Below are 114854 nucleotides of genomic sequence, written 5' to 3'. Positions count from 1 at the left end.
ATCTGGGTAGACCCTGTGTGCGCCCGTCAAGGGGCTGTGACCGCTGTGAGAAATGTGGCAGGCAGGTACAGAATGCGGCAGGTGACTCTCCGTGGCCGAACGGCTGCGGGTGTCGGCGTGGCTTCTCCGCCCGCACGCCGAACCGCCGGTGCGCCCGACGCGGCGGCCGAGCAGCGCCACCGGTGCGGGCTGCCCGCGGTCGCCGGGGAGGACCGTCGGGACCCGGTAGGGAGCGGCGGGCCCCAGGGCGACGACGGGTGTGCCGACCGCGACGACGGGTGTGCCGACCGCGGCGGTGAGGTGGGCCGGGCCGGTGGAGCCGGTGACGAGTACGTCGGCGGAGCGCAGGACACCCGCGAGCGACCGTGGCGTCGTCCGCCTGGGCCGGCAGCATCCGTACGACCGCGGGTTCTCGATCGGCACCGCCAGGGTGAGGCCAAGCCCCCGGGCCGCGGGCGGCGCCGGGCGCCCGGGGCCGTCAGTGGGCGGAGGCGGAGCGGCCTCCCGGTCGCACGCCGCCGTCGGGCCGCCACCCCAGTGCCCGTGAGATCCCCCGCGCCGCCAGCCGGACCGCCGGGACGAGCGTCGGGACGCACGCGTCGGCGTGCGGCACGACGACCGAGACGGCGGCGGCCACCGTACCGTCCTGCCCGCGCACCGGAGCCGCCACCGACAGGGCGTCGTCGGTGACCTGACGGTCGCTCACGGCCGCGCCCACCCGCCGTACTTCGGCCAGTACCCGGCGCAGCCGCGACGGGTCGGTGATCGTGTACGGGGTGAAGGAGGCGAGCGGAGCGGCGCAGTACGCCTGCTGGAACTCCGGGTCGCCGTGCGCCAGCAGCGCGAGCCCGACCCCGGTGGCGTGCAGCGGCCAGCGTGCCCCCACGCGGATGTGCACGCCCACCGCCGACCGCCCCGACAGCCACTCGATGTAGACGACCTCGTCGCCGTCCCGTACCGCCAACTGCACGTTCTCGTGCGTCGCTTCGTACAGGTCCTCCAGGTACGGCAGGGCGACCTGCCGCAGCGCCAGACCGCGCGGGGCGAGCGCGGCGACCTCCCACAGTCGCAGGCCGACGTGGTAGACGCCGGACTCGTCCCGCTCCAGGGCGCCCCACTCGGTGAGCGCGGCCACCAGCCGGTGCGCGGTGGTCAGGCTCAGCCCGGCCCGCCGGCTGATGTCCGTCAGGCACAGGGCCGGGTGCTCGTGGTCGAACGCGGCGAGCACGGACAGCAGCCGGTCGGGCGCGGTGGGGGCGCCCCCGCGCGAGCGAGGCCGGGAGTGGGGCAGGGCGTTCATGGCCGGGCGTCTTCCGGGTGGGCGAGGTCGTAGGGGCGAGGGTACGACGCCGGGTGGTGGGTGAGATAGCGGGCTTCGGAGGCCGGATCCGCAGTGCGGGCGCGGGCGTTGAGGGCGGCGGGCGAGGCGTCCCAGTGGCCGGTGTCGAGCCGGTGCTCCAGTGTGTGCAGGGCGCCCACCGTCTCGCCGGGGGTGAAGGTGCAGTGGCCGGGGCCGCCGACGTACGCCTGGCGCAGCAGCGGCCGGGAACCGGCGGCGGTGGCGGCCCGCCGGTAGGCGCTCTCGGCCTGTACGGGGATCAGCGCGTCCCCGGTGGTGTGGATCATCAGCTGGGGATCGGTCAGCCGGCCGGTGAGGACGCTGGTGTCGCGCATCCACCGCACGGCGCGGGGGTCGGCGGCGATCCGGGGCGCGCGGTTCAGCGCGGCGAGGTCGGCGCCGAGGGACGCCCCCGCCTCCTTGTACAGCTCGGTGACCTCCTTGTACAGCGGTGACCCGCGCAGCATGGCCGTGTAGTCGACGCCCGTGTTCCAGGAGGGGTTGCCGCCGGCGCGGCTCTCGGCCTCCTGCCGCCAGCCGAAGGCGGGCTGCTGGAGGAGTCCGCGGACGGCCGTGTACTGGTTGGCCTGCCGGGCGGCCCAGTCCCTCGGGCCGGGCTCGGTCTGCGTGGTGTCGTTGTGGCCGGGGATGTTGTGCAGGGCGGCGGCCAGGGCGATGCGGGCGCGGCCCCCGGGGGTGCGCTGGGCGGCGTCGGTCGCCGCGGTGAGCGCCTCGGCGGCGGCGCGCGCGGAGTCCTGGCCGGTGAATCCCGTGAGCCGGATGCCGGAGTCGGGGGCGAGCAGCGTGCGCAGCGCGAACACCGGGTCCAGCGTGCTGTTCCAGTTGGCGACGCCGCCCTGCACCAGACCGCACATCGCCAGTGAGCCGTCGAACCGGTCGCCGTGCCGCTCGGCGAGTGCCGTGGTGACGAGGCCGCCGTAGGACGTGCCCCAGGCGAGCGTCCGCCGGGCCGGTCCGTACCGCTCGGTGAACAGGTCCAGCGTGGCGAGCTGGTCGGGAACGGCCTCCGTCAGGGCCCAGCCGGTCGTCGCGTAGGACGAGCCGATGAGCGCGTACCCGGCGGCCAGCAGCTTGCCGCGGGTGTCCGTGTCGGGCGCGTTGCGGGCCGGGTTGGGGGAGCCGGCAGGTGTGTAGCCGTGGCTGTAGAGCAGGACGGTGCCGTTCCAGCCGGCGGGTACGTCCATCACGTAGGCGGCGCCGGACGGGAGCCGTCCCTCGACGTGGGCGTCGGCGGGCACGGCGGCCTGCGCGGGCAGGGCGGTCGCCGCGAACAGGGCGACGGCCGGCAGGACGAGGCGGATCCTCAACGCGGGGTTCCTTCCGGGGCGGGGGAGGGCGCGGCGGCCTGGGACGCGCGGGAGTCGAGGGTGTCGGTGTGCGTCTCCCGCATCCGCCACACGGTGAGGGCGGTGATCGCGGCGCCGGCGCACAGCAACAGGGCGACGGGCGTGCTGCCACCGCCGTACGAGGCGACGAGGCTGCTCGCGATCAGCGGTGAGAACCCGGCGCCGATCAAGGTCGCGGCCTGGTAGCCGAGGGAGGCGCCGGTGTAGCGGACCTCGGTGCCGAACAGCTCGGTGAGCAGGGCGCCGAGCGGTCCGTACATCGTGGACTGGGCGACGCCGTGGCCGAGGACGAGGGCGAGGATCAGCAGGCCGGGCGAGCCGGAGTCCACCAGGGCGAGCACCGGGAAGGCGAGGGCCGCGCAGGCGACGGCACCGGCGAGGACGACGGGGCGGCGGCCGACCCGGTCGGACAGCGCGGAGGCGGCGGGCAGGACGGCCAGGGCCACGCAGGAGGCGACGGTCACCGCGGTGAGGACCTGCGGGCGGCTGTAGCCCTGGTCAACGGCGTACGAGATCATGAAGCCGGTCAGCAGTGACTGCGCGGTGAAAGCGCCGATGCCGACGCAGGCGGCCAGCAGCACGGGCTTCGGCCGGCGCAGCACCTCCACGACCGGCGGCCGGGCCACCGGCGCCCGGCGCCCCTGCGCGAACAGCGGGCTCTCCGCCACCTTCAGCCGCACGAACAGACCGACGGCCAGCAGGACGACGCTGAGCAGGAACGGAACCCGCCAGCCCCAGGAGCGGAAGTCGTCGTCCGGCAGGGCGGAGACGAGGGCGACGACGCCGGCGGAGAGCACGGAGCCGAGTGGGGCGCCGAGCTGGGTGAAGCTGGACCACAGGCCGCGCCGGTCGCCCTGGGTGCGTTCGGCGTGCTCGACGACCATCAGGGTGGCGCCGCCCCACTCGCCGCCGATCGCGAGGCCCTGCACCACGCGCAGGGCGACCAGCAGCACCGGCGCCCACACGCCGATCGCGTCGTACGTCGGCAGCAGGCCGATGAGGAAGCTGCCGCCGCCCATCAGGGCCATGGTCAACAGCATCATCGACTTGCGGCCGATCCGGTCGCCGAAGTGCCCGAAGACGATGCCGCCCAGCGGCCGGGCCACGTAGCCCGCGGCGAAGGTGCCGAAGGCCGCGACGGTGCCGACCGCGGGGTCGGCGCCGGGGAAGAACAGATCGCCGAAGACCAGCGCGGCGACGGTGCCGTAGACGAGGAAGTCGTAGAACTCGACGGTGGTGCCGAGCAGGCCGGACAGGGCGACGCGGCGCAACTGGCTGTTGTCCGGGGACGGTTGGCGGGCGGACGAGGGGGAGGGGGACGGCTGCACGGTGAGCTCCCTGGGGACGGTGCCGATGCCCGGGAAGTTAGGCAGTAAATCTTCAGCCGTCAATCATTTGCACAACATCACTTCAGTCCGTCCCCCGCGATGCGCAGCAGCAGGGCGTGCAGGGTCTGCCGTTCGGCCGCGTCGAGCGGGCCGAGGAGATCGTTCGTCACGTGCGTCCCCGCCTGGCCGGTGTCCTGCAGGAAGGCCCGTCCCCCGGCGGTGAGGACGACGATCCGGCTGCGCCGGTCGCCGGGGGACGGCCGGCGTTCGGCGAAGCCCAGCTCCTCCAGGTCGTCGACCAGGCCTCGCCCGTGAGGGGATCCCGCGCGTGCCCGGCATCGATTCCACCGGCGAGGCGGCCGTCGTCACCGGCAGCGGCCTGCGTCTCGACGCGCCGGTGGGGGCCGGCTCGCGGAGGTCACGGAGGCGGCCGGCGGGTGCGGATCGCCGTCGACGGCATGCACGGTCGAGACCGAGGGTGGCGCCGGGCCGATGGCGGTGGCGCGAAGCCCGTCGCGGTTCTACGCCTCGGCCTCGCGGACCGGCACGAGGTCGAGCAGGCGCCGCGCGGCGTCCAGGGCGGGCGGGGTCAGCCGGTCGTACACCGTCCGGAACGTCTCCTCGGCCTGCTCGGCCGGCCAGCCGTCCGGCAGGTGCTCGACCGGCAGCCGGGGGTCGCGGCGGATGAGCCCGAGCCACTCGGTCTGCATCCGCAGCCGCAGCACGAGTGCCTCGTCGCCGTCCGGCGTCCGCACCCCGCAGGGCTGCCAGTGCCGGACGAACGCCTCGTACGACGCCGACAGGTCGGACAGCTCCCAGGTCTCCTCGATCATCGCGCCGATGTCCATGCCGGCGTCGGCGTGTGCGCGGAACACCTTGACGTGGGCGGACAGGCCCAGTTCGGCCACCAGCTGCGACACGTCGACCTCGCCGGGCGCGATCCACAGCCCGTTGAACAGCGGCCCGAACCCGGACCAGGCCAGCTGGGAGCGCAGGTCGTGCCGCTGGCGCTGCCAGGACTCCGGCAGCGAGAAACCGAGCAGTGTCCAGGTGCCGTCCCACTGCCGGTTGACGGCGCCGGTGTGCCAGATGCGCCGCTCGCCGTCGCGCAGCACGGCCTCCGAACGCCCGGTCAGCCCGAAGTACATGCGGCGGCCCTCGCGCTGGCGGCGCAGCAACCCCCGGCCCACCATGCGGGTCAGCGTCGAACGGGTCGCCTGCTCGCCGATCCCGGCCCGCGCGAAGACGTCGATCACACTGCCGGAGTACACGCAGACGTCCCGGCCCAGCACCTGGTCGCCCAGGAACGTCAGCATCAGGGACTGCGGTCGCGGCGAGTCTTCACGCATCACGCGGCCACGGTACCTCCGGCCGGGGCGTGCCATGATCGGCGCCAGCAGGAAGGCGGGCGCGCGACGGAAGGGCACGGACGTGAGGCTGACGATTCTGGGCGGCGGCGGTTTCCGGGTGCCGCTCGTGTACGGGGCGCTCCTCGGGGACCGCGCCGAGGGACGCGTGACCCACGTCGTGCTGCACGACCTGGACGCGGCGCGGCTGTCGGCGGTGTCCCGGGTCCTGGCCGAGCAGGCCGCGGGAGTGCCCGACGCGCCCGAGGTCACCGCCACGACCGACCTGGACGAGGCGCTGCGCGGCGCCGACTTCGTGTTCTCCGCGATCCGCGTCGGCGGCCTCCAGGGGCGCGCCGACGACGAACGGGTGGCGCTCGCCGAAGGCGTCCTCGGCCAGGAGACCGTCGGTGCGGGCGGCATCGCGTACGGACTGCGGACCGTGCCCGTCGCCGTCGACATCGCGCGCCGCGTGGCCCGGCTGGCACCCGACGCCTGGGTCATCAACTTCACCAACCCGGCCGGACTGGTCACCGAGGCCATGTCCCGGCACCTCGGCGACCGCGTCATCGGCATCTGCGACTCGCCGGTCGGCCTCGGCCGCCGCATCGCCCGCGTGCTCGGCGCCGACCCGGACCAGGCGTGGATCGACTACGTCGGCCTCAACCACCTCGGCTGGGTGCGCGGCCTGCGCGTCGCCGGCCGTGACGAACTGCCGCGCCTGCTCGCCGACCCCGCCCTGCTCGGCTCCTTCGAGGAGGGCCGGCTCTTCGGCCCCGAATGGCTCGGCTCCCTCGGCGCGATCCCCAACGAGTACCTGCACTACTACTACTTCAACCGGGAAGCCGTACGCGCCTACCGGACCGCCGAACGGACCCGCGGCGCGTTCCTGCGCGACCAGCAGGAACGCTTCTACGCGGAGGCGGGTCGCGCCGACGTCTCCGCCCTGGAGCTGTGGGACCGCACCCGCGCCGAGCGCGAGGCCACCTACATGGCCGAGAACCGTCAGGCGGCGGGCGCGGGCGAGCGAGAGGCGGACGACCTGTCGGGCGGCTACGAGAAGGTGGCACTGGCGCTGATGCGGGCCGTCGCCCGGAACGAGCGCGCCACCCTGATCCTCAACGTCCGCAACCGCGGCACGCTCTGCGTCCTCGACCCCGAGGCCGTCGTCGAGGTCCCCTGTCTGGTCGACGCGAACGGCGCCCACCCGATGGCCGTCGATCCGCTGCCGGGCCACGCCACCGCGCTGGTCTGCGCCGTCAAGGCCGTCGAGCGGGACGTCCTGGCGGCGGCCGAGTCCGGCTCCCGCGCGACGGCCGTGCGGGCCTTCGCCCTGCATCCGCTGGTCGACTCGGTAGCCGTGGCCCGGCGACTCGTCGACGGCTACACCGCCGTCCACCCGGGCCTTGCGTACCTCAGGTAGTCCGTACGGGAATCCCGCCGCGCGTGGCGCAAGCGGGGCCGGTCCCGGGGCGGGGCCGACGGGCCGGCCGGCGCGTACGCAAACGCGCGGCGGATCAGCTACTTCCCCGGTCCGGTGGGACAACCCGGACCGGCCCGCTGCCCGGGCGCCCGCGTGCTACGCGGACGCCCCGGCTGCCGGGTCCGGCGCTGTCGCCGGGGCGACCAGAGGTGCGGCCGGACCGGCCGCGGCCAGGACGGGCGGGGCGGCCGGCCACGCGTGGTCCGCCCGCTGGTGCGGTACCGGTACCGGCCGCAGCGGACGCGGCCCCGACACCACCGAGTAGTCCTGGCCCAGGAACGGCGGCTCCATCTCGCCCGGGTCGTCGCCGAGCGCCAGCCGCACGGCCGCCCACGGGGCGTTGACACCGCACAGCGACAGCTGGTGCAGCCCGCCGGCCGGACGGGTGTTGACGTCCATCAGGACGGGCCGGTCGCCGTACATCCGGAACTGCACGTTGGACAGGTGGTGCAGGCCGAACGTCTCGGCGATCCGCCGCGCCGGCCCCAGCCACTGCTCGTGCAGCGTGAACCCGCGGCGACGGCCGTTCTTGGTGCGGCCCACCGCCAGCCGCACCCGGTTGTCGGGACCGGTCAGCAGGTCCACGGACACCTCCGGCTGCTCCAGCCGCGGCATCACCAGCCAGTCGACCGGCCCCTGCGCGGACCGCAGCGCCTGGACGACCAGGTCCAGCGGCACGTACGGACTCGGAAACCCGCTCAGCTGCACCATCGAGAAGGCGTCCCGAGTGACCACCCGGAAACCGACCCCGCCCGCGCCGGCCGCGGGCTTGAAGCACGCCCTGTGGCCCAGCTCCTCCAACTCCTCCACCGCGCGGACGAGTTCGGCGGCCGTACGGACCCGCCACCAGGGGGGCACCGGCACCCCGGCGGCCCGGACGGCCTCGTAGGCGATCACCTTGTCGTGGAAGACGGCCACCGCCTCCGGGGACGGCGCGAGCAGTGCCGTGCCGACCGCCTCGAACTCGGCGCGGTGCGCGACGATCGCCGCCTGGTGCAGCCGGGGCACGAACACGTCGATGCCGCGGCGCGCGCACTGGTCCAGCGCGAACTCCACGTAGGCGGCCGGGGACAGGCCCTCCGGCTCCAGGTCGGCGGTGTCGGCGGCGGCCAGCACGGGGGAGTCCGGGTCGCCGTGCGTGGCATGGATCTCGACCGCCCGGGCGTCGGGATTTCTCCGCAGCTGATCCATGAAGAAGACGTTCTCCGCGTACGTACGGTTGAGCCAGACGCGTACGCGAGAAGTCATGCAGGCCGCCTTTCGGGTTCGCGGGCAGGGCGAAGCAGGCCGTGCCCGGCCGGGGGGTTGGAGGGACACCGAGCCGCCCTGCGCGAAGGGGAGTCGTGGCGGGTGGTGTTGGGGCGATCATAGGGGTTCGAGGGGCGCCTCGTGCAACGCGCGTGATACAGGGGCGTCAACGCGGCACACGGGGTTCCGCCCGTCACGGCGCGGCCCGGATCCGACCGCCCTTGTCCGCGGGTTCCGGATGTGATCTCTTGGTGCCGAACACGGGTGTGTCGGGCCCTCACGGAGGCCCGGAGACGGGGGAGACGTGCTCGAAAGAGAAGAGCGGGGAACGACGTCCACGGCCGCTGGTTCCGGCCGGCTGTGGGCCGTGAGCGACCTGCACATCGGCTACGCGGAGAACCGCGCCCTGGTCGAGAAGATGCGTCCCGAATCGGACGACGACTGGCTCCTGGTCGCCGGTGACGTGGCGGAGACCGTGGAGGACATCCGCTGGGCGCTGAAGACGCTCGCCGGCCGCTTCCATCGGGTCGTCTGGGTTCCCGGCAACCACGAACTGTGGACCCACCCGAAGGACGCCGTCACCCTGCGCGGTGTCGCCCGCTACCAGCACCTCGTCGAGATGTGCCGCGACCTGGGCGTGACGACGCCCGAGGACCCCTACCCCGTCTGGCGGGGCGCCGGCGGACCGGCGGTCGTCGCACCCCTGTTCCTGCTCTACGACTACTCGTTCCTGCCGGCCGGCTGCGCCACCAAGGACGAGGGGCTGACGTACGCCCACGGCACCGGCGTCGTGTGCAACGACGAGTTCCTGCTGCACCCCGACCCGCACCCGAGCAGGGAGGACTGGTGCCGGGCGCGGGTCGCCGAGACCGAGCGCAGGCTCGCCGCACTGCCCGCCGAGCTGCCGACGATCCTGGTCAACCACTACCCGCTGGACCGGCACCCCACCGAGGTCCTGTGGTACCCCGAGTTCGCCATGTGGTGCGGCACCCGGCTGACCGCCGACTGGCACCGCCGCTTCCGGGTCGACACCATGGTCTACGGCCATCTCCACATCCCGCGGACCACCTGGCACGAGGGCGTCCGCTTCGAGGAGGTGTCGGTGGGCTACCCCCGCGAGTGGCGCAAACGGCCGCAGCCGCCGGGACGGCTGCGGCGCATCCTGCCCAGAGAGGACGACGCCCGGTGATCGAGGAACTGCTGCCCGACGCGGTCGTCGCCGTGGAGGCCCACGGCAAGGACGAGACCGGACACACGCCGCTGTACCCCGAGGAGGCGGCGCTCGTGGCCCAGGCGGTCGCCAAGCGGCGCCGCGAGTTCACCGTCGTCCGCTCCTGTGCCCGCCGGGCCATGGAGAAACTCGGCGTGTCCCCGCAGCCCGTCCTGCCCGGCGAACGCGGCGCGCCGCGCTGGCCGGACGGTGTGGTCGGCAGCATGACCCACTGCGACGGCTACGCCGCCGCGGCCCTGGCCCGCGCCACCGACCTGGCCTCCCTCGGCATCGACGCCGAACCCGCCGGGCCGCTCCCGGACGGCGTGCTGCCCAGCGTGTCCCTGCCCGGCGAGGCCGACCGGCTGCGGCGGCTGGCCGCGGAGCGTCCCGGGGTGCACTGGGACCGGCTGCTGTTCAGCGCCAAGGAGTCCGTCTACAAGGCGTGGTTCCCCCTCACCGGGCAGTGGCTGGACTTCGCGGAGGCCGACATCGAGATCCGCACGGATCCCGACGAGCGGCACGGCGGCACCCTGCGCGCCGCGCTGCTGGTCCCGGGACCGCTGGTGGGCGGCCGGCGCCTGACCCACTTCGACGGGCGCTGGACCGCCCGGAACGGGCTGGTGGCCACGGCGATCACGGTGCCGCACACCTGAGACGCGGGCAGGCTCCCGTCCGGCCCGGTCATGGCCGCGGACACCAGCTCCGCAGCAGCCGGAAGAACTCCTCCTCGTTCCCGGCCAGTCCCGCGTCCTTCAGCGCCTGCTCGGCCTCGGCGAGCACGGCGGGCGGGACGACCGGAGGGCGAGGGGCGTCGGGCGGTCCGGCCGCGGTGTCGAAGCCGGCCCGCACGGTGTGCAGCAGCCGCAGATAGGCCTGGACGGCGGTGCGTTCGCGGTCGGTCAGTACAGCGGTGGTCATCGGTCGGCTCTCCCCACAAGCGGCATCGGCGTCTCACGCGCCCCCGCACCGCGGCGGCACGCTTCCCAGCTTGCCGCCCACCACTGACAATCGGGCCGGGACGCGCCCCGCACGCAGCCGACACGACCGGGTCCCCGCCCGCACCCTGCCGCCCGCGGGGCCCCGGTGCCGACCGGTCAGCCCAGGTAACCCAGCGACGCCTCGATCCGCCCCGCCAGATGGTCCCGCTGCACCGGCCCGCGCTGCGACGAACCGGCCAGCCAGGTACGGCACTTGCTCGCCAGCAGCAGACCGAACGCCTCGGCCTCCTTCTCGTCGGACAGGTCGAAGCGGGAGCGGGCGGCGACCGCGCGGACCGTGGCTCGCAGGGCGTCCTCGTCGAGGTCGCTCAGCAGCCGTGCGGCGACCGCGCCGCCCTCGACGTGATGACCGCGGTGCCCGGCCTTCATGTGCCAGAGCTCGTGACCCAGGATGACCAACTGGTGTTCGGGAGCGGTGCGTTCCTCGACGACGACGAGGTCCTGGTCGGCCATGTCGAGCCACAGCCCGCTGGCCGTCCCGGGCGGGAAGGCAGCCGTACGGAACTGCACGGGACGGCCGCGGCGTCTGCTCATCGCGTCGCACAGCGCGACGTAGAGGTCGGCCGGCCGCGCCGGGGCGGGAAGCGTCAGCTCCTGGACCAACTCGCCGCACAGGCGGCGCATCTCCCTACCGATGCCCACATCTCTCCCCAGGCTCACGACTCGGGCCGCTTGACGCTCTCCAGGAGCATGTCCAGCCACTCGGCGACCTTGTCGCGGTGCTGGTCGGTGGGCAGTTGCGCGGCCCGCCAGGCGATGCCGCGCACCCCGTGGTCCTGCAGCAGCCGCTCCAGCGGGTCATCGGCGGCTGCGGCGGCCTCCCGCTCGCGGTCGGCGAGCTGCTGCAGGAGTTCCTGTTCGGTGTGGCGCAGGGCCCCCGCCAGCGCCTCGGGGTCCTCGGCGGTGAGGAACCCGGCGTGCACCCGGAAGAAACGCTGGATGGCGTCGCAGTGCTCCATGGTGGGCCGACGGTCGCCGTTGATGAGCGCGCCGGCCTGCTGCCGCGACATGCCGGCGCCGTCGGCGATCTCCTGCTGGGTGTACTTGCGGCCGTTGGGCTTCAGCCGGGTGCGGCGCAGCAGGTCCAGGCGCTGTACGAACCGGGCCTGCACATCGGGTTCGCCCGCCGGGCGGCCGCCGAGCAGCGCCTTGACCACGGGCTCGGGAACGCCGGAGGCGGCGGACAGGCGGCCGACGTCGAAGACCTCGGCGTGCGGGACGCCGAGCCGGTCGGCGAGCGCGGTGACGCGGGCGACGACGGCGGGCAGCGCGGCCGTCGGCATGGCGCCCGGACCCTCGAAGCCACCCGCCACCGACAGATCTCCTACGTCTCTCACAGGACTCACAGGCTTCTCACAAGCGATTGCCGTGAACTTCCCGGAGAGTAGCTTGTCGCTCGAACTCACATCCAGGTCTCGCCACAACTGTGGCCAATTTCAGCCGTCAACGGGCACGAAATGCCACGATAGTTGACATGCCTTGCGCCGGGCACCAGGATCGGGACGCCGCGAGAAGGCCGCATAGGCAAGAGGGGTGACCTCCCGATGGCATTTCAGGCAGGAGGGCGGCGGCCGGCACCGCGGCCCGTCCCCGCGACTCCCGAGGCGCAGGCGTATCTGCAGGACTACGCCGCGCTCCTGGAGGCCGTCCCGTTTCCCTCCCTCGTGGTCGACCACCGCTGGGACGTGGTCCTGGCCAACGGCGCCTTCCGGACACTCTTCCAGGGGATCGGTCCGCATCCGACGGCGATGCCCGCCGACAACTTCCTCAGGTTCGTCCTGTTCCACCCGGACGCGTCCGCGGTCCTCGGGGAACACGAGTCGAGCTGGTGCCTGCCGATGCTGGCGCACTTCGCCTCCGCGGTGGAACGGTACGGCCACGACCACGGCCTGCAGGCCATCCGCCGTGACATCGCCCAGGACCCGATCATGGAGGCCGCCTACCGGCAGGGCCTGCCGCACTGGATCCGCGCCGTGGGCGAGGAGGCCGTCGAGCACGACGGCGCCGTACGGCCGCTGCACCACCCCGATCCGCGGTGGGGCGCCACCGAGTGCCGGGTCGTCGTCGAGACCCCCAGGTCGCTTCAGGAACTGGGGTACACCCGGCTGACGCTGGTCCTGCGCGACAGGCGCCGCACCCCGCACCGTGAAGGCCGGACCCGACGCGCCGCCTCCCACCTCAGGGTGGTCGCCGCGGGCGAGTGAGCGTCCCGGCCGCGCCGCCGGGCGTCGTCGGCCCCGTTCCCGGGGGCCGGCGCTCGCGGGCAACGGCCACGTCCTCGAGGTGGTCCGGGACCTGCGCCGCCGCTCCCGGCCGTACGGGCTGACGGCACTGGTGGAGCAGGGGCGGCCGGAGGCGTCGGCCGATGAGCGCCTGGAGATCCTCGACGCGCTGCTCGACCGGGACGAGGGCGCCGCACGGGAGGTGATGAGCGGCATCAGGGCCACGTACGGGGCCTGTGGGCAGCGGGATGACACCATTACGCAAATCATTTGCGTTTCTTGCGCTAGGCTTGCGTGTATGACGCGACGACTTGCTGAGGTGGCGAAGAAGGTCGGGGTCAGCGAGGCCACGGTCAGCCGGGTGCTCAACGGCAAGCCCGGGGTCTCCCAGGCCACCCGGCAGGCGGTGCTCTCCGCCCTGGACGTCCTCGGCTACGAACGGCCGACCCAGTTGCGCGGCGAGCGTGCCCGGCTCGTCGGCCTGGTCCTGCCCGAGCTGCAGAACCCGATCTTCCCGGCGTTCGCCGAGGTCATCGGCGGAGCGCTGGCCCAGCTCGGCCTCACCCCGGTGCTGTGCACCCAGACCAAGGGCGGGGTGTCGGAGGCCGACTACGTCGATCTGCTGCTGCAGCAGCAGGTATCCGGCGTCGTCTTCGCCGGCGGGCTGTACGCGCAGGCCGACGCGCCCCACGACCACTACGAGCGCCTCGCCGAGCGCAACATCCCCGTCGTGCTGGTGAACGCCGGCATAGAGCACCTCGGCTTCCCCGGCGTCTCCTGCGACGACGCCGTGGCGGTGGAGCAGGCCTGGCGGCATCTGGCCTCGCTCGGCCACGAGCGGATCGGCCTGGTGCTCGGCCCCGGCGACCACATGCCCTCCGGGCGCAAGCTGGCCGCCGCGCGGGCCCTCGGCTCGCTGCCCGACGAGTACGTCGCGCGCGCCATGTTCTCCATCGAGGGCGGGCACGCGGCGGCCTCCCGGCTCATCGACCGGGGCGTCACCGGCTTCATCTGCGCCAGCGACCCCCTGGCCCTCGGTGTCGTACGGGCCGCCCGGCGCAAGGGACTCGACGTGCCGTCACGGATCTCCGTCGTCGGCTACGACGACTCCGCGCTGATGAACTGCACCGAGCCGCCCCTCACCACCGTCCGGCAGCCCATCGAGGCCATGGGCCGGGCCGTCGTGGAGCTGCTGAACGCGCAGATCAACGGCAGTTCCGTGGCCGCCGAGGAGCTGCTGTTCGAGCCGGAACTGGTGGTGCGGGGGTCGACCGCGCAAGCGCCTCGTCCCTGAAATCCACTAAGCTGTCGAATAATTGCATATTCTGCGTGACATCTTGCGCAGCGGTGGCGCCGGTGCTTGAGTGTGCCGCGCCCACCGCTCCTGTCCCTAAGGGGTCACCGATGTCACGCACCGGGTTCCGCCGTACCTTTGCCGCGTTGAGCGTCTGCTCACTCGCCCTCGCCGTCTCCGCCTGCGGGTCGGGCGACGACGACTCCGCGAGCGGCAAGACCCGCATCACGGTCAACTGCATGCCGCCCAAGAGCGCCAAGGTCGACCGGCAGTTCTTCGAGGAGGACGTCGCCGCGTTCGAGAAGGCCAACCCGGGCATCGACGTCGTCCCGCACGACGCGTTCCCCTGCCAGGACCCGAAGACGTTCGACGCCAAGCTGGCCGGCGGGCAGATGGAGGACGTGTTCTACACGTACTTCACCGACGCCCGGCACGTCGTGGACATCGGCCAGGCGGCCGACCTCACGCCGTACGTCAAGGAGCTGAAGAGCTACGGGACCGTCCAGAAGCAGCTGCGCGACATCTACACCGTCGACGGCAAGGTCTACGGCATCCCGCGCACCGGCTACTCGATGGGCCTGATCTACAACAAGGCGCTCTTCGAGAAGGCCGGCCTCGACCCCGACGAGCCCCCGGCCACCTGGGAAGAGGTCCGCACCGCCGCCAAGAAGATCGCCGCACTCGGCGACGGCACCGTCGGCTACGCCGACTACAGCGCCCAGAACCAGGGCGGCTGGCACTTCACCGCCGAGCTCTACTCACAGGGCGGCGACGTCGTCAGCGAGGACGGCAAGAGAGCCACCGTCGACACGCCCGAGGGCCGCGCCGTGCTGCAGACGCTGCACGACATGCGCTGGACGGACGACTCCATGGGCAGCAAGCAGCTCCTGGTCATCAACGACGTCCAGCAGATGATGGGCTCCGGCAAGCTCGGCATGTACCTCGCCGCCCCCGACAACATCCCGATCCTGGTCAAGGAGAAGGGCGGCAACTACAAGGACCTCGCCCTCGCGCCCATGCCCGGCGGCCGGGGCACCCTCATCGGCGGCGACGGCTACATGTTCAACAAGAAGGCGAGCCCCGAGCAGATCCGCGCCGGCCTGAAGTGGCTCGACCACATGTTCCTCACCCCCGGCGACGGCTTCCTCGGCGACTACGCCCGCGCCAAGAAGAACGACGCCCCGGTCGGGCTGCCCGAACCGCGGCTGTTCACCGGCGCCGCCGACGCGGAGGACCAGCAGGTCAAGAAGGCCAACGCCAACGTGCCGGTGGAGAACTACCAGCCCTTCCTCGACGGCAACCAGAACCTCGACATGAAGATCGAGCCGCCGAACGCCCAGCAGATCTACTCCGTCCTCGACGGAGTGGTCTCCGCCGTCCTCACCAAGAAGGACGCGGACATCGACAAGCTGCTGAAGGACGCCTCCGGCAAGATCGACGGCATCCTGGCCCGGGGCTGACCGGTGATGAAGACGGTTGCACACCGGCCGGCCGAGGCGGTCCAGGTCCGCCCGGTGCAGGCGCCGCCCCCGGCAGGACGCCGCGGGCGGCGCCGCCTCGCCGAGCAGGGCCGCGCCTACGCCTTCCTCGTCGGCGGCCTGATCTGCTTCGCGCTGTTCTCCTGGTACCCGGCGATCCGCGCGGTCGTGATCGCCTTCCAGAAGTACACCCCGGGCTCGTCCCCCGAATGGGTCGGCAGCGCCAACTTCACCCGCGTCTTCGAGGACCCCGAGTTCGCCGACGCCTGGCGCAACACGCTCACCTTCACCGTGCTGGCCCTGGTGATCGGTTTCGCGATCCCGTTCGTCCTGGCCCTGGTGCTCAACGAACTGCGGCACGCCAAGGCGTTCTTCCGGGTCGTCGTCTACCTGCCGGTGATGATCCCGCCGGTGGTCAGCGCACTGCTGTGGAAGTGGTTCTACGACCCCGGCACCGGCCTCGCCAACGAGGCGCTGCGCTTTCTGCACCTGCCCACCTCGAACTGGTCCAACGGCGCCGACACCGCGCTGGTCTCCCTCGTCGTCGTCGCCACCTGGGCCAACATGGGCGGCACCGTCCTGATCTACCTCGCCGCCCTGCAGTCGATCCCCGGCGAGCTGTACGAGGCCGCCGAACTGGACGGCGCGAACCTGCTCCAGCGCGTACGGCACGTGACGATCCCGCAGACCAGGTTCGTCATCCTCATGCTGATGCTGCTGCAGATCATCGCCACCATGCAGGTCTTCACCGAACCCTTCGTCATCACCGGCGGCGGCCCGGAGAACGCCACGGTCACCGTCCTCTACCTCATCTACAAGTACGCCTTCCTCTACAACGACTTCGGCGGCGCCTGCGCGCTGAGCGTCATGCTCCTGCTGCTGCTCGGCCTCTTCTCAGCCGTCTACCTCCGGCTCACCCGATCCGACGGGGAGGACGCATGAGCGGCACCCGTACCCTCGTCTCGCCGGCCACCCTGGCCCGCCCGCGCGGCAGGGCCGTCTACTGGACCGTGTTCACCGGCGTCGTCCTGCTCTTCGCCCTCGCCTTCCTCTTCCCCGTCTACTGGATGGTGACCGGGGCGATGAAGTCGCCGGACGAGGTGGCCCGGACCCCGCCCACGATCGTCCCGGAGGACTGGCGGCTCGGCGGCTACACCGACGCCTGGGACCTGATGCAGCTGCCGACCCACCTGTGGAACACCGTCGTCCAGGCAGCCGGCGCCTGGCTGTTCCAGCTGGTGCTGTGCACGGCCGCCGCCTACGCCCTGTCCAAGCTGAGGCCGGCCTTCGGCAAGGTGGTCCTCGGCGGCATCCTCGCCACCCTGATGGTGCCGGCCCAGGCCCTCGTCGTGCCGAAGTACCTGACCGTGGCAGACCTCGGCCTCCTCAACGACCCCCTGGCCATCTGGCTTCCGGCCGTCGCCAACGCCTTCAACCTGTACCTGCTCAAGCGGTTCTTCGACCAGATCCCGAGGGACGTGCTGGAGGCCGCGGAGATGGACGGCGCCGGGAAGCTGCGCACCCTGTGGTCGATCGTGCTGCCGATGTCACGGCCGGTGCTCGGCGTCGTGTCGATCTTCGCGCTGGTCGCCGTGTGGCAGGACTTCCTGTGGCCGCTGATGGTCTTCTCCGACACCGACAGGCAGCCGATCAGCGTGGCGCTCGTCCAGCTGTCGCAGAACCTGCCGCTCACCGTGCTCATCGCCGCGATGGTGATCGCCAGCATTCCCATGGTCGCGTTGTTCCTCGTCTTCCAGCGGCACATCATCGCCGGGATCAGCGCGGGCAGCACCAAGGGCTGACGCCCTCCCCCCGAAAGAAAGGCACGCACCGTGGGACAGCCCACCCCTGACCGCAGCCACGCCGACTGGTGGCGCTCCGCCGTCATCTACCAGGTGTACGTCCGCAGTTTCGCGGACGGCGACGGTGACGGCACCGGCGACCTCGCGGGAGTCCGGGCGAAACTGCCCTACCTCGCCGACCTCGGCGTGGACGCCCTGTGGTTCAACCCCTGGTACCTCTCCCCGATGAAGGACGGCGGCTACGACGTCGCCGACTACCGCGCCGTCGACCCGGCCTTCGGCACCCTCGCCGAGGCCGAGAAGCTCATCGCCGAGGCACGGGAGCTCGGCATCCGCACCATCGTCGACATCGTCCCCAACCACGTCTCCGACCAGCACCCCTGGTTCCGGGCGGCGCTCGGAGGCGGCCCCGAGCGGGAGCTGTTCCATTTCCGTCCCGGCCGCGGGACGCACGGTGAACTCCCGCCGAACGAATGGCAGTCGGAGTTCGGCGGACCCGCCTGGTCCCGGCTGCCCGACGGCGAGTGGTACCTCCACCTGTTCGCCCCCGAGCAGCCCGACCTCAACTGGGCGCACCCGGCCGTGCGCCAGGAGCACGAGGACATCCTGCGGTTCTGGTTCGAGCGCGGGGTCGCCGGCGTCCGCATCGACTCCGCGGCCCTGCTCGCCAAGGACCCCCGTCTGCCGGACTTCACCGAGGGCCGCGACCCCCACCCGTACGTCGACCGGGACGAACTCCACGACGTCTACCGGGGCTGGCGTGCCGTCGCCGACGAGTACGGGGGCGTGTTCGTCGGTGAGGTGTGGCTGCCCGACACCGAGCGTTTCGCCCGTTACCTGCGCCCCGACGAACTGCACACCGCCTTCAACTTCTCCTTCATGACCTGCCCCTGGGACGCGGCCCGGCTGCGCACCTCCATCGACGACACCCTCGCCGAACACGCCCCGGTCGGCGCCCCCGCCACCTGGGTGCTCTGCAACCACGACGTCACCCGCACGGTCACCCGCTACGGACGCACCGACACCGGCTTCGACTTCGCCACCAAGGTCTTCGGCACCCCCACGGACCTCGCCCTCGGCACCCGCCGGGCGCGGGCCGCCGCCCTGCTGTCGCTGGCCCTGCCCGGATCCGTCTACGTCTACCAGGGCGAGGAACTGGGGCTGCCCGAGGCCGACATCCCCCTGGACCGCATCGAGGACCCCATGCACGCCCGCTCCGGCGGCGTCGACCCGGGCCGCGACGGCTGCAGGGTGCCGCTGCCGTGGACGGCCGACGCGCCCCACGCCGGCTTCGGCGGCGAGCCGTGGCTCCCGCAGCCCGCAGGCTGGGCGTCGTACGCCGCGGACCGCCAGGCCGCCGACCCGGACTCGATGCTCAGCCTCTACCGGGAGGCGATCCGCCTGCGCCCGGCGTTCGGCGGCGGCCCGCTGACCTGGCTGCCCGCTCCCGACGGCGTCCTCGCCTTCACCCGGGGGGACGGCGGCGCGACCTGTGTGGTGAACCTGGCCGACACCCCCACCGAACTGCCCGGGCACGGCGGCCTGCTCCTGGCCAGCGGCCCCTTGGGCGACGACCACCGCCTCCTCCCGGACACGGCGGTCTGGCTGCGCACCTGAGACCGCCGGGTCAGCCGGACGGGGGCATGTCCGCCTTGGCCGGCGTCGCCGCCCCGCGCTTCGCCGCCTGGATCTGCTCGTAGACGCGGGTCCGCAGCTCGGCGAAGCGCGGGGCCACCCGCGTGTGCACCTGATCCCGCTCGGCGGGCAGATCGACCCTGAGCTGCTCGCGCACCACCGTGGGGGAGGCGGACAGCACGATCACCCGCTCACCCAGGTACACCGCCTCGTCGATGTCGTGGGTGACGAACAGGATGGTGATCCCGCGCTCCCGCCACAGCCGCCGCACCAGGTCCTCCAGGTCGGCGCGGGTCTGCGCGTCCACCGCCGCAAACGGCTCGTCCATCAGCAGCACCTCGGGCTCGTACGCCAGCGCCCGCGCGATCGCCACCCGCTGCTGCATGCCGCCGGACAGCTGCCACGGGTACGCCCCGGCGGCGTCCGCCAGCCCCACCGAGGCGAGCGCGTCCCCGACCAGCTCCCGGCGCCGGGCCCTGCTCAGGTCCTTCTGCCTCAGCGGGAGTTCCACGTTGTCGCCGACCCGCATCCAGGGGAACAGACTGCGCCCGTACTCCTGGAAGACGAACGCCATGCCGGGCGGCGGACCGTCCACCTTCCGCCCGGACAGCGACACCTCGCCGGCGGTCGGCGCGAGCAGGCCGCCCACGCACTTGAGCAGCGTGGTCTTGCCGCAGCCCGAGGGACCGACCAGGCAGACCAGTTCCCCGGCCCCGACGGTGAAGGTCAGGTCGCGCACCGCCTCGATCCGTCGCCCGGATCCCTCGTACACCTTCTTCAGGCCGCGTACGTCGAGCATGGACCGCCCTTTCAGGAGCTTCAGTCAGGACCGCCGGCTTGCGTCGCGCAGGCCGTGGTACCAGCCGAGCACCCGCCGCTCGACCAGCTGGAAGAGGACCGAGAGCACGAAGCCGAGCAGGCCGAGCAGCAGGATGCCGGTCCACATGCCGGGGATCGCGAAGGAGCGCTGGAACTGCACGATGGTGAAGCCGAGTCCGTTGCTGGCGGCGAACATCTCGCTGATCACCATGAGGATGATGCCGATCGACAGGGCCTGGCGCAGCCCCGCGAAGATCTGCGGGCTCGCCGAGGGCAGCACCACCCGCCTCAGCCGTGCCGCGCCCGTGATGCCGTAGGAGCGGGCGGTCTCCGCCATCACCGGGTCGACCGCACGAACCCCCTCGACCGTGTTGAGCAGCACCGGCCACACACAGCCGGTGGCGATGACGACGATCTTCATCGTGTCGCCGATGCCCGCGAACAGCATGATCACGGGCACCAGCACCGGTGGCGGCACGGCCCGCAGGAACTCCAGCACCGGTTCGCACACCGCCCGCACCCGCCGGCGGGAGCCGACGAGCGTGCCCAGCGCGACGCCGGCGACGGCCGCCAGGGCGTAGCCCGCCGCGAGCCGCAGCACGCTGGGCAGGACGTCCCCGCGCCACCGCTCACCGGTCCACACGTCCGGGAACGTCTCGACGATCGTGCGCAGCGGCGGCCAGTACACGTCCTTGCTGCCGGCCGACGCGGCCCACCAGACGGCCACCAGCACCACGGGCAGGCCCAGCACGAACACCAGCCGCAGCAGCGGACCCCTCACACCGTCACCTCCCCGCGCACCGACTGGTGCCAGGCCAGCGCCCGGCGCTCCACCGACCGGGCGCCGACGTTGATCAGCAGCCCGAGCAGACCGGCGACGACGATCAGTGCGTACATCTCCGGTACCGCCTGCGAGGTCTGCGCGACGGCGATCCGGGCGCCCAGCCCCGGCGCCCCGATGACCAGTTCGGCGGTGATGGCGAGGATCAGCGCGACGGCCGCCGCCAGCCGCACCCCGGTCATCACGTAGGGCAGCGCGGTCGGCCACAGCACGTGCCGGATCCGCGCCCAGGTGCCCAGACCGTACGACCGTGCCGTCTCCTCGGCGACCGGGTCGACGTCCCGCACGCCGTACAGCACCTGGATGAGCACCTGCCAGAAGGAGGCGTACACGACCAGGAGCAGCACCGAGCGCAGTTCGGTGCCGTACAGCAGCACCGCGAGCGGGATCAGCGCGACCGAGGGGATGGGGCGCAGGAACTCGATCGTGGACGCCGTCGCCTCACGCAGGTACGGCACCACCGAGAGGACCACCCCGATGACGATCCCGGCGCCGACCGCGATCGCCAGGCCCAGGGCCCAGCCGGTGAGGGTGTCGCCGAGCGCGGTCCAGAAGGCCGGGTCCGTGATCTCCGTGCCGAGCGCGTCGGCGATGCGGCTGGTCGGCGGGAAGTAGTCCTCCTCCACCAGACCGAGCCGCGGCACCGCCTCGCCCAGGGCGAGGAAGCCCGCGAGCCCGGCCGCTCCGAGGGCCGCGTTCACGCCCCTCACGGCAGCAGCTCGTCCAGGTCCGGGGCCTGCTTGAACAGGCCGTCCGCACGGCCCAGTTCGGCCAGCGCCTCGATGGCGGGCCGGTTGGGCTCGGCGGGCCACTTCGGCAGGGTCACCTTCTCCAGGACGGCCGGCGGGATCTTGGTGTACGTGGTGACGATCTCGCGGACCTCGTCCGGGTGGGCGTCGGCGTACGCCAGGGACTCGGCGGTGGCCTCCTGGAACTTCTTCACCACCTCCGGGTTCTCCTGCGCGTACCTCGTCGAGGTGAAGTACATGGCGACGGTGAGCTTCGGCGCGATGTCCACCATGGAGGAGGCGATCTCCCTGCCGCCCTGGCTCTTGATCGTGGCCAGCGCCGGTTCCACCACCATCGCCGCGTCGATCCGGCCGCCGTCGAGCGCGGCGGGCATCTGGTCGAAGGCCAGCTCGACGAAGTCCACCTCGTCCGGGTCGCCGCCCGCTTTGCGCACCGAGGCGCGCACCGCGGTCTCGTTGATGTTCTTCAGGGTGTTGATGGCGACCTTCTTGCCCTCCAGTTCCTTCGCCGACTTGATCGGGCTGTCGCCCTTCACGGTGATCGCGCCGAAGTCCTTGCCCTGTTCGCCGGTGGAGGCGATGCCGTTGGCCACCGCCTTCACGGGCACGTCGTTGGACTGGGCGATCATCAGCGAGGTCATGTTGGAGAAGCCGAACTGGAACTGGCCGCTCGTCACACCGGGGACGATCGCGGCGCCGCCCTGCGCGCTCGACAGGGACAGCTTCAGGCCGCGCTCGCTGAAGAAGCCCTTCTCCTGGCCCAGGTACAGCGGCGCGACATCGACGATGGGGATGAGCCCGACCTTCACCGTGGTGGTGCCGCCGGACGAGCCGGACCCGTCCGAACCCCCGGAGTCGGACGAGCCGCAGGCCGTCGCGGCGGCCAGGACGGATACGGCCGTGAGGCCGACGAACAGACGACGCATGGCTCCCCCTGTGGGACCGGACAAGGTGCTCCGACAGGCTGTGCGCAGACAGCACGAACGTGCTCAGCGGGAACGTAGGGCCCTGGCCGAGTCAGGGTCAATGCCCTTGCGGCAAAGGGACGTTGGGTGCACGAGACGCACACCGCCACGGTCCGTTGACAGTGCGGGACGCGCACTCATAGCGTGCGCACAGCGTACGGTCGTCCCCCGCCCGAACGCCCTGCCGTGAGGCCCCTGCCGGAGGCCAGATGCCCGATGCAGCCCGCGCACCGCACTTCGTGAGGTCCTTCGAGCGCGGCCTCGCCGTGATCCGCGCCTTCGACGCCGACCATCCCGCCCTGACCCTGAGCGAGGTCGCCCGTGCCTGCGAACTGACCCGTGCGGCGGCCCGCCGCTTCCTGCTCACCCTGGCCGACCTCGGCTACGTGCACACCGACGGCCGGCTGTTCCGGCTCACCCCGCGCGTGCTGGAACTCGGCTACTCCTATCTCGCCGGGTTCACCCTGCCGCAGATCGCCGAACCGCATCTGGAGCGACTCGTCGCACAGGTGCGGGAGTCGTCGTCGCTGTGCGTCCTGGACGGCGACGACATCGTGTACGTCGCCCGCGTACCGACCAGCCGCATCATGACCGCGTCCATCACGGTCGGCACCCGCTTCCCGGCCCACCTCACCTCCGTGGGCCGGGTGATCCTCGCCCATCTGCCGGACGCCGAGATCGAGACCCGGCTCGCCCGCGCCGACCTGCGGCCGCACACCGCCCGCACCCTCACCTCGGTGGACGCCCTGCGCGCCGAGCTGCGCCGGGTGCGCCGCCGGGGGCACGCGCTGGTCGACCAGGAACTGGAGGAGGGGCTCAGATCGGTGGCCGCCCCGGTGCGGGACCGGGACGGCGGGGTGGTGGCCGGCGTGAACATCGCGGTGCACGCCAGCCGCAACTCCGTGGAGTCCGTGCGCCGGGACCTGCTGCCGCACCTGCTGGCGGCCGTGGCGCGGATCGACGCCGACCTCAGGATCACAGGTCCAGCACGAGCCGCTTCCCACGGCACCGGGACACGCAGATGAGCATGGTCTCCCCGGCCGCCCGCTCCTCGTCCGTGAGGACCGAGTCCCGGTGGTCCGGGGTGCCCTCGACGACGTCGGTCTCGCAGGTGCCGCAGGTGCCCTCGGTGCAGGAGTACAGCACCTCGACCCCGGCGGCGCGGACGGCGTCGAGGACGGAGACGTCCGGCGCGACGGTGACCGTGCGCCCGCTGCGCGCGAGCTCGACCTCGAACTCCGTGTCGGCGTCGGACCCTTCCCGTTCCTTCGGCCGGAACCGCTCGACGCGCAGGACCCCGGGCGGGCACCGCTCCTCGACCGCGTCCAGCAGCGGCCCGGGGCCGCAGCAGTAGACGAGGGTGCCGTCGGACACGTCGTCGAGTACGGGGCCGAGGTCGAGCAGACCGCTCTCGTCCTCGGGGGCGATCGTGACCCGGTCCCCGTACCGCTCCAACTCCCCGGCGAACGCCATGGACCGGCGCGACCGGCCGCCGTACAGCAGCGTCCACTCGGCCCCCGACTCCTCGGCGGCGGCCAGCATCGGCAGGATCGGCGTGATGCCGATGCCGCCGGCGACGAACCGGTAGCGGGCGGCGGGCTCCAGCCGGAAGTGGTTGCGCGGGCCCCGCACCCGTACCTTGTCGCCCACCCCCACCCGGTCGTGCAGGCGGGCCGATCCTCCCCGCCCCTCCGGCTCGCGCAGGACGGCGATCCGCCACACGGACCGGTCGGCGGGGTCGCCGCACAGGGAGTACTGCCTCTCCAAGTCCGGGCCGAGGACGACGTCGACATGGGCGCCGGGCTCCCACCCGGGCAGCGGTTCGCCCAGCGGGTGGCGCAGGGTCAGGACGAGCACGCCGTCGGCCGCTGTCTCCCGGCGGTCGACGACGAGTCCGGATGTGAACAGGGTCATGAGCTGGTCCCTCGGAGGTGGTGTCCTTCCGGGTGGGCGAGCATCCACTCCCACATCGCGACCGGGTCCTCGGCGGTGTGCTCGGCGCCGCAGTGGCACGTGCCGTGCAGGACGTCGGTGCCCGGCAGCCAGTCGACGCGGTAGATCTCCCCGGTGGACGCGGGCACGGTCATCGGACCTGCTCCACGGCAGCGGCGCCCTCGTCGACCAGCCGGGCGAGGATGCGGCGGGCGGCCAGGCCGCCGGTGTCGATGTTGATGCTCAGCTCCTGGTAGCCGGTGCGTTCGGTGCCCAGCGTGCGCTGGAGCAGGTTGAGCGCGTCGACGTCCTGCATGACGACGGTGTGGTTGTTCTTCCGCAGGAACTCGGTGACCTCGGTGTCGTCGGTCGCCCAGTCCCGGGAGACCGCCCAGAAGTCGTACACCTTGCCGTCGGCGGACGGGGTGATCGCGTACGTGATCTCGGTGTGGAAGGCGTTCGGGTCGCTGCCGTCGGCCTCGGGCAGCACACCGACCGGGGCAACCCTGCTGTGCAGCAGGTACAGGCAGGGGGCGTGGTACTCGATGTCCTGCCACCGGGAGATGCGCCCGCTGATGCCGGTGGACCGGGCGTAGAACGGCGGGCACTCGGCGTCGTCCATGTGGCGGCTGACCCGTACGATCCCGGCGCCCTCGTCGACCTCCGTGGTGATCGGCGTCTCGGCGACCTCGGGGGTGCCGATGTAACCGCCGTGCAGATACGTCTCGTGGGACAGGTCGAGGAGGTTGTCGACCAGCAGCCCGTAGTCGGCGTCGATCGGTTCCATGCCCCGGACCGTGACCCAGCCGGGGGAGTCCAGGTGCCGGGCCCGCGGGACGGAGGCGGGGTCGGCGAGATGCGGGTCACCGATCCACACCCACACCAGCGAGTCCTGCTCCACCACCGGGTAGGAGGCGACCCGGGCCGTGCGCGGGACGCGTTTCTGGCCCGGCACGTACACGCAGGTGCCGGTCGTGTCGTAGGTGAACCCGTGGTATCCGCACACGATCCGGTCGCCGTCGAGCCGCGTCGGGGCCTCGGACAGCGGGTACCGGCGGTGCACGCAGCGGTCGTGCAGAACGACGGGGGTCCCGTCCTCCGCGGTGCGGTAGAGGACGAGCGGCTCACCGAGAACGGTCCGTCCCAGCAACTCGCGCCCGACCTCGTGACTGTAGGCGGCGACGTACCACTGGTTCCTGGCGAAGGCGGTCATGTGGGGCATCGTTGCGGCTCCCGTCCGTCGTGGGTGGTGGCATCGTCGGGGAGGGCGCCGAGGGGTGGCAACGCTCCTTCCGTCTCACGGAAGCGGTTCGCCGGGGACTGTCGGTGGGTGCCTCTAGGCTTTCGCCCGATGTCACAGCGGGGCGCGCCGATTCGGGCCGCCGGACGCACTGTGCCGGATTCCGGATGGGGAAGAGGCGAGGAAGCAATGGGTTGGCTGGCAGCGGGCGACAGTTACGAAGTCGCTCTGGTGGAGGGCCGGGTGGTGGCCCGGTCCGTGCCGGGAGAGTCCCCGGCCGGGCAGGGCAGAGGCCTGCCGGCGGAGATACGGGACCGCCCCGAAGTGCACGAACTCCAGCGGTTCGCCGAGTGGCTGGAGCGGCACGCTGCCGAGTGCGCGACCCAGGTCGACACCTGGATGGTGTCCTCACTGCCGGTGCCGACCGTTCTGCTGGCCCAGGTCTGGCCCGACGAGGCGTGGCAGGCCGCGCTGCGGGACATCGTTGTCGTCGGTGACGGCCCCGACGAGGTCGGCTTCCTGCGGGACGCGGACGGCTCGGGCGTACTGCGGGTGGTGAACCTCGACGGCGAGACCGTACGCCTGGCTCCCCGCACGGTGACCATGCCGCACCCGGTCCTCCTTCCCGAACTGGAGGAACTCCGCGCGTTCGCGGCCGACCTGGGCGTGACCCAGGGCGTCGAGCAGATCCACCGGGCCACCTGGCACAAACCCGGCGGGATCGACCCGGCCGCCGACAGGGTCACCGAGTTCGCCGGCGCCGAGTACCGCTCGTGGTTCCACCTCTCCGCCCGCGTCACGTCGCTCGGCTACAAGGTCTCCGGCTCGTCGGCCACCGACCGGATCAGGGACGGCGGGCGGACCTTCACCGCCGCGGTCGGCATGAGCGACCCCTTCACCGAGGAGAAGGCCTGGACCGGCAGTCTGACCTGGAGCGATCAGGACGGACAGCGGCTCCTCCCGCTGACCGAAGTCGGCCCGGTGGCCTGGTCCGAAGGCATGCGCATGGCCGCCGCCCTGCACGCCGGCCGCACCGTGACCGCGGACGGCGCCGAGTGAACGACAGGGCGGCACGGACATCCAGGGGAGGCACAGCCATGAACGACGCGACGACACGGGACGGGGCGACGGCAGTGACAGGGGCGGAAGCGGAGGAGTTGCTGCGCGCCGGTGCCGTGCTGCCGCCGGGCACCACCGGGGCCGGCGACCGGGCCGTGCCCATGGTCACCCAGGCCTATCGGCACCCCGGCCTGGACGGCCGGATCGTCGTACGCCTGAGCGCCGCGGAAGGGAACGGGGGCCCGGGCACCGGTTTCCTCGGCCTCGAACCCGCGGGCGAACCGGTGGAGGTCGGTCTCGGGCAGCCCCGGGCACTCGGCTTTCCCGAATGGGTCCTGGTCCGTCATCCCTCGGACGGCCACCTGGCCATGTCCCTGGTCGAGGAGATGAACAAGGTCGCGCGGACGGTGAGATCCAGACCGAAGAAGGCCCGCGCCACCTACGAGTCGATCGGCGAACGGCTCGCGGGGTCCGTGCCGCACTTCCTGCCGACGTTCTACGAGCAGGCGGGCCGGGTGTTCCTGGCCGCCGGCGAGAAGGCGTACGCGGCCCAGATGTTCGTCGACGCGCGCAAGGCCGAGACGGCGCACGCGCTGCCGTTCGACGAGGCACGCATGGACGCGGTCTTCCTGGAGTTCGCCCTGGCCGACGCCGTGCCGACGAAAGTGCTCTCCGGTTACGCCAAGGGACTGTCGACACGGGTACCGGCGGCGACGGCGTTCCGGCACCTGCGCGGGCTCTTCGTCCGGCTCGCGGCGCACGGTGTGGCTCCGTCGAGCCCGGGCGCGACCGATCTGCGCCGACTGGCGAAGGCGGTCGCGGGCAGGGACGCGCTCGCCGAGGAAATGGCCTACCTGCGCGAGGTGCTGCCCCTGCCCGGCACCGTCAAGGCACCGCCCGGCTGGTGGAAGGCCCACCGGGCCGCCCTGCTGGAACTGGCCCGGCGGGAGCCCGCCGTCCGCGGCACGCTGCTGGGGCTGCTGCCCACGGGGTGGGAGCAGGAGGAACTGCCCCAGTGGCTCGACCTGCTGGAGAAGACCGGAGCCACCGCCGGCCTGTGCGACTCCACCCTGCCCACCGAGGAGCGTTCACCCGACGGCACGGCCGGCTGGACGCGCCGGTTCCTCGCACTGTGCGGCACCGACAATCACCGCCTCGCACCGGCGGAGCTGTACCCGCTCGTCGACCGCTTGGCCGACGCGCTGCGCGCCGAACTCGCGGCCTCGGGGGGCACGTTGCCGCCGCCGGTCAGTGACGTCAACCTCCTCGACCAGCTCCTGGCCCTGCGCATCCCGCTCGCGGACCCCCAGGAGCGTGCCGGCCTCGACCTCCAGGGCTGGGCGGCGTGCGACCAGCGACGCGACCTCGTCGCCCTGGAGGCCGACAACCGCTTCCGCGCTGCCTTCCGCCGCGGCTGCCCCACGTACGAGCGGAAGGACATCGACAAACGCACCGTCACCGCCCTCGCGGAGTCGCCCGGCGGACGACCGATGCTCGCCGAATGGGTGGCCGACGTCAGCCGGAGATACCTCACCACGGAGCTGGGCGGATTCACCCGCCACTCCGGTCCGTTCGAGACGCTGCGGTGGCTGCCGGGCGAGGTCCTGGCGACCGCCGAGAAGGCGGTACGGGAAGCGCTGTCCACCGGCATGGCCCCGGCGCTCGCCCGCACCCTGCGCACCGGGATCCTGGACGAGCTGAGCTGGCCCGCCTGGGACGAGGCGGTCGGCTCGCCCGCATCCCAGGAGGCGGCCCGCAGGACGAGAGTGAGCGAGGCCTGGCCGTACCTGATCGTCCTCAACGGGACACAGGCCCGGGTGATCGGCGCGGAGGGCACGGTCCTCAGTCACGAGCTGCGCCTCCCGGACAGGGCGGACCGCTTGGGTGCCGACGTCCGGTACGTGGACGGCGGACTGCTCGTCACCTGGTACGCGTTCTCCACGTCCAGCTCGTACTGTTACTGGCACGACGCCGACGCCTCGTCACCGGTACCGGTCGAGGGCGACGTCCGACACTCCTACGCGTGCGCGGTGGACGGGACCGGCGGGATGAACGGCATGCCGCCCGCCTCCCTCCCCCTGCCCGGGGGCGGCCGGGCCACCGGTCACGGCGTGCTGCGGAGAGGGGACACCCACGTTCCGCCGAGGCGGCAGCTGATCAGCGACGGCACGTCGTACTGGGTCTGGATCAAGGACTGGGCCGACGACGGGAACAGCGCCTGGCACGCGTACGACCCGGCAGGCGACACGGTGGGGGAACCCGGCGCGCCGGACTGGTTCGGCGAGGGGCTGCGCACCGCTCCGGAGGGCAGCACTCTCGACACCGCCTGGCTGCTGCCCGCCCCCTCCGCCGTGCCGGGTCCGATGTGCGCCCCGGTGGACGGGCTGCTCGGCTGGCGTGTGATCACGCTGCCCGACGGTTCGCGGCGAGGTGAGGACCTGGCCGGGCGCTCGGTCGTCGTGCCGACCGGCGTGAGCGCGAGCCCGGAGCACGCGCTGGTGTTCCCCGGCGCCGACCGTCCCGTGACCGTGACGCGGCGGTCGGACGACATCCGGCTGCTCGACACCGAGGGCAGGGTGATCGCCGAGGTCACACATGGCCAGACGGCCGGCCCCTTCAACGCGGGCACCGCCCTGCTGCCGCCCCTGCGCTACTGGCACCTGCTCCAGCCCCGCGACCCACAGGGCTCCGCGGCGCTCCGCCGGCTCGGCGACGACACCGCGGCGGCACTGCTGGCAGCGGCCGTGGCGGAGGCGCCCGGCGACGAGACGGACGACCGGGACGCGCTGCCCGGCCTGGTCCGCGCACTGCTGCCGCAGGTCGGTCACGAGGCCCTGCGCGCGGGCATCACCGGGGTGGTGCGGTTCGCCGCCGAGCAGCAGCGGACCCTGGACGCGGCGCTCGCACGGCTGGACTCGGCGGTCCAGGGCCACGTGCCGGAGGAACCCCGGCCCGCGATCGGCGACCGCCTGCTCGCCTCGGCGCTGAACGGTGTCGGCCTGACCGAACGCGACAAGCGCTGGTACTACGACTTCCACCACTACCTCTTCGGGCTGCCGCAACTCCTCGCCCGGTCGGTGCGGGGCCTTGCCGAGCCGGCCCCCGCGGGCCGCGTGCACGTGTCCCTGGCCGAGCAGCAGCCGTTGGAGCACGTGAACGCTCTGGCTCTGCCCGAACTGCCCGCCGTACTGGCGCTGCGGGCCGCTTCGGAGGCCACCGTGGAGGAGCACCGGCAGGCGCTCGACGCGTTTCTCGCCGAACTGGACGCGCAGGACCTGACGGAGCTGGATCCCGGTCACTGGCGCCGGGTCCGACTGGTTCTGGACCACGGCCTGTTCAACGGGCCGGACGCCGTGCAGGGTTACACGAAGGGGACCGTGCTCGACCTGGGCGGCGGCGCGTTCCTCGCCTTCCCCGGCGAGTGGTACAGGTTCGTCCACGAGTACGACCAGGCCGAGATCAGGGGAAGGCATTACGGCGCGGTGTACCACGACCCGTCCGGCCGCTTCGAGACACCCGCCCCGTACACCCTGGTGTCCGAGGAGCCGTTCGTACCGGAGCCGACCCGGGCATCCGGCTGGGTCGCGGCCTTCCGCGCCGAACTCGCGCAGCGCGGCCCGGTGCCCTGGCGCCCCGAGGCCGCCGAGGAGTTCGCCCGGCTCACGGGCCTCACCCCGACCATGGCCCGGCTCGTGGTCGCCGGAATGCCGCAGATCGACGACAAGCGCGAGGCCGTGCCCTCCGCGACCCTGAAGACCATCGGTGTGAAGTCGGCCGACGCGCGCGTGGCCAAGGACGAACTGAGATCCCTGGACTCCGGCGCCCTGCGGGCCGTCGTGGCGGCACTGCTGCCCACCGAGCCGTCCCGGCTGTGGGCGGACGGCCCCGACGTCGCCGGTGCGGCCGAGGTCTGGAACGAGCGGCTGGGCCGGCGTACACCCATCCCCGAGGAGGTGCTCCACGACGCGGTCCGCACCGTGGTCTCCCCGGGTTGGGCACCGGCGGACGCACTGCGCGGTTTCCTCGACGCGTCCACCGAGCCGCGGCTGACCCGGGACCTGACCTGGACGTTCGGCCGCTACTACCTCCAGTCGGCCGAGAAGACGCCCGGCTTCGACGGCAGCGTGCTGAAGGGCTCGGTGGCCCTGGCCGCCTGGCTCGCCCACCGTCTCCCGTCCGGCGACCCGATCCGGGCCGCCCTGCCCGGCGTCCTGACCGCGCTGCGCGACCGGCTGGCCCACCCCGACCTGCTCATCGGCCTCGACAGGCGGGTCGACTGGGAGGCGTTCCGGCGGGCCGCCGGCGAACCGACGGAGACCGGCGACGACTTCGTACGCTACGGCGCCGTGGTGGTGGGCACCGAAGGGCCCGACCCCGTCCCCGCGGTCCGGCCCGCGCTGCTGGACGCCGCAGGCCACGACCCGCACCTGGCGGCGCTGTTCACCGGCGAGCGGCCGAACGCCCAGGAGACCGCTCTGCGCCTGGTCCACGACGGGCCGTTCGCCGAGCTGCTCGACGATCCCGGGAACCCGGTGGCGGGCGAGCGCGACGAGGACGGTCTGTGGTGGCCGCAGGACCCCGCCCGGTCGGTGCCCGACCTGGTCGGCGAGGTGGCCGAGCGGTACGGCATCGGTGAGGACGCCGCCGTCCTCTACCTGATGCTGCTCACCATGCCGGATCCGACCGACCGCAACACCGCTCGCTGGACCGGCTGGGCGAGGCAGCGGGGCGGAGCGGCCCGGCTCCGCACCGCCCGCGCCGAACTCGCCGCCACCGACCTCGTGGTCGAAGGCAACCGCTCCAAGGCCGGCCGCACGCTGTTCCTGCCCGGTGGCTGGACCCAGCCCGGCAACCCGCACCTCCCGCTGGAGCGGTGGAAGCTGCCGATGTACGACCTCCTCGACGGCGAGGTTCCCGTCCTGGGCGTCGTCGTTCCCACCCGGCCCGTCGCCACGCTGTACCGCGAGGCCTGGCAGCGCGTACAGAACGGGGACGAACCGCAGCCGGAGGAACTGGAGGTGCCGCGACCGCGAAAGCGTCGTCGCTGAGTTCCGCCACCTGAGGGGACGGCCGTCGCGTGCGGCCGTCCCCCGCCGAACCGCTCACTTGGATCCATGACCGTAAGAGAAGAGGCGGCCGCCCAGGTGGCCGCACTGGCAGCCCGGACACGGCCGTACCTGATCGGCGTACGGCACCACAGTCCCGCACTGGCCCTCGCCGTACCCCGGCTGCTGGACGCCGTGGCCGCCGACGTCGTCTGCGTCGAGCTGCCGGCCGACTTCCAGCCGTGGCTGCCGTACGTCTCCGACCCGCGCACCATCGCGCCGGTGGCGCTGACCGGTGCGCACCAGGACGGACGGCTGCACTTCTACCCGCTCGCCGACTTCTCACCGGAACTGGCGGCGATCCGCTGGGCGCGGCAACGAGGCGCGGAAGTGATCTGCTGCGATCTGCCTCTCGCGGACCCGGGGTGGTCGGCAGGCCCGGCGGCGACCGGGCCGGACGGGGACGACCTGTGGGACCGCACGGTCGAGGCGCAGGCCCCCGGCAGCACGCCCGAGGCCGTGCGCCGGGCCGCCCTCGGCGTCGGCTGGGCGCTGCGCAGGGGCGCCCAGGCACGCGGTGGGACCGGGGCCGTCGACCTCGCCCGCGAGGCACACATGCGCCGCGCCGTCGCCGCGGCCGGAGGGCGCCGGGTCGCGGCGGTGGTCGGCGCCTTCCACGCCCCCGGCCTGATCGGTGAGGAGGAGCCCCCGGCCGCCGGGACCGGTGCCCTCCCGGCAACGGGCCCGGGCTCCTCGGTCGTCACCTCGCTGGTGCCGTACGCCTTCGCCCTGCTGGACCCCCGTTCCGGCTACCCGGCCGGCATCCGTGACCCGCGCTGGCAGCAGGCGGTGTTCGACGCCGGTGGCGACCCCGGCCGGGTACGCGACGCCGCCGCCCGCGTCATCACCGAACTGTGCCGTGAGATCCGCGCGGCCGGGCACACCGCGGGTACCGGTGAGGCGATCGAGACCCTACGGCTGGCCTGCGACCTCGGCACGCTGCGCGGCCTGCCCGCACCCGGCCGGAGCGAACTGCTGGAGGCGATGACGTCCGTACTGGGCCAGGGGGAACCGCTCGGCCCGGTCGCGGAAACGGTGCTGGTCGGCACGGGCCGCGGCCGCACAGCCCCCGGCACACCGCGCTGCGGGCTCGGCCCCTGGGTGGAGGCGGAGCTAGCGTCGCTGCGGCTCCCCGGTCCGGGCAGCCCCGCCCGCCGGGAGATCCGGCTCTCGCCGCTCCGCTCCGCCCTCGACGCCCGGCGCGAGATCCTGCTCCAGCGTCTCAAGGAGTGCGGGGCGGGCTACGCGGAGCCGCTCCAGGTGTCCGCCGCGGGGGACGGGAACGCCCTCACCACGCGCTGGCGGGCGGCCTGGACCCCGGCGGTCGCCGCCCGGCTCGAACTGGTGGGCGTCAGAGGCGTCACCGCCGCCCAGGCGGCCGACGGCACCCTGCGGGAGAACCACCGCCGCGCGTCGGCCGCCGGCGGAGCCACCCCGGCCCGGGTCATCGACCTCCTGGGGGCCGCCGCCCGGTGCGCCCTGCCGGAGCTCGTCGGCGACTGCCTCACGCAGGCCGCGCGGATCCTGCCCTCCGCGGCCGCACTGCCCGAACTGCTGACGGCCCTCGACGTGTCGGAGTCGATACGCCGGGAACACCTGCCCGGCACCACCGAGCGGGTGCGGGTCCGGGCGGCCGGACTGTCCGACACCCTCGTGGAAGCCGCCGTGCGCGCCCTGCCGGGGCTGGCCGGCAGCGACGAGGAGGAGGACGCCGCCGCTCTCGTGACCCTGGCCGTCAGGAGCGCCGAGGACCGGCTCGGCCTGCGCCTGGACGGCGAGCTGCACCACCTCTCCCGCGCCGGTTCCCCGCTCGTCCAGGGGGCGGCCCTCGCCGCTCGGGTGCTGCTCGGCCTCGACAGCTCCGAACTGCTGGGCGGCAGGCTCGCCGACTGGGTCGACACCGCCACAGGACCGGACACCCGGCACCGGCTGGAGCGCCGGCTCACCGGCCTGCTCATCGCCGCCGGACCACTGATCGAGTCCGTACCCTCCGCGCTCGACCCGCTGCTCGAACGCGTCGAGACCATGGACGACCGGAGCTTCCTCGACCGGCTTCCCGCACTGCGCGGCGGTTTCCGGGCGCTCACCCCGGCGGGACGGGGGCGGCTCCTGGCGGCCGTGACCGACCGTCTGGGCGACCGGCCCGGCCTCCGGCTCACCGCGCCCGCCGCGCTGGTCGGGCGCTGGGCCGAGGCCGACGACGAGGGGCTCGCCGTACTCCGGGAACTGGGTCTGGCCGGGAGCCTCGCGGGTGCCGCCGCGCCGGTGCAGCCTTCCGGCGCCGGAGCCGGACCTCCGACGCCCACGGAGGGGCCCGTTCCGGACGGGCCGGCATCCGCGCCGAGCGAGCCGGTGGCCTGCGGCGGCCCGGCGCGGGGGACTCCGCGGCTCGGTCCAGCCGACCGCTGGCGGCTGCTGCTGGGCCGCGACACCGAGAGCCTCCAGCCGGACCTGTGGCCCTACGCGCGCGCCCTCGACGAGTTGTTCGGGCAGAGCGGGGAGGGGAGTGCGCAGGGCGGTGAGGAGAGCGCGGACGACACGGTCCGGGGCGACGGCGAGGCGTACCCGGCCGAGGGCCGGGGCGAGGACGAACACACCGGCGGCCAGGGCCAGGGATATCCCAGTGCCCGGCACTGGGCCGAGGAACTCCAAGCGCTCTTCGGCGCGGACATCCGGGAGGAGGTCCTGGGACGCGCCGCCGCGAACGGCCGCACGGACGTGATCGCGCACCTCGACCCCGCCTCGGTACGTCCGTCCGTGGAACTGCTCTGCGCCGTACTGACGCTGGCCCGGGGAATGCCCGAGCAGCGGGTGGCGAGTCTGAGGCCGCTCGTCAAACGGCTGATCGAGGAACTCACCCGGGAACTCGCCACGCGAATGCGCCCCACGCTGACCGGCCTCAGCACCCCACGCCCCACCCGGCGCCCCGGCGGGGGACTCGACCTGCCCCGTACGCTGCGCGCCAACCTCGCCCACATCCGCCGCCGGGAGGACGGCGGGGTCGAGATCGTCCCCGAACGACCGGTCTTCCGGACCCGCACCGCGCGGGAGAGCGACTGGCGGCTGATCCTCGTCGTCGACGTCTCCGCCTCCATGGAGACTTCGGTCGTCTGGTCGGCACTCACGGCGGCCGTACTGGCCGGTGCGCCCATGCTCTCCACCCACTTCCTCACCTTCAGCACGCAGGTCGTCGACCTCACCGACCGGGTCGACGACCCGCTCTCGCTGCTGCTGGAGGTGAAGATCGGCGGCGGTACGCACGTCGCGGCCGGGCTCGCCCACGCCCGCTCGCTGGTGAAGGTGCCGAACCGCACCCTGATGGTGGTCGTCAGCGACTTCGAGGAGGGCTGCGCGCTCGACGGGCTGCTGGCCGAGACCAGGGCACTGCTCTCCTCCGGTGTCCAACTGCTGGGCTGCGCCGCCCTGGGCGACGGCGGAGTCCCCCGCTACTCGGTGCCGATCGCCCGGCAACTCGTCGCGGCCGGCATGCCCGTGGCCGCCCTCAGTCCCCTCTCGCTCGCCCGCTGGGTGGGCGAGCGCCTCCGCGGGGCCACTCGATGAACACGGGCGACTCGATGAACCCGATGGCCTCTTCCGGCACGGACGCCCCACTTCCACCGGTCGTACCCGAGGTGTTCGCCTCCGCGGTGGAGGGACTGACCGCCCGGCTGCGCGGCAGACTGGACGCCGCCGTCGAGGCCCTGGCCGCCGCGCCCGTCACCGCCGAGGACGGGACGTTCCGGGTCCGCTGCGGTGAGGACGCTCGGGTGACCCTGGAGCCCGACCCGTCCGGTGCGGTCACCGCCGCCGGCCAGGCCCGCTGCACCTGCCTGTTGGCGCCGCGCTGCCTGCACCGGGCGGCGGTGCTGGGCGCCTGCCCGGTCGCCGTCGCGGCACCCGCCCGGCCCGTGCCGCTCGAACCGTCCGCACTGTCCGGTCCCACCGCACCAGAAGGACCCGTTGAACCTGAGGAGCCTGGTGGACCCGAAGAGCCCGAAGAGCCCGAAGGAACCGCTGAACCCGAGAAATGCGGCGAACCCGTTGAACCCGAGGAGCCTGGACCCGAGGAACCCGAAGGAACCGCTGAACCCGAGAAACCCGGCGAACCCGTTGAACCCGTTGAACCCGAAGAGCCTGCTGGAACCGAAGAGCCCGAAGAACCCGAAGAGCCCGAAGAGCCCGAAGAACGCCGGAGGAACGTCCCGCCCGCCGATCCGAACCGTCGCGCCCCGGCCGCCGCTCCCACCGGCCCCTCCGCCGACCGGATCCGGGCGGCCTCCGGTCTCCGGACGGCGGCGGCCGCCGTGCTCTCCGCCGGAACGGCCGGTGCGGGAGCGGTTCTTCAGGCCGAGCTGCTCCGAGCCGCCCACACCGCTCGCCTCGCGGGCCTCCACCGCGCGGAGGCCGCGGCCCTGAGCGTCGTGCGCCGCCTGCGCGACGCCCGCGACCCGCACCGCCGCCACAGCCTCGACGAGCTGGTCTCCGCCCTGCGGGACCTCCTCCTCGTCACCCATCGTCTGCAGACCGCCGATCCCGATCCGGAACTGATCGGCGCCGTCCGCCGCAACCACCACCCCGAAGGGCCGCTCCGGCTCCACGGCGTCTGCCGTGAACCGGTGATCGGCCCGGACCGCCTGGGCGGGGTGGTCACCCACTTCGTCGACGACGACGGCCGCTGGTACACGCTCAGCGACGTCGAGCCCGGCGGACCGGCCAGGGCACGCCGAGCCGGTACCGCCCACGTCGCCATCCGGTCCTTCCTCAGCGACCACTTCCGGCTGTCCCGCGGCGGCCTGCTCATCTCCGGGGCCGCCGTCTCCCCGGAAGGCCGTCTGCTGCCGGAACGCGGTGTCCGTGTCACCTTCGCCGCCGGACGACCCTGGACCGGGGCCGCATGGGGGTCGATGTTCGCCGGTCCGGGCACCGACTCCGCCACCGAGCGCGTCCCGGGGCCCCTGACGGGCGATCCGGCCGGCGCCGGGCACGCCCGGCCGCTGACCGGCTGCGACGTGGAGGTCGCCGCGGTGGACGGAGGGGACCTGCTGGTCCGGGTACTGACAGACCGGGGCGGCCCGTCCGCTGGGGGAGGACGGGCAGCGCACGGCCCGCTCGTACGGCTGGCACCCGCCCACCGCCATCCCGGCCTCGCCCACACCGCCAACCTCCGGCGGCTGGGTGCGCATCCCGGGCTGCGGATCCGGGTCGTCGGCCGCGTCGATCCCGAGCGGGGCACGACGCTGCGCCCGCTGGCCGTCGGCCCGGTCCCCGGCACCGAGGCGACGCTGCGCCTCCCGGACGGCTGGCGGGGTCGAGCCGACACCGGTTACGACGTCCTCGGCGACGAGCACTTCCCGCGGGACCTGCCGTGTCCGTCCCCGCCGGTCCCCTCCGGATCCGCCGCCCCTCCTGAGGGCTCGCCGCTCCGGCGGATCCGCCGCATCCTCGAACTGGCCGTCGCGGGAGGACGCCGGGCCGCCGCCGAAGCCGCGCGGCAGGACGGCCACCGAGGCGACGTGGCCGTGCTGCGCCGCAGTGGATTCGTCACCGGCGCGGAGCTGGTCGCCACCCTCGGCGCGGCGGCCGCCCACCGCGGCCGCGATGCCTTCGGCCGCCTCCACGAGGACGACCGGGAGCGTTACACGACGCAGTGGCTCGCCACGGCCGTCTACCTCGCCGGTACCGAGGCCGCCCTCGCGCACCGGACCTGGCACGGGTGAGCCGGCCGGCGTGCCGGTGCGCGCGCTGCAGGGCGGGGCGTCGGGCGGGCGTCAGCGTTCCAGCTCCTTGTGCGCCGTCTCCGGCAGCCGCAGGTACACCAGCGAGGACAGCAGGCACAGCACCGCGACGTACCAGGGGAAGAGCCCGGAGTGGCCCAGCTCCTTGAACAGCGTGCCCATGTACGGGGCCGTGCCGCCGAACAGGGCGACCGTGAGCGAGTAGGGGAAGCCGATGCCGGCGGCGCGGACCCGGGGCGGGAAGACCTCCGCGTTGACGGCCGCGCTGATCGAGGTGAAGCCGGTCAGCAGGACCATGCCGGAGCACTGCACGAGCAGCAGCACGGTGAACGAGTCGCGCAGGGCGTGCAGCAGCGGCACGCTCAGCAGGGCGAAACCGACGCCGAAGAACAGCAGGAGCGGGCGGCGGCCGAACCGGTCGGAGAGCAGTCCGCCGAGCGGCTGGAGCAGCGCGAAGAAGGCCAGCGAGATCGTGCCCGCGAGCAGCGCGTCCGACTTGGCGACGCCCGCCTCGAGTTCGGCGTACGTCGGCAGGTACGACGTCCAGGTGTAGTAGGCGATGGTGCCCCCGGCGGTGATGCCGCCGATCAGCAGGGACTGGCGCGGATGGCGGCGCAGCGCCTCGAACAGGCCGGGACGCGGCGCCCGTTGCTGTTCGGCGCTGCGGGTCTCCTCGGCGCCCTGCCGGATCCAGAAGCCCACCAGGCTGAGGACCGCACCGAGGACGAACGGCACCCGCCAGCCCCAGCTGTCCATCCGGTCCTCGCTCAGCGACCTCACCAGCAGGGCCGCGATGCCGGACGCGACGAGCTGTCCGGCGGTCGTCGAGACGTACTGGAAGCTGGAGAACAGTCCGCGGCGGCCGGGCCCCGCGGACTCCACGAGGAAGGTCGTCGAGGCCGCGAACTCGCCGCCCACGGACAGGCCCTGCAGCAGCCGTGCGGCGACCAGGACCACCGGGGCGAGGACCCCCACGGCCGCGTACGTGGGGGTCAGCCCGACCAGCAGGCTGCTGCCGCCCATCAGCAGGATGGTGACCGTCAGCGCGGCGCGCCGCCCGTGCCGGTCGGCGATCGCGCCCATCAGCAGGCCGCCGACGGGCCGCATGAAGAAGCCCACCGCGAACACCGCGAAGGTCGACAGCAGCGGAACGAGCGAGTTGTCCGCGCTCTTGGGGAAGACCTGGTCGGCGATGTAGGTGGCCAGGAAGGTGTAGGCGTACCAGTCGTACCACTCCACGGCGTTGCCCACGGAGGCCGCGAGGAGCTGGCGTGCGGGCCGTCGGGTGGGCGGGGAGTCCGTGTCCGTGTGCATGCCTGTCATGATCGCGACCATCCCCGTGCGTCGGGGCCGGCACACCTCACGTACCGACGACTTTCACATGAGCGCCACCGGACCCTTCCCTGACGTTTGTTGCTCCTGGAACACTCCTTTCGCGCGCATTGCGTCATCACCCGGCACCGTCCGGCCGGCTGAACTCACCCGAGGCGAGAGGCTTCCCACCCCCATGCCCGAAGTCAACCGGCGTCGCTTCCTTCAACTCGCGGGCGCCACCACCGCGTTCAGTGCGCTGTCCGCCAGCATCGAGCGCGCCGCCGCGCTCCCGGCGAACCACCGCTCGGGATCGATCGAGGATGTCGAGCACATCGTCGTCCTGATGCAGGAGAACCGTTCCTTCGACCACTACTTCGGCAAGCTCAGAGGCGTCCGCGGCTTCGGCGACCCGCACCCGGTCACCCTCCCGGGCGGCAAGTCGGTCTGGCACCAGGCGAAGGACGGCAAGGAGGTCCTGCCCTTCCACCCGGACGCCGACGATCTCGGCATGCAGTTCCTCGAAGGACTGCCGCACGGCTGGCCCGACGGACAGGCCGCCTACAACAACGGCAGGTACGACCGGTGGCTGCCCGCCAAGGGCACCACGACCATGGCGTACCTGACCCGTGAGGACATCCCCTTCCACTACGCGCTCGCCGACGCCTTCACCGTCTGCGACGCCTACCACTGCTCGTTCATCGGCTCCACCGACCCCAACCGCTACTACCTGTGGTCGGGCCACACAGGCAACGACGGCAAGGGCGGCGGACCGGTCCTCGGCAACGACGAGCTGGGCTACGACTGGACGACGTACCCCGAGCGTCTGGAGGAGGCCGGGATCTCCTGGAAGATCTACCAGGACATCGGCGACGGCCTGGACGCGGCCGGCTCGTGGGGCTGGATCGGCGACGCCTACCGCGGCAACTACGGCGACAACTCGCTGCTGTACTTCAACAAGTACCGCAACGCCGAGCCCGGCGAGCCGTGGTACGACAAGGCCCGCACCGGCACCGACGTCAAGAACGGCGACGGATACTTCGACCTGCTCCGCGCCGACGTCAAGGCGGACCGGCTGCCGCAGATATCGTGGATCGCCGCCCCCGAGGCCTTCTCCGAGCACTCCAACTGGCCCTCGAACTACGGCGCCTGGTACATCGCCCAGGTCCTGGACGCACTCACCTCCAACCCGGCGGTGTGGGCGAAGACGGCCCTGTTCATCACGTACGACGAGAACGACGGCTTCTTCGACCACGTGGTGCCGCCGCTGCCGCCGAAGTCCGCCGCGCAGGGCAGGTCCACCGTCGACGTCTCCCTGGACGTCTTCCCGGGCAGCAAGACCCACCGCGAGGGTTTCTACGGGCTCGGTCCGCGGGTGCCGATGCTGGTCGTCTCGCCGTGGAGCAAGGGCGGCTTCGTCTGCTCCGAGACCTTCGACCACACCTCCGTCGTCCGGTTCATGGAGCGCCGCTTCGGCGTGCGCGAGCCCAACATCTCGCCCTGGCGGCGCGCGATCTGCGGTGACCTGACCTCCGCGTTCGACTTCTCCCGCCCGGACAGCCGCCCGGCCCGCCTGCCGGACACCGACGGCTACGAGCCGCCGGACCGCGAGCGCCACCCCGACTACCGTCCGACGCCGCCGGCGGACCCGGACATGCCCAAGCAGGAGCGGGGCCTGCGCCCCGCCCGCCCGCTGAAGTACGCCCCCGCCGTGGACGGCTCGGCGGACCCGGCGGCGGGTGGGTTCACGCTCACCTTCGCCTCCGGCCCGCGGGCCGGCGCCGCCTTCCTCGTCACCTCCGGCAACCGCACCGACGGGCCGTGGACGTACACCACCGAGGCCGGCAAGACCATCGCGGACACCTGGAACTCGGCGTACTCGGGAGGCTCCCACGACCTGACCGTGCACGGCCCGAACGGCTTCCTCCGCGTCTTCAAGGGCCGCGGCGACACCGCCGGCCCCGAGGTCACGGCCCGGCACGTCGGGGACGACGTGGAGCTGACGTTCACCAACCGGGGGACCGGTACCGTCCGGATGCGGCTCGCCGACGCCTACGCCGACCGGACCAGGACCGTCACCGTGCGCCCCGGCGCCACCGTGCGGCACACCGTCGACCTCGCGGCGGGCCGGCGCTGGTACGACCTGACCGTCACCTCGGAGGCGGACCCGGCCTTCCTGCGGCGGTTCGCCGGGCACGTGGAGAACGGGCGCCCGGGGGTGAGCGACCCGGCGATCGTCACCGACTGATCGTCACGGAGCGACCGTGAGGTGCCCCGGCTCCGGTTGCCGGGGCACGACCACCGGTTCCGTCCCGGCCGGTTCCGGCTCCAGGGCCAGCACGGCGGCCACCGGATGGGGGTCGGTCGTCCCCGGGGGTGTCGCCCGGCTCAGCAGGACCACGCCCCACGCGGCCAGCGCGGCGCCGGTCAGGGCGAGCAGCACACCGGCCGGGCCGCCCCGGAGCCGCTCGCCGAGCAGCGACAGCCCGATCACGGCGGCGGCCACCGGGTTGGCCAGAGTCACCACGGCGAGAGGGGCGCCCAGCCCGCCCCGGTAGGCGGTCTGCGACAGCAGCAGTCCTCCCGTGGCGAAGGCGGCCACCAGTACCGCCACCCCGATCACCTGGGCGCTGAGCAGCGGGCCCGACCGGTCCGTGGCGGCGACCGTGACGGTCTGCGTGAGCGCCGAGGCGACCCCGGAGGCGACGCCCGACGCCGTCGCATGCCGCAGGCCCGGGCGGGCACCGGGCCACGACAGCATGCCGATCAGCGCCACCGTCGTGCCGGACACCACCAGCGCCTCGGGCACGCTCAGCACGTCGTCGGGCGCGGGGCCCGAGGCCGTGAGGAGCAGCGCGCCCAGTCCGAGGAGGGTCAGTCCGGTGCCCCGCCACTCGACCGCGCTGACCCGCCGGCCCGCGAGCCGCGCGCCCAGGGGCACCGCCGCGACCAGGGTGAGCGCGCCGAGCGGCTGGACCACGGTGAGCGGGCCGTACTTGAGGGCGACGACGTGCAGCAGCGCGGCCGAGGCGTTGAGCGCGACCGACCACCACCAGGCGCCGCTGCCGAGCATCCGCAGCGCGCCCGTGCCGGGGCTGCGGGCGGCCAGCCGCTCCTGCGCCACGGCCGCGGCGGCGTAGGCGACGGCGGAGACGAGGGACAGCAGGACGGCGACCAGGGCGGCGCTCATCGGCCCGCCCCCACCAGCTCGGGCTGCTCCGCCGGCCGCCGCCGGAGCGCGGGCCGGCCGGGAGGCACCGTGGTCCGGGTCCGGCGCGGCAGGCGGATCACCGCGAGGGCGAGGCCGAGCAGGACGGTCGCCACGATCACGTCGAGCCAGTAGTGGTTCGCGGTGCCCACGATGACCAGCAGGGTGACGAACGGGTGCAGCAGCCACAGCCACCGTCGGCGGGAGCGGGTGGCCACGACGAGGCCGATCGCCAGCATCAGCGCCCAGCCGAAGTGCAGCGACGGCATCGCCGCGAACTGGTTCGACAGCGAGTCGGCCCGCGGCGGGCCGTACACCGAGGGCCCGAAGACCCGCGCGGTGTCCATCAGTCCGGTCGCGCCCAGCATCCGGGGCGGGGCGAGCGGGAAGACGAGGTGCAGCACCAGCGCCGCGCCGGTCACCGCGGCCAGCACCCGGCGGGCCCAGACGTAGTGCGCCGGCCGCCGCAGGTACAGCCATATGAGGAAGGCCGCGGTGGCCGGGAAGTGGACGGTGGCGTAGTAGGTGTTCGCCACGTGGACGAGGGTGTCGTCGCGCAGCAGAAGGGACTGCACCGCCCCCTCGCCGGGCAGGTGCAGCGCTCGTTCCAGGTCCCACACGTCGTGCGCGTTGCGGAAGGCCTCTGCGGTGTGGCCCGTCGCCAGCCGGCGGCCGAACTTGTACACGAGGAAGAGCCCCGCGACGAGCAGGAGCTCTCGGACGAGCGGTGGGCGCGCGGACGCGTCCGACTCCGCTTCTGCAGGCTCGGTACGGGCATTCATCCCCCGGCCCCTTCGCTGATGGTGGTGCGTGTGTGGTGCAGGGGACGGGGCCTGTGACGGTTCTCATCGATACGACCCCGTTCCGATACGTCAGTGTACCGATACGCTCGTGTACCGGTACACTGGTGTATCGGTAGACATACGACACACTGGAACGGGGCCCTTGGCCGCCTGACCCGAGCGAGGAGCACAGCCCATGACGTCGCAGGCCGCGGACCGACCGGAGACGGTCGGCGCCTCGCGCCGCTCCAAGATCACGCCGGAGCGTGAGCAGGAGTTCTTCGACGCCGTGCTCGCACAGATCCGTGAGTGCGGCTACGACGCCATCACCATGGAGGGCATCGCCGCCAGCACCAGGTGCAGCAAGTCCACGCTGTACCGGCAGTGGAAGACGAAGCCGCAGTTCGTGGCGGCGGCCCTGCGGTCCCACCGCCGGGTGCGCTTCGCCGGGATCGACACCGGCTCCCTCGCCGAGGACCTGCGCCAGGCGGCCCGGGTCGCGGGCGAGTGTTCGGGCAAGGACACCCTGCTCCAGGCGCTCGGGCACGCCGTCATGCAGGACCAGGAACTGCAGCGGGCGCTGCGCGAGGCGCTCGTCGAGCCGGAGATCGCCGCGCTGCGGGAGATACTGAGGCGCGGGGTCGAGCGCGGTGAGGTCCCCGCCGACCACCCGGCGCTCGAGTACGTGCCCGCACAGATGTTCGGCGTGCTCCGGATGCGCCCCGTCATCGAGGGCGAGTACGCCGACGCGGACTACCTCGTCCGGTTCGTGGAGGCCGTCGTGCTGCCGGCACTCGGCCTCCCCTGAGATCAGGTCGCCGTCCACGGGATGACTGGACGGTGGCCTGCCCGCGCCGCACCGTGGGGACGGGGGCGGCGCGCACCCCCCGGCCGGGTGGGATGCCCTTTGAGCGGAAGGGCACCCCACCCGGCCGACTCGTGTCCGGGGGGCGCGGACCGGTCAGACGTCCTGACCGCTGCCGCCCCCGGTGGACACCTCGATGCCCTCGGTGATCTCGTCGATCACGGTCTGCTTCCCGTCGGCGTCGACGCCGAACCGCACGACGACGATCCGCTCGGGGTCGGCGGGTGAGGGGAAGGCGAGCGACTCGACGAAGCCGTCGGCGCCCTTGGCGGTGACGGCCTTCCAGCGGACCAGGTAGCCCTTCTGTCCGGCGACGGTCACCGCCTCGGAGGCCAGCACCTCGTGCGAGGTGATCTCGCCGTAGGACTTGCCGCCGTAGGACTCCTCGGCGTTCGCCTCGATGTCCGCCTTCGCGACCTGTTCGGCCGTGTCGCCCTTCGTGCCGAGCACGACCGCGGGCGCCGAGTAGGCGCCGCCCTTGGTGCAGGTCTTGGAGGTGTCGCCGGGGCACTCGTAGCTGTCCTTCGACGTCACCTGCGCGCCGACCGACAGTTCCTGGCCCTCCCAGCCGTCAGGAACCGGCAGGCTGATCCCGCTCACCGGGTCCGTCACCGAACCGCTGTCCACGGTCGGCGGCTCGGAGCCGCCGGGGGAGTCGGGAGCGGGCGACTCACCGCCGAAGGGGGCGTTCCGGTCACCGCGCCGGTCCTGCTGCTGGGAGCCGGCGCTGGTGCCGTCCGAACCGTCGTCGTCCGTCATCACGTACGCGCCGACCCCGATGCCGGCCAGCACGGCGACGGCCACGGCCACGGCCGTGCCCGTGCGCAGACCGGACCGCCGGCCGGCGGTCCGGACGGGATACCCGGGATACCCCGGATGCACCGGGTAGGGCCCGGGAACGGCGTCGGCCGCCGGCGGCTGCGCCGGCTGCGGCGCCGGGGGACCCCACGCGGCGGCCGACCCCGCGGGGCGGACCTGGTCGGTCCACGCCTTGCCGTCCCACCAGCGCTCGGTGGCGGGACCGTCACTTGTCTGCCCGGGGTCCGGATACCACCCGGGAGGAGTCACCTGCGTCATGCCCCCACCGTATGAGGCGTCGGTGAAAGGGGGATGAGAGGAGTCGGTCACGAACAGATCCCGACCCACCCCGCCCCGGCGAAATCCGGCGACCAGGCTGCTCCCATCCCTGCCGGTACGGGTCCGGGCGCTTTCACGCCTGTGCCGCAGTCGGCTCGGCGGCCCGTTGGTACGGGTCGCGGGGTTCCGCGGTTGTGTTGCAGTCGGCTTGGGGGCTTTGCCGGTGCGGGTTCGCGGAGCACCGGCGTCTGTGCCGCAGTCGGCTCGGCGGCCCGTTGGTACAGGTCGCGGGATTTCGCGGTTGTGTCGCAGCCGACCCGGGGCTCTGCTGGGTGCGCGAAGTATCCGCGGGCTGGCCGCAACCGGCTCGGCTGCCCTGCCGGTACGGGTCCGCGGCCCGGCGCCTCAGCCGCAGTCGGCTCGGCGGCCCGGCCTGAAGGGCTCGGCGGATCCCGTGGGCCCGCCGCTCAGCGCAGCACCAGCCGCACCGGCCGCTCGCGGGCCGGCGGTGGCAGCCGCAGCTGCTCCCGGCCGGGCGTCACCGAGCCGAGCACGCTGCCGTGCCGCGCGCCCGTGCTCGCCGGCTCGGTGCCCGGCAGGCCGTGCGCGGTCAGGAACCCGAGCACCGCGAACGCGTACGCCTCCTTCGCCTGCGACGCGAGCCCCAGTTCGTCGGAGGTGCGCAACGCCGTGTCCGGCAGCAGGCCCGCGAGCATGTCCATCAGCACCGGGTTGCGGGTGCCGCCGCCCGAGGCGATCACCTCCGTCGCGCCCACCGAGCGCACCGCGTCCGCGACCGTCCGGGCCGTGAGCCGCGTGAGCGTGGCGACGACGTCCTCCGCGGGCAGCGTCCCGAACCCGGCGAGCGCGTCGCGCAGATGACCGAGGTGGAACAGCTCCTTGCCCGTCGTCTTGGGCGCGGGCAGCGCGTAGTACGGCTCGTCGAGCAGCCGGCGCAGCAGCCCCTCGTGCACGGTGCCCGCGGCGGCCAGCGCCCCGTCGGCGTCGTACGCCAGGCGCCCGCCGCTGAAGCCCCGCGCCGCGGCGTCGATCAGCGCGCAGCCCGGACCGGTGTCGAAGGCGGTCCCGTCGGGAGCGGTCAGATTGGCGATGCCCCCGATGTTCAGCGCCACCGGCGTGCCCGGCCGGCCGCGCAGCCACAGCAGGTCGACCAGGCTCACCAGCGGTGCCCCCTGCCCACCGGCCGCTACGTCGCGCGTCCGGAAGTCGGCGACCACCGGCAGCCCGGTCGCCTCCGCGATCCAGGCGGGCCGGCCGAGCTGCAGCGTGCCGTGCACCCGTCCCTCCTCCACCCAGTGATGGACGGTCTGCCCGTGCGACGCGACCAGTTCCGCCCGACCGCCGCACAGTTCACGGTCCGCCCGCACGGCCGCCGCCGCGAACGCCTGCCCGATCCGCGTGTCCAGCCGGCACACGTCGGCGAGTGTCACGGCGGCCGGGGTCAGTGCGTCGGCGAGGGCCCGGCGCAGCGGCTCGTCGTACTCCTCGCTCACCATGCCGAGCGGTCTCATGACGAGACTGTCACCGTCCAGCTCCAGGTCCGCCGCCGCCGCGTCGATGGCGTCGTACGACGTCCCGGACATCAGCCCGATCACCCGCATGCCCTCACCTCGCCCTTCTGGTGCCCGGCGCGAGGAGCGCGAGCACGCTCACCGCACACGTGGCCGCCGCGTAGTACGCGGGCACGTCCACGTTGCCGGTCCGCTCGACGGTCTCGGTGATGACGAGCCCCGCGCAGCCCGAGAACACCGCATTCGACAGGGCGTAGGCGAGCCCCAGACCCGTGTAGCGCACCCGGGTCGGGAACATCTCGGACAGCATCGCCGGACCGGGCCCCGCCATCAGCCCCACCACGGCACCCGCGCCGAGGACCGCCGCGCCCTTCGCCGCGTTCGACGCCCCGGTGTCCTGGAGCAGGTCCAGCAGGGGCACCGCGAGGACCACCACCAGCACCGCGCCGGTCAGCATCACCGCCCGCCGCCCGACCCGGTCGCTCAGGTACCCGGCCGGAACGATCGTCACCGCGAACCCCAGGTTGGCCAGCACGGTGGCCACCAGCGCCTGCTGGAAGCTCGCGTCCAGACTGCTCTGCAGATACGAGGGCAGCACGACCAGGAAGGTGTAACCGGCCGCCGCCCAGCCCATGATCCGCCCGGCGCCCAGCGCGATCGCCCGCACGACCTCACCCGCGGGCGGCGTCACCTCCTCGCGCTCCTGACGGAACGCCGGGGTCTCGTCCAGCCGCAGCCTCAGCCACAGCGCCCCCAGCCCCAGCGGCAGCGTCATCAGGAACGGCAGCCGCCAGCCCCACGCGCTCAGCTGACCCGGCGTCAGCACGGTGGCGAGCAGCGCCGCCGCCCCCGCACCGGCCAGCAGCCCGAGCGCCACCGTGAACGACTGCCAGGAGCCGTACAGCCCGCGACGCCCCGGCGGGGCGAACTCCGTCATCACCGACACCGCGCCGCCGAACTCACCGCCGGCCGACAGTCCCTGCAGCACCCGCAGGAAGGTCAGCAGCCACGGCGCCAGAGCGCCCACCTGCGCATACGTCGGCAGCGCTCCGATCAGCGCGGTCGCCACCGTCATCAGCGCGATCACCAGGACCAGCACCGGCCGGCGGCCGATCCGGTCACCCAGCCGCCCGAACAGGGCCGCGCCCACCGGCCGGAAGAAGAACGCCAGCGCGAAGGAGGCGTAGGTCTTCACCAGCCCCTCGATCTCGCTGCCGCCCTCCGGCGTGAAGAAGCGTGCCGCGATGACGGTCGCGAAGTAGCCGTAGACGCCGAACTCGTACCACTCGATGAGATTCCCGACCGAGCCCGCGACGAGGGCCCGGCGACGGTCGTCGCGTCGTTCCTGGTAAATGGCGCTCACCTCACGCTTGTTGACGTTCGGTCGGACGGGTTGGCTGGTGACGGGCCGGGCGCGTCGCACGCGCTGTACCGCATGTCACCCGTCACGGCAACTGCTGCCCGGTCAGGCCACCACTCAGGCAGTCGGACGGCTAGGCTCAGGCTCTGTACGTCGTTCGGGCGACTTGGGGAGGTAGCGGGATGACGGAGGTACGGCCCACGGCCGCCGCCTCGGCTTCCCTGTGGGAGCGCGACGCGGAAGTCGCCGCCGTCACACGGGCGGTCGACACCCTGTGCGCGGACGACTCGTCCTCCGGCAGCCTGCTGGTGTGCCGGGGCGAGGCCGGATTCGGCAAGACCGCGCTGCTGGCCGAGACCCGTCGCATCGCCGAGGCCCGGGGCTGCACGGTCTGGTCGGCGCGCGGCGGCGAGACCCTGCGCTCCGTCCCCTTCAACGTCGTGCGGCAACTCCTGCAGCCCGCGCTCGTGTCGATGCTGCCCGAGGAGGCCCGCGACTACCTCGGCGACTGGTACGACATAGCCGGCCCCGCCCTCGGCATAGCGGAACCCGGTGAGCGGCAGGCCGACCCGCAGGGCGTGTGCGACGGCCTGGTCGCCGCCGTGCGCCGGCTCGCCCGCCGGGAATGGCCCCTGGTGCTGCTCATCGACGACGCGCACTGGGCGGACCAGGAGACCCTGCGCTGGCTGGCCGCGCTCGCCGAGCGTCTCGACGAGACGTCCGTACTGGTCGTCGTCGCCCGCCGCCCCGGCGACGCCACCGGCGACAGCGCCCGCCACCTCGACGCGATCGCCGCCGCGGGAGACCACTTCGCCACGCTGAACGCCCTCACCCCGGAGGCGACGGCCGGGCTCACCCGCGCCACGCTGGGCGCGCACGCCGACGCGCCGTTCTGCCGCGAGGTGTGGGCCGTCACCGGCGGCAACCCCTACGAAACCGTCGAACTGCTCGCCAAGGTCCAGGACACCGAGCTGGAACCGGTCGAGGCCCAGGCCGGCGAACTGCGCGCCCTGAACCGCTCGGCCCGCGGCGGCGGCCTGGTCGCCCGGCTGGAACAACTCGGCGTGGACGCCACCCGCTTCGCCTGGGCCGCCGCCATCCTCGGCACAGGCATCACCGTCGACATGGTGGCCCGGCTCGCCACCCTGGACCACGACGACGCCGCCCGCTGCGCCGAGCTGCTGCGCACTGCACGCATCCTGACCGCGCCCGACCCGGCTGCCGGGCAGATGCCCGCCGACGACCTGGAGTTCGTCCACCCGCTGATCGCCACCGCCGTCTACAACTCCATCCCGGACGCCCTGCGCACGGCCATGCACGGCATAGCGGCCCAGCTCGTCACCGACTCCGGGCTGGGGGCCGCGGCCGCCTCCCGCCATCTGCTGAGGGTCCACCCCGACGACGACCCGGAGGTCGTCGGACAACTGCGGGAGGCCGCCCGCGAACACCTCGCCGTCGGCGCCCCCGACGCGGCCCGCCGCTGCCTCGAACGCGCCTTGCAGGAACCGCCGCTGCCGGACACGCACGCCCGCGTTCTCTACGAACTCGGCCGCGCCACCCTGCTCACCGCGCCCGCCACGACCATCGGCCACCTGCGGACCGCCCTCGCCATGCCGGGCCTGGACGGAGCCGAGCGCGTCGACGCCGTCTTCCGCCTCTCCCAGGCCCTGCTCCACAACGACCAGCTGGAGGAGGCCGTCCGCACCGTCGAGGCGGAGGCCGCCCGGACCCCCGAGGGCCCCGTGCGGCTGCGGTTGCAGGCCGTCCAGTACATGTGGGAGGGCATCCACGCCGGTGAGACGGCATCGCCCGGCCGCTCGGCCCGTCTCGCGGAGATCGCCGCGAACTGCACCGGCCGCGACAACGCCGAACGCGCCCTGCTGATCCTGCGCGGCTTCGACGCCATGACCCACGGCGAGAACGCCGAGCAGGTCGCCGAGCTGTGCGACCGGGCCCTCGTCAACGGCCGCCTCGCACCCGGGCTCGGCTGGACCGACAGCGAGTGGGGCCTGGAACTGCCGATGATGCTGGCCAGCGCCTACGCGTACACGGACCGGCTGGACCGCGCCGAGGCGCTGTTCACCGAGGCCCTGCGCGCCTACGAGACGGCCGGCTGGAGCGGCGGCCACCTCGCCCTCGCCCTCGCACACGCCTACGTCGGCCTCGGCCACCGCAGGCGGGGCAGGCTGAAGGAGGCGGAGGCGTCCTTGCGCGAGTCGCTGCGCATCGCCGAGCGGGTCGGCCGCGGGCTGCCGCTGTACTGGTCCGCGATCTGCAACCTGGTCGACACCCTGCTCGCCCGCGGCCACGTCGACGAGGCATGGGCGGTCGCCGGCCAGTACGGGTTCGCCCCGCCGTACCCGTCCACGATCGTGCTGCCGGACCCGCGCGTCGTCCGGGGCCGGCTGCTGCTCGCCGTCGGCCGCACCAAGGACGGCGTCAACGAGCTGGAGGTCGCCGAGAAGGCGGCGGCCTCACGGGGCCATCACAATCCCGTGCTGGTTCCGTGGGCGACCGACCTGGCCCGGGCCCTCGCCGCCGAGGACCCGGCCCGGGCCGCGCGACTGGCCTCGGACGCCCGCCGCCACGCCGAGCGCTTCGGCACGGACACCGCCATAGGGGAGGCACTGCGCTGCGCCGCCGCCCTGGAGACCGGGCAGAGCGCTGTCCGGCTCGCCGCCCAGGCGGTCACCTATCTGGAGGCATCGCCCTGCCAGTACGAGCACGCCGCCGCCCGCGTCGAGTACGGCATCGCGGCGCGCTCCGAGGCCGAGCTGAACCGGGGCCTGGCGCTGGCGCGTTCGTGCGGCGCGGACGGACTGGTGACGCGGGCCGAAGAGGCGCTGGCGGCGGGATGCGGACTGGGCTGAGGCCCGTCCGGCTCAGCTCCCCGCGCCGTCCTCCTCGGCCAGCACCCGCTGGGCCGTGGCGAACGCCGAGTTCGCCGCCGGCACCCCGCAGTACACGGCCGTCTGCAGCAGCACGGCGCCGATCTCCTCGGGGGTGAGGCCGTTGCGCCGGGCCGCCCGCACGTGCATGGCCAGCTCCTCGTAGTGGCCGTGCGCGATCAGCGCCGTCAGGGTGATCATGCTGCGCTCGCGGCGCGAGAGCGTCTCGTCGGTCCAGATCTCGCCCCACGCGTAGCGTGAGATGAAGTCCTGGAAGCGGGCCGTGAACGGCGTCTGCCGCGCCTGCGCCCGGTCCACGTGGGCGTCGCCCAGCACCTCGCGCCGCACCGCCATGCCCCGCCTGGCACCTCCGCCGAGGTGGGCGCGCAGCGCGGTCAGCACCGCCTCGGGGCACTGGGCGGGCGCCAGGTGCGAGGCACCCGGGATCTCGACCAGCGTCGAGCCCGGCACGGCGTCCGCGATCTCCCGCAGATGCGCCGGCGGCGTCGCCGGGTCGTCGCGCCCGGCGATCAGCAGCGTGGGCACGGAGATGCCGGCGAGCCCGTCGCGCAGGTCGAACGCGGCCAGCGCGTCGCAGCAGGCGGCGTACGCCTCCGGATCTGCGTCCCGGTGGTCCCGGACCAGTCCGGGCACGGTGAACCCGCCGGTGAACCACCGGTCGTTCGCGCTGTCCGCGAGCTTCGCCAGCCCTTCGGCACGCACCAGCGCGGCCCGCTCCTCCCACGGCTTCGCACCGTTGAAGTGCGCCGACGAGCAGATCACCGCCAGCGACGACACCCGCTCCGGGTGGTGCAGGGCCAGGTGCAGACCCACCGCACCGCCGAGCGAGACCCCCGCGTAGGCGAACCGCTCCACGCCGAGCGAGTCGGCGAGCGCCAGCACCAGGTCGGCGAGGTCACCGACGGTGGCACCGGCCGAGATGAGATGGGCCGGTGAACCGCCGTGCCCCGGCAGGTCCCAGCGGATCACCCGGTGCCCGATGGACAGCTCGGGCGCCACCTCGTCCCACAGGGCGTACGAGGTGCCCAGCGAGGGTCCGAGCAGCAGCGGGGGAGCGGACTCGGGGCCTTCGGTCAGGTGGTTGAGTATCGTCAACGTCGCTCCAGGGCACGGTCGGTGAGGATTTCGGCGGAGCCGGTGTAACGAGCGGGGTCGGTGAGGTCGCCGACGTCGATGCCGCTCAACTCGGGCTCCGCGGCGAGCAGTTCTTCCAGGTCGCGGCCTTCGGTGTAGGTCCGCTCGGTGATCTCGGTCAGCAGGGCCTTGGCGCGGGCCCGCCCGAGCGCCGGCGCCAGTTCGGCGGACAGCCGCTCGGACACGATCAGCCCGTGCGTGAGACCGAGGTGGTCGCGCATGGTCCCGGGGTGCACCCGTAGCCCCTCGGTGAGTTCGGCGGCGTCCCGCGCGGCACCGCCGGCCAGCCGCAGCAGCTCCCGCAGCGGTTCCCACTCGGCGTGCCAGGCCCCGGCCGGCCGCTCGTCCTCGGCGGCCAGCGAGCCGTACAGCGTGGCGGCGAGCTGCGGCGCGCGCCGGGCCGCGGCCGCAATCAGCGTCGCCCGCACGGGATTGGCCTTGTGCGGCATCGCGGACGAGCCGCCGCCGCTGCCCTCCGCGACCTCGGCGATCTCCGTCCGCGAGAGGGTGAGCACGTCCGCGGCGATCTTCCCCAGTGCCCCGGCCGTGAAGGCCAGGCAGCCCGCCAGATCGGCGATCGGCGTGCGCAGGGTGTGCCAGGGCAGCAGGGGGGCCCGGAGGCCGAGTTCACGGGCGTACGCCGCCGGCAGCGCGGTCGGCTCCGTCGCGCCGTACGCCGCGAAGGCCGCCAAGGTCCCCGCCGCGCCGCCCAGTTGGGCGGGCAGCGCATCGCGTACGGCGACGATCCGGTCACGCGCGTCGAGCACCAGCGAGCGCCATCCGGCGGCCTTCAGCCCGAAGGTCGTCGGCACGGCGTGCTGGGTCAGCGTCCGGCCCGGCATCGGCGTGTCGCGGTGGTCGGCGGCCAGGCGGGCCAGTGCGCGCTCGGTGCGGTCCAGGTCGGCGAGGACGAGGCCCAGGGTGCGCACGGCCACCAGCATCGTCGCCGTGTCCAGGATGTCCTGGCTGGTCGCCCCCCGGTGGACGTAGGGGCCGTACTCCTCACCGACCGCCTTCGTCAGATCGGCGACCAGCGGGATCACCGGGTTCCCGCCGCCGCGGGCCCGCTCGGCCAGCGAGCGCACGTCGAAGCGGGTCGGGTCGGCCGCGTCGGTCACCGCCGTCGCCGCGCCCTCGGGGGCGAGGCCCAGCGCGGCCTGCGCACGGGTCAGCGCCGCCTCGGCGTCGAGCAGCGCCCGCAGATAGGCGCCGTCCCCGGTCGCGGCGGCGGCCGGGGAGCCCGCCCACCCGGGGGCGATCAGGCTCGTGCCGGCGTCGGCAGGGATGTCCGCAGCTGTCACTGGAACTCCAGGAAGACCGTCTCGCCCTCGCCCTGAAGGCGGATGTCGAAACGGTACGTGCCGTTGCCCTCCTCCGCCGCGATCAGCGTGTCGCGGCGGGGCTCCTCCACCTGGGCCAGCAGCGGGTCGGCGGCGAGCGCCGCGTCGTCGCCCGGCAGGTAGATCCGGGTGAACAGGTGCACGAGCAGACCGCGCGCGAAGACGCACACGCTGACGTACGGGGCGTTCCGTCCGCGCGCTCCGGGCCGGAGCGTCCGCGCGTACCAGTGCCCGTCGGCGTCGGTCTGGATGCGCCCGAACCCGGTGAACTCCACGCCGTTGCGCCCCAGGAAGTCGCCGGAGGCGGGGTCGCGGCGCATGGAGCCGTCGGCCGTCGGCAGGTTGCCGTCCTGGTCCGGCCCCCACAGCTCCACCAGGGCGTCCGGCAGCGGCTTGCCCTCGCCGTCGAGCACGTACCCGTGCACGGTGATCGTGTCGGGGTGTCCGAGGGGCGCGATGTCCTCGCCGCCGCGGAACGGCAGCGCGTACCCGTAGAACGGGCCGACGGTGTGCGACGGCGTGGGCAGCACGTTCTCCGGCCTGCTGGTGTCGATCTTCGTCATGGCGGGTCAGCGTCCTTCTTCGATCCAGGTGGCGTTCGGGCCGTCGAGCACGATGTCCCAGTGGTAGCCGAGGGAGAACTCGGGCACGGACAGGCTGTGGTCGTACGTGGCGATCAGCCGCTGCCGGGCGGCGTCGTCCGTGACGGACTGCAGGATCGGGTCGTACGGGAACAGCGGGTCGTTGGGGAAGTACATCTGCGTCACGAGCCGCTGCGTGAACGCCGAGCCGAACACCGAGAAGTGGATGTGCGCCGGCCGCCAGGCGTTGACGTGGTTGCGCCACGGGTACGGCCCCGGCTGGACGGTGGTGAAGCGGTAGAAGCCGTCGTCGTCGGAGATCGTGCGGCCCACGCCGGTGAAGTTCGGGTCCAGCGGGGCGTCGTGCTGCTCCCGCTGGTGCGCGTAGCGGCCGGCCGAGTTGGCCTGCCAGATCTCCACGAGCTGGCCGCGCACGGGACGCCCGTTGCGGTCCAGCAGCCGGCCGGAGACGGTGATGCGCTCACCGATCGGCTCACCGGTGTGCTGCCGGGTCAGGTCGTTGTCGATCTCGGTGATGTCCCGCTCCCCGAAGGCGGGGGAGGACAGCTCCACCAACTCGGGGTCCTTGGTGACGTCGATGGCGATCGGCGGCTGCTTCGGGTGGCGCAGCACCGAGGAGCTGTAGGGGGCGTAGTCGCGGCGCGGGTGGTGCTCGACGGGCGCGCCGTCGGCGACCCGCTTCTCGTAGGCGGCGTGCTCGGCCGCGATCTCCGCGTCGATGTCGGCTTGCGTGAGAGTCATGTCAGTCCCCGGGGGTCCTTAGCGTTCGAGGAGGAGGGCGAGGCCCTGGCCGACGCCGATGCAGAGCGTGGCGATGCCGGTGCCGTGGCCCTTGCGGGCGAGCTGGTGGGCGAGGGTGCCGGCGAGCCGGGCACCGGAGGCGCCCAGCGGGTGACCGAGGGCGATGGCGCCGCCCTGGGGGTTGAGGATCGCCGGGTCGAATTCGGGCCACTCGGCCACGCAGCCCAGCACCTGGGCGGCGAAGGCCTCGTTGAGTTCCAGGACGTCGAGGTCGGCGAACGTCTTGCCGGCCTTGGCCAGGGCGCGGTTCACGGCCTCGACCGGGGCGAGCCCGAAGTACTGCGGGTCGTTGGCCGAGACGCCGGTGGCCGAGATCCGGGCGAGCGGTTCCCGGCCCGTGGCCTTCAGGCCCTCCTCGTCGACGAGGAGGAGGGCGGCGGCGCCGTCGTTGAGCGGCGAGGCGTTGCCGGCCGTGACGGTGCCGCCCGTCTTGCGGAAGGACGGCTTGAGCTTCGCCATCGCCTCCAGGGAGGCGCCGGGCCGCACGCACTCGTCGGCGGCGAAGAGGACCGGGTCGCCCTTGCGCTGCGGGACGGGGACGGGCGCGAGTTCGGCGTCGAACAGGCCGTCGGCCTGGGCCTGCGCCGCCTTCCGGTGGGAGGCGAGGGCGAACTCGTCCTGCTGCTCCCGGGTGATCTTGTGCTTGTCCGCGATCAGTTCCGCCGACTCGCCGAGGGGGATGGTCCACTGCGGGTCCATCGCCGGGTTGACCATGCGCCAGCCCAGGGTGGTGGAGTACAGCTCGGCGTGCCCGGCCGGGAACGGCCGCTCGGACTTGGGCAGCACGTACGGCGCCCGGGTCATCGACTCCACGCCGCCCGCGAGGGCGATGTGGGCGTCGCCGCAGGCGATGGCGCGGGCGGCCTGGATCACCGCCTCGAGGCCGGAGGCGCACAGCCGGTTCACGGTGACGCCGGGCACGGAGGTGGGCAGGCCGGCGAGCAGCGCGGCCATGCGGGCGACGTTGCGGTTCTCCTCGCCGGCTCCGTTGGCGTTGCCGAAGTACACGTCCTCGATGCGGGACGGGTCGAGGTCGGGGGTGCGGTCGAGCAGGGCGCGGACGGCGTGCGCCGCCAGGTCGTCAGGGCGGACGCCCGCCAGGCCGCCGTTGTACCTGCCGATCGGGGTGCGGACCGCGTCGACGATGAAGACGTCCCTCACTGCAGGCCCTCCGCGATGACGAGCTTGGCGTCGGTCTTGGTGACGATCTCGTCGACGGTCACCCCGGGGGCGCACTCCGTCAGCACGAGTCCGTCGTCGGTGACGTCGAGGACACCGAGGTCGGTGATGATCCGGTCCACGCACGCCTTGCCGGTCAGCGGCAGCGCGCACTCCTCGAGGATCTTGGCGGAACCGTCCTTCGCGGTGTGCGTCATCACGACGATCACGGTGCGGGCACCGTGGACGAGGTCCATCGCGCCGCCGATCCCGGTGATCATCTTGCCCGGGATCGCCCAGTTGGCCAGGTCGCCGCGGGCGGAGACCTGCATCGCCCCGAGCACGGCGACGTCGATGTGCCCGCCCCGGATCATGCCGAAGGAGAGGGCGGAGTCGAAGAAGGAGGCGCCGGGCAGGACGGTGACGGTCTCCTTGCCCGCGTTGATCAGGTCCGGGTCGACCTGGTCCTCGGTGGGGTAGGGGCCGGTGCCCAGGATCCCGTTCTCGGATTCGAGGGTCACCTCCACGCCCTCCGGGAGGTAGTTGGGGATCAGCGTCGGCAGGCCGATGCCGAGGTTGACGTACTGGCCGTCCTCGAGCTCCCGGGCCGCCCGCGCGGCCATCTCTTCACGCGTCCAGGGCATCAGGAACTCACCGTCCGCTTCTCGATCTTCTTGTCGGCGGCCTGCTCCGGCGTCAGCGCGACCACCCGCTGTACGAACACGCCCGGCAGGTGCACGGCGTCCGGGTCGATCTCGCCGGGCTCCACCAGCTCCTCGACCTCGGCGACGGTGACCCGGCCGGCCATGGCGGCCAGCGGGTTGAAGTTCCGGGAGGACTTGGCGAACACCAGGTTGCCGTGCCGGTCGCCCTTGGCCGCCCGCACGAGGGCGAAGTCGGTGCGGATGCCGCGCTCCAGCACGTACTCGGTGCCGTCGAACTCGCGGACCTCCTTCGCCGGCGACGCCAGCGCCACCCCGCCGGAGCCGTCGTAACGCCACGGCAGCCCGCCCTCGGCGACCTGCGTGCCCACTCCGGCCGGCGTGTAGAACGCCGGGATGCCGGCGCCGCCGGCCCGCAGCCGCTCGGCCAGGGTGCCCTGCGGGATCAGCTCCACCTCCAGCTCGCCGGCCAGGTACTGGCGCGCGAACTCCTTGTTGGCCCCGATGTACGACCCGGTCACCCGCGCGATGCGCCCCGCGGCCAGCAGCACGGCCAGGCCCGAGTCCATCGCCCCGCAGTTGTTCGAGACCACCGACAGCCCGCCGGTCCCGCGCTCGTACAGCGCCTGGATCAGTACGTTCGGCACACCGCTCAGCCCGAAACCACCCACCGCCAGCGACGCGCCGTCCGGCACATCGGCCACTGCCTCACCGGCCGTGGCCACCACCTTGTCCATCCGAGAAGCCCCATCTCTTCCAAGCGCCCGAGGAACAAATTAATCAGGGCACTGAGTATTTCAGCGAGGTTGCCCACACGCTGCCACCGGAGAGCCGAAGCGTCAAGAGCTGCAAAAAGACCACGTAGATCGCTTGCGTGGGTCGCGGACACCGCACGTGCGGAGGGGTATCGTTCAGTGCACCAACGAATGCGACCACGGGAGCGCACATGGCCGCGGTGGACCTTGCCACCCATCCCGGGCACCTGGCCCGGCGGCTGCAGCAGGCGCACTACCTGCTGTGGAACACGATGGTCTCCGAGGAGATCACCTCGCCGCAGTTCGCGGTCCTCAACGCGCTCGTCGCCGAACCCGGCCTGGACCAGCGGACCGTCGGGGAGCGGGTGGGTCTGGACCGGTCCACCATCGCCGAGGTGATCAGCCGGCTGGGCCGCCGCGGGCTGCTCGACAAGGTCCGCGACCCGCAGGACGGCCGTCGCTTCCTGCTGCGGCTCACCGACGAGGGGCTGCGCACGCACCGGAAGCTGACCGTGCGGACCGCCCGGATGAACCAGGTGTTCCTCGCCCCGCTCTCCGCAGCGGAGCAGTCGCTCTTCTTCGAGCTCATCCGGCGGGTGGCGGACGCCGCCGAGGGGCTGCGCAACCCGGCCGAACCGGCGGTGGCTCCCCGCTGACCCGGGCCTCCGGGCGGCTCAGGGCGTCCGCGCGAACACCACCCACACCTGGCCCTCGGCGAAGCTCACCGGCGTACCGTCCCCCGCGGTGAACGTCGTGCCCTCCGCGGCCGCCCCCCGCTTCCACGTGACGTCGTGGGCCCGGCCGTCGCGCAGCACCTCCGCCCGTCCGGAGCCCACCGACTCCACGTACGGGGTGCGGCTGCCGAGGGAGTCGTGGAAATCCGAGTCCCGCATCCGCACGTACTGCACGACCACGGTCGCGGGTGCCAGCCGCCGTCCGTCCGGCGTGACGGCGGGGCGGCCGTCCATCCCGACCAGCCAGCGGCCGTCCGCCGCCGACCAGGTGAAGGTGAAGCTCGCGGCCGGATAGCGCACCGTGCGCGCCGCCTCGGTCCTGCCGCCCACGGGGGCCTCGCCGTGGCGGAAGCCCGTCGTCAGGGCCGACGGGCCGGGAGCCGAGGGCAGCAGCCGGCCGGGGCGCAGGTAGAGGTTGTGCGGGGCCGGTCTGCCGCTGTCCCGGACGTAGGCCTCCGGCGCCCGCTCGGGTGTCTCCGCGCGCAGCGGTGCCGCGTCGATCAGCGGCAGCAGCCTGCCCTGCGCTCCGGAGAAGGCGAGCGCCGGCCGGTCGAACTGGCCGAGCAGTTCCAGGTCCGACTCGCGGGCGCTGCGCACCGGTCCGACCACCTCCGGGAGCCTGGAGGCATAGACGGCCATCAGCCGGCTCAGCCCGCCCTCGACCGGTTCGACGTACACGACGTCGGCGGCGTCGAGCCCCGTCTGGGGCCGGGCCGCGGACACGTTGTCGATCTTCACGGCGAGCACCGGGCCGACGCTCGCCGCGCCGGGCGACTCGCTCGGCCGCGCGGAACGCCCGCGCCCGTCGTCGCCGTCGCCCGGCCCGGGGCGCCCCGTGCAGCCGGCCGCGACGGACAGCGACACGGCGGCGGTCAGCAGTGCCGCCGTCACCGTGCCGAACCGCCTGCGCGCTCCTGGTGGCATCGTCCCCACCGCCTCCCCACCGCCCGCCTGTCACGCTCTATGACCATGATTGTCTACTTCTGATCACATTACGCGGCTTAGCTGATCAAATGAGGAAAGGCGCGGCGAGTCGTCCGATCGGCCGCAGCGTCACGGTTGGCCGGGGAGGGGCCCGGGTACCCGGCCGCACGGATGTCCGACGCGCACGGTGACGGAGGGAGCGCGACACCATGAAGGCAGTGACCTGGCAGGGCAAGCGGGACGTACGGGTCGAGGACGTGCCGGACCCGAGGATCCAGGAGCCGACGGACGCGGTCATCCGCATCACGTCCACCGGGCTGTGCGGCTCCGACCTGCATCTGTACGAAGTTCTCACCCCGTTCATGACACCCGGCGACATCCTCGGCCACGAGCCGATGGGCTTCGTCGAGGAGGTCGGCCCCGAGGTGACCGGGCTGAAGCCCGGCGACCGGGTCGTCGTGCCCTTCCAGATCGCCTGCGGGCACTGCTTCATGTGCGACACCGGGCTGCCGACCCAGTGCGAGACCACGCAGGTCACCGGCGAGCACATGGGCGCCGCCCTGTTCGGCTACACCCGGCTGTACGGCGCGGTGCCCGGCGGTCAGGCCGAGTACCTGCGCGTGCCGCAGGCACAGTACGGCCCGATCAAGGTGCCGGAGGGTCCGCCGGACGACCGCTTCGTGTACCTCTCCGACGTCCTGCCCACCGCCTGGCAGGCGGTCGCCTACGCCGGCGTCCCGCAGGGCGGCAGCGTCGCCGTGCTCGGACTCGGCCCCATCGGCGACATGGCCTGCCGGGTCGCCCAGGTCAAGGGCGCCGGCCGGGTGTTCGGCGTGGACCTCGTACCGGAGCGGCTGCAACGGGCGCGGGAACGGGGCGTGGAGACGTACGACCTGCGGTCCTTCGACAACGAGAAGGAACTGGTCGCCGCGATCCAGGACGAGACCGACGGCCGGGGCCCCGACGCCGTGATCGACGCGGTCGGCACCGAGGCGCACGGCAGCGCCGCCGCGAAACTGGTTCAGCAGGGCGCCGCGATCCTGCCCCGCAAGATCGGCGGGCCCCTGGCGGAACGCTTCAGCATCGACCGGCTCGCCGCCCTCAACACCGCCATCGAACTGGTGCGGCGCGGCGGCACCCTCTCGCTCATCGGCGTCTACGGCGGGATGGCCGACCCGATGCCGATGCTCACCCTGTTCGACAAGCAGATCCAGATGCGGATGGGCCAGGCCAACGTGCGCCGCTGGAGCGACGAGATCATCCCGTTCCTGACGGACGAGGACCCCCTCGGCGTGGAGGACTTCGCCACCCACCGGCTGCCGCTGGCGGACGCGCCCCACGCCTACGAGATGTTCCAGAAGAAGCAGGACGGCGCCGTCAAGGTCCTCATGCAGCCGTGAGGAGTCAGCCGAGGATCTGCGTGAGGTCGTAGCGCACCGGCTCCTCCAGCTGGGCGTAGGTGCAGCTCTCCGGCGTCCGGTCCGGTCGCCAGCGGCGGAACCGGGCCGTGTGCCTGAAGCGCGCCCCGTTCTCCATGTGGTCGTACGCCACCTCGGCGACCCGCTCCGGCCGCAGCGGCACCCAGGACAGGTCCTTCTTGCCCGACCAGCGGCTGGGGGCGCCGGGCAGCCGGGCCGTCTCGTGCGCCGCCTCGTCGGACCAGGCCGCCCACGGGTGCCCCTGGACGTCGGCCATGCGCAGCGGCTCCAGCTCGTCCACGAGCTCGGCGCGCCGCTTCATCGAGAACGCCGCGCACACACCCACGTGCTGGAGGGCACCCCGGTCGTCGTACAGGCCGAGCAGCAGGGAACCGACCACGGGGCCGCTCTTGTGGAAGCGGTAACCGGCGACGACGACGTCCGCCGTGCGCTCGTGCTTGACCTTGAACATGGCCCGTTCGTCCTGGCGGTACCGAAGGTCGAGCGGCTTGGCGACGACACCGTCCAGTCCCGCGCCCTCGTACTCCTCGAACCACTGCCGGGCCACCTCGACGTCGGTCGTCGCCGGTGCCACGTGCACCGGGGGCATGACCTGGGACAGCGCCCGGACCAGCAGCGAGCGCCGGTCGGACAGCGGCACGTCGAGCAGCGACTCGCCGTCCAGCGCCAGCAGGTCGAAGGCCACGAGGGAGGCGGGCGTCCGCTCGGCCAGGGCCCGCACCCGGGAGTCCGCCGGGTGGATCCGCTCGGTCAGCGCGTCGAAGTCCAGCCGCCCCTCCCGCGCGACGACGATCTCCCCGTCCACCACGCAGCGCTCCGGCAGCCGCTCCCGCACGGCCGTCACCAGCTCCGGAAAGTACCTGGTCAACGGCTTGCCCGTACGGCTGCCGAACTCGACCTCGTCGCCGTCGCGGAACACGATCGCCCGGAACCCGTCCCACTTCGCCTCGTACTGCATTCCCGGCGGGATGCTCGCCACGGACTTGGCGAGCATCGGCTTCACGGGTGGCATGACGGGCAGATCCATGCTCCGACTCTAGGAGCCGCCCCCGGTGTGCGCCTGCTGAGCGGACGCCGGCGGAAAACCGGGCCCGGACGGTGCCGGGCGCCCTGTCGGCCAGTCGCCGGTGATCTTCGACCGGGACGTGTGCACCCGGCCGGAGCGCGTCGGCCGGCTGCCCCGGGAGACAGGGGTCACCCACCCGCGGCGTTCCCTGCCGGCCGCCTTCACCGCCGGGCTGCCCGGCGCCCCCGACGACCACCGTGGAGCCCTCCTGGGCTTCGGTCTGTTCCGCCCGGCGGAGCCGGCGACGGCGGTCCGCCATCTGTCCCCAGGGCAGTGCGCCGGCTCGCGCCGGCCCGTGTGCTGCGCGACCTGGTGGATCTGCTGCTCGACGAGCCCACCAACCACCTCTCGCCCGCCCTGGTGGAGGATCTGGAGGAGGCCCTTCACCACTACCAGGGTGCGCCGGTGACGGTCTCCCACGACCGCATGGCCGCCCGGCGGTTCACCGGGCGTCGCCCACGGATGCACGCCGGCCGCCTGGCCGAATGGGCCCGCCCGTCGGCCGCGCCGCCCGCCCGTCGGCCGCGCCGCCCGCCCGTCGGCCGCGCCGCCCGCCCGTCGGCCGCGCCGCCCGCCCGTCGCGGCGGCCAGCTCGGCCCGGCGCCTGATGTGCGAGGTCCGTGCGGTGCGCCTACCGTGGCTCGCATGGCGGAAGCGGTGGAACTGGAAGCGGGCGGCCGGACCGTGCGGCTGTCCAATCCGGGAAAGGTGTTCTTCCCGGAGCACGGCTACACCAAGCTGGACCTCGCCCGGTACTACCAGGCGGTCGCCCCCGGCATCCTGCGCGCCCTGCGCAACCGGCCCACCACCCTGGAGCGCTACCCGGACGGCATCACCGGCGAGTGGTTCTACCAGAAGCGCGCCCCGAAGAACATGCCCGACTGGATCCCGACGGCGCACATCACCTTCCCCAGCGGCCGCAGCGCCGACGAGATGTGCCCCACCGAGGAGGCCGCGGTGCTGTGGGCCGCCCAGTACGGCACCCTCACCTTCCACCCCTGGCCGGTGCGCCGCGACGACGTCGACCGCCCCGACGAACTGCGCATCGACCTCGACCCGCAGCCCGGCACCGACTACGACGACGCCGTCCGCGCCGCCCACGAACTGCGGGCGGTGCTGGAGGAGTTCGGCGGCCTGCGCGGCTGGCCGAAGACATCCGGCGGGCGCGGCCTGCACGTCTTCGTGCCCATCGAGCCGCGCTGGACCTTCACCCAGGTGCGGCGCGCCGCCATCGCCGTCGGCCGGGAGATGGAACGGCGGATGCCCGAGCACGTGACCATCAAGTGGTGGAAGGAGGAGCGCGGCGAGCGCATCTTCATCGACTACAACCAGACGGCCCGCGACCGCACCATCGCCTCCGCCTACTCCGTGCGCCCCCGCCCGAACGCCCCCGTCTCCGCGCCTTTGCGCTGGGACGAGGTGGGCGTCGCGCACCCCGCGGACTTCGACATCACGACCATGCCCGCGCGCTTCGCCGGACTCGGCGACGTGCACGCGGACATGGACGACCACGCCTACTCCCTCGACGCCCTGCTGGAGCTGGCCTCGAAGGACGAGCGCGACCACGGGCTCGGCGATCTGCCGTACCCGCCCGAGTATCCGAAGATGCCGGGGGAACCCAGGCGGGTACAGCCGAGCCGTGCGAAGAAGCAGCCGGGACCTACAGCTCCTTGATCCGGACGTCCCGGTACGAGACCACGTCCGTCGTGCCGTGCACCTGCAGCCCGACGTAACCGGAGGCGAACCGCCGCCCGTCCGTGCCCGGGTCGTCCGAGCGCGGCGGGGTGAAGTCCTGGCCGCCGATGTTGTCGAACTCGTTGATCAGCACGCCGTTGCGGTAGACCGAGTAGTGCTGGTCCACCACCCGGATCTCGTAGTCGTTCCAGGTGCCCTTCTGGGTCACCCCGGCCCCGGCGAGCCCGACCCGGTCGAAGCCGTAGACGGAGCCCGTCTTGTACATGTCGCCGCTCGGGCTGTCGAACACCTGCACCTCGTGCCCGTACTTGATGGCGACCCACTCCGGCCGTGACTCCTCCGGGTGGTCGTGGACCCACGGGAAGCGCACGAACACACCGGAGTTGGCGTTGCCGGTGCCGGGGGCGTCGTCACGCCACTGGAGCTTCAGCGAGAAGTCGCCGTACTTGCGCTCGGGGAACCACAGCATGCCCAGGCCCGGCTTCGTGGTGCCGGAGGTGATCGACCCGTCCGGGTTCAGCCCGAACGAACCGCCGCCCACCTGCTCCCACTTCGCGAACGACTCCGGGCTGCCGTCCATGATCGTGCGGTAGCCCTCGGTCTGACCGGGCCTGCCGATCCCGGACTGGCGGGCCGCCTTGTTGATCGCCCGGTACTCGCGCCGGTCGACGACGCCCTCGTCGAGCAGCCGGTCCAGGACCTCCTGCACGTGCTTCAGGAACAGCGCCTGGGACGTCCACTCCTTCTCGTCCTCGATCAGCTCGCCTATCCGGCACCGGTTGTTCGTCACCCGGTTCGGCACACCCGAGTCGACCGTGCCGACGATCACCGTGAGCCGCTCGTCGTACTCCGGGCAGTCGGGCGCGGGCACCCCGCCGCCGGTCACCACCGTGAAGCTCACGGTCAGCGGTGCCGAGGTGTTGCCCGCCTTGTCGGTCGCCCGGTACGCCACGGTGTGTGTGCCGGTGCGGTCGACGACGACGGGTGCGGTGTACGCCAGGTAGGGGCCGGAGTCGAGCGAGTACTCGATGCCCGCCACGCCCGAGCCGCCCTCGTCGGTGGCGCTGACGGTCACCGTGGCCTTGCCGACGTAGGCGCCGTCGGAGTTCTTCGTGCCCTCCACCGTCGCGCCGGTCACGGGCGCGGTGGTGTCCTGCGGGGGAGCGGCGACGACGGTGAACCCGACGTTCTTCTCCGCCGCGGCGTTGCCCGCCTTGTCGGTGGCGCGGTAACGCACGGTGTGGGTGCCGACCTGGTGCACCATCACCGGCGCGGTGTACGCCTGCCAGGCACCGTCGCCGATCGCGTACTCGATGGTGTTGACGCCGGAACCGGTGTCGGAGGCGGTGACGGTCACCGTCGCCATGTCGATGTACGCGCCGTCCGCGTTCCGCTCGCCGCTGACCGTCGCCGAGGTCTCCGGCGGGGTCTCGTCGTCCGTGGGCGGGGCGACGACGGTGAAGGTGACGCTCTTCTCGGCGGCGGCGTTGCCCGCCTTGTCGAAGGCCCGGTAGCGGACCGTGTGGTCGCCGACCTGGTCGACGACGACCGGCGTGGTGTACGGCTGCCAGGCGCCGTCCGCGCCGATGGCGTACTCGATGCGGTCGACGCCGGATCCCTCGTCGGTGGCGGCGACGGTGACGCTCGCGGCACCGACGTACTGGCCCGCGTCGTTCTGCGTGCCCTGGACGTCCGCCGACGTCTCGGGTGCCGTCGTGTCCTCGCCGCCGCCCTCGGTCACCACCAGCACGCCCTGCATCTGCCCGTGTCCGGGGATCGTGCAGTGGTACAGGTAGCGGCCGGGGCTGAGGGTGACCTCGGCGGTGTGCCGGCCGCCCTGGTCGTCGAAGGGATTGGCCAGGATGTTGAGCTGGACGTCGCTGTTGTACTCGGGGTCGTTGGTCACGAACGTCAGCGTGTGCGGCATGCCGGTGGTGTTGCCGGTCGCCGCGCTGTTCTCGAAGACGATCGTGGCCGGCCCGGCGACCGCGGTCTCGGGCGCCGACGTGTACTTGGTGATGTCGTCGCCCGCCGTCCAGGTGAGGACCTGTTCGGCGGCCTCCTCGGCGGCCCTCGGCTGTCCGGACGCGGACGTGGCCTGCAGGCCGAGCGCCATCAGCAGGGCGGCCAGCAGGGCGGCCCAGATCCTTCGGTGCCGTATCACTCGGTCCTCCTCGCCAGCTGGTCGGCGGCCGGGGTCGGCCCGCCGCCCGTGTAGGTGACCCGCCACAGGGCCGACTTGGAGTCCGAGGTGAAGAAGCCGCGGCCGTAGTCGAGGACGTACAGAGCGCCGTCCGGACCGAACTTCCAGTCCATCAGGTTCTTGATGCCGTCGTTGCCGACCGGCACGATCTTCTTCAGCGACTCCGAGTGCACCGGCAGACCGCCGTCACCCTGCGTCTTCGGGTCCATGAGCACCGCGTTGCGCGGCTGGTCGGCGTCGTAGAAGTCGCCGACGAACCACTTGCCGTCCCAGTAGGCGGGCCACTTGGTCCCACTCGTGCTCTGCGCGTCGTAGCGGTAGACGGGACCGTTCATCGCGGCCTGGCCGCCGCCCTTGAGCCACGGCAGCCGGTACGTGGCCTCCTCCGCCTTGTAGGACGGGATCCCGTTCGCGTCGCGCGGGAAGTCGGGGCCGCCGCCCTGCGGGGAGTACCAGATGTTGTTGCCGGTCACCGGCGGCAGGTTGACCAGGCCGTCGTTGTTCGGCGACTCGTTCTTCGGGTGGTCGCAGTCGTACCAGCCCAGCGGCTTCGACGGGTCCGGCAGGTTCCGGTCCCGGTACGGCTGCTTGTTGCCCATGCAGTACGGCCAGCCCCGGTTGCTCGCCTCGGTGATCACCGCGAACGTGTCGTACTTCGCGGGACCCCAGGTCGGCGAGGGAGCGCCCGCGTCCGGGCCGACCCAGCCGGCGTACAGGGTGTCGGTCGACTTGTCGACGGAGATGCGCGCCGGGTTGCGGACGCCCATCACGTAGATCTCGCCGCGCGTCTTGCCGCCGCCCTCCGCGGTCTCCTTGCCGGTGAAGAGGTTCCCCTCGGGGAGCGTGTACGTCCCGTCCGGCTCCGGGTGGATGCGCAGGATCTTGCCGTTGAGGTTGTTCGTGTTGCCGGCCGTGCGGCGCGCGTCGGCGAAGGACACGCCCTTGAAATTGGGCTCCGGGTTGTTGCCCGAGTAACCACCGCTGAAGCCACTGGAGTTGTTGTCACCCGTGGCGATGTACAGGTTGCCCTTGGAGTCCCAGGCCATCCCGCCGCCCGCGTGGCAGCAGCTGTGGATCTGCACCGGCCACTTCAGCAGCACCTTCTCGCTGCCCAGGTCCAGCTTTCCGGTGGCCTGGTCGTAGGTGAAGCGGGAGACGCGCCGCTCGGCCATGTGCGTGTCGCGGTTGATCTCCGAGTGCGGTGTGTAGTGCAGGTACACCCACCCGTTCTCCGCGAACTCCGGGTCCAGCTCGATGCCGAGCAGGCCCTCCTCGACCTTGGTCAGCTCGTCGCCGCCGCCCTTGTTGCCGAAGACGGTCAGCTCACCGGCCAGCGTGACCTTCTTGGTCCGCGGGTCGTAGACGTGGACCTGGCCCTTGCCCTTGCCGATGTCGGGGTTGCTCCAGTCCGTGATCACGGGCTGGGAGGAGTCGGCACCGCCCCGGCCGATGTAGAACACGCGGCCGTCGGGCGCGGTGACCATGCCGTGCGGCTCGCCGATCTGGTCGTTCTGCCCCGGCTGGTTGGGCTGGGTGATCCGCTCGGCCTTGTAGTTGCCGGTGATGGTCGCCTTGCAGTCGGCCTGCGCCAGGCGGGTCGTCCACAGCAGCGCGCCGCGCAGGTGGGTGCGGAAGTCGGTCTCGTCGTACGACGACACCGTGCCGCCCATGCCCGTGTAGAAGGAGCGTCCGCCGTCGTAGTCCCGGCACCAGCTGACGGGGTGGTCCCAGCCGTTGGCGCCGGTACCCGGCTGGTACGTCGACTCGCGGACCCGGGCGACGGTGTGCACGTCACCGGACGGGTTCTTCTCCCAGTTCAGCCACTTGTCCGGCCGTTTCCACTGCACGGGCAGGTCCTTGGTGGCCGGGTGCCGGCGGTCGCCGACCTCGACGGTGGCGCGCTGGACGTTCGTCGGGCCGCCGGCGGCGGGGCGAGCACCCACGAGGCCGGTGAACCAGTCCGAGTACGGCTCCGCGCGGGCCGCGTCATGGATGCCGACGAAGCCGCCGCCCGCCTCCATGTACGCCTCCAGACCGGCCTCCTGGTCCGGATCGAGGACGTCGCCGCCCCCGGTGAGGAACACGATCGCGTTGAACCGCCCGAGTCTGCGCTCGTCGGTGAAGACCGAGGCGTCGTCGGTGGCCTCGACCCTGAAACGCTCCTTCGCCGGGCCGGTCAGCCCGATCTTCTCGATCGCCGCGATCCCGGCGTTCACGACCGGCGACTCGTCCCCGGCCGCGGCGGACCCGTAGAAGATCAGGACGCGTACGGTGGCGCCGCCGGGTGGCGACTTGATCGACATCGTTGTCAGAGACGGATCCGGCGCCGGAAGCGCGCCGGCTGCGGGAGCCGACAGCAGTCCGGCGGCCACGGCACCGGCGGCCAGCGACGCCGCCCAGACGCGTCTCTTCGTGCCTTTGGCGCTCAACCCTCGTAAGTGCATGGGCTTGTGATGCGATGTGAACCGCACGTGGTCACCCACCCCTCCTCGGTCGCAGCAACAGCGCCAAGGAAGCTAGACCTCTTTGCTCGGTTCGCCAATAGGTATGACCGGGATACAACGAACTTTGTCCTGAGTGTGGATAAACAGGGCCGCGCCCGGTACCGTCCCACAGGTTCATCACAGCTACGTCTCCGCAAATTCCGTACCAGTGTGGGGAGTTCGGCATGGACAGACGCGGCTTCAACCGCCGGGTGCTGCTGGGTGGCGCGGCCGTCGCGACATCGTTGTCGCTGGCCCCCGACCCGGCCGGCGCCGTGACCCTGGCGAAGACGGCGCCGGCCGGAGGGGAGGTGAGACGCATCAAGCTGTACGCCGAGAAGCTGCCCGACGGGCAGATGGGCTACGGCCTGGAGAAGGGCAAGGCGACCGTCCCCGGTCCGCTGATCGAGCTCAACGAGGGCGACACACTGCACATCGAGTTCGAGAACACGATGGACGTGGCCGCGAGCCTGCACGTCCACGGCCTGGACTACGAGATCTCCAGCGACGGCACCACGCTGAACAAGAGCCATGTCGAGCCCGGCGGCACCCGCACCTACACCTGGCGCACGCACGCCCCCGGCCGCCGCAAGGACGGCACCTGGCGGGCGGGCAGCGCGGGCTACTGGCACTACCACGACCACGTCGTCGGCACCGAACACGGAACCGGCGGCATCCGCAAGGGCCTGTACGGGCCGGTGATCGTCCGGCGCAAGGGCGACGTCCTGCCGGACGCCACCCACACGATCGTCTTCAACGACATGCTCATCAACAACAAGCCCGCCCACACGGGGCCGAACTTCGAGGCCACCGTGGGCGATCGCGTCGAGTTCGTCATGATCACGCACGGTGAGTACTACCACACCTTCCACATGCACGGTCACCGCTGGGCGGACAACCGCACGGGCATGCTCACCGGGCCCGAGGACCCGAGCCAAGTCATCGACAACAAGATCGTCGGCCCGGCGGACTCCTTCGGCTTCCAGGTGATCGCGGGGGAGGGGGTGGGCGCCGGGGCCTGGATGTACCACTGCCACGTGCAGAGCCACTCCGACATGGGCATGGTGGGGCTGTTCCTGGTGAAGAAGGCGGACGGGACGATCCCCGGGTACGACCCGCACGACCACGGGCACGCATCGGCCGAGGCGCCGGAACCCGAGCCGGAGACCGCGCACCACCACTGACGGATCATGGGCGGGCGACCCTCGTAGCGACCCGGGGAGACCTCGATGCCGTCCCGGAGCCCGCCGCCCGTTCCCGCCGCCCTGTGCGACGGCTTCCGCACCGCGGACGCCGTCGCGGTGGACGGGCGGCGGGCCCGGACCGGCCTGCCGCTGCCCGCTTCCGCCCGTGAGCGGAGTCCGAGAGCGCTCTCACCTCACCTCCGGCCCGGGGCTATCCTGAGCGGCAATCGCCGACGAGGAGCCCCGAAGTGACCGAGACAGCGCCGCGTCCCACGCTGGAGGCCGTGGCCGAGCGGGCCGGGGTCTCACGGGCCACCGTCTCCCGTGTGGTCAACGGGGCGCACGGCGTCCGGGAGGCGCTCGCCGAGCGGGTCCGACGCGCGGTGGAGGAACTCGGCTACGTCCCCAACCAGGCCGCCCGCAGCCTGGTGACGAAACGGCACCACGCCGTCGCCGTCGTCGCCGCCGAACCCGAGACCCGGGTCTTCGCCGACCCCTACTTCGCCCAGCAACTGCGTGGCATCAGCAGGGAGCTGACGGCCCACGACAACCAGCTCGTGCTGCTGCTCACCGAGGGCCGCGAGGACCACGCCCGCGTCGGCCGCTACCTGGCCGGCGGCCACGTCGACGGCGCGCTCGTCTTCTCCCTGCACCTCGACGACCCCCTGCCCGGCCTCGTCCGCAGGGCCGGTGTGCCGACCGTGTTCGGCGGTCGCCCCGGCTGGGACGACGGCCGGGACGGCGTGGTCTACGTCGACAGCGACAACCGCGGGGGCGCCCGGGCGGCCGTACGCCACCTCGCCGGTCTCGGCCGCACCCGCATCGCGCACATCACCGGGCCGCTCGACCAGACCTCCGCGGCCGACCGGCTCGCCGGATTCCGGGACCTCCGGGCCGACGTCGACCCGGAGCTGATCGAGCGCGGCGACTTCACCTCCGGCGGCGGGGAGCGGGCGATGCGGAAGCTGCTCGACCGGTGCCCGGACCTGGACGCCGTCTTCGCGGCCAACGACCTCACCGCCGCGGGCGCCCTGCGGGCGCTGCGTCAGCGCGGGCGGCGGGTGCCGGACGACGTGGCCGTGGTGGGCTTCGACGACATGCTGCCGGTCGCCGAACAGACCGACCCGCCGTTGACGACGATCCGGCAGGACATCGAGGAAATGGGCCGGTTGATGGCCCGTCTGCTGCTGCGCGGCCTGGACCGCCCGGCGGACGGCGAGGAGACCTCCGCCGCCGCGGCGGCCACGCCGTCCGGTGTGGTCCTGCCGACCACCCTGGTCCGCCGCGCCTCCGCGTGACGCGCGGGGCCGCACCCGTGGCTACGCCTCCCCGGGCACGGGCTTGATCACCGCGAACCGGGCGCCGTAGGGATCGGCGAGCCGGGCGACGCGCCCGGCGCCCTGGATGTCCGTCGCGGGCAGGTGCACCGTGCCGCCCAGCTCCTGGGCGCTGGCCACCGCTGCGTCCGTGTCGGCGACCCCGAAGTACGGCAGCCAGTGGGCGTCCGTCTCCGTCGCGTCGTCGGCGAGCGGGACGACGCCGCCGAACATGGCCTCCTCGCCTTCCCCCGCGGGGTTGACGCTGGTGTAGGTGCCGCCCGGGAAGCGGACGGCCGAGGTCTCCAGCCCGAGCACCGCGTGGTAGTACGCGGCCGCGGCGGGGACGTCCGGCGTGTACAGCTCGACCCAGCACAGGGAGCCGGGCTCCGAGGCCACCTCCACGCCCGCCATACGCTCCGGCTGCCAGATGCCGAACGGCACCCCGGCCCGGTCGGCGAGAATGGCCATGGAGCCCTGGCCCATGACCTCCGTCGGCCGCACCAGCACGCCGCCGCGTGCCTGCTCGGAGGCCTTGGCGGCGGCCTCCGCGTCGGGGCTTCGGAAGTAGACCATCCAGGACGGCGGGCCCTGTTCCGGGGTGGTCTGCATACCACCGGCGACGGTCCTGCCGTCCAGCCGGAAGAAACCGTAGCCGCCGGCACCGGGCCCCGCCGACTGGAACCGCCAGCCGAAGAGGCCCCCGTAGAAGGAGGCGGCGCCGTCGATGTCGGGCGTGCCGACGTCGACCCAGTTCGGCGAGCCGGTGACGAAACGGGTGGTGAGCATCATCGCCCTCCTCGGAAGGGTCCCGTTGCCTGTCCTGCCGAGTCTTGCACCGCCCACTGACAATCGCTGCCGAAGCGGACGCGGTGCGCCGCCGTGCCGCCGAACCGGACGGACGGAGCCACGGCGGCGGTCACAGCCGGTCACCGGCGCGGTCCGCACCGTCCTTTCCCCTGCCGCCGTTCCCCGCGCGCCGCCGTGCGCCCCGCCGCCGTACGGGGGAGCATCAGGGCGGCCGGCGGCCCTGCGCCGCGGCGTTGACCTCGCGTTGATCGAACGTTTTTCGCCGCCCGGCAGCATCGGGGCCATGCACACCGAAACGATCGCACCGCCCGACCTCGCCTGGCAGGAGGAGGCGTTGTGCGCGCAGACCGGGGGAGACTTCTTCTTCCCCGAGCCCGGCAGCTCCGTCAGGGAGGCCAAGCGGATCTGCGCCCTGTGCCCGATCCGCTCGACCTGCCTGGAGCACGCGCTGAGCAACGACGAGCGCTTCGGCGTCTGGGGCGGCCTGTCGGAGAAGGAACGGCTCGACCTCAGACGTACCTCGCGCTGACGACGTTCCCCGCACCGAGCCCGGAGCGGCCCGGTCGCCCGCGAAACCGTACGGCATCCCACGCGGCCCGCGGGCAGGATCGCTCGCGCGTCCGGACGTAGCGCAGAGGCAGTCGCGCCGCCCTGCAAAGGCGGATACGCCGGTTCGAATCCGGTCGTCCGGATCGCGCGGGGGGCCGGTGGCGCAGAGGCAGGCGCACCGGCCTTTAGAACCGGGGCACGCCGGTCCGAATCCAGCCGCCCCGCCCCCTGTCCCGTGCGGGGACCGGTGCCGTCAGCCCGCCGCGCGGGCCGCCATGCGCGCCTTGCGGGCCGCCAGCTTCTCGTCGAACTTGGCGGCCTCGGCGTCGAGTCCGCCCATGAACAGGCCCAGCTCCTCCTGCGCCTGCTGCCCCTCGGGGCCGAGGCCGTCGATCTCCATGATCTTCAGGAAGCGCAGCACGGGCTGGAGCACGTCGTCGTGGTGGATGCGCAGGTTGTAGACCTCGCCGATCGCCATCTGCGCGGCGGCCCGCTCGAAGCCGGGCATGCCGTGTCCGGGCATCCGGAAGTTGACGACCACGTCCCGCACCGCCTGCATCGTCAGGTCGGGGGCGAGCTCGAAGGCCGCCTTGAGCAGGTTGCGGTAGAAGACCATGTGGAGGTTCTCGTCGGTCGCGATGCGGGCGAGCATGCGGTCGCAGACCGGGTCGCCGGACTGGTGGCCGGTGTTGCGGTGCGAGATGCGGGTGGCCAGCTCCTGGAAGGCGACGTAGGCCACCGAGTGCAGCATCGAGTGCCCGTTGTCCGACTCGAAGCCCTCGCTCATGTGGGCCATGCGGAACTGCTCCAGCTTGTCCGGGTCCACCGCGCGCGACGCGAGCAGGTAGTCGCGCATCACGATGCCGTGCCTGCCCTCCTCGGCGGTCCAGCGGTGCACCCACGTGCCCCAGGCGCCGTCACGGCCGAACAGGGTCGCGATCTCGTGGTGGTAGCTGGGGAGGTTGTCCTCCGTCAGCAGGTTCACCACGAGCGCGATCCGGCCGATCTCGGTTACCTTGGACTGCTCCTTCTCCCAGGGCTCGCCGTCCTCGAAGACGCCCGGGAAGTTACGGCCGTCGCTCCACGGCACGTACTCGTGCGGCATCCAGTCCTTGGCGACCTGCAGATGCCGGTTGAGTTCCTTCTCGACTACTTCCTCCAGTGCGTACAGCAGCCGGGCGTCGGTCCAGGCGGCAGAGCTGCCGAGGTGCGGGGAGGCGATCGTCACGGGTGACTCCAGGGGACGTGCGACAGAACGGAAACGACCGGCGAGCGGTGCCGGAACCTACGGGATCGTAGGCTACGAAACCGTAGGTTACGAGGGCGTAGGTTAAACGCCCTGTAAAGGCGGCTGATCAGCCACCCCGTCCGGGCTGCCGGACCGGGTGCGCAAAAGCCCCGAGACCCGCAGGTCCCGGGGTCGAAGGGGGACGAAACCACCCGTCAGGCGTACAGCTCCCGCAGCCGGACCGAGAGGCACGTCACACAGCCCTCGAGCTTCTCGAACTCGCCGATGTCGACGACGACCGGCTCGTGACCGAGGTCGGCGAGCAGTTCGGCCGTCTTCGGCGCGCTCGCCGCCATCAGCACCTTGCCGCCACCGAGCAGCACCACGTGCGCCCCCGACTCCTCCGGCACCGGCAGGAAGCGGGGGAACAGCGACGGCGCGTCGGTCTTCGGGATGTGCCCGATCACCGTCCCGTCCGGCAGCGCCGTCACCGCCGACTTCAGGTGCAGCACCTTGCTCACGGGCACGGCGACCACCCGGGCGCCCAGCGGCTCGAAGGCGGCCCGCAACTGCTGGACACCGGCCGCGTTGGTACGCCCGCCCCGGCCGACGTAGATCGTGTCGTCGATCTTCAGCACGTCGCCGCCGTCCAGGGTGCCCGGTTCCCAGACCCAGTTGACCGAGCACCCGAGGCGCGCGACGGCCTCCTCCACGCCCGCCGTCTCGGCCCGCCGCGACTCGGCACCGGGCCGCGTGATCAGGGCGACGTTCTTGTACATCACGACCGTGTCCTCGACGAAGACGGAGTCGGGGCAGTCGTCGGCCGGGTCCACCTCCATCGTCTCCCAGCCGTGCGCGCGCAGTGTCTCCACGTACGCCTCCCACTGCTCGACGGCGAGGTCGTGATCGACCTTCTCCCGCTCGATGTGGGTCACCAGCCCCTCGGCGAGGCGCGGGCTGGGGCGGCGGACGAGGGCCTTCTTGCTGGGCACGAGGGGTCTCCGTATCGGCGCTGGCTGTCCGGCGCCCGATGACGCGGCGCCGGTCCGCCATCATGCAGCGCGAGCCCGCGCGCACGAAACCCCCGGCGGCGGGCCGTGGCCCGTCGGCCGCACCTCCAGCGCGTTGGTCGGCGACTCTTAGCCCACCTGGCTGGACGTGGCGGTGCGGATCACCGGTCCGCGCGGTCGCTCGTGCTTCCATCGCGCAAGGAGGCACACGACATGGCTGACGACCGACAGCAGAACTCCCGCTCCGGGCCCACCGGGTCCCGGCGCCGTGTACTGGCCGCGGCAGCCCTGGCACCCGTACTCGCCGGAGTGCCCGTCCGCGCCGGCGCGGTGTCCGGGGGGTCGAAGGGTCGCGCGCTGGTAGAGCCGGTGATGACCGAGTTGGCGGACTGGGCGGACGTGGGCAAGGCCCTCGGGCGGCCCGGTGACATGAGGCGATTCATGTACCACACGGGCTTCCCTCGCCGGGACCTCACGGTCTTCTCCCGCGGCATCCGGATCGACCCCGCGCTCGCTCTGGGCACGCACGTGTCATTCGTCCGGTACGCCGACCACAGCACCCTCTTGATGGGCGACGCCGCGGTCCTCGAGCGCGAACTGCAGGGCTTCTGCGACGTCCTGCACCAGCACGGGATCGATCAGACCGCCATCCACAAGCACCTGCTCGCCCACGAACCGGCCGTCTGGTGGGTTCATCTGCACGCCCACGGCCACGACCCGGTCGCCGTCGCCCGCGGCCTGCGCGCCGCGATCGACCGCACCGGCACCCCGCCCCCCGAACCCGTCACCGCCTCCCCGCCCGTGGACCTGGACACCGCCGCGATCGACGCCGTGCTGGGCGTCAAGGGCTACGCCGACGAGAAGATCTACAGATGCACCTATGTCCGTCGCGAGACGATCACCGACGGCCGTGTGATCCTGCCTCCGGGACTGGGCGCCACCAGCGCCGCGAGCTTCCAGCCGCTCGGCGGCGGAAGGGCCGCACTCAGCGGCGACCTGGCGGTGGTCGCCCGCGAAGTCCAGCCCGCCCTCATGGCCCTGCGACGCGGCGGACTCGAACTCGTCGAGCTGCATCACCACAACCTGACCGACGAGCCGCGCCTGTTGTTCGTCCACTACTGGGCCGTCGGCGATGCCGTACGCCTCGCCAAGGGCCTTCGGCCGGCCGTGGACACCACCGACGTCGTACCCATGCCCCGAGGAGTGGACTGATGGCCGACAACAACGAAACGATCACCTGCCCGTTCGACTTCGGCGAAGCCCTGGATTTCGACCCCGCCCTGGCCGACCTGATGCATCGCGGTTCCCCCACGCGCATCCGGCTCAGCTACGGTGACGCCGACGCCTGGCTGGTCACCGGCTTCGAGGCCGTCAAGCAGGTCACCACCGACCACCGGCTCAGCCGGGCGGGCATCATCGGCCAGGACTACCCGCGGATGACGCCGGAGCCCATCGTCTCGCCCGAGTCGATCAACGTGATGGACCCGCCGCACAGCAGCCGCGTCCGCCACCTGGCCTCGCAGGCCTTCACCCAGTCACACGTCGAGGCCATGCGGCCCCGGATCGTCCGCCTCGCGGACCAATTGCTGGACGGGATGGAGAAGGAGGGGTCGCCGACGGATCTGGTCCGGCACCTGTCCAACCCGCTTCCTCAGCACACCATCCTGGACCTCCTCGGCATCGAACGGCAGGAATGGCCCCGGATCGAGGAGTCCGTGCACCAACTCCTCGAGGTCGGTCCGGACACCAAGGCGGCCGCTGCGGAGGCCAAGGCCGATCTGACGGCCTACTTCGCCAAACTCGTCGAACAGCGCCGGAACTCGCCCGGCACGGACCTCATCAGCGCGATGGCCGCCGCGCGGGACGGTGAGGAGCAGCTCGACGACAGGGAACTGGCCGTCATGGCGCTGATGCTGGCGCTCAGCGGCCAGGACACGGCGACCTGCGAGATCAGCGACATCGTGTACCTGCTCCTGACGCGCCCCGAGCTCATGGAGCACCTCAGGCGCCGGCCCGAGACCCTGACCGGCGTCCTGCACGAGATGCTCCGCTACATCCCGTTCCGCAAGGGCGTCGGAATCCCCCGGGTGGCGCTGGAGGACATGGAACTGGACGGTGTACAAATCCGGGCGGGCGAATTCGTCCACGTGTCGTACCTGACGGCCAACCGTGACCCCGAACGCTTCCCGGACCCGGACGTCATCGACCTCGACCGGCCCGGCGCCCCTCACATGACCTTCGGCTGGGGCGGGCACCGGTGCATCGCGATGCCGTTGGCCATGGCCGAACTCGAAGTGGCCATCGGACGGCTCCTCGAGCGCTTCCCCGGGCTGCGCCTCGCCGTGCCGCCCGAGGAGGTGCGGTGGGACACCGAGACGATCAGGCGGTTCCCGCTGGAGCTCCCGGTGGCTTGGTAGGAAGCCCACCGGGCCATGGCGAGCAGAGGGTGCGGTGAGAGACCTCACGGACCTCTTCCGCACCCCCTGCCCGGCCGGTACCGGCCCCGGTCAGGCGGGGCCCGTGACGGCTTCCGGCGAGGTCTCCCTCAGCACTCCCTCCTCCAGCAGCAGCCAGCGCGTGACGCCGATCGACTCCAGGAACGGCAGGTCGTGGCCGGCCACGAGCAGCGCGCCCTCGTACGACTCCAGGGCCGTGGTGAGCTGCCGCACGCTCGCCATGTCCAGGTTGTTCGTCGGCTCGTCCAGCATCAGCAGCTGAGGCGCGGGTTCCGCCAGCATCAGCGCGGCCAGCGCCGCCCGGAAGCGTTCGCCGCCGGACAGGGTCGCCGCCTTCTGGTCGGCGCGGGCGCCACGGAAGAGGAAGCGAGCCAGCCGCGCGCGGATCCGGTTGTTGGTGGCGCCCGGCGCGAACCGGGCCACGTTCTCGGCGACGGTCAGCTCGCCGTCGAGCACGTCCAGGCGCTGCGGCAGGAACCGCAGCGGCACGTACGCCGTCGCCTCGCCCGCCACCGGCGCCAGCTCCCCGGCGATCGTCCGCAGCAGCGTGGTCTTGCCCGCGCCGTTGCGCCCGATCAGCGCGATCCGCTCGGGGCCGTGCAGGTCGAGACCGCCCTCCACCCGCGCTCCGTGGGCGAGCTGCAGGTCCCGGAGGGTGAGGACCGACCGCCCGGGAGGCACGGCCGTGTACGGCAGGTCGACACGGATCTCGTCGTCGTCCCGAACGGCCTCCACCGCGTCGTCGAGCCGCTCCCTGGCCTCGGCGAGCTTCTCCTCGTGCATGATGCGGTGCTTGCCCGCGGACTCCTGCGCCGCGCGCTTGCGCGCCCCCATGATGATCTTCGGTTCCCGCTTGCTGTCCCACATCTTCTGGCCGTACCGCTTGCGGCGGGCCAGCTTGACCTGGGCGTCGGCCAGTTCGCGCTTCTGCTTGCGCAGGTCGGACTCGGCGACCCGCACCATGCGCTCGGCCGCCTCCTGCTCGACGGCGAGGGCCTCCTCGTACGCCGAGAAGGTGCCGCCGTACCAGGTGATCTCCCCGGAGCGCAGATCCGCGATCTGGTCGACCAGGTCCAGCAGCTCCCGGTCGTGGCTGACCACGACCATGACGCCCGGCCAGGAGGTGACGGCCGCGTACAGCCGCCTGCGCGCGTACAGGTCGAGGTTGTTGGTCGGCTCGTCCAGCAGCAGGACGTCGGGTCGCCGCAGCAGCAGGGCCGCCAGGCGCAGCAGCACCGACTCGCCGCCCGACACCTCGCCGACGGTGCGGTCCAACTCGATGTGCCCGAGGCCGAGTTCCCCCAGCGTGGCCAGGGCGCGCTCCTCGACGTCCCAGTCGTCGCCGACGGTCTCGAAGTGCTCCTCGGCCACGTCACCGGCCTCGATGGCGTGCAGGGCCACCCGCTGCGCGGCGATGCCGAGCGCCTCGTCGACCCGGAGCGCGGTGTCGAGGGGGACGTTCTGCGGGAGGTATCCGACCTCGCCGGCCACCCGGACGGTGCCGTCGGCCGGGGCGAGCTCCCCGGCGATCAGCTTCAGCAGGGTGGACTTTCCCGAGCCGTTGACACCGACGAGCCCGGTCCTGCCGGGGCCGAAGGCGGTGTCGAGGCCCTCGAAGACGGGCGTGCCGTCGGGCCAGGCGAAGGAGAGGGACGTACAGGTGATGGAACTGGACATACGGGGCCTCCGCGGTTGCTTGATGCGGTCAGGGGCAAACGCGTATCGAGACACCGGGCGGCGGCGACCGTCGTGAGGCGAGGAAAGGAGGGTCCGGAAGAGCTCCGGGGCACGAAAAAAGCCCTGCTCCGTAAGGACGGCTCGAACGCCGAGGTCGCACGCAGCGCACACCTCATGTGTGACGCGGTGCCTCAGGACCTCAGACGAGCAACGTCCTTCTCCAATCGACGGCAACAGAACCGCCGTACAGCGTACGAGAGGCCGAGTCCGCTGTCAACGCCTTGTCGCCCTTTCCACCCTGCACGGCCCCGAGGAGGCCCCTGTGCCCGACGGCTCGCTCTCCCTGCCGGCCCGGCTCTGCCTGCTGGGCTGGGACCCCGCGCGGCCCGAGGCCGCGGGCACCGCGCGGCTCGCCCGCCTGGTGCGCGCCGGCGCCCTCACCGAGCTCGCCCGGCGCGGCCTGCTCACCGACGAGGACGGCATCGCCACACCCGTGGACCTGGACTCCCGCACCGGGGACCCCGTACTGGACGGGCTGCTGGAACTCGCCCGTGAGTCCCTGCCGCGCCGGTGGCGCACCTGGGTGGGGCTGCGCGCGCGGGTCACCTTCGACGCGGTCCGGGAGCAGCTGGTCGCCGAGGGCCGGCTGCGCGCCGAGAAGAAGCGCGTCCTCGGGGTGTTCCCGTCCGTCGAGTACGTCCTGGAAGGGGTGGCCGCGGCGAAGGCGCTGCGCGAGGAGACGCGGCAGGTCCTGGACGGAGGGACGCCGGTCGCCGGTGTCTCGGTCCGGGACGCGGCCGTGGCGGCCCTGGCGGCCGCCGCCGGGCTGCGCACGCTGGGCACGGGGAGCCGGGACGCCCTCCGGCGGGGGCGCGTCGAGGAGCTGACCGAACACGTCGCAGCCGCGGCGCCCGGACTGCGGGGCGTCTTCCGCGAGGTGCGGGACGCGCTGAGCGCGGAGACGGCGCGGGCCGTGGCCCCGGCGGCGGGGCCACCGACCGGGGCGTGAGGTCCATGTCGGATTCCTGCCAGCCGGGGACCGGTCCGGGCTGGCAGGGTGAGCCGCATGACGAAGCACAGCACCCTTCACGACCGGGCCCTCGCCTTTCGCTCCCTGCACGTTCCGGGAACGCCGCTCGTCCTGCCGAACGCCTGGGACGCCGTCACCGCCCGACTGGTCGAGGACGCGGGCGCCGCCGCGGTGGCCACCACCAGCGCGGGGCTGGTCTGGGCCCTGGGCGCGGCGGACGGCGACCGGCTGGAGCGCGGTGCCGCCCTGGCCGCCGTCGCCCGCGTCACCGCCGCGGTCGGCGTGCCCGTCAGCGCCGACATCGAGGGCGGCTACGCCGCGGACCCGGCGGGCGTCGCCGACACCGTCCGCGCGGTGCTCGCCGTCGGCGCGGTCGGGGTGAACATCGAGGACGCGCGGTACGACGACGGGGGTCTGCCGCTGCGCCCCGTCGCCGAACAGGCCGAGCGCCTCGCCGCAGCCCGCGAGGCCGCCGACGCGGAGGGCGTGCCGCTCTTCGTCAACGCCCGCATCGACACCTTCCTGCGCGGCGCCGGGGGAGTGGACCTCACCCTGGAGCGGGCCGCCGCGTACCGCGCCGCGGGGGCCGACGGGATCTTCGTCCCCGGAGCCGTCGACCCGGGGACCGTCAAGGAGCTCGTCGCCGGCGTCGACGGACCGCTGAACGTGATGGCCGGTCCCGGGGCACCGCCGGTCGCCGAACTGGCCGCGCTGGGCGTGGCGCGCGTCAGCGTGGGCTCGGGCATCGCGCAGGCCGCACACGCGCTGGTCCGCCGCGCCGCACGGGAGCTGCTGGAGGAGGGGACGTACGCGTCGCTGACCGGCGGACTCGACTACGGGGAGCTCAACGCACTGGCCGCCCGCGGCCGTTAGGGCGTCATCAGCAGGTCCCCCGCATCAGCTCCGCCAGCTCGTGCTCCAGGTCCAGCTGGAGGTGCTCCAGGCCGACGGGCACCAGCTCGCTGGTGGCCTGCAGGAACCGGCGCAGCTCACCCGAGCGGACGTGCACGACGGCGGTGCCCTCGGGGGCGCGGAACTCCAGCACGGTGCGGTCGTACGCGTACGGACGCACCCGCACGTCGCCCTGGCCCTCGGGCTCCCGCATGCCCGCGGCGAGCAGCTCGCGGGAGAAGGTCCAGCAGACGTCCACGCCTTCCAGGGTGGCGGGGGCCGGGAAGGTCATGCGGACGGCGAACGGGTCGCTCCGGTCGTAGTGCAGCGTGGCGGGAATGCTCGGCATACGCGGCGCGGCGGCGACGAGGCGCGCTTCGACGGGCTGCTCGATGACGGTGGACAACGCCTTGCTCCTCGTGACGGCTGGACGGGCTTCCGGGGTGGATCGGGCCGGGTACTGGAAGAGACGACGGAATGAGCCAATCCGTGCACACGACGTGCGAGTGACCTCTGTCACCGCCTTCATGCGCACCAGTGATGTGTCTCTCCTCGCATGCCCCGAAAGGCACTTGGGGCACACACCCGTCCGCGAAGGCCGGGCGCGGTCCTCTGGACGGCGTCCGGGCGGTGGGCTAGCTTCGCCCGCCATGAGGCGCTTGGGGAGCATGCGACGCACGGTACGGATCGGCGGCAGGCGCACGGGACGGTTGGTGACGGCCGGCGTGGTGTGCGCGGCGGCGGTCGCGGCGCTCACGGCCGCGCCGGCGCAGGCGCACCAGCGACCCCACTGGGAGCCGAAGGAGACCGGAGCCTCCGAGGTGCGCTTCCGGGGGCTCGCGGCCGTCAGCCGGAACACCGCCTGGGTGGCCGGAACGCAGGGCACCGTCCTGCGCACCACCGACGGCGGTGCCACCTGGCGGAACGTCTCCCCGCCGGGCGCCGGCGAGCTGCAGTTCCGGGACATCGAGGCGTTCGACGCCCGGCGGGCCGTGGTCCTGGCCATCGGCGAGGGCGAGGCGTCCCGCATCTTCCGCACCGACGACGGCGGAGCGACCTGGACGGAGTCCTTCCGCAACCCCGACCCGCGCGCCTTCTACGACTGCCTCACCTTCTTCGACCGCCGCCACGGCCTCGCGATGAGCGACCCCGTGGACGGGAAGTTCCGGATCCTGTCGACCGGCGACGGCGGGCGCTCCTGGAAGGTGCTGCCGACCGGGGGCATGCCGGCCGCCCAGGAGGGCGAGGCCGGGTTCGCGGCCAGTGGACAGTGCCTGGTCGCCTCCGGGCCGAAGGACGTGTGGCTGGCCACCGGCGGGGCCGCACGCGCGCGCGTGCTGCACTCCGCCGACCGCGGGCTGACCTGGACGGCCGTGGACGCCCCGATCCCGGCGGGCGACCCCGCCCGGGGCGTCTTCGCGCTCGCCTTCCGCGACCGCGTCCACGGCCTCGCGGTCGGCGGCGACTTCCGTCCCGGGGAGCCCTCGCCGCGGTCGGCGGCGGGCACCGCCGACGGAGGCCGTGTCTGGCGGCCCGCCGAGCGGCCCCCGGCGGCCTACCGCTCCGGCGTCGCCTGGCTGCCGCACAGCCGCACCGCCGCCCTCGCGGTGGGACCCACCGGCACCGACCTGACCACCGACGGCGGCCACACCTGGCGGACGGTGGACACCGGCTCGTACGACACCGTGGACTGCACCCCGGACCTGGGCTGTTGGGCCGCGGGGGAGCGGGGGCGGGTGGCCCGGCTGGAACGCTGACATCGCGCGGGGTGCCGTGTTTGTCCGTAACGTGGGTACCCGTTCGCTGAACGGGAAAGGAAGTGAGCGGACATGCCACGCGGTTCGAGCTCCAAGCGGGAGCGGCAGTACGAGCACATCAAGGAGAGCGCGCAGGACCGTGGCGAGAGCACCGGCCGCGCCAAGGAGATCGCGGCCCGGACGGTGAACAAGGAACGCGCCCGGTCCGGCGAGTCCAAGAGCGCGAGCCGCACCTCGACGCAGGACAAGTCGTCCGGCAAGCGCGGCGGACAGCGGTCCGGCTCGGGGCAGGGCTCCCAGGGGCCCACCTACGACCAGCTGTACCAGGAGGCCAAGCGCCGGGACATCCACGGCCGTTCGAGCATGAACAAGGGAGAGCTGCAGCGCGCGCTCGGCAAGTGAGCCGGAGCCCTCAGCCGGGCTGCTCCCGGTACCGTTCCAGCGCCGGCGCCGTCTTCGTGGCGACGAACTCGGTGATGCGGTAGGCGCACACCCCGGCCGCGACGAACGGATCGCCCGCCGTGATCTCCTCGATCCGCGCCCGCTCCCCCGCGACGGCGATGATCACCCCGCCGTCGCGGGGGTTCTTGCGCCCGGAGGCCAGGAAGACGCCCTTCGCGTACTGCTCGTCGAGCCATGCCACATGCGCCGGGAGCACGGCGTCGACGGCATCCAGCGGGGCGGTGTAGGACAGCTCCAGTACGAACACGATCACGAGCCTACTCGTCCGCCTTCCGGCCAAGGCGTCCCGTTAGGCTCGTGGGCACCATGACGACCGTACGCATACCCGCGGGGTGGCCCGCGACCGAGGAGCAGGCCCGCGCCGTCCAGGACGAACTGCGGGAACGGGTGGTGCTCGACGAGCCCGGACCGCCACCCGGGACGGGCCACGTCAGCGGAGTCGACGTGGCCTACGACGACCGACGGGACGTCGTCGCGGCGGCGGCCGTCGTGCTCGACGCGACCACCCTCGAGGTCGTCGCCGAGGCCACCGCCGTCGGGCGGATCTCCTTCCCTTACGTACCCGGCCTGCTCGCCTTCCGCGAGATACCGACCGTCCTCGCCGCCCTGGACGCCCTGCCCTGCCCGCCCGGCCTGGTGGTCTGCGACGGCTACGGCCTCGCCCACCCACGCCGGTTCGGCCTCGCCAGCCACCTCGGCGTGCTCACCGGGCTGCCCACGATCGGCGTGGCCAAGAACCCGTTCACCTTCACCCACGACGACCCGGACACGCCGCGCGGCAGCACGTCCGCGCTGCTCGCGGGCTCCGAGGAGGTCGGGCGCGCCCTGCGCACGCGCGAGGCCGTCAAGCCGGTCTTCGTCTCCGTCGGCCACCGCGTGAGCCTGGACAACGCCTGCGCCCACACGCTCGCCCTGACCCCCTCCTACCGCCTGCCGGAGACCACCCGCAGGGCGGACGCCCTGTGCCGGAAGGCCCTGCGGGAGGCCACCTACCCGGCCTGATCCTCGACGGTCCAGCGGCCCACCTCCCGGTACTCCGAGTCGTACACGGCCGAACCGTCGCCGGGCAGCAGCGCGTAGTGCCGCACGTTGCCGCCCCAGTACCGCAGAATCCGCCCCAGTTCGCCCGCGCGCTCCTCGGCGGACCCGCCCTCGTCCATCGTGACTTCGAGTACGAATCTCATGCCTTCAAGTGTGTCATTCGACTCCTTCTTGGCACTTTTCCGCGCAGCGGGACGGCCGGCGGGGCCGATCCCACGGGAAAGTCTCAAGTCGGGGTGAGGGGGTGCGAGAAACCGCGCGGCGGGCTGTGAGTACGTGCTCTGAGTACCTGTACGGATGTCCGGCGGTGGCTGCCCCGACAGGCTGGGGCGCATGACCACGCACCGTGCTCCCAAGCCCCTCGCCCACCCCAGCCGGCCCGTCGAGCGGGCCGTGACCGTCGCGCTGGTGCTCGCCGTGCCGGCGGGGGTGGGCTGGATCGGCGGAATGATCTACACCGTGGCCGGCTGGGGGCTGTAGACGGACCGTCAGCGGGTCGCGGCCACCCGGAAGCGGATGCCCGCCGCCCGCAGCCGTTCGGTCAGCGCGTCACCCATCGCCGTCGCCGTGGTGACCTGACCGGCCGTCGGCGGCAGGTCGTCGAGGGCCAGGGACAGCGCGGCCTCGGCGAACATCTTCGCCGTCTCGTCGTACCCGGGGTCACCGCCCGAGACCTCGGTGCACACCCGGCGTCCGCCGCCCTCGCCCACGAAGCGGACCGAGAACCAGCTCCTGGCCCGCTTCTGCGGGCTCGGCCCGTCCCCCGGCCTGATCCGGTCGGACAGCCAGCGCCGCGCCGGCGGTACCTGGGCCGCCGCCACCGTCGCGCCCACCACCGCCACCGCGCCCACCGCGACGGGCAGGTGCCGGACGGCCGCGTAGTGCCGGTAGCGGAAGTCGGGGCCGTAACGCTCCAGGGCCTTCGCCGAGCGCCGCACGATCTGCGGGTCGATGGTCGGCAGCGGCAGCGCCCACGCCCCCACCTCCCCGGCGAACCGCGGTGCGCCGGTCGGCGTCGCCGCGCGCCGGCCCACCAGCCGGGGCTCGTGCCGCCGGCGGTCCCGGGCGGCGGCCCGCATCTGCCGCCCGCGCGCGAACTGGCCCAGCGCGGAGGCGAACGTACCGCCCGAGAAGGCGGCGTCGACCGTCACGAACCCGTCGACGGTCAGCGGCACGCCCTCCGGGAGCTGCCGCACGGTGAAATACACGCCCAGGTCGTGCGGGACCGAGTCGAAGCCGCAGGCGTGCACCAGCCGGGCTCCCGTCTCCCGCGCCCGTGCGTCGTGCCGGACGAACATCAGGTCCACGAACTCGGGCTCACCCGTCAGGTCGAGGTAGTCCGTGCCGGTGTCCGCGCAGGCGGCGACGAGTGCCTCGCCGTACCGCACGTAGGGGCCCACCGTCGTGGCCACCACGCGCGCGTGCTCGGCGAGTTCGCGCAGCGAGGCCGGATCGGACACGTCGGCCCGCAGCACGCCGACGCCGGCGGCGCCCGGCAGCCGCTCGCGCAGCCGCCGCAGCCTCTCCTCGCTGCGGCCGGCGATCGCCCAGCGCAGCCCCTCGGGCGCGTGGGCGGCGAGGTACTCCGCGGTGAGTTCGCCGACGAAGCCGGTCGCCCCGAAGAGCACGACGTCGTACGGCCGGTCCGCCCTGTTCAGCCTGCTCATGACACCCCTTTGCAACCCGTCCGCGGCCCCTCGGTCCGCAGCACGCGCCGTTGTCGGTGGCTGAGGCTAGCGTGAAGGGTGCGGAGCCCGACGACGAGCCCGGAGGTAGCAGGTGGCCGTGGACAGGAACGCCCTGAAGAAGTGGCAGAGCGTACGCGAGTTCGCCCTCGGGCTGCCGGGCGCCGCGGAGGAGTTCCCCTGGGGCGAGTCCGTCGCGAAGGTGAACAAGAAGGTGTTCGTCTTCCTCGGGGTGACCGACGGCAGTCACCCGATGGGCGTCACGGTCAAGCTCAAGGACGAGGCGGCCCACGCCCACGCCCTGTCCTGCCCCGGCGCCGAACCCGCAGGGTACGGACTCGGGAGAGCGGGGTGGGTCAGCGTCCCGCTGCAGGAGCGGGGCGCCCCCGCCGTCGAGCTGCTGTGCGACTGGGTGGAGGAGAGCTACCGCACCGTCGCCCCGAAGCGGCTGGCGGCGCAACTGGACGCGCGGTGACGGTGCCCCGGCGGGCGGCCGTCGCGGAGCATAATTGGCTAAGCGCTTGCTCGCTCAGGCCTTGTGCCGACTGGGACACGTTCCTAGCATCACTGGTGTTACATCAGTTGTGTCACAGACTGGGGGCTGGATGACCACGGCAGACACCACGGCGACGACGCCACCGCACGGCCCCCTCGCCGGCGTGCGGGTGGTCGAGCTGGCCGGCATCGGTCCCGGTCCCTTCGCCGCCATGCTCCTGGCCGACCTGGGCGCCGACGTCGTCCGGGTCGACCGGCCGGGCGGCCCCGGCCTCGCGATCGACCCCGCGCACGACGTCACCAACCGCAACAAGCGCTCGGTGGTGATCGACCTGAAGGCCCCGGACGGCGCCGCCCAAGTCCTCGATCTGGCCGAACGCGCCGACGTCCTGATCGAGGGCTACCGCCCGGGGGTCGCCGAGCGCCTCGGTGTCGGCCCCGAGGCCTGCCACGCCCGCAACGCCCGCCTGGTCTACGGCCGCATGACCGGCTGGGGCCAGGACGGCCCCCTCGCCCGGCGCGCCGGCCACGACATCTCCTACATCGCGCTCACCGGCACCCTGGGCATGATCGGCACCCCCGACGCGCCGCCCGCCGTCCCCGCCAACCTGATCGGCGACTTCGCCGGCGGTTCGCTCTACCTGGTCGTCGGCATCCTCGCCGCCCTGCACCACGCGCGCGCCACCGGCACCGGCCAGGTCGTCGACGCCGCCATCGTCGACGGCGCCTCCCACCTCTCCGCGATGATCCACGGCATGCTCGCGGCCGGCGGCTGGCAGGACCGGCGCGGCGCCAACCTGCTGGACGGCGGCTGCCCGTTCTACGGCACGTACGAGACGGCCGACGGCCGGTACATGGCGGTCGGCGCACTGGAACCGCAGTTCTACGAGGTGTTCATGGAGCTGCTCGGCATCCCCGACAAGGCGCCGGCCCGCGACGACATCTCCCGCTGGAGCGAGCTGCGCGAGGCCGTCGCCGCCCGGTTCAAGACCCGCACGCGGGAGGAGTGGACGGCCGTCTTCGAGGAATCCGACGCGTGCGTGGCCCCCGTGCTGTCCCTCCGGGAGGCGCCGCACCACCCGCACCTCGCCGCCCGCGGCACCTTCACCGACCACGGCGGCATCACCCAGCCGGCCCCCGCGCCCCGCTTCTCCGCCACGCCCACCGCCGTCCGCACCGGGCCCGCCCGGCCGGGCGCCGACACCGACGCCGTGGCCCGCGACTGGGGCGTCCCCCGACTTCTGACCTCACCCCGAACCCCTCAGTGAAAGGTCTGCCAGTGACCACCGAAGCGTACGTGTACGACGCGATCCGCACCCCCCGCGGGCGCGGCAAGGCGAACGGCGCCCTGCACGGCACCAAGCCCGTCGACCTGGTCGTCGGCCTCATCCACGAGATCCGTACGCGGTTCCCGGACCTCGACCCGGCCGCGATCGACGACGTCGTCCTCGGCGTCGTCGGCCCGGTCGGCGACCAGGGCTCCGACATCGCCCGGATCGCCGCCATCGCCGCCGGGCTGCCGGACACCGTGGCGGGCGTGCAGGAGAACCGCTTCTGCGCCTCGGGCCTGGAGGCCGTCAACCTGGCCGCCGCCAAGGTGCGTTCCGGGTGGGAGGACCTGGTCCTGGCCGGCGGTGTCGAGTCGATGTCCCGGGTGCCGATGGCCTCGGACGGCGGCGCCTGGTTCAACGACCCGATGACCAACCTCGCCACCAACTTCGTGCCCCAGGGCATCGGCGCCGACCTCATCGCCACCATCGAGGGCTTCTCGCGCCGGGACGTCGACGAGTACGCGGCCCTGTCCCAGGAGCGCGCGGCCACGGCCTGGAAGGAGGGGCGCTTCGAGCGGTCCGTCGTGCCGGTCAGGGACCGCAGCGGCCTGACCGTCCTCGACCACGACGAGCACCTGCGCCCCGGCACCACCGCCGACTCCCTGGCGGCCCTCAAGCCGTCCTTCGCCGACATCGGCGAGCTGGGCGGCTTCGACGCCGTGGCGCTGCAGAAGTACCACTGGGTCGAGAAGATCGACCACGTCCACCACGCGGGCAACTCCTCCGGCATCGTGGACGGCGCGTCCCTGGTCGCCATCGGGTCCAGGGAGGTCGGCGACCGCTACGGACTGCGCCCGCGCGCGCGGATCGTCTCCGCCGCCGTCTCCGGCTCCGAGCCCACCATCATGCTCACGGGGCCCGCCCCCGCCACCCGCAAGGCGCTGGCCAAGGCCGGGCTGACCATCGACGACATCGACCTCGTCGAGATCAACGAGGCGTTCGCGGCGGTCGTCCTGCGCTTCGTGAAGGACATGGGCCTGTCCCTGGACAAGGTCAACGTCAACGGCGGTGCGATCGCGCTGGGCCACCCCCTCGGCGCCACCGGCGCGATGATCCTCGGCACCCTCGTCGACGAACTGGAGCGCCAGGACAAGCAGTACGGCCTCGCCACCCTGTGCGTGGGCGGCGGCATGGGCATCGCCACCGTCGTCGAGCGCATCTGAATCCCTGCGGAACCGGACCCGAGCCTTCTGACTTCTACGGAGACCCCGTCATGACCGAGAGCACCACCATCCGCTGGGAACAGGACGACACCGGCGTCGTCACCCTCGTCCTCGACGACCCCGACCAGTCCGCGAACACCATGAACCAGGCGTTCCGCGAATCGCTCGCCGTGGTCACCGACCGCCTGGAGGCGGAGAAGGACTCCATCCGCGGAGTCGTCGTCACCTCCGCCAAGAAGACCTTCTTCGCCGGCGGCGACCTGCGCGACCTCATCCGCGTCACCCCGGAGACCGCCCAGGAGCTGTTCGACGGCGGCATGGCGATCAAGCGCAACCTCCGCCGCATCGAGACCCTCGGCAAGCCGGTCGTCGCGGCGATCAACGGCGCCGCCCTGGGCGGCGGCTACGAGATCGCCCTCGCCTGCCACCACCGCGTCGCCCTCGACGCGCCCGGCTCCAAGATCGGCTGCCCCGAGGTCACCCTCGGCCTGCTCCCCGGTGGCGGCGGAGTCGTCCGCACCGTCCGCATGCTCGGCATCACCGACGCCCTGCTGAAGGTGCTGCTCCAGGGCACCCAGTACAACCCGCGCCGCGCCCAGGAGAACGGCCTGGTCGACGAGGTGGCCGACACCCAGGAGGAGCTGCTGGCCAAGGCCCGCGCCTTCATCGACGCCCACCCCGAGTCCGCCCAGCCCTGGGACAAGCCGGGCTACCGCATCCCCGGCGGCACGCCCGCGCACCCGAAGTTCGCGGCCAACCTGCCCGCCTTCCCGGCCAACCTCCGCAAGCAGACGAACGGCGCCCCCTACCCGGCCCCGCGCAACATCATGGCCGCCGCCGTCGAGGGCTCCCAGGTCGACTTCGAGACCGCCCAGGTCATCGAGGCCCGCTACTTCGTGGAGCTGGCCGCCGGTCAGACGTCGAAGAACATGATCCAGGCGTTCTTCTTCGACCTCCAGGCCGTCAACTCCGGCGCCAACCGCCCGCAGGGCATCGAGCCCCGCCAGGTGCGCAGGGTCGCCGTCCTCGGCGCCGGCATGATGGGCGCCGGCATCGCCTACTCGTGCGCCCGCGCGGGCATCGACGTCGTCCTGAAGGACGTCTCCCTGGAGGCGGCGGTCAAGGGCAAGGGCTACTCCGAGAAGCTGTGCGCCAAGGCCGTCGCCAAGGGCCGTACGACCCAGGAGAAGGCCGACGCCCTGCTGGCCCGGATCACGCCCACCGCCGAGGTCGCCGACCTGGCCGGCTGCGACGCGGTCATCGAGGCCGTCTTCGAGGACACCTCCCTCAAGCACAAGGTGTTCCAGGAGATCGAGCAGGTGGTCGCCCCCGACGCGCTGCTGTGCTCCAACACCTCCACCCTCCCCATCACCGCTCTCGCCGAGGGCGTCGAGCGCCAGGCCGACTTCATCGGGCTGCACTTCTTCTCGCCCGTCGACAAGATGCCGCTGGTGGAGATCATCAAGGGCGAGCACACCGGCGACGAGGCGCTGGCCCGCGCCTTCGACCTGGTCCGCCAGATCAACAAGACGCCGATCGTCGTCAACGACTCGCGCGGCTTCTTCACCTCCCGCGTCATCGGCCACTTCATCAACGAGGGTGTCGCCATGGTCGGCGAGGGCATCGAGCCCGCGTCGGTGGAGCAGGCCGCCGCGCAGGCCGGCTACCCGGCCAAGGTGCTCTCCCTGATGGACGAGCTGACGCTCACCCTGCCCCGCAAGATCCGCAACGAGACCAGGCGGGCCGTGGAGGAGGCGGGCGGCACCTGGACCGCGCATCCCGCCGAGGCCGTCATCGACCGCATGGTCGACGAGTTCTCCCGCCCCGGCCGCAGCGGCGGCGCCGGCTTCTACGAGTACGGGGAGGACGGCAAGCGGGCCGGCCTGTGGCCGGGCCTGCGGGAGCACTTCACCAAGCCCGGGTACGAGATCCCGTTCCGGGACATGCAGGAGCGCATGCTGTTCTCCGAGGCGCTGGACACCGTCCGGCTGCTGGAGGAGGGCGTGCTGACCTCCGTCGCCGACGCCAACATCGGCTCGATCTTCGGCATCGGCTTCCCGGGCTGGACCGGCGGCGTCCTGCAGTACATCAACGGCTACGACGGCGGCCTGCCCGGCTTCGTGGCACGCGCGCGTGAGCTGGCCGAGCGCTACGGCGACCGGTTCGCGCCGCCCGCGCTGCTGGTCGAGAAGGCGGAGAAGGGGGAGGTCCTCACCGACGGCCGCTGAGCCGCCGGATCACCGGTCCGAGCGGCCGGACCCCTCGTCCGCGCCGCCGGACCGCTCCTCGCCCTCCCCGTCGAGCCACGCCCGCAGCTCCTCGCGCAGGGACCGCTGGAACGTGGTCAGCAGCGCCTGCACCACCAGCGGGTGCATGTGGGCGGACAGGGACTTCACGTCCCGGGCGTCGCGTTCGGCGACCGCGTCGCGCAGCAGCCGCGACAGGTCGCGGGCGGCGGCGCGGGAGTGCTCGAGGAGGGCCGTGCGGGCGGCGAGGACCGTCTCGTGGGACAGGGACACGTCGAGCAGCTCGACGCCGAGCCGGAGCAGCCCGGCGTCGACGCGGTAGGCGTCCCCGACCCGCGTGACGACGTCCATCGCCGCCAGCCGCTCCACCTCCTCGTCGCTCAGCGGGCGGCCCGCCCGCCGGCCCAGTTCGTCCCGGGTGAGCCTCTCCACCGTGTCCGGCGCCCAGGAGGCCACCACCGCGCGGTGCAGGGCGAGGTCGTGGGCGGTCAGCCCGGGCGGCAGCTGCCCCAGGTACCGCTCGATCGCCGCGAGCGTCATGCCCTGGTGCTGCAGTTCCTCGATCAGCGCCAGCCGGGCCAGGTGCTCCCGGCCGTAGTGACCCACCCGGCGCGGACCGATCGCCGGCGGGGGCAGCAGCCCCTTGGTGCCGTAGAAGCGGACCGTGCGCACCGTGACACCGGCCCGCGCGGCCAGCTCGTCGACCGTGAGGGTCGGCTCTGTGTCCTCGGACCGCCCCCGGGGCTCGGTGTCGCGCGTCGTCATGTGAAGCAGTATCGCTGTCGCACCAGTGCTGTGAAACCTCACAGCACCCTTTGCCGACCATGATGTGAACGGTCGGTGATCACCGTGGACAGCGGAAGTGGATCGTGTGAGAAGTAACGCTCTGTGACCTGAACCACCGCGTATGAGCGGAGCGTCATGGGAAGGTGCTGAACTGGTCTGTGCCGCGAGGGTGGTGCGGGCCGTGTCACTGTACGGACGACCCGGGCACACCCCGCCCGGGCGCACCAGAGAGTGGAACCACCCGTGAGCAAGGACGCCGTGGACACGGCACAGGTCGCCGCCCACCCCGAGGCGACTCGGACGCCCGCGGACGCGGGCGACGCCGGCTACAGCAAGGACCTCAAGGCGCGCCACGTCAACATGATCGCCATCGGCGGCGCGATCGGTACCGGCCTCTTCCTCGGCGCCGGAGGGCGCCTCCACGACGCGGGCCCGGCACTCGCCATCGCCTACCTCGTCTGCGGCGTCTTCGCCTTCTTCGTCGTCAAGGCCCTCGGCGAGCTGGTCCTCTACCGGCCCTCGTCGGGCTCCTTCGTGTCGTACGCGCGCGAGTTCCTCGGTGAGAAGGGCGCGTACGTCGCCGGCTGGATGTACTTCCTGAACTGGTCGACGACCGGTATCGCGGACATCACCGCGATCGCGCTCTACACGCACTACTGGAGCATGTTCACGAGCATCCCCCAGTGGGTGCTCGCGCTGATCGCGCTGGCCGTGGTGCTGGCCGTGAACCTCATCTCGGTGAAGATCTTCGGCGAGATGGAGTTCTGGTTCGCGATCATCAAGGTCGCCACCCTCGTCGGCTTCATGCTGATCGGCATCTTCCTGCTGGCCACCCAGCACGACGTGGGCGGTCACACCCCCGGCCTGAGCATGATCACCGACCACGGCGGTGTCTTCCCGCACGGTCTGATGCCCGTCGTCCTCGTCATGCAGGGCGTGATCTTCGCCTACGCGGCCCTGGAGCTGGTCGGCGTCGCCGCCGGCGAGACCGCCGAGCCGGAGAAGGTCGTCCCGCGCGCGGTGAACTCGATCATGTGGCGCGTCGGCCTGTTCTACGTCGGCTCGGTCGTCCTGCTGGCCCTGCTGCTGCCCGGCTCGGTCTACTCGGGCGACCAGAGCCCCTTCGTCACCGTGCTGTCCAAGATCGGTGTCCCGGCGGCCGGCGACGTGATGAACCTGGTCGTCCTGACCGCCGCCATGTCCTCCCTGAATTCCGGCCTCTACTCCACCGGCCGCATCCTGCGGTCCATGGCGATGGCGGGTTCCGCGCCGAAGTTCACCCGCGTGATGAGCCGCAGCCAGGTCCCCTACGGCGGCATCCTGCTGACCTGCGCGGTGTGCGTGCTCGGCGTCGGCCTGAACTTCCTGGTGCCGAGCCAGGCGTTCGAGATCGTCCTGAACGTGGCCTCCCTGGGCATCATCAGCACCTGGGTGATCATCATGATCTGTCACCTGATCTTCGTCCGCCGCGCCCGCGCCGGTGAGGTGACCCGGCCGCACTTCCGTCTGCCCGGCAGCCCGGTCACGGAGATCGCCACGATCGCCTTCCTGCTGGCCTGCCTCGGCATGATGTGGAACGACCCCGAGGTCGGCCGCAAGACCCTCCTGCTCATCCCCGTGATCGCGGTCATGCTGGTGGCCGGCTGGTTCGGCGTCCGCCGCAGGGTGGAGCAGAACGCCGACCAGGAGCTTTCCCGGCTCACGAAGCAGTAGGCGACGGCCAGGGCAGCACGGAGCGGTCCACGGCCGCTGTCAGTGGTGGCCGTTACGGTGGCGTCATGTCGGGGATCAGGTATGTCCGGGGTGACGCCACCGTTCCGTCGGTCAAGGGCGTCAAGGTGATCGCCCATGTCTGCAACGACCTGGGCGGGTGGGGGAAGGGCTTCGTCCTGGAGGTGTCCCGCCGCTGGCCGGAGCCGGAGGCCGCCTACCGGGCCTGGCACCGCGACCGCGCGGCGAACGACTTCGGGCTGGGCGCGGTCCAGTTCGTCCAGGTCGAGCCGTACGTGTGGGTGGCCAACATGGTCGGCCAGCGCGGCATCAGGACCGGCAGCAAAGGGGTCCCCGTGCGCTACGAGGCGATCGACACGGCCCTCGCCCGTCTCGCCGACAAGGCGGCCGACCTGGGCGCCTCCGTCCACATGCCCCGCATAGGCTGCGGCCTGGCCGGGGGCACGTGGTCCCGGATCGAGCCGCTCATAGCCCACCGGCTCGTCGCACGGGGCGTCCCCGTCACGGTGTACGACCCCGGGGACTGACGGCTCCGGGCCGGCCGGGATGGGTGGGTCCGGGCCGGCCGGGATGGGTGGGTCCGGGCCAACCGGGATCAGTGGGGCCGCGCCGGCCGTGCTCGGTGGGTCCGCGGCGACGGACATCGGTGGACCTTGACCGGGGAGCTGGACGGTCCTTGCCCGGCGGCGATCGGCGGACGCGGACAGGCCGGCATCGACAGGCCCCGCCGACCGGGACCGACAGGCACCAGCGGGACCGTGTAGGCGGCGACACCGGCGGGATTCAGCACCCCGGTCGCACGGTCCCGCTCCGGGGCGTACGGCGGCGGCTCGACCCGGCCCGCCCGCAGCGCGCCGAGCCCGGTGGCCGGCCCGGCGCCGAGCAGCGCGTCCGGCAGCTCCTCGACGCCGCTCGGCCTCAGTCCCGGCACGGAGGGAGCCTCGATGATCGCCACGTCTCGCACGCCCGGCTCCTTCGTCCGCCCGGCGGCGCCGACCGGTCCGCACGTCCGGCGCACGCAGCCAACGCAGACCGCCGGGCGGCACCCGGCGCGTCAGTGCTCGTGCACGCCGTTCGTCGCGGCGATCTTCTTCCACGACTTCGGCTGCGCGGGAGCGTCCGACGCCTTCGCGAGGGACGCCGCACGCGCCGCCGCGGCGGCCGGCTTCGACGGCTGGAACAGCCAGGTGTCGAAGAGCGCGGCCAGCGGCCTGCCGGACACCTCCTCGGCGTAACGCCGGAAGTCGGCGACCGACGCGTTGCCGTGGGCGTACTTGTCCGGCCAGCCCTTCAGCACGGCGAAGAACGCTTCGTCCCCGATCTCGTTCCGCAGCGCCTGGAGGGCGAGCGCGCCCCGGTCGTAGACCGCGATGTCGAACTGGTTCTCCGGCCCGGGGTCACCGGGCTTCACGGTCCAGAACGGGTCGTCCGCCGGATGCGAGGCGTAGGTGTAGTCCGCCAGCTCCTGCGCCGTGCCCTCGCCCTCGTGCTCGGACCACAGCCACTGCGCGTAGCGCGCGAAGCCCTCGTTGACCCAGATGTCCTTCCAGCCGCGCACCGACACCAGGTCGCCGTACCACTGGTGGGCCAGCTCGTGGACGACGACGGACACGTTGGAGCCGTTCGCGAACTGCCGGGGGCTGTAGAACGGCCGGGTCTGCGTCTCCAGGGCGTACCCGGTGTCCGTGTTCGGCACGTACCCGCCGAGGGCGTTGTACGGGTACGGCCCGAAGTACCCGGTCAGCCAGTCGGCGACCTCCCCGGTCCGCTCCACGCTGGCCCGCGCCGCGCCGTCGTGGGCGCCCAGGTCCTTGCTGTACGCGTTGACGACCGGAACGCCGCTCTCGGTGGTGCCCGTGGTGAGGTCGAACCTGCCGACCGCCAGCGTCGCGAGGTAGGTGGCCTGCGGTTTGTCGGACCGCCAGTTCCAGCGGGTCCAGCCGAGCCGTGAGCCGGCCGACTGCAGCGTGCCGTTGGAGATGGCCTGGGTGCCGTCCGGCACCTGCACCGACACGTCGTAGGTGGCCTTGTCCAGCGGGTGGTCGTTGCTGGGGAACCACCACCAGGCCGCCTCGGGCTCGTTGGCGGCGACACCGCCGTCCGGTGTGCGGTGCCAGCTGGTGAAGCCGTACGCCTGCTTCGAGGACGGCACACCGCTGTAGCGGACCACGACGGTGACGGGCGTTCCCTTGCGCAGGGGGCTCTTCGGCGTGATTTCGAGCTCGTGTTCGCCCGAGGTCGCGAAGGACGCCTTGGCGCCGTTCACCCGCACCTCGCCGGCGTCCAGCAGAAAGTCCAGATTGAAGCGCGACAGGTCCTGGGTGGTCCGCGCCAGGATCGTCGCCGTCCCCTCCAGCCGGTCGGTGGCCGGCTGGTACTTCAGGCGCAGGTCGTAGTGGGAGACGTCGTATCCGCCGTTGCCGTAGGCCGGGTAGTAGGGGTCGCCGATGCCCGGGGCGCCGGGGGAGTGGCTCGCCGCCGAAGCCGGGATCGCCAGCAGGAGGACGGCGGCGCCCAGTGCGCCCGGCACGATGATTCTGCGGTGCACGAAAGCTCCAAGTCGTTGGGGTGTGCAATCTGTTCGGAGCCTATTGAGTCCCTGTGCGCGCGGCATGTCCACGGCCACCCCTGTCACACGATCGCCATTCGGCCGACATGCGCCACCGGTCGCGGGCCGCTCACGGATCCCGTCCGCTTCCGTATGCCCTCTTCTGTACGGCAGTTGACCGATGTACCGTCCCGCGCATGCCGACACGCATGCGCTTCACGATCTGGAGACCGCTCGCGACGGCGGCCACCGCCGCCCTCATGGCTGCTTTCCTCTCGCCCACCGCGGCCCAGGCCGCCCCGAGCCGGAGCGAACCCGTCCACTCCTACGACGACGCCATCCGCGAGGCCGTCTGGGTGGACACCGGACGCGACGGGGACGGCGACGGCAGGGACGACCGGGTCGCCGTCGACATCGTCCGCCCGCGCGAACCCGCCCAGCAGGGCCGGAAGATCCCGGTCATCATGGACGCCAGCCCGTACTACTCCTGCTGCGGGCGCGGCAACGAGAGCCAGAAGAAGACGTACGACGCCGACGGCGACGTCGTCCAGATGCCGCTGTTCTACGACAACTACTTCGTGCCCCGCGGCTACGCCGTCGTCGGCGTCGACCTGGCCGGCACCAACCGCTCCGACGGCTGCGTCGACGTCGGCGGACGCTCCGACATCCAGTCCGCGAAGGCCGTCGTGGACTGGCTCAACGGCCGCGCGAAGGCGTACACCACCCGCACCGGCAGCGAGCGCGCCGAGGCCGGATGGACCAACGGCAGGACGGGGATGATCGGCAAGAGCTGGGACGGCACCATCGCCAACGGCGTCGCCGCCACCGGCGTCGAGGGCCTGGAGACCATCGTCCCGATCGCCGCCATCTCCTCCTGGTACGACTACTACTTCAGCCAGGGCGCCCCGCTGTACGGCTCGGGCCCCGACTGGCTGTCCGACTACGTCAACAGCCCCGACGCCCGCGCCAAGTGCGACGCCGTCCAGCAGCGGCTCGTCGACGGCGCCCCGCGCACCGGCGACTGGACGCGGCTGTGGACCGAGCGCGACTACGTGAAGGCCGCCGGCAAGGTGAGGGCGAGCGTCTTCCTCGTCCACGGCATGCAGGACCTGAACGTCCGCATGCAGCACGTCGGGCCCTGGTGGGACGCGCTCGCGAAGAACGGCGTGCAGCGCAAGATCTGGCTCTCCCAGACCGGCCACGTCGACCCCTTCGACTTCCGCCGCGCCGAGTGGGTCGAGACCCTGCACCGCTGGTTCGACCACGAACTCCTCGGCTACGACAACGGCATCGACCGCGAACCCATGGCCGACATCGAACGCCACCCGGACCAGTGGGTGACCTCGAAGAGCTGGCCGCCGCGCGGCACGCAGACGACCACCCTGCGCCCCGCCGAGGGCGACCGGCCGGGCGTCGGCACCCTCGGCCTGCGCGGGAACCGGGGCACCGAGACCTTCACCGACGACCCGGCGCTCGGCGAGACCGACTGGGCGGCGCGCATCGACGAGCCGACACCGGAGAAGGCCGGTTTCGTCACCCGTCCGCTCACCCGCGACCTGCGCCTGTCCGGCTCCTCCACGGTGACCGTGACCGCCACCCCGACCACTCCGACGGCCCACCTGTCCGCCGTCCTCGTCGACCTCGGCCCCGACACCATCCGCGACTACGCCGACGGCAGCGAGGGCATCACCACGCTCACCGACCGCTCCTGCTGGGGCCCGAGCACCGCCGGCGACAGCTCCTGCTACAAGGAGACCGCCGCGAAGACGGCCGACGTGGAGTACACGGTCGTCAGCCGCGGCTGGGCCGACCTCGGCAACCACGCCTCCAAGTGGCGGGGCGTCCCGCTGACTCCCGGCAAGGCCCACACCATCACCCTGGACCTGGCGGCCACCGACCACGTCGTCCCGGCCGGCCACCGTCTCGCGCTGATCGTCGCGGGCACCGACAGGGACCTCATCGATCCTCCCGCCGACACGCCGACGCTCACCCTGGACCTCTCCCGCACGTCGGCCCACGTACCGTTCGTCGGCGGCACCGCCGCGTTCGCCCGGGCGACCTCCGGTGCGACGACGTCCGCTCCCGCGGCCACGCCCCTCGACGGCGTGACCTCGCCGCACAGCACGCACCGCGTCCCGGAGGGAGGCCAGTGAACCGTTTCCACGCCCTGACCCTGACCGCCGCGGCCCTCGCCGCCTCGCTCGTCGCGGCACCGGCGCACGCCGCCGACTCCTCGCACTCCCCGCCGCGCACCGGCTTCGAGACCTCGCACGGCGCCCGTTGGACCACCCAGCCCGAGGAACAGGCCCTCCTCGCCGCCGTCGACCGGGCGAGCGGCCGCGTAGCGGTCGACCGCATCGGCACCACGAAGCAGGGCCGCCCGCTCCAACTCGTCACCATCGGCAGGCACTCCGCCCCGAACAAGGTGCTCCTCGTGTGCAGCCAGCACGGCGACGAACCCTCGGGCCGCGAGGCATGCCTGTCCACCGTCCGCGACCTGGCGTACGCCGAGGACCGGGAGACCCGGCGCTTCCTGGACCGCACGACCCTGCTGGTGATTCCCACCGCGAACCCCGACGGCCGGGCCGCGGACACCCGCGGCAACGGCGACGGCGTGGACGTCAACCGCGACCACCTCGCCCTGCGGACGGCGGAGGCGCGCGCCCTGGCCGCCGTGATCCGCGACCGCGGCCCCGACGTCATCTACGACCTGCACGAGTACGGCGCCACACCCCCGTACTACGACAAGGACCTGTTCGACCTGTGGCCCCGCAACCTCAACACCGCCGCGGCGGTCCACGACGAGGCCGAGACCCTGTCCCGGGCGTACGTCCGTCCCGCCGCCGAGGAGGCCGGCTACTCGGCCGGCACCTACGGCATCTGGACCGACCCCGTCACCGGCGACCCGATCAAGCAGACCGCCGGGGACGGCCAGGAACGCATCCTGCGGAACATGTCCGGCGTCAAGCACGCGGTCGGCCTGCTCATCGAGAGCCGCGTCGACGCGCTCACGGACGCCGAGCAGCGGGACGAGGCACTGAACAACCGGCGCCGGGTCGCCTCCCAACTCGCCGCTCTGAAGGGCCTGTCCGGCTACACGGACGAGCGGCGCGGACGCATCGAAGCGGCCACCGGCGCCGCCCGGCGGGCCGGCCACGCCGACACCGGTCCGGTCTACGTCGGCGGTGCCGACAACGACCCGCCCGAGTCCGCCGAGGTGATCCAGGACCCGCCCTGCGGTTACCGGCTCACCTCCGGCCAGTACGCGGAGGTGGGGGACGAACTCGCGCTGCACGGCGTACGCGTGCGTCCGGACGGCGACGGCGCCCTCGTACCCCTGCGTCAGTCGCAGCGCGCCCTGGTGCCGCTGCTGCTCGACGAGCGCGCCACGTACCACCTGACGGCGGGCGAACCGGACACGGACTGCTGAGGAGGTGAGTTCTGCGTCACATGTGGTAGGGGCGTATCCGAGGAACCGTTTCCGGCCTCGTCGACTCGATGAAAGGTGCCGCCTGTGACGCAGGACCGACCAAGCGACAACGACCACCACCCGAAAGGCTCACTGCCGGGTTCGGAAGCGGGCCTTCCCGGGCAGGAACGGCCCCGGACCGACCGCGTGGTGTTCGGGGTCACGGCCGCGCTCACCCTCGCCTTCGTCATCTGGGGCGCGGTGGCCACCGACTCGCTGGAGGACGTCTCCAGCAGCGCGCTCAGCGGCCTGATGCACAACGGCGGCTGGGCGTTCATGCTGGCCGCCTCCGGGTTCGTCGTCTTCGCGCTCTGGCTCGCGATCAGCCGCTACGGCCGGATCCACCTCGGCGCGGAGGGCGAGGAGCCCGAGTTCCGCACGGTGTCCTGGGTCGCGATGATGTTCAGCGCGGGCATGGGCATCGGCCTGATGTTCTACGGCGTGAGCGAGCCGCTGGCGCACTACACGACGGCCCCGCCCGGCACCACACCGGCCGACTCCGGCGAGCGCATGGAACTGGCCATGGCCACCACGCTCTTCCACTGGACCCTCCACCCGTGGGCGATCTACGCCGTGGTCGGCCTCGGCATCGCCTACAGCACCTTCCGCAGGCGCCGCAGGCAGACCATCAGCGCCGTGTTCACCCCGCTCATCGGCGAGCGGCACGCGAACGGCGTCAGCGGGCGCATCATCGACATGCTCGCGATCGTCGCCACCGTCTTCGGCTCCGCGGCCTCGCTCGGGCTCGGCGCGCTCCAGATCGGCTCCGGCGTGCAGGAGCTGAACTGGATGGACAAGGTGAGCACCGGGCTGCTCGTCACCATCATCGCGGTGCTGACCTTGGCGTTCGTCGCGTCCGCCGTCTCGGGCGTGGAGCGCGGTATCCAGTGGCTGTCCAACACGAACATGGTGCTGGCCCTGGTGCTCGCGCTGTTCGTGTTCGTCGCCGGCCCGACCATCATCGTCCTCGACCTGCTGCCCACCTCGGTCTTCTCCTACCTCGGCGACCTGCCGCAGCTGGCCGGCCGCACCGAGGCGAGCGCCGGTGAGGACGTCGCGGACTGGCTGGGCAGCTGGACCGTCTTCTACTGGGCGTGGTGGATCTCCTGGACGCCCTTCGTCGGCATGTTCATCGCCCGCATCAGCCGGGGCCGCACGATCCGTCAGTTCATCGGCGGAGTCATCCTCGTGCCCAGCACGGTCAGCCTGATCTGGTTCGCCATCTTCGGCGGCTCGGCGATGAAGATGCAGGAACAGGGGCGCCTCGGCGAGGAGACGACCCCGGAGGGCCAGCTCTTCGCCGTACTGCGGGAGTTCCCCGTCGCCACCGTCACCAGCCTGCTGGTGATGATCCTCGTCGGCATCTTCTTCGTCTCGGGCGCCGACGCGGCCTCGATCGTCATGGGCACCCTCTCGCACAAGGGCGCGCTCGAACCGAGCCGACCGGTGGTGGTGTTCTGGGGCGTGGTCACCGGGGCGGTCGCGGCCATCATGCTCCTGGTCGGCAGCGGCCAGGGCGACGCGCTCACCGGCCTGCAGAACCTCACGATCCTCGCGGCGGCCCCGTTCGTCATCGTGATGATCTTCATGTGCATCGCCCTGATGCGGGATCTGCGCAGGGACCCGCTCATCGTGCGCGGCGAGATGGGCTCCGAGGCCGTCGAACTCGCGGTCATCGAGGGCCACAAGAAGTACGACGGCGAGTTCGAGATCCGTATCGGACCGGGCGCCGGCACGGACGTGGAGGGCGACCCGATCGGCAAGCACGACTGACCCGCCGGCCGCGGACCGTGGTCAACGGCAGGCGAGTTCGGACGCCGTCCGGGCGCAGCCCCAGGCCACGGTCACACCCCCGCCGCCGTGCCCGTAGTTGTGCACCAGCAGCCGCCCGTCCGGCAGCGGCTCGCGCTCCAGCCGCACGGTGTCCCGCGCCGGCCTCAGGCCCACCCGGTGCTCCAGCACCCTCGCCCCGGCGATCTCCGGCCGCAGTGCCGCGCACCGCCGCACGATCGCCTCCGCCACGGCCGGGTCCGGCTCCGCCGCCCAGGAGTCCTCCTCCGCCGTGCCGCCGAGGACGAGCCGGCCGGGCTGGGGGAAGAAGTACGCCATCTCCCCGGAGACGGGGTCGGTGGAGACCAGCCAGGTGCGGACACCGGGGTTCTCCACGACGACCAGTTGCCCGCGCACCGGCCGCACGGACGGGTCCGGCACCAGGTCCCGGGCGCCCAGACCCGTGCAGTTGACCACGACCGGCGCCCGGGCCTGGGCCAGGTCGTCCACCGCACGCGTCTCGACCACCCCGCCCGCGCTCAGCAACCGCTCCCGCAGCCAGGGCAGATGAGTCGACATGTCGATGAGCGGCAGCCGGGCCCACAGCCCCGTCCCGCCGTACTCCCGGGCGGTCGACGCACGCAGTCCGGGCAGCCGGGCGGCGGCCCACCCGTCGACCTCGTCCAGGTCCGTCTCACCCAGCACCCCTTCGACCATGCGTACGCCGGTCCGCTCGGGCCGCTGTGCCAGCTCCTCGTACACGCCCAGGGAGTCCAGCGCCCACCGCCGTGCCGACGCGACCGGCTCGATGCGGTACGGCCACCACAGCGCGCCGGCGACCGCCGAGGTGGTCCGCTCGACGGGGTCCCGCGTCCACAGCCGCACCCGGCTGCCGCGCTCGGCGAGCACCACGGCCGTCGTCAGTCCGATCACTCCGCCGCCGATCACGACGACCTCGTCACCCAGTTCGGTTCCCACACCGGGACGTTAGCGGAATACGCGATGCCGTGCTCACATCAGTGCCACGCCGGGAATACTCACCGCATGGCTGCCGAGTACGCGACCTTCGGTCTGGCACCGGCGATGCGGGCCGGGGGAGTCCTCGCCGACGGTGACTACCAGGTCCACCGCGACTTCGTGGACTTCATCGTCGACGGACGTCCCCTGCTGTTCCGGCTCTCCGACCTGGACGCCGTCTCCCCGCTCGCCTCCGACATCCCGCCCGCCATCTTCACCGCGCAGGTGCGCAGCCTGCTGCTGGAGACCGACGCGCCCCTGCCCGACGGCCGGTACGTCATCTACGGCTGTCCCGAGTGCGAGGACCTGGCCTGTGGTGCGGTGACCGCCGTGATCCGGCGCGACGGCGACGACTTCATCTGGCAGGACTTCGCCTGGCAGACCGACGAACGCGCCGACCTGGAGCTCAACGGCTACCACGGCATCGGCCCGTTCCGCTTCATGGGCGCCGAGTACCGCGCGGCGCTGGCCGCCCTGCTCGACGGCTCCGCACACACCAGCCACCGCGTCCTGCTGATCGGCGCCCGCGTCGCCCTGCTCGCCAAGCTCGCCGCCGCCCTGCGCACCATCGGCATCGGCGCCGACATCACCCGCGACGCCGGCGACGTCCCGGCCGACGAACTGCGTGCCTACGGAGCCGTCGCCTTCGGCCGCTCGGTCGGCGAGGAGGAGCGGGCCGCCGTGCGCCGCGCCTTCACCGACGCCGGGGTCGACGTGGCATACGTCGACGGCCTGGCCCCGATCGTCCCGCTGCTCGTCGCCCAGATCGAACACGCCCTGGACCGCGGGCCGCTGGAGCGGCGCCGCCTGACCCGACTGGCCGCGACCGACGGCGCGGCGGAGGTCGAGGTCAGCTCGCCCTGCCGGGTACGGCTCACCGCCTACCGCGTCGACCGCCTGAACCGCACCCACACCCACGAGGTCTTCGACGGCGTCCTCGAACCGGGCAGCCACCGCATCCCCCTGGACGCGAAGACGGTGAAGGCGGAGTCCTTCGTCGTGGCGAGGGCGTCGGGCAGCGTGCTGGTGGAGGCGGTGACCCACCGACAACCCGGCTGAGCGACAGGGGGCCCGGCCGTTAGGATCGGCGCTCTGATGACTGCCACCCTCGTCGCCAAGAACCTCGCCGCCGGCCACGCGGACCGCTCCCTGTTCACCGGGCTCGACCTCGTCGTCGCGCCCGGTGACGTGATCGGGCTGGTCGGGGCCAACGGCGCGGGCAAGTCCACCCTGCTGCGGATGCTCGCCGGGCTGACCGTGCCCGAACAGGGCGAAGTGCGCCCGTCCCCGCCGACAGCGACCATCGGCCACCTGCCGCAGGAGCCGGAGCGCAGACCCGGCGAGACCGTCCGGGCGTTCCTGGCCCGCCGCACCGGCGTCACCGAGGCGCAGCGGGCCATGGACGAGGCCACCCAGGCGCTGGTCGACGGCCGTCCCGGCGCCGACGACGCCTACGCGACGAGCCTGGAGCGCTGGCTCGCGCTCGGCGGCGCCGACCTCGACGACCGCGCCGAGGAGACCGCCGACGTCCTGGGCCTGGCGGTGGACCTGGACCAGCCGATGACGTCGCTGTCCGGCGGCCAGGCGGCACGAGCCGGCCTCGCCTCCCTCCTCCTCGCCCGCTACGACGTCTTCCTGCTCGACGAGCCGACCAACGACCTCGACCTGGACGGCCTGGAGCGCCTCGAACGCTTCGTGACCGGACTGCGCGCCGGCACGGTCGTCGTCAGCCACGACCGCGAGTTCCTCACCCGCACCGTCACCAAGGTCCTCGAACTGGACCTCGCCCAGCGGCAGATCAACCTCTACGGCGGCGGCTACGAGGCGTACCTGGAGGAACGCGATGTGGCCCGTCGGCACGCCCGCGACGAGTACGAGGAGTACGCCGACAAGAGAGCGGCCCTCCAGGACCGCGCCCAGATGCAGCGCGCCTGGATGGACAAGGGCGTCAAGAACGCGCGGCGCAAGGCGGGCGACAACGACAAGATCGGCCGCAAGTTCCGCAGCGAGGCCAGCGAGAAGCAGGCCGCCAAGGCCCGCCAGACGCAGCGCATGATCGAACGCCTGGAGGTCGTCGAGGAACCGCGCAAGGAGTGGGACCTGCGCATGGAGATCGCGGCGGCCCCGAGGTCGGGCGCGGTGGTCGCCACCCTGCGGGACGCCGAGGTTCGGCGCGGCGGCTTCGTCCTCGGCCCGGTCTCCCTCCAGATCGACTGGGCGGACCGGGTCGCGGTGACCGGGGCCAACGGCGCGGGCAAGTCCACGCTGCTCGGAGCCCTCCTCGGACGCGTCCCGCTCGACGCCGGGCACGCTGCCCTCGGCTCCGGCGTGCTGCTCGGCGAGGTCGACCAGGCCCGCAAGCTGTTCCACGGTCCCCAGTCGCTGCTCGACGCCTTCCGCGCGGACACCCCGGACACGGAACCGGTCGAGATCCGCACCCTCCTGGCCAAGTTCGGCCTCAAGTCCGACCACGTCCTGCGCCCGGCGTCCACCCTGTCCCCGGGCGAACGCACCAGGGCCGCACTGGCCCTGCTCCAGGGGCGAGGCGTCAACCTGCTCGTCCTGGACGAGCCGACCAACCACCTCGACCTGCCGGCCATCGAACAACTGGAGTCGGCCCTCGACGCCTACGAGGGCACCCTCCTCCTGGTCACCCACGACCGGCGCATGCTGGACGCGGTGAGGGTGACCCGCCGCCTGGAGGTAGCGCACGGCAAGGTGACGGAACGGTAGCCGGCGGGCGGCCGGCGCCGCCGTAACCGCGGGGCACTCGTGCCGCCATGACCGCGGGCACCCGTGCCGCCAAGGGCGGCACGGGTGGGCGCTGGGGGTACCCCCTCTGGGGGAGGCACCCCGTCGGCGCCGGGCTGCGCACCTCACCCCCGAGCCGCAACGCCGGGCACCCCCGCGACGCAGGGGCACCCGGCGCACCCGACGACTAGGCCAACCCGGCCCGCCGCAACGCGTCAGCCATCGCCCCGTTGGCAGGCGCAGCCGACGGCCGCCCCTTCCCTCCGGAACGCCCCTGCTGCTGCCGCTGCTTCGGCGGCCGCCCCCCACGCTGAGGCCCCCGCTGCTCCCCCTGCGGCGCAGCCTCGTCGTCCAGCCGCAGCGTCAACGAGATCCGCTTCCGCGGAATGTCGACGTCCAGCACCTTCACCTTCACGATGTCCCCGGGCTTGACCACGTCCCGCGGGTCCTTCACGAACGTCTTCGACATCGCGGACACGTGCACCAGCCCGTCCTGGTGCACACCGACGTCCACGAACGCCCCGAACGCCGCGACATTGGTCACGACACCCTCCAGCACCATCCCGGAGGACAGGTCGGAGATCTTTTCGACGCCCTCCTTGAAGGTGGCTGTCTTGAAGGCCGGCCGCGGGTCGCGCCCCGGCTTCTCCAGCTCCCGCAGGATGTCCGTGACGGTCGGCAGGCCGAACGTCTCGTCCACGAAGTCCGCCGGCTTCAGCGACCGCAGCACGGACGTGTTACCGATCAGCCCGGCCACCTCCTGACCGGCGGTCTTCACCATCCGGCGCACCACGGGATACGCCTCGGGGTGCACGCTGGACGCGTCCAGCGGGTCGCTGCCGCCCCGGATCCGCAGGAAGCCCGCGCACTGCTCGTACGCCTTGGGTCCGAGCCGCGACACCTTCTTCAGCTCGGTCCGCGACGTGAACGGCCCGTTGGCGTCCCGGTGGGCGACGATGTTCTCGGCGAGCCCGGAGGTGATGCCGGACACGCGGGCGAGCAGCGGTGCCGACGCCGTGTTGACGTCCACGCCCACGCCGTTCACACAGTCCTCGACCACCGCGTCCAGCGAGCGCGACAGCTTCACCTCGGACAGGTCGTGCTGGTACTGGCCGACGCCGATCGACTTCGGGTCGATCTTCACCAGTTCGGCCAGCGGATCCTGGAGCCGGCGGGCGATGGACACCGCGCCGCGCAGTGAGACGTCCATGTCCGGAAGCTCCTGCGAGGCGAAGGCGGAGGCCGAGTACACCGAGGCGCCGGCCTCGGACACCATGACCTTGGTGAGCTTCAGCTCCGGGTGCTTGGTGATGAGTTCCCCGGCGAGCTTGTCGGTCTCGCGGGACGCCGTGCCGTTGCCGATGGCGATCAGCTCGACCGCGTGCTCCTCGGCCAGCCGCGCCAGTCTGGCGATCGCCTCGTCCCACTTGTTGGCCGGGACGTGCGGGTGGATGACATCGGTCGCCACGACCTTCCCGGTGGCGTCGACCACGGCGACCTTCACGCCCGTGCGGAAGCCCGGGTCGAGACCGAGCGTCGCGCGCGTGCCCGCCGGGGCGGCGAGCAGCAGGTCGCGCAGGTTCGCCGCGAAGACGTTCACGGCCTCGTCCTCGGCGGCCGTCCGCAGCCGCAGCCGCAGGTCGATGCCGAGGTGGACGAGGATACGGGTGCGCCAGGCCCAGCGGACCGTGTCCGTGAGCCACTTGTCGCCCGGCCGGCCGCGGTCCGCGATACCGAACCGACTCGCGACGATCCCCTCGTACGACGACGGTCCGTCGGTCGGCTCCTCCGGTTCCAGGACGAGGTCGAGGACCTCCTCCTTCTCGCCGCGCAGCATCGCCAGGATCCGGTGCGAGGGCAGCTCGGTGAACGGCTCGGCGAAGTCGAAGTAGTCGGCGAACTTGGCGCCCGCCTCCTCCTTGCCCTCCTTGACCTTGGCGGCCAGCCGCCCGCGCACCCACATCCGCTCGCGCAGCTCGCCGATCAGGTCGGCGTCCTCCGAGAACTTCTCCGTGAGGATCGCCCGCGCACCGTCCAGGGCGGCCTGCGCGTCGGCCACGCCCTTGTCGGCGTCGACGAACGCGGCGGCCGCGGCGAGGGGGTCGACGCCCGGGTCACCGAGCAGCCCCTCGGCCAGCGGCTCCAGGCCGGCTTCCCGCGCGATCTGCGCCTTGGTGCGCCGCTTGGGCTTGAACGGCAGGTAGATGTCCTCCAGGCGCGCCTTGGTCTCCGCCCCGCGGATCCGCGCCTCGAGCTCCTCGGTGAGCTTGCCCTGCTCGCGCACCGAGTCGAGGATCGCCGTGCGACGGTCCTCCAGCTCCCGCAGATAGCGCAGCCGCTCCTCGATCGTGCGCAGCTGCGCGTCGTCGAGCATCTCGGTCGCTTCCTTGCGGTAGCGGGCGATGAAGGGCACCGTCGAACCGCCGTCGAGCAGCTCCACCGCGGCCTTCACCTGCCGCTCCCGTACGCCGAGCTCCTCGGCGATCCTGCCTTCGATGGACCCTACGTCGATCGACTCGGGTGTCGTCACGATCCCGTACCGCCTTCTCACTGAGGTTGCGCGGCAATTGTGGCAGGTGGCGCCGACAATCGGGGATCAGGGCGGCACCCCGGCCGGTCGCGACCGGGCGGAATTCGCCCCGCCGGATCAGACCTTGCGGCTGCGGGTGGAGGACGAGGCCCCGCCGAAGAGCCGGGCCAGGGCCCGGAAGGGAAGCGTCACGACGGTGGCGACGGCGCCACCGATCTGGCGCAGTACGTCTGCGATGGCACGGAACACGAAAAACCCCTTTCCTCTCCCGGCCCCTCCGGCCGGGAGAGGACGGGTACCTCGACAAGGGCCTGACATGCCCGTCCGCCGTCGGCGTGTCGATCAGCGCTTGCCGAGCAGATCCGCAGGGAAGGCGCCGGCGCCGAGGGCGGCACGCGCGAAGACCGCCGCGAGCTCCGTCAGGCGCGCCACGTCCTTCTCGCCCAGGTGCGCGTAGGGGGCGGCATCCAGCCGGTCCGTCTCCTGCTCGATCTCCTCGCGCAGCGCGACGCCCCGCTCGGTCGGCTCGCCGCTGCCGTCGAGCAGACCGCGGTCGCGCAGCCGGGCCGTCGCCGCGTCCCATTCCTCCCGCGTCCAGCCGCGGGTGCTGAAGACCCACTTCGGTGCCATGCCCTTGCCGGTCGCGGTGTGGGTGACCAGCGCCTCGAGTCCGTCGAGACCGGCGGCCATCAGCGCGGCGAGGTGCCCGTCGCCCCGGTGTTCGCGCAGCAGCGTCGCGGCGTGCCAGTACGCCAGGTGGGGTTCCTCGGGCACGGGCAGATCGGCGTGGGCGGAGTACAGCGGGCGGGCGCTGCGCGAACAGCCCTCGGCGGCCCGCAGTGCCAGTCGGGCGGCCTGCGCCATCTCCGCGGACGCCACGGCCTCCTCGCCCAGCAGGCGGCGCAGTGTGGCGTCGACGGCACGCGTGCGTGCGGCCAGGACCTGGTCCGGGCCGGCCGTCGCCCACACCGCGGGCACGTGCCGGGCGACCAGCTCGTACTTGTAGTTGTAGAACGTCGCCGCCACCGTGCCGGCCCCGACCGGTCCGAGCGCGGCGGCACGCACCGCGAAGTTGACGGCCCGGGGATCGGTGATGCCGAGCGCGCCCACCTCCCGGCCCAGGTCGGGTGAGAAGTAGTGCGTCGAGTGCAGCGAGTTGAGCGCGTTGTGGCAACGGCGCGCGGCGCGTCCGTCGAGGGTGGCAGTCGTCATGCCGGGCACGTTACCAACCGCTCAGTACGTCCTCCACGGGTCGCGGCCGCATGGCAGGAAAGGTGGGGTACTCGTCATTGCGGTCGTCTCCGGACGGGAAAAGAATCGTGTGCATGGCGCAGCGAACCGTCCTCGTCGTCCTCTTCGACGACGTCCAGAGCCTCGACGTCACCGGCCCCGTGGAGGTCTTCGCGGGCGCCGAGAAGTGCGCGCCGGGGACGTACCGCATCCGGACGGCGTCCCTCGACGGGGCTCCCGTGCGCACCTCCAGCGGCCTGACCCTCGTACCGGACCAGGCCCTCACCGGGGCGCCTGAGCCGCACACCCTCCTGGTCCCCGGCGGCCAGGGCACCCGCAGCCCCGACCCGCGCCTGACCGACTGGCTGCGCGGACACGGCCCCCGCGCCCGTCGCCTGGTCTCCGTGTGCACCGGGGCCGTCCTGCTCGCCGCGGCCGGACTCCTGGACGGCCGCCGCGCCACCACGCACTGGGCCTACTGCGACAAGCTCGCCCGCGACCACCCCGCCGTCGACGTCGACCCCGACCCGATCTACGTCCGGGACGGCCACGTCGCCACCTCCGCCGGCGTCACCTCGGGCATCGACCTCGCCCTCGCCCTGGTGGAGGAGGACGTGGGCCGGGACGTCGCCCTGACGGTCGCCCGCCATCTCGTGGTCTTCCTGCGCCGGCCCGGGAACCAGGCCCAGTTCAGTGCGCAGCTCGCCGCGCAGACCGCGTGCCGCGAGCCGCTGCGGGAGGTCCAGCAGTGGATCACCGAGCATCCCGGCGCAGACCTCGGCGTCGAGTCCCTCGCGGCCCGCGCCCGCCTCTCCCCGCGCCACTTCGCCCGCGCGTTCCTGGCCGAGACCGGCACGACACCCGGCCGGTACGTCGACCGGGTCCGCCTCGAACACGCCCGCCGCCTGCTGGAGGACACCGCCGACGGCGTCGAGGAGATCTCCCGCGCCAGCGGCTACGGCACCCCCGAGGCCATGCGCCGCGCCTTCGTCAAGGCGCTCGGCACCTCACCGGCCGAGTACCGCCGGCGGTTCCGCCCCGCGCCCGTCCACTGAACCCCGCACCACCCGCCGACAACCGACGGAAGGAACTCCGTGCAGATCGCCATCGTCCTCTACGACCGCTTCACCGCCCTCGACGCCGTGGGGCCGTACGAGACCCTCGGCCGCCTCCCGGACGCGGAGACCGTCTTCGTCGCCGAGCGGACCGGCCCCGTCCGCACCGACACCGGGAACCTCGCCCTCACCGCGGACAGGACCCTGGCCGACGTGCCGGACCCCGACATCGTCGTCGTCCCCGGCGGACCCGGCCAGACCCCGCAGATGGACAACGAGACCCTGCTGGACTGGCTGCGCACCGCCGACGCCACCAGCACCTGGACCACCTCGGTGTGCACCGGCTCCCTGCTGCTCGCCGCCGCCGGGCTGCTGGAGGGCCGCCGCGCCACCTCGCACTGGCTGGCCCTGGACTTCCTGAAGCGGTTCGGTGCCGAGCCGACGGGGGAGCGGGTCGTCACCGACGGCAAGTACGTCACCGCGGCCGGCGTCTCCTCCGGCATCGACATGGGGCTCACCCTGCTCGGCCGGATCGCCGGCGACGACCACGCCCGGGCCGTGCAGCTGCTCACGGAGTACGACCCGCAGCCGCCCTACGACGCGGGGTCCCCGCAGAAGGCGCCCGCGCACCTCGTCGAGGAGTTCCGCGCCGGCAGCCGGTTCATCCTGACGTAGGCACGCTCCACGTGAAGCGCGGCTGCCTGCGCTCCAGGAACGCGGCGACGCCCTCCGCGGTGTCGCCGCTGCCGCGTGCCTGCGCGGACCAGTACGCGTCCCGGTCGGTGCGCCCGTTCGCGAACTCCTTCGCCGCGGACTGGGTGAGCTGCGAGCGGGACACCAGGACCCTGGCGAACTCCGCGACCCGCTTGCCGAGTTCGCCCTCGGGCAGCACCTCGTCGACCAGACCCGTGCGCAGCGCTCGCCCGGCGTCGATCAACTCCCCGGAGAACAGCAGGTACTTGGCGGTGGCCGGGCCCACCAGCGACACCAGCCGCCGGGTGGCGGACGCCGGGTAGACGACGCCCAGCTTGGCCGGCGTCACCCCGAACAGCGACCCCTCCTCCGCGAACCGCAGGTCGCAGGCCGCCGCGAGCTGCGCCCCGCCGCCCACGCAGTGCCCGCGGATGGCCGCCAGCGTCGGCTTCGGGAAGGCGGCGAGGGCCTCCTCGGCGTGCACGGCGAGCCCTTGCGCCTCCTCGGCCGACTCGCGCAGCGTCGAGATGTCGGCCCCGGCGCAGAAGGTGGCCCCCTCACCGGTGAGCACCAGCGCCCGTACGGCCGGATCGCCCGCCAGGGCGTCGAGCAGGGCCGGCAGCGCCCGCCACATCGCGGCCGTCATGGCGTTGCGCTTGGCCGGGTGGTGGACGACGACGGTGGCGACCGAGTCGGCGACCCGGTGCAGCAGCTGCGGCTCCATGCGCCGGATGCTATCCGCCCGGCCGGACGCCGGTCCGGGCGCCCCGGACCTGCCTGGGACCGGTGTCCCGCCAAACCCGTACAACCCGAATAGTTCGCCGAGTCGGCGCAACAGGCACAGGAACAGTCCCACAACTGACCGTGTCATACGCCAACGATCAGAACCGTTCGATATCTGCCGACTTGTGTTCAGATCTCCGGAGCGCAGCGACTCGTTACCAACACTCAGGGGTGTGGTGACAATCGAGCGCAAGGGTGGCGACCGGACGATGGACGATCACGGGCGCGGGCCCGGCCCACGCCCCGAGGGCCCGGCGGCGCCCCTCGACGAGACCGTGCCCGCCGGGCCGCTGCCGTACGAAGGGGTCTGGCGGTTCACCGCCCCCGCCGTCGACGCCTCGGTCCCGCAGGCCCGGCACGCCGTGCGGGACCTGCTGCTGCGCCAGGGCGTGCCGGTCTCCGACGACGTGACCGAGGGCCTGCTGCTGATCGTCTCGGAGCTGGTCACGAACGCCGTCCGGCACGCGGCGCTGCTGTCCCCGATGCTCGCCGTCGAGGTGGCCGTCGGCCCCGAGTGGGTCCGGGTTTCCGTGGAGGACAACCACCCCTACCGCCCGACCGCCCTGGAGGCCGACCACGGCCGGACCGGCGGACGGGGACTGCTCCTGGTGCGCGAGATCACCAGGGAGGCGGGCGGGGCGTGCGACGTCGCCCACACGGCGAGTGGCGGCAAGGTGATCTGGGCCGCCCTGCCGCTCAAACCCGCCCACCTGCCGTAAGGCTCACCAGCCGGCGGACGGCCCCGTCAGCTCCCGGACCGCGGGACGGGCCGCGTCCAGAACCGTCATGAACCACGCCGAGAACGTGTCCCTTTCGTGCCGCTCGGCCAGCTCGGCCGGGGTCGCGAAGGCCGTTCGGGCCACCTCGTCGGGATCGGGCCGCAGCGGTGCCTGCACCAGGCCGACGAACAGGTGGTTGTACTCCTGCTCGACCAGGCCCGAGGCCGGGTCGGGGTGGTTGTAGCGCACCGTGCCCGCCTCGGCGAGCAGCGACGGGGAGACCCCCAGCTCCTCGTACGTGCGCCGGGCCGCCGCCGCGAAGGGCGCCTCGCCGGGGTAGGGGTGACCGCAGCAGGTGTTGGACCACACACCCGGGGAGTGGTACTTGCCCAGCGCGCGCTGCTGGAGCAGCAGCCGGCCGCGCTCGTCGAAGAGGAAGACGGAGAAGGCGCGATGCAGCCGCCCCGGTGGCTGGTGCGCGGCGAGCTTCTCCTCGGTGCCGATCGTCACGCCGTTCTCGTCGACCAGCTCCAGCAAAATCGCGTCTGCGGTGCCGTTCGACGAACTGTGCGTCGCGGTGGCAGGTGTGATCGGCATACCCATCCTTCGCATCGGTCCTCGCGCCCCCAAGTGTGCCGTACGAATCCGGCACTCCCGGCACTTCCCGGCGTACCCGCATGTCCCGCGCCCGGCGGCGCGGGCCGCGGCCGTCACCGGTCGGTTGCCGAAAGGGGCCCGGTAGAAGATCGTGCCCGGCGGCGGGAACCGGGAACCGTCCGGGACTCAGTGGCACAGACGGGCCTCGTGCTCCGCGTGACCGCCGGGCTCCAGCTGGAAGGTGCAGTGCTCCACGTCGAAGTGGTCGCCCAGGCAGCCCTGCAGCTCGTGGAGCATCTTCTCGTGGCCGATCGCGGTCAGCGCCTCGGCGCTCACCACCACGTGCGCCGACAGCACCGGCATGCCGGACGTGATCGTCCAGGCGTGCAGGTCGTGGACGTCCTCGACACCGTCCAGCGCCAGTATGTGGGCGCGTACCTCGGCGATGTCCACGTCCTTCGGTGCCGCCTCCAGCAGGACGTCGAGGGTCTCGCGCAGCAGCCGCACCGTGCGCGGCACGATCATCAGGCCGATGACGAGCGAGGCGATCGGGTCCGCCGCCTGCCAGCCCGTGGCCAGGATCACCAGTGCCGAGACGATGACGGTGAGGGAGCCCAGCGCGTCCGCCGCCACCTCCAGGAAGGCGCCGCGCACGTTCAGGCTCTCCTTCTGGCCCCGGATCAGCAGCGTCAGCGACACCATGTTGGCCACCAGGCCGATCACGCCGAAGAGAACGGTCAGGCCGCCGTCGGTCTCGGCGGGCGTGACGAATCGCTCGATCGCCTCGTACAGGACGTAGCCGCCGGCCCCGAGCAGCAGCAGGCAGTTGGCCAGCGCCGCGAGGATCTCCGCGCGGGCGTAGCCGAAGGTGCGCCGGTCACTTGGCGGCCGGTTCGCGAAGTGGATGGCCAGCAGCGCCATGCCGAGCCCCAGGGCGTCCGTCGTCATGTGCGCCGCGTCGGCGACCAGCGCGAGCGAGTCGGAGAGCATGCCGCCGACGATCTGGACGGCCACGACGCCGAGTGTGATCGCCAGCGCAACCCGCAGCCTGCCGCGGTACGCGGTGGTCGCCGTGCCGCGGGCGGGAGCGCCGTGCGCGTGCCCGTGATCGTGCCCAGCCCCCATGAAAGACGCCTCCCTGTGTGTGTCCGGATCACAGTCAACTACGGGTGGGGGGTATCCGGCAACGCGGCACTGAACACCGTTGTCATGTGCCTTGACCTGCGGAAACGTTGCGCAGGTCAGCGAGCCGGAAGGGGGGCGGGCACGCTCTGCCCGCATCGTCGGCGACCGGCCGCGCCGAGGCCGCCCCGCCCTTCGCGCCGGACCGGCCGTCCTGCGGGATGTCCTCGATGTCCGTTCTGGGGGCGCGCGGTTTGTGGGGCGGGCCCCGGATCCACGATGATGATCGCGGCAAAGACGGGTGCACGTCGCGGCGACCGAACGAGAAACGGGCGGTGAACGCGGTGCTCCGGGCATCCGATAGCCTCTGCCGACATGCCGCCCGGGTGCCGCAGGCACGGGCGCCCCACCATGCACAGGCCCGGCGCCCAGGCGTCGGCGCACCCAGGGAGTGAGTTCGGTTGCCGACCGCCATCCTCACCGGTCAGCCGGTCCCCGGTTCGTCGATCGAGGACGATCTGCGGTCCCTCGGGTTCGACGTGCGCCTCGCCTCGCCGGCCGCCGACGCCGAGACCCTGCTGGCGCACGTGCCGGCCGGCGAACGGGTCGCCCTGGTGGACGCCCGGTTCGTGGGCCACCTGCACGCCCTGCGCCTCGGCCTCACCGACCCGCGCTTCCCGCTCGCCGCGATCCCCGGCGCCGTGACGGCCCGGCCGGACGCCCGCCAGGCGCTGACCCGGGCCATGGCCCGCGAGAACTCCGCCGGCTGCGGTTCGGCCGGTGGGGGCGCCCCCGCGCGAGCGAGGCCGGTCGCGGGGGACGTCGACAGCCTCGCCGACCGGGTCGTCGCCGCCCTCGACGCCGACGGTGCCGACGTGCACCGGCCCGAGCTCGGCAGCCTCGTCGCCGCCGTCCCCGCCGACCCCCAGGCCCGCAACGAGGCACGGCAGACCGTGGCCTCCGTCGACGACGAGGCCGTACGCCTGAAGTCGGCCGTCAAAGGCCGCGACGGTTTCTTCACCACCTTCTTCATCAGCCCCTACTCCCGCTACGTCGCCCGCTGGTGCGCCCGACGCGGTCTGACCCCGAACCAGGTCACCACCGCCTCGCTGCTCACCGCGCTCATAGCGGCGGGCTGCGCCGCCACCGGCACCCGCGGCGGCTTCGTCGCCGCCGGAGTCCTGCTGATCGCCTCCTTCGTCCTCGACTGCACCGACGGGCAGCTCGCCCGCTACTCCCTGCAGTACTCCACGCTCGGAGCCTGGCTGGACGCCACCTTCGACCGCGCCAAGGAGTACGCCTACTACGCGGGCCTCGCCCTCGGAGCCGCCCGCGGCGGTGACGACGTATGGGCCCTCGCCCTCGGCGCGATGGTCCTCCAGACCTGCCGGCACGTCGTGGACTTCTCCTTCAACGAGGCCAACCACGACGCCACCGCCAACACCAGCCCCACCGCGGCCCTCTCCGACAAGCTCGACAGCGTCGGCTGGACGGTCTGGGTGCGCCGCATGATCGTCCTGCCCATCGGCGAACGCTGGGCGATGATCGCCGTGCTGACCGCGGTCACCACCCCGCGGATCACCTTCTACGTCCTGCTGATCGGCTGCGCCTTCGCCGCCACGTACACCACCGCGGGCCGGGTGCTGCGCTCGCTCACCCGCAAGGCCAGGAGGACGGACCGGGCCGCGCAGGCGCTCGCCGACCTCGCGGACTCGGGACCGCTCGCCGAGGGCATCGCCGCCGTCCTCAAGCGGCCCGCCCGCCGCCTGCCCGGCTTCACCGCCCCCGCCGTCGCCCTGCTCGGCGGTGCCGCCGTCGTCGCCACGGCCGCGCTGACCGGCTTCGGGAGCCCCTGGCCGGCGGTCGCCGCGCTCGGCTACGCACTGACCTCCGGCCTGGCCGTCGCCCGCCCCCTCAAGGGCGCTCTCGACTGGCTCGTCCCCCCGTTCTTCCGGGCCGCCGAATACGGCACCGTCCTGGTACTGGCGGCCAAAGCGGACGTGAACGGGGCACTTCCGGCAGCTTTCGGACTGGTGTCCGCGGTCGCCTACCATCACTACGACACGGTCTACCGCATCCGTGGCGAGGCGGGCGCGCCCCCGCGCCCGCTGGTGCGGGCGATCGGGGGGCACGAGGGCCGCACGCTGGTGATCGCGGTGCTGGCCGTTCTGCTCACCGCCACAGATTTCAAGGTCGCGCTCACGGTCCTCGCCGTGGCCGTCGGCCTCGTGGTGCTCGTGGAGAGCATCCGCTTCTGGGTCGCCGCCCACAAGGGCGGCGCACCCGCCGTACACGACGAAGGAGAACCCGCATGATCGGCCTCGTGCTGGCGGCCGGCGCCGGACGGCGTCTGCGTCCCTACACCGACACCCTGCCCAAGGCGCTGGTGCCGGTGGGGCCCGAGGGCGCGGAGGACGGCATCACGGTGCTGGACCTGACCCTGGGCAACTTCGCCGAGGTGGGTCTGACCGAGGTCGGGATCAT

The 114854-nt window shown here is 72.8% G+C and carries 97 protein-coding genes, 1 tRNA gene and 2 pseudogenes; 49 read left to right on the top strand and 51 right to left on the bottom strand.

Annotation, left to right across the window (positions count from 1 at the left end):
* Positions 1-478: 478 nt before the first annotated feature.
* From IE260_RS00490 to IE260_RS00470, 5 genes and pseudogenes are all read right to left on the bottom strand, one after another.
* On the bottom strand, positions 479-1300 hold the full coding sequence (locus tag IE260_RS00490; RefSeq protein ID WP_189868385.1) for an IclR family transcriptional regulator: 822 nt from the start codon (positions 1298-1300) through the stop codon (positions 479-481).
* Positions 1297-2667: an alpha/beta hydrolase family protein gene (locus tag IE260_RS00485; protein WP_189868384.1), complete on the bottom strand. Its 1371-nt coding sequence runs from the start codon at positions 2665-2667 to the stop codon at positions 1297-1299. Before IE260_RS00485 ends, IE260_RS00490 begins: the two co-directional genes overlap by 4 nt.
* Positions 2664-3977 carry an MFS transporter gene (locus tag IE260_RS00480; RefSeq protein ID WP_373303299.1) on the bottom strand — a complete coding sequence of 438 codons (1314 nt, stop codon included), beginning with the start codon at positions 3975-3977 and terminating at the stop codon, positions 2664-2666. The genes IE260_RS00485 and IE260_RS00480 overlap by 4 nt, the downstream gene beginning before the upstream one ends.
* A 134-nt stretch (positions 3978-4111) precedes the next feature.
* A pseudogene (locus tag IE260_RS00475) lies at positions 4112-4339 on the bottom strand (MarR family winged helix-turn-helix transcriptional regulator); the annotation flags it as partial.
* 216 nt (positions 4340-4555) lie between these two features.
* Positions 4556-5383 carry a PaaX family transcriptional regulator gene (locus tag IE260_RS00470; RefSeq protein WP_189868682.1) on the bottom strand — a complete coding sequence of 276 codons (828 nt, stop codon included), beginning with the start codon at positions 5381-5383 and terminating at the stop codon, positions 4556-4558.
* A gap of 82 nt (positions 5384-5465) precedes the next feature.
* On the opposite strand from IE260_RS00470, the gene IE260_RS00465 reads away from it, so the two are divergent.
* Positions 5466-6803 carry a 6-phospho-beta-glucosidase gene (locus tag IE260_RS00465; RefSeq protein ID WP_189868382.1) on the top strand — a complete coding sequence of 446 codons (1338 nt, stop codon included), beginning with the start codon at positions 5466-5468 and terminating at the stop codon, positions 6801-6803.
* A gap of 156 nt (positions 6804-6959) precedes the next feature.
* Here the strand turns inward: IE260_RS00465 and IE260_RS00460 are convergent, their stop codons facing one another.
* On the bottom strand, positions 6960-8111 hold the full coding sequence (locus tag IE260_RS00460; RefSeq protein ID WP_189868381.1) for an ATP-grasp domain-containing protein: 1152 nt from the start codon (positions 8109-8111) through the stop codon (positions 6960-6962).
* Between the two features lie 304 nt (positions 8112-8415).
* On the opposite strand from IE260_RS00460, the gene IE260_RS00455 reads away from it, so the two are divergent.
* The gene (locus IE260_RS00455; protein ID WP_189868380.1) at positions 8416-9300 is read left to right on the top strand and encodes a metallophosphoesterase family protein; all 885 of its coding nucleotides are present in this window, start codon (positions 8416-8418) and stop codon (positions 9298-9300) included.
* Complete coding sequence (locus tag IE260_RS00450; RefSeq protein ID WP_189868379.1) at positions 9297-9977, top strand: 4'-phosphopantetheinyl transferase family protein; 681 nt, start codon at positions 9297-9299, stop codon at positions 9975-9977. The genes IE260_RS00455 and IE260_RS00450 overlap by 4 nt, the downstream gene beginning before the upstream one ends.
* Positions 9978-10005: 28 nt before the next feature.
* Here the strand turns inward: IE260_RS00450 and IE260_RS00445 are convergent, their stop codons facing one another.
* The 3 genes from IE260_RS00445 to IE260_RS00435 all read right to left on the bottom strand — a co-directional run bounded on the left by IE260_RS00445 (position 10006) and on the right by IE260_RS00435 (position 11635).
* Positions 10006-10242 carry a hypothetical protein gene (locus IE260_RS00445; RefSeq protein ID WP_189868378.1) on the bottom strand — a complete coding sequence of 79 codons (237 nt, stop codon included), beginning with the start codon at positions 10240-10242 and terminating at the stop codon, positions 10006-10008.
* 176 nt (positions 10243-10418) lie between these two features.
* Positions 10419-10946, bottom strand: a complete 528-nt coding sequence (locus IE260_RS00440; RefSeq protein ID WP_189868681.1) for a toxin-antitoxin system, toxin component — start codon at positions 10944-10946, stop codon at positions 10419-10421.
* A gap of 32 nt (positions 10947-10978) precedes the next feature.
* Positions 10979-11635 (bottom strand): helix-turn-helix domain-containing protein, encoded by a 657-nt coding sequence (locus IE260_RS00435; protein WP_189868377.1) that lies wholly within the window; start codon positions 11633-11635, stop codon positions 10979-10981.
* Between the two features lie 231 nt (positions 11636-11866).
* Between IE260_RS00435 and IE260_RS00430 the strand changes: the two genes are divergently transcribed.
* The 7 genes and pseudogenes from IE260_RS00430 to IE260_RS00405 all read left to right on the top strand — a co-directional run bounded on the left by IE260_RS00430 (position 11867) and on the right by IE260_RS00405 (position 18735).
* Positions 11867-12526: an MmyB family transcriptional regulator gene (locus IE260_RS00430; RefSeq protein ID WP_189868376.1), complete on the top strand. Its 660-nt coding sequence runs from the start codon at positions 11867-11869 to the stop codon at positions 12524-12526.
* A pseudogene (locus tag IE260_RS42970) lies at positions 12468-12743 on the top strand (hypothetical protein); the annotation flags it as partial. The gene IE260_RS00430 and the pseudogene IE260_RS42970, both read left to right, overlap by 59 nt.
* Positions 12744-12842: 99 nt before the next feature.
* The gene (locus IE260_RS00425; RefSeq protein WP_189868375.1) at positions 12843-13838 is read left to right on the top strand and encodes a LacI family DNA-binding transcriptional regulator; all 996 of its coding nucleotides are present in this window, start codon (positions 12843-12845) and stop codon (positions 13836-13838) included.
* Between the two features lie 110 nt (positions 13839-13948).
* Complete coding sequence (locus tag IE260_RS00420) at positions 13949-15298, top strand: ABC transporter substrate-binding protein (protein ID WP_189868374.1); 1350 nt, start codon at positions 13949-13951, stop codon at positions 15296-15298.
* Between the two features lie 6 nt (positions 15299-15304).
* Positions 15305-16258, top strand: coding sequence for a carbohydrate ABC transporter permease (locus tag IE260_RS00415; protein ID WP_189868373.1), 954 nt, complete (start codon positions 15305-15307; stop codon positions 16256-16258).
* A complete protein-coding gene (locus tag IE260_RS00410) occupies positions 16255-17118 on the top strand; it encodes a carbohydrate ABC transporter permease (RefSeq protein ID WP_189868372.1) in 864 nt (287 codons plus the stop codon). Before IE260_RS00415 ends, IE260_RS00410 begins: the two co-directional genes overlap by 4 nt.
* A 30-nt stretch (positions 17119-17148) precedes the next feature.
* Entirely contained in the window at positions 17149-18735 is a 1587-nt protein-coding gene (locus IE260_RS00405; RefSeq protein ID WP_189868371.1) for a glycoside hydrolase family 13 protein, read from the top strand.
* Between the two features lie 10 nt (positions 18736-18745).
* Here IE260_RS00405 and IE260_RS00400 read toward each other — a convergent pair whose 3' ends face one another.
* From IE260_RS00400 to IE260_RS00385, 4 genes are read right to left on the bottom strand one after another with little or no spacing between them, the layout of a single operon-like run.
* Positions 18746-19552: an ABC transporter ATP-binding protein gene (locus IE260_RS00400; RefSeq protein ID WP_189868370.1), complete on the bottom strand. Its 807-nt coding sequence runs from the start codon at positions 19550-19552 to the stop codon at positions 18746-18748.
* A gap of 24 nt (positions 19553-19576) precedes the next feature.
* On the bottom strand, positions 19577-20353 hold the full coding sequence (locus IE260_RS00395; RefSeq protein ID WP_189868369.1) for an ABC transporter permease: 777 nt from the start codon (positions 20351-20353) through the stop codon (positions 19577-19579).
* Entirely contained in the window at positions 20350-21123 is a 774-nt protein-coding gene (locus tag IE260_RS00390; protein ID WP_189868368.1) for an ABC transporter permease, read from the bottom strand. Before IE260_RS00390 ends, IE260_RS00395 begins: the two co-directional genes overlap by 4 nt.
* Positions 21120-22088, bottom strand: a complete 969-nt coding sequence (locus tag IE260_RS00385; protein ID WP_189868367.1) for an ABC transporter substrate-binding protein — start codon at positions 22086-22088, stop codon at positions 21120-21122. The genes IE260_RS00390 and IE260_RS00385 overlap by 4 nt, the downstream gene beginning before the upstream one ends.
* Positions 22089-22336: 248 nt before the next feature.
* Here IE260_RS00385 and IE260_RS00380 point away from each other — a divergent pair, with 248 nt between their 5' ends.
* Positions 22337-23152, top strand: a complete 816-nt coding sequence (locus IE260_RS00380; RefSeq protein ID WP_189868366.1) for an IclR family transcriptional regulator domain-containing protein — start codon at positions 22337-22339, stop codon at positions 23150-23152.
* Here the strand turns inward: IE260_RS00380 and IE260_RS00375 are convergent.
* From IE260_RS00375 to IE260_RS00365, 3 genes are read right to left on the bottom strand one after another with little or no spacing between them, the layout of a single operon-like run.
* A complete protein-coding gene (locus IE260_RS00375; protein ID WP_189868365.1) occupies positions 23103-24041 on the bottom strand; it encodes a PDR/VanB family oxidoreductase in 939 nt (312 codons plus the stop codon). The genes IE260_RS00380 and IE260_RS00375 overlap by 50 nt on opposite strands.
* Positions 24038-24214 (bottom strand): hypothetical protein, encoded by a 177-nt coding sequence (locus IE260_RS00370; protein ID WP_189868364.1) that lies wholly within the window; start codon positions 24212-24214, stop codon positions 24038-24040. Before IE260_RS00370 ends, IE260_RS00375 begins: the two co-directional genes overlap by 4 nt.
* Positions 24211-25281 carry a Rieske 2Fe-2S domain-containing protein gene (locus tag IE260_RS00365; protein ID WP_189868363.1) on the bottom strand — a complete coding sequence of 357 codons (1071 nt, stop codon included), beginning with the start codon at positions 25279-25281 and terminating at the stop codon, positions 24211-24213. The genes IE260_RS00370 and IE260_RS00365 overlap by 4 nt, the downstream gene beginning before the upstream one ends.
* Positions 25282-25488: 207 nt before the next feature.
* Between IE260_RS00365 and IE260_RS00360 the strand changes: the two genes are divergently transcribed.
* From IE260_RS00360 to IE260_RS00345, 4 genes are all read left to right on the top strand, one after another.
* Positions 25489-26358 carry a DUF4132 domain-containing protein gene (locus IE260_RS00360; RefSeq protein WP_189868362.1) on the top strand — a complete coding sequence of 290 codons (870 nt, stop codon included), beginning with the start codon at positions 25489-25491 and terminating at the stop codon, positions 26356-26358.
* A gap of 38 nt (positions 26359-26396) precedes the next feature.
* Positions 26397-31406, top strand: coding sequence for a DNA-binding protein (locus IE260_RS00355; RefSeq protein WP_189868361.1), 5010 nt, complete (start codon positions 26397-26399; stop codon positions 31404-31406).
* Between the two features lie 66 nt (positions 31407-31472).
* Positions 31473-35024, top strand: a complete 3552-nt coding sequence (locus IE260_RS00350) for a DUF5682 family protein (protein WP_189868360.1) — start codon at positions 31473-31475, stop codon at positions 35022-35024.
* Positions 35021-37180: an SWIM zinc finger family protein gene (locus IE260_RS00345; RefSeq protein ID WP_229880262.1), complete on the top strand. Its 2160-nt coding sequence runs from the start codon at positions 35021-35023 to the stop codon at positions 37178-37180. Before IE260_RS00350 ends, IE260_RS00345 begins: the two co-directional genes overlap by 4 nt.
* Positions 37181-37231: 51 nt before the next feature.
* Here the strand turns inward: IE260_RS00345 and IE260_RS00340 are convergent, their stop codons facing one another.
* Positions 37232-38533: an MFS transporter gene (locus IE260_RS00340; RefSeq protein WP_189868359.1), complete on the bottom strand. Its 1302-nt coding sequence runs from the start codon at positions 38531-38533 to the stop codon at positions 37232-37234.
* A gap of 172 nt (positions 38534-38705) precedes the next feature.
* On the opposite strand from IE260_RS00340, the gene IE260_RS00335 reads away from it, so the two are divergent.
* Complete coding sequence (locus IE260_RS00335; RefSeq protein ID WP_189868358.1) at positions 38706-40757, top strand: phosphocholine-specific phospholipase C; 2052 nt, start codon at positions 38706-38708, stop codon at positions 40755-40757.
* 3 nt (positions 40758-40760) lie between these two features.
* Here the strand turns inward: IE260_RS00335 and IE260_RS00330 are convergent, their stop codons facing one another.
* Both IE260_RS00330 and IE260_RS00325 read right to left on the bottom strand, forming a co-directional pair.
* On the bottom strand, positions 40761-41699 hold the full coding sequence (locus IE260_RS00330) for a DMT family protein (RefSeq protein WP_189868357.1): 939 nt from the start codon (positions 41697-41699) through the stop codon (positions 40761-40763).
* Positions 41696-42499, bottom strand: coding sequence for a phosphatase PAP2 family protein (locus IE260_RS00325; protein WP_189868356.1), 804 nt, complete (start codon positions 42497-42499; stop codon positions 41696-41698). The genes IE260_RS00330 and IE260_RS00325 overlap by 4 nt, the downstream gene beginning before the upstream one ends.
* A gap of 196 nt (positions 42500-42695) precedes the next feature.
* Here IE260_RS00325 and IE260_RS00320 point away from each other — a divergent pair, with 196 nt between their 5' ends.
* Entirely contained in the window at positions 42696-43307 is a 612-nt protein-coding gene (locus IE260_RS00320; RefSeq protein WP_189868355.1) for a TetR/AcrR family transcriptional regulator, read from the top strand.
* Positions 43308-43460: 153 nt separating this feature from the next.
* Here IE260_RS00320 and IE260_RS00315 read toward each other — a convergent pair whose 3' ends face one another.
* The 3 genes from IE260_RS00315 to IE260_RS00305 all read right to left on the bottom strand — a co-directional run bounded on the left by IE260_RS00315 (position 43461) and on the right by IE260_RS00305 (position 47336).
* Positions 43461-44441, bottom strand: a complete 981-nt coding sequence (locus tag IE260_RS00315) for a DUF2510 domain-containing protein (RefSeq protein WP_189868354.1) — start codon at positions 44439-44441, stop codon at positions 43461-43463.
* A 467-nt stretch (positions 44442-44908) separates the two neighbouring features.
* The gene (locus tag IE260_RS00310; protein WP_189868353.1) at positions 44909-46063 is read right to left on the bottom strand and encodes an anhydro-N-acetylmuramic acid kinase; all 1155 of its coding nucleotides are present in this window, start codon (positions 46061-46063) and stop codon (positions 44909-44911) included.
* Between the two features lie 4 nt (positions 46064-46067).
* The gene (locus IE260_RS00305; protein ID WP_189868352.1) at positions 46068-47336 is read right to left on the bottom strand and encodes an MFS transporter; all 1269 of its coding nucleotides are present in this window, start codon (positions 47334-47336) and stop codon (positions 46068-46070) included.
* A gap of 179 nt (positions 47337-47515) precedes the next feature.
* Between IE260_RS00305 and IE260_RS00300 the strand changes: the two genes are divergently transcribed.
* Positions 47516-50203: an ATP-binding protein gene (locus tag IE260_RS00300; protein WP_189868351.1), complete on the top strand. Its 2688-nt coding sequence runs from the start codon at positions 47516-47518 to the stop codon at positions 50201-50203.
* A gap of 12 nt (positions 50204-50215) precedes the next feature.
* Here IE260_RS00300 and pcaDC read toward each other — a convergent pair whose 3' ends face one another.
* Genes pcaDC through IE260_RS00265 form a run of 7 tightly spaced genes read right to left on the bottom strand, consistent with a single transcriptional unit; the run spans position 50216 to position 56676 of the window.
* Positions 50216-51337 carry a bifunctional 3-oxoadipate enol-lactonase/4-carboxymuconolactone decarboxylase PcaDC gene (pcaDC, locus tag IE260_RS00295; protein WP_189868350.1) on the bottom strand — a complete coding sequence of 374 codons (1122 nt, stop codon included), beginning with the start codon at positions 51335-51337 and terminating at the stop codon, positions 50216-50218.
* The gene (pcaB, locus tag IE260_RS00290; protein ID WP_189868349.1) at positions 51334-52677 is read right to left on the bottom strand and encodes a 3-carboxy-cis,cis-muconate cycloisomerase; all 1344 of its coding nucleotides are present in this window, start codon (positions 52675-52677) and stop codon (positions 51334-51336) included. The genes pcaDC and pcaB overlap by 4 nt, the downstream gene beginning before the upstream one ends.
* Positions 52674-53279, bottom strand: coding sequence for a protocatechuate 3,4-dioxygenase subunit alpha (gene pcaG, locus IE260_RS00285; protein ID WP_189868348.1), 606 nt, complete (start codon positions 53277-53279; stop codon positions 52674-52676). Before pcaG ends, pcaB begins: the two co-directional genes overlap by 4 nt.
* 6 nt (positions 53280-53285) lie before the next feature.
* Positions 53286-54059 (bottom strand): protocatechuate 3,4-dioxygenase subunit beta, encoded by a 774-nt coding sequence (gene pcaH, locus IE260_RS00280; protein ID WP_189868347.1) that lies wholly within the window; start codon positions 54057-54059, stop codon positions 53286-53288.
* Positions 54060-54077: 18 nt separating this feature from the next.
* Positions 54078-55280 carry a thiolase family protein gene (locus tag IE260_RS00275; protein WP_189868346.1) on the bottom strand — a complete coding sequence of 401 codons (1203 nt, stop codon included), beginning with the start codon at positions 55278-55280 and terminating at the stop codon, positions 54078-54080.
* Positions 55277-55921 (bottom strand): CoA transferase subunit B, encoded by a 645-nt coding sequence (locus tag IE260_RS00270; RefSeq protein ID WP_189868345.1) that lies wholly within the window; start codon positions 55919-55921, stop codon positions 55277-55279. The genes IE260_RS00275 and IE260_RS00270 overlap by 4 nt, the downstream gene beginning before the upstream one ends.
* Positions 55921-56676: a CoA transferase subunit A gene (locus IE260_RS00265; protein ID WP_189868344.1), complete on the bottom strand. Its 756-nt coding sequence runs from the start codon at positions 56674-56676 to the stop codon at positions 55921-55923. Before IE260_RS00265 ends, IE260_RS00270 begins: the two co-directional genes overlap by 1 nt.
* Before the next feature lie 209 nt (positions 56677-56885).
* Here IE260_RS00265 and IE260_RS00260 point away from each other — a divergent pair, with 209 nt between their 5' ends.
* Positions 56886-57350 carry a MarR family winged helix-turn-helix transcriptional regulator gene (locus tag IE260_RS00260; protein ID WP_189868343.1) on the top strand — a complete coding sequence of 155 codons (465 nt, stop codon included), beginning with the start codon at positions 56886-56888 and terminating at the stop codon, positions 57348-57350.
* Between the two features lie 18 nt (positions 57351-57368).
* On the opposite strand, the gene IE260_RS00255 is transcribed toward IE260_RS00260, so the two are convergent.
* Positions 57369-58352, bottom strand: coding sequence for a DUF3048 domain-containing protein (locus tag IE260_RS00255; RefSeq protein ID WP_189868342.1), 984 nt, complete (start codon positions 58350-58352; stop codon positions 57369-57371).
* A 209-nt stretch (positions 58353-58561) separates the two neighbouring features.
* Between IE260_RS00255 and IE260_RS00250 the strand changes: the two genes are divergently transcribed.
* Positions 58562-59752: a zinc-dependent alcohol dehydrogenase gene (locus tag IE260_RS00250; protein WP_189868341.1), complete on the top strand. Its 1191-nt coding sequence runs from the start codon at positions 58562-58564 to the stop codon at positions 59750-59752.
* A gap of 4 nt (positions 59753-59756) precedes the next feature.
* Here the strand turns inward: IE260_RS00250 and IE260_RS00245 are convergent, their stop codons facing one another.
* Complete coding sequence (locus tag IE260_RS00245) at positions 59757-60818, bottom strand: ATP-dependent DNA ligase (protein WP_189868340.1); 1062 nt, start codon at positions 60816-60818, stop codon at positions 59757-59759.
* Positions 60819-61502: 684 nt separating this feature from the next.
* Here IE260_RS00245 and ligD point away from each other — a divergent pair.
* Positions 61503-62531: a non-homologous end-joining DNA ligase gene (ligD, locus tag IE260_RS00240; protein WP_189868678.1), complete on the top strand. Its 1029-nt coding sequence runs from the start codon at positions 61503-61505 to the stop codon at positions 62529-62531.
* On the opposite strand, the gene IE260_RS00235 is transcribed toward ligD, so the two are convergent.
* A complete protein-coding gene (locus IE260_RS00235) occupies positions 62518-64698 on the bottom strand; it encodes an OmpL47-type beta-barrel domain-containing protein (RefSeq protein WP_189868679.1) in 2181 nt (726 codons plus the stop codon). The genes ligD and IE260_RS00235 overlap by 14 nt on opposite strands.
* 14 nt (positions 64699-64712) lie before the next feature.
* A complete protein-coding gene (locus IE260_RS00230; protein ID WP_189868339.1) occupies positions 64713-67199 on the bottom strand; it encodes a ThuA domain-containing protein in 2487 nt (828 codons plus the stop codon).
* A 224-nt stretch (positions 67200-67423) separates the two neighbouring features.
* Here IE260_RS00230 and IE260_RS00225 point away from each other — a divergent pair, with 224 nt between their 5' ends.
* Both IE260_RS00225 and IE260_RS00220 read left to right on the top strand, forming a co-directional pair.
* Positions 67424-68422 carry a multicopper oxidase domain-containing protein gene (locus tag IE260_RS00225; RefSeq protein WP_189868338.1) on the top strand — a complete coding sequence of 333 codons (999 nt, stop codon included), beginning with the start codon at positions 67424-67426 and terminating at the stop codon, positions 68420-68422.
* A 248-nt stretch (positions 68423-68670) separates the two neighbouring features.
* On the top strand, positions 68671-69720 hold the full coding sequence (locus IE260_RS00220) for a LacI family DNA-binding transcriptional regulator (protein ID WP_189868337.1): 1050 nt from the start codon (positions 68671-68673) through the stop codon (positions 69718-69720).
* A gap of 21 nt (positions 69721-69741) precedes the next feature.
* Here IE260_RS00220 and IE260_RS00215 read toward each other — a convergent pair whose 3' ends face one another.
* Positions 69742-70527, bottom strand: a complete 786-nt coding sequence (locus IE260_RS00215) for a VOC family protein (protein WP_189868677.1) — start codon at positions 70525-70527, stop codon at positions 69742-69744.
* Between the two features lie 304 nt (positions 70528-70831).
* Between IE260_RS00215 and IE260_RS00210 the strand changes: the two genes are divergently transcribed.
* Positions 70832-71077, top strand: a complete 246-nt coding sequence (locus tag IE260_RS00210) for a WhiB family transcriptional regulator (protein WP_189868336.1) — start codon at positions 70832-70834, stop codon at positions 71075-71077.
* Positions 71078-71168: 91 nt separating this feature from the next.
* Positions 71169-71240: transfer RNA gene (locus IE260_RS00205), tRNA-Cys, on the top strand.
* A gap of 110 nt (positions 71241-71350) precedes the next feature.
* Here the strand turns inward: IE260_RS00205 and IE260_RS00200 are convergent.
* On the bottom strand, positions 71351-72325 hold the full coding sequence (locus IE260_RS00200; RefSeq protein ID WP_189868335.1) for an acyl-ACP desaturase: 975 nt from the start codon (positions 72323-72325) through the stop codon (positions 71351-71353).
* A gap of 215 nt (positions 72326-72540) precedes the next feature.
* A complete protein-coding gene (ddaH, locus tag IE260_RS00195) occupies positions 72541-73317 on the bottom strand; it encodes a dimethylargininase (RefSeq protein WP_189868334.1) in 777 nt (258 codons plus the stop codon).
* Positions 73318-73548: 231 nt separating this feature from the next.
* On the opposite strand from ddaH, the gene IE260_RS00190 reads away from it, so the two are divergent.
* Positions 73549-74547 (top strand): DUF1259 domain-containing protein, encoded by a 999-nt coding sequence (locus tag IE260_RS00190; RefSeq protein ID WP_189868333.1) that lies wholly within the window; start codon positions 73549-73551, stop codon positions 74545-74547.
* On the top strand, positions 74547-75752 hold the full coding sequence (locus IE260_RS00185) for a cytochrome P450 (RefSeq protein WP_189868332.1): 1206 nt from the start codon (positions 74547-74549) through the stop codon (positions 75750-75752). Before IE260_RS00190 ends, IE260_RS00185 begins: the two co-directional genes overlap by 1 nt.
* A gap of 90 nt (positions 75753-75842) precedes the next feature.
* Here the strand turns inward: IE260_RS00185 and IE260_RS00180 are convergent, their stop codons facing one another.
* Positions 75843-77468, bottom strand: a complete 1626-nt coding sequence (locus IE260_RS00180; RefSeq protein ID WP_189868331.1) for an ABC-F family ATP-binding cassette domain-containing protein — start codon at positions 77466-77468, stop codon at positions 75843-75845.
* Positions 77469-77790: 322 nt separating this feature from the next.
* Between IE260_RS00180 and IE260_RS00175 the strand changes: the two genes are divergently transcribed.
* Entirely contained in the window at positions 77791-78477 is a 687-nt protein-coding gene (locus IE260_RS00175) for a GOLPH3/VPS74 family protein (protein WP_189868330.1), read from the top strand.
* 57 nt (positions 78478-78534) lie between these two features.
* Complete coding sequence (locus IE260_RS00170) at positions 78535-79371, top strand: isocitrate lyase/PEP mutase family protein (RefSeq protein WP_189868329.1); 837 nt, start codon at positions 78535-78537, stop codon at positions 79369-79371.
* A gap of 7 nt (positions 79372-79378) precedes the next feature.
* On the opposite strand, the gene ssgD is transcribed toward IE260_RS00170, so the two are convergent.
* On the bottom strand, positions 79379-79795 hold the full coding sequence (gene ssgD, locus IE260_RS00165; protein ID WP_189868328.1) for a spore wall synthesis regulator SsgD: 417 nt from the start codon (positions 79793-79795) through the stop codon (positions 79379-79381).
* 262 nt (positions 79796-80057) lie between these two features.
* On the opposite strand from ssgD, the gene IE260_RS00160 reads away from it, so the two are divergent.
* Both IE260_RS00160 and IE260_RS00155 read left to right on the top strand, forming a co-directional pair.
* On the top strand, positions 80058-81146 hold the full coding sequence (locus IE260_RS00160; RefSeq protein WP_229880259.1) for a WD40/YVTN/BNR-like repeat-containing protein: 1089 nt from the start codon (positions 80058-80060) through the stop codon (positions 81144-81146).
* Between the two features lie 72 nt (positions 81147-81218).
* Complete coding sequence (locus IE260_RS00155) at positions 81219-81548, top strand: plasmid stabilization protein (protein WP_189868327.1); 330 nt, start codon at positions 81219-81221, stop codon at positions 81546-81548.
* Positions 81549-81558: 10 nt separating this feature from the next.
* Here IE260_RS00155 and IE260_RS00150 read toward each other — a convergent pair whose 3' ends face one another.
* Positions 81559-81855 (bottom strand): YciI family protein, encoded by a 297-nt coding sequence (locus tag IE260_RS00150; RefSeq protein ID WP_189868326.1) that lies wholly within the window; start codon positions 81853-81855, stop codon positions 81559-81561.
* Positions 81856-81914: 59 nt separating this feature from the next.
* On the opposite strand from IE260_RS00150, the gene IE260_RS00145 reads away from it, so the two are divergent.
* Positions 81915-82610, top strand: coding sequence for an endonuclease V (locus IE260_RS00145; RefSeq protein ID WP_189868325.1), 696 nt, complete (start codon positions 81915-81917; stop codon positions 82608-82610).
* Here IE260_RS00145 and IE260_RS00140 read toward each other — a convergent pair.
* The gene (locus IE260_RS00140; protein ID WP_189868324.1) at positions 82598-82792 is read right to left on the bottom strand and encodes a hypothetical protein; all 195 of its coding nucleotides are present in this window, start codon (positions 82790-82792) and stop codon (positions 82598-82600) included. The genes IE260_RS00145 and IE260_RS00140 overlap by 13 nt on opposite strands.
* Before the next feature lie 190 nt (positions 82793-82982).
* Between IE260_RS00140 and mmpA the strand changes: the two genes are divergently transcribed.
* Complete coding sequence (gene mmpA / locus IE260_RS00135) at positions 82983-83129, top strand: morphogenic membrane protein MmpA (RefSeq protein ID WP_189868323.1); 147 nt, start codon at positions 82983-82985, stop codon at positions 83127-83129.
* An 8-nt stretch (positions 83130-83137) separates the two neighbouring features.
* Here the strand turns inward: mmpA and IE260_RS00130 are convergent, their stop codons facing one another.
* On the bottom strand, positions 83138-84316 hold the full coding sequence (locus IE260_RS00130) for a saccharopine dehydrogenase family protein (protein ID WP_189868322.1): 1179 nt from the start codon (positions 84314-84316) through the stop codon (positions 83138-83140).
* 112 nt (positions 84317-84428) lie between these two features.
* On the opposite strand from IE260_RS00130, the gene IE260_RS00125 reads away from it, so the two are divergent.
* The 4 genes from IE260_RS00125 (at position 84429) to IE260_RS00110 (ending at position 89551) form a co-directional block, all read left to right on the top strand.
* Entirely contained in the window at positions 84429-84809 is a 381-nt protein-coding gene (locus IE260_RS00125) for an MmcQ/YjbR family DNA-binding protein (protein WP_189868321.1), read from the top strand.
* 130 nt (positions 84810-84939) lie between these two features.
* On the top strand, positions 84940-86097 hold the full coding sequence (locus tag IE260_RS00120; RefSeq protein ID WP_189868320.1) for a CaiB/BaiF CoA transferase family protein: 1158 nt from the start codon (positions 84940-84942) through the stop codon (positions 86095-86097).
* An 11-nt stretch (positions 86098-86108) separates the two neighbouring features.
* Complete coding sequence (locus IE260_RS00115; protein ID WP_189868319.1) at positions 86109-87323, top strand: acetyl-CoA C-acetyltransferase; 1215 nt, start codon at positions 86109-86111, stop codon at positions 87321-87323.
* 50 nt (positions 87324-87373) lie between these two features.
* Complete coding sequence (locus IE260_RS00110) at positions 87374-89551, top strand: 3-hydroxyacyl-CoA dehydrogenase NAD-binding domain-containing protein (protein ID WP_189868318.1); 2178 nt, start codon at positions 87374-87376, stop codon at positions 89549-89551.
* 9 nt (positions 89552-89560) lie between these two features.
* Here the strand turns inward: IE260_RS00110 and IE260_RS00105 are convergent, their stop codons facing one another.
* Complete coding sequence (locus tag IE260_RS00105; protein WP_189868317.1) at positions 89561-90334, bottom strand: MerR family transcriptional regulator; 774 nt, start codon at positions 90332-90334, stop codon at positions 89561-89563.
* A gap of 264 nt (positions 90335-90598) precedes the next feature.
* Here IE260_RS00105 and IE260_RS00100 point away from each other — a divergent pair, with 264 nt between their 5' ends.
* Entirely contained in the window at positions 90599-92068 is a 1470-nt protein-coding gene (locus IE260_RS00100; RefSeq protein WP_189868316.1) for an amino acid permease, read from the top strand.
* 65 nt (positions 92069-92133) lie between these two features.
* The gene (locus IE260_RS00095) at positions 92134-92613 is read left to right on the top strand and encodes a macro domain-containing protein (RefSeq protein WP_189868315.1); all 480 of its coding nucleotides are present in this window, start codon (positions 92134-92136) and stop codon (positions 92611-92613) included.
* 68 nt (positions 92614-92681) lie between these two features.
* Here IE260_RS00095 and IE260_RS00090 read toward each other — a convergent pair whose 3' ends face one another.
* Together IE260_RS00090 and IE260_RS00085 are read right to left on the bottom strand one after the other, a co-directional pair.
* The gene (locus IE260_RS00090) at positions 92682-93050 is read right to left on the bottom strand and encodes a hypothetical protein (protein ID WP_189868314.1); all 369 of its coding nucleotides are present in this window, start codon (positions 93048-93050) and stop codon (positions 92682-92684) included.
* A 90-nt stretch (positions 93051-93140) separates the two neighbouring features.
* Positions 93141-94634, bottom strand: coding sequence for a M1 family metallopeptidase (locus IE260_RS00085; protein ID WP_189868313.1), 1494 nt, complete (start codon positions 94632-94634; stop codon positions 93141-93143).
* Positions 94635-94831: 197 nt separating this feature from the next.
* Here IE260_RS00085 and IE260_RS00080 point away from each other — a divergent pair, with 197 nt between their 5' ends.
* The 3 genes from IE260_RS00080 to IE260_RS00070 all read left to right on the top strand — a co-directional run bounded on the left by IE260_RS00080 (position 94832) and on the right by IE260_RS00070 (position 99876).
* Complete coding sequence (locus IE260_RS00080; protein WP_189868312.1) at positions 94832-96787, top strand: Xaa-Pro dipeptidyl-peptidase; 1956 nt, start codon at positions 94832-94834, stop codon at positions 96785-96787.
* On the top strand, positions 96784-98064 hold the full coding sequence (locus tag IE260_RS00075; RefSeq protein WP_189868311.1) for a M14 family metallopeptidase: 1281 nt from the start codon (positions 96784-96786) through the stop codon (positions 98062-98064). The genes IE260_RS00080 and IE260_RS00075 overlap by 4 nt, the downstream gene beginning before the upstream one ends.
* 84 nt (positions 98065-98148) lie before the next feature.
* The gene (locus IE260_RS00070; protein WP_189868310.1) at positions 98149-99876 is read left to right on the top strand and encodes a BCCT family transporter; all 1728 of its coding nucleotides are present in this window, start codon (positions 98149-98151) and stop codon (positions 99874-99876) included.
* Positions 99877-99897: 21 nt separating this feature from the next.
* On the opposite strand, the gene IE260_RS00065 is transcribed toward IE260_RS00070, so the two are convergent.
* Positions 99898-100851, bottom strand: a complete 954-nt coding sequence (locus IE260_RS00065) for an FAD-dependent oxidoreductase (RefSeq protein ID WP_189868309.1) — start codon at positions 100849-100851, stop codon at positions 99898-99900.
* 66 nt (positions 100852-100917) lie between these two features.
* On the opposite strand from IE260_RS00065, the gene IE260_RS00060 reads away from it, so the two are divergent.
* Both IE260_RS00060 and IE260_RS00055 read left to right on the top strand, forming a co-directional pair.
* Positions 100918-101949: an oxidoreductase gene (locus tag IE260_RS00060; RefSeq protein ID WP_189868308.1), complete on the top strand. Its 1032-nt coding sequence runs from the start codon at positions 100918-100920 to the stop codon at positions 101947-101949.
* A gap of 36 nt (positions 101950-101985) precedes the next feature.
* The gene (locus tag IE260_RS00055) at positions 101986-103623 is read left to right on the top strand and encodes an ABC-F family ATP-binding cassette domain-containing protein (protein WP_189868307.1); all 1638 of its coding nucleotides are present in this window, start codon (positions 101986-101988) and stop codon (positions 103621-103623) included.
* A 205-nt stretch (positions 103624-103828) separates the two neighbouring features.
* On the opposite strand, the gene IE260_RS00050 is transcribed toward IE260_RS00055, so the two are convergent.
* The 3 genes from IE260_RS00050 to IE260_RS00045 all read right to left on the bottom strand — a co-directional run bounded on the left by IE260_RS00050 (position 103829) and on the right by IE260_RS00045 (position 107383).
* A complete protein-coding gene (locus IE260_RS00050; protein ID WP_189868306.1) occupies positions 103829-106171 on the bottom strand; it encodes a Tex family protein in 2343 nt (780 codons plus the stop codon).
* A gap of 117 nt (positions 106172-106288) precedes the next feature.
* Complete coding sequence (locus IE260_RS42510) at positions 106289-106420, bottom strand: LPFR motif small protein (protein WP_268254907.1); 132 nt, start codon at positions 106418-106420, stop codon at positions 106289-106291.
* 93 nt (positions 106421-106513) lie between these two features.
* On the bottom strand, positions 106514-107383 hold the full coding sequence (locus IE260_RS00045; protein WP_189868305.1) for an SCO6745 family protein: 870 nt from the start codon (positions 107381-107383) through the stop codon (positions 106514-106516).
* Between the two features lie 113 nt (positions 107384-107496).
* Between IE260_RS00045 and IE260_RS00040 the strand changes: the two genes are divergently transcribed.
* The gene (locus tag IE260_RS00040) at positions 107497-108456 is read left to right on the top strand and encodes a GlxA family transcriptional regulator (RefSeq protein WP_189868304.1); all 960 of its coding nucleotides are present in this window, start codon (positions 107497-107499) and stop codon (positions 108454-108456) included.
* A 39-nt stretch (positions 108457-108495) separates the two neighbouring features.
* Positions 108496-109131 (top strand): DJ-1/PfpI family protein, encoded by a 636-nt coding sequence (locus IE260_RS00035; RefSeq protein ID WP_189868303.1) that lies wholly within the window; start codon positions 108496-108498, stop codon positions 109129-109131.
* Here the strand turns inward: IE260_RS00035 and IE260_RS00030 are convergent.
* Positions 109118-109873, bottom strand: a complete 756-nt coding sequence (locus tag IE260_RS00030) for an enoyl-CoA hydratase/isomerase family protein (RefSeq protein ID WP_189868302.1) — start codon at positions 109871-109873, stop codon at positions 109118-109120. The genes IE260_RS00035 and IE260_RS00030 overlap by 14 nt on opposite strands.
* Positions 109874-110141: 268 nt before the next feature.
* Between IE260_RS00030 and IE260_RS00025 the strand changes: the two genes are divergently transcribed.
* Positions 110142-110651, top strand: a complete 510-nt coding sequence (locus tag IE260_RS00025; protein WP_229880350.1) for an ATP-binding protein — start codon at positions 110142-110144, stop codon at positions 110649-110651.
* Between the two features lie 3 nt (positions 110652-110654).
* On the opposite strand, the gene idi is transcribed toward IE260_RS00025, so the two are convergent.
* On the bottom strand, positions 110655-111248 hold the full coding sequence (idi, locus tag IE260_RS00020; RefSeq protein ID WP_189868300.1) for an isopentenyl-diphosphate Delta-isomerase: 594 nt from the start codon (positions 111246-111248) through the stop codon (positions 110655-110657).
* A gap of 186 nt (positions 111249-111434) precedes the next feature.
* A complete protein-coding gene (locus IE260_RS00015; RefSeq protein WP_189868299.1) occupies positions 111435-112373 on the bottom strand; it encodes a cation diffusion facilitator family transporter in 939 nt (312 codons plus the stop codon).
* A 458-nt stretch (positions 112374-112831) separates the two neighbouring features.
* On the opposite strand from IE260_RS00015, the gene IE260_RS00010 reads away from it, so the two are divergent.
* The gene (locus IE260_RS00010; RefSeq protein ID WP_189868298.1) at positions 112832-114685 is read left to right on the top strand and encodes a DUF5941 domain-containing protein; all 1854 of its coding nucleotides are present in this window, start codon (positions 112832-112834) and stop codon (positions 114683-114685) included.
* A partial coding sequence (locus tag IE260_RS00005) for a sugar phosphate nucleotidyltransferase (protein ID WP_268254912.1) occupies positions 114682-114854 on the top strand: 173 nt, incomplete at its 3' end. The genes IE260_RS00010 and IE260_RS00005, both read left to right, overlap by 4 nt.

Source organism: Streptomyces viridiviolaceus, assembly GCF_014650995.1.
GTDB lineage: Bacteria > Actinomycetota > Actinomycetes > Streptomycetales > Streptomycetaceae > Streptomyces > Streptomyces viridiviolaceus.
This window is presented reverse-complemented; position numbering and strand designations above follow the sequence as displayed.

What these genes read in the sequence shown, in the direction of transcription:
- IE260_RS00490 (WP_189868385.1), bottom strand. Translation starts at nt 1,300, where the DNA reads ATGAACGCCCTGCCCCACTCCCGGCCTCGCTCGCGCGGGGGCGCCCCC.
- IE260_RS00470 (WP_189868682.1), bottom strand. Translation starts at nt 5,383, where the DNA reads ATGCGTGAAGACTCGCCGCGACCGCAGTCCCTGATGCTGACGTTCCTG.
- IE260_RS00460 (WP_189868381.1), bottom strand. Translation starts at nt 8,111, where the DNA reads ATGACTTCTCGCGTACGCGTCTGGCTCAACCGTACGTACGCGGAGAAC.
- IE260_RS00445 (WP_189868378.1), bottom strand. Translation starts at nt 10,242, where the DNA reads ATGACCACCGCTGTACTGACCGACCGCGAACGCACCGCCGTCCAGGCC.
- IE260_RS00440 (WP_189868681.1), bottom strand. Translation starts at nt 10,946, where the DNA reads ATGCGCCGCCTGTGCGGCGAGTTGGTCCAGGAGCTGACGCTTCCCGCC.
- IE260_RS00430 (WP_189868376.1), top strand. Translation starts at nt 11,867, where the DNA reads ATGGCATTTCAGGCAGGAGGGCGGCGGCCGGCACCGCGGCCCGTCCCC.
- IE260_RS00425 (WP_189868375.1), top strand. Translation starts at nt 12,843, where the DNA reads ATGACGCGACGACTTGCTGAGGTGGCGAAGAAGGTCGGGGTCAGCGAG.
- IE260_RS00420 (WP_189868374.1), top strand. Translation starts at nt 13,949, where the DNA reads ATGTCACGCACCGGGTTCCGCCGTACCTTTGCCGCGTTGAGCGTCTGC.
- IE260_RS00415 (WP_189868373.1), top strand. Translation starts at nt 15,305, where the DNA reads ATGAAGACGGTTGCACACCGGCCGGCCGAGGCGGTCCAGGTCCGCCCG.
- IE260_RS00410 (WP_189868372.1), top strand. Translation starts at nt 16,255, where the DNA reads ATGAGCGGCACCCGTACCCTCGTCTCGCCGGCCACCCTGGCCCGCCCG.
- IE260_RS00400 (WP_189868370.1), bottom strand. Translation starts at nt 19,552, where the DNA reads ATGCTCGACGTACGCGGCCTGAAGAAGGTGTACGAGGGATCCGGGCGA.
- IE260_RS00385 (WP_189868367.1), bottom strand. Translation starts at nt 22,088, where the DNA reads ATGCGTCGTCTGTTCGTCGGCCTCACGGCCGTATCCGTCCTGGCCGCC.
- IE260_RS00380 (WP_189868366.1), top strand. Translation starts at nt 22,337, where the DNA reads ATGCCCGATGCAGCCCGCGCACCGCACTTCGTGAGGTCCTTCGAGCGC.
- IE260_RS00375 (WP_189868365.1), bottom strand. Translation starts at nt 24,041, where the DNA reads ATGACCCTGTTCACATCCGGACTCGTCGTCGACCGCCGGGAGACAGCG.
- IE260_RS00370 (WP_189868364.1), bottom strand. Translation starts at nt 24,214, where the DNA reads ATGACCGTGCCCGCGTCCACCGGGGAGATCTACCGCGTCGACTGGCTG.
- IE260_RS00365 (WP_189868363.1), bottom strand. Translation starts at nt 25,281, where the DNA reads ATGCCCCACATGACCGCCTTCGCCAGGAACCAGTGGTACGTCGCCGCC.
- IE260_RS00360 (WP_189868362.1), top strand. Translation starts at nt 25,489, where the DNA reads ATGGGTTGGCTGGCAGCGGGCGACAGTTACGAAGTCGCTCTGGTGGAG.
- IE260_RS00355 (WP_189868361.1), top strand. Translation starts at nt 26,397, where the DNA reads ATGAACGACGCGACGACACGGGACGGGGCGACGGCAGTGACAGGGGCG.
- IE260_RS00350 (WP_189868360.1), top strand. Translation starts at nt 31,473, where the DNA reads ATGACCGTAAGAGAAGAGGCGGCCGCCCAGGTGGCCGCACTGGCAGCC.
- IE260_RS00345 (WP_229880262.1), top strand. Translation starts at nt 35,021, where the DNA reads ATGAACACGGGCGACTCGATGAACCCGATGGCCTCTTCCGGCACGGAC.
- IE260_RS00340 (WP_189868359.1), bottom strand. Translation starts at nt 38,533, where the DNA reads ATGGTCGCGATCATGACAGGCATGCACACGGACACGGACTCCCCGCCC.
- IE260_RS00335 (WP_189868358.1), top strand. Translation starts at nt 38,706, where the DNA reads ATGCCCGAAGTCAACCGGCGTCGCTTCCTTCAACTCGCGGGCGCCACC.
- IE260_RS00330 (WP_189868357.1), bottom strand. Translation starts at nt 41,699, where the DNA reads ATGAGCGCCGCCCTGGTCGCCGTCCTGCTGTCCCTCGTCTCCGCCGTC.
- IE260_RS00325 (WP_189868356.1), bottom strand. Translation starts at nt 42,499, where the DNA reads ATGAATGCCCGTACCGAGCCTGCAGAAGCGGAGTCGGACGCGTCCGCG.
- IE260_RS00320 (WP_189868355.1), top strand. Translation starts at nt 42,696, where the DNA reads ATGACGTCGCAGGCCGCGGACCGACCGGAGACGGTCGGCGCCTCGCGC.
- IE260_RS00315 (WP_189868354.1), bottom strand. Translation starts at nt 44,441, where the DNA reads ATGACGCAGGTGACTCCTCCCGGGTGGTATCCGGACCCCGGGCAGACA.
- IE260_RS00310 (WP_189868353.1), bottom strand. Translation starts at nt 46,063, where the DNA reads ATGCGGGTGATCGGGCTGATGTCCGGGACGTCGTACGACGCCATCGAC.
- IE260_RS00300 (WP_189868351.1), top strand. Translation starts at nt 47,516, where the DNA reads ATGACGGAGGTACGGCCCACGGCCGCCGCCTCGGCTTCCCTGTGGGAG.
- pcaG (WP_189868348.1), bottom strand. Translation starts at nt 53,279, where the DNA reads ATGACGAAGATCGACACCAGCAGGCCGGAGAACGTGCTGCCCACGCCG.
- pcaH (WP_189868347.1), bottom strand. Translation starts at nt 54,059, where the DNA reads ATGACTCTCACGCAAGCCGACATCGACGCGGAGATCGCGGCCGAGCAC.
- IE260_RS00270 (WP_189868345.1), bottom strand. Translation starts at nt 55,921, where the DNA reads ATGCCCTGGACGCGTGAAGAGATGGCCGCGCGGGCGGCCCGGGAGCTC.
- IE260_RS00265 (WP_189868344.1), bottom strand. Translation starts at nt 56,676, where the DNA reads ATGGACAAGGTGGTGGCCACGGCCGGTGAGGCAGTGGCCGATGTGCCG.
- IE260_RS00260 (WP_189868343.1), top strand. Translation starts at nt 56,886, where the DNA reads ATGGCCGCGGTGGACCTTGCCACCCATCCCGGGCACCTGGCCCGGCGG.
- IE260_RS00255 (WP_189868342.1), bottom strand. Translation starts at nt 58,352, where the DNA reads ATGCCACCAGGAGCGCGCAGGCGGTTCGGCACGGTGACGGCGGCACTG.
- IE260_RS00250 (WP_189868341.1), top strand. Translation starts at nt 58,562, where the DNA reads ATGAAGGCAGTGACCTGGCAGGGCAAGCGGGACGTACGGGTCGAGGAC.
- IE260_RS00245 (WP_189868340.1), bottom strand. Translation starts at nt 60,818, where the DNA reads ATGGATCTGCCCGTCATGCCACCCGTGAAGCCGATGCTCGCCAAGTCC.
- ligD (WP_189868678.1), top strand. Translation starts at nt 61,503, where the DNA reads ATGGCGGAAGCGGTGGAACTGGAAGCGGGCGGCCGGACCGTGCGGCTG.
- IE260_RS00230 (WP_189868339.1), bottom strand. Translation starts at nt 67,199, where the DNA reads ATGCACTTACGAGGGTTGAGCGCCAAAGGCACGAAGAGACGCGTCTGG.
- IE260_RS00225 (WP_189868338.1), top strand. Translation starts at nt 67,424, where the DNA reads ATGGACAGACGCGGCTTCAACCGCCGGGTGCTGCTGGGTGGCGCGGCC.
- IE260_RS00215 (WP_189868677.1), bottom strand. Translation starts at nt 70,527, where the DNA reads ATGCTCACCACCCGTTTCGTCACCGGCTCGCCGAACTGGGTCGACGTC.
- IE260_RS00210 (WP_189868336.1), top strand. Translation starts at nt 70,832, where the DNA reads ATGCACACCGAAACGATCGCACCGCCCGACCTCGCCTGGCAGGAGGAG.
- IE260_RS00190 (WP_189868333.1), top strand. Translation starts at nt 73,549, where the DNA reads ATGGCTGACGACCGACAGCAGAACTCCCGCTCCGGGCCCACCGGGTCC.
- IE260_RS00185 (WP_189868332.1), top strand. Translation starts at nt 74,547, where the DNA reads ATGGCCGACAACAACGAAACGATCACCTGCCCGTTCGACTTCGGCGAA.
- IE260_RS00180 (WP_189868331.1), bottom strand. Translation starts at nt 77,468, where the DNA reads ATGTCCAGTTCCATCACCTGTACGTCCCTCTCCTTCGCCTGGCCCGAC.
- IE260_RS00170 (WP_189868329.1), top strand. Translation starts at nt 78,535, where the DNA reads ATGACGAAGCACAGCACCCTTCACGACCGGGCCCTCGCCTTTCGCTCC.
- IE260_RS00160 (WP_229880259.1), top strand. Translation starts at nt 80,058, where the DNA reads ATGCGACGCACGGTACGGATCGGCGGCAGGCGCACGGGACGGTTGGTG.
- IE260_RS00155 (WP_189868327.1), top strand. Translation starts at nt 81,219, where the DNA reads ATGCCACGCGGTTCGAGCTCCAAGCGGGAGCGGCAGTACGAGCACATC.
- IE260_RS00145 (WP_189868325.1), top strand. Translation starts at nt 81,915, where the DNA reads ATGACGACCGTACGCATACCCGCGGGGTGGCCCGCGACCGAGGAGCAG.
- IE260_RS00140 (WP_189868324.1), bottom strand. Translation starts at nt 82,792, where the DNA reads ATGAGATTCGTACTCGAAGTCACGATGGACGAGGGCGGGTCCGCCGAG.
- mmpA (WP_189868323.1), top strand. Translation starts at nt 82,983, where the DNA reads ATGACCACGCACCGTGCTCCCAAGCCCCTCGCCCACCCCAGCCGGCCC.
- IE260_RS00130 (WP_189868322.1), bottom strand. Translation starts at nt 84,316, where the DNA reads ATGAGCAGGCTGAACAGGGCGGACCGGCCGTACGACGTCGTGCTCTTC.
- IE260_RS00120 (WP_189868320.1), top strand. Translation starts at nt 84,940, where the DNA reads ATGACCACGGCAGACACCACGGCGACGACGCCACCGCACGGCCCCCTC.
- IE260_RS00110 (WP_189868318.1), top strand. Translation starts at nt 87,374, where the DNA reads ATGACCGAGAGCACCACCATCCGCTGGGAACAGGACGACACCGGCGTC.
- IE260_RS00105 (WP_189868317.1), bottom strand. Translation starts at nt 90,334, where the DNA reads ATGACGACGCGCGACACCGAGCCCCGGGGGCGGTCCGAGGACACAGAG.
- IE260_RS00095 (WP_189868315.1), top strand. Translation starts at nt 92,134, where the DNA reads ATGTCGGGGATCAGGTATGTCCGGGGTGACGCCACCGTTCCGTCGGTC.
- IE260_RS00080 (WP_189868312.1), top strand. Translation starts at nt 94,832, where the DNA reads ATGCCGACACGCATGCGCTTCACGATCTGGAGACCGCTCGCGACGGCG.
- IE260_RS00060 (WP_189868308.1), top strand. Translation starts at nt 100,918, where the DNA reads ATGGCTGCCGAGTACGCGACCTTCGGTCTGGCACCGGCGATGCGGGCC.
- IE260_RS00055 (WP_189868307.1), top strand. Translation starts at nt 101,986, where the DNA reads ATGACTGCCACCCTCGTCGCCAAGAACCTCGCCGCCGGCCACGCGGAC.
- IE260_RS00045 (WP_189868305.1), bottom strand. Translation starts at nt 107,383, where the DNA reads ATGACGACTGCCACCCTCGACGGACGCGCCGCGCGCCGTTGCCACAAC.
- IE260_RS00040 (WP_189868304.1), top strand. Translation starts at nt 107,497, where the DNA reads ATGGCGCAGCGAACCGTCCTCGTCGTCCTCTTCGACGACGTCCAGAGC.
- IE260_RS00030 (WP_189868302.1), bottom strand. Translation starts at nt 109,873, where the DNA reads ATGGAGCCGCAGCTGCTGCACCGGGTCGCCGACTCGGTCGCCACCGTC.
- IE260_RS00025 (WP_229880350.1), top strand. Translation starts at nt 110,142, where the DNA reads ATGGACGATCACGGGCGCGGGCCCGGCCCACGCCCCGAGGGCCCGGCG.
- idi (WP_189868300.1), bottom strand. Translation starts at nt 111,248, where the DNA reads ATGCCGATCACACCTGCCACCGCGACGCACAGTTCGTCGAACGGCACC.
- IE260_RS00015 (WP_189868299.1), bottom strand. Translation starts at nt 112,373, where the DNA reads ATGGGGGCTGGGCACGATCACGGGCACGCGCACGGCGCTCCCGCCCGC.